The following is a 115,343-nucleotide window of genomic DNA, read 5'->3' on the forward strand; positions in this document are numbered from 1 at the left end:
ACCTGAGATCGATATAACTGATTCTCTGTGTGTCACTGCCAAGCTTGTTATAGAGCGAGAAAAAACGCTCTATACGTTCAAGAAGAGACTCTTTACCGAGCTCTAATCGAATACCATTATCAAGGATTATTTGCCAAGCTCGTCGCTCGTTTAATACCAGAGACGATATCGCTAAACCCAACTGTTGAAACTTAGGACTCAAATCACGATAAGTCTGCAAGACTTCCGGTCCACTGTCTTTGGGTCCATACAGTTTTACTTTTTCTTCCTTGAGCAAAGCAACGTCCCCATCAAACACGTATCCATTTTTATCCAACAGTACATTGCCATTCCAGATTGCTTCAGGTTGATGCTCTGTTAAAAAAACTTTTACTGTATCTGGCCACTGCTTTCGAATGGCGGCATGCGCCACCCAAGGCAATGCTTCAACGCTTCGCTGTAATACATCAATATCCTGAGACATAAATGTACCGATGTGATCAAGTTTACTAAATGCCGCCTGAGCATCGCCAGCAGTGACATATTCCAGTTTCCCTTGAAGCACTATTTTGGAGAGAGGTAACCTTTGGTCATCCCACATCCAACTGATCGCCGAGTACAAAACAGAACTAATCAAGGTCACAACTACAAAGAAAAATAGCGCACCCAAGAGTCTCTCTTGGCGACCACGGTTATTGTCCGCGTTTAGTCGCTCGTCATTCAGTGCAATATTCAACAACGTCTTCGTTTCCTGACTTTTTGTCGTGTATTTTTACCCACATAATTACGCAGAGGCAAAAGTATTGACTTTAACCTTGGGATTATACTGAGCTCTTGTAAACTATCAAACACTGATAGCAATAAATCACAACGTTATTGGTGCAAAATCGAGATCTGAGTCTTTACTTCAACAATCTGTGTTACCCAAGCATCTTGTTTATATTTAATTCAAGACCTGCAAGCTGTTTGGCCACTTTACCAACATCTCCCGCACCTTGCGTTAAGATCAGGTCGCCATCTTGCATAACGTTAGCCAAAACTGACGGTAATTGTTCGATTTCAGGCACAAAAATGGGATCGACTTTGCCTCGGCTGCGAATTGTACGACATAAAGCTCGTCCGTCCGCGCCTGCAATTGGCTTTTCACCTGCGGCATAAACATCCAACATGATTAATACATCAACTTGCTCTAGCACATTCGCAAAGTCATCGTATAGATCACGCGTACGGCTATAACGGTGTGGCTGAAAAATCATCACAAGACGTTTATCTTGCCAACCGCTGCGCGCAGCATTAATGGTCACGTCCACTTCTGTAGGGTGGTGTCCGTAATCATCCACCAGCATGGCATGACCATTACCTGTATCAAACTCACCAAGATGATCAAAACGTCGTCCCGTGCCTTGCGTACCGGCCATCGCTTTTAGAATTGCATCGTCTTCAATGTCATCTTCGGTTGCAACCGCAATCGCAGCCGACGCATTAAGTGCATTGTGGCGACCTGGAATATTCAGAGTGATATCTAAGTTAACGCCCCCTTTACGCACCACCGTAAATTTGCCTTGCTGACCTTCTTGACGATAGTTTTGAATACGTACGTCGGCATCTTCGGAGAAGCCGTAAGTAATGACTTGACGACTAATACGTGGAATTAACTCTCGAACAACAGGGTCATCAATACAAACGATCGCTTGGCCGTAAAACGGCAGGTTATGCAAGAAATCAATGAAGGTTTGTTTCAAGGTTTCAAAGTCACCACCATAGGTTTCCATATGGTCGGCTTCGATATTAGTCACGATGCTCACCATTGGTTGAAGGTGTAAAAATGACGCATCACTTTCGTCCGCTTCCGCGATAAGAATACGACTGGAGCCTAAACGGGCATTAGTACCAGCGCTTTTTACTAAACCACCATTGACGAACGTAGGATCAAGGCCTGCTTCTGAATAGATTTGAGTGACTAATGCTGTGGTCGTGGTTTTACCGTGGGTACCCGCAACGGCAATACCGTGACGAAAACGCATCAGTTCCGCCAGCATTTCCGCTCGACGAACAATGGGAATACGCAACTCACGAGCCGCCATTACTTCAGGGTTTTCTTCGTTTATCGCTGTAGAAACAACGACCACACTTGCTTTTTCAACATTACTTGCCAAATGACCGATATAGACGGTTGCACCTTTCGATACCAAACGCTCTGTCACTGGGTTTTCTGATAAATCAGAGCCGGTAATCTTATACCCTTCGTTCAAAAGAACTTCTGCAATGCCACTCATTCCCGCCCCACCAATGCCGATGAAATGGATGGATTTCACCCGGCGCATCTCTGGCACCATTGCGCGAATCTGAGCTAAGTCTTGTGTATGTTGGATAGTCATGAATGTTAATTCTCAATAATTCGTTAACGCTTTTCAGTCAAAGCGACAATGGCTTGCGCGACAATTTTGTCAGCGTCTAACTTTGCAGCTGCACGTGCTTTTTGAGCCATCGACAGTAAAGCAGGACGATCCAACTGTTGGATCTGCTGCGTCAAAGATTCAACGGTTAAATCTGGTTGTTCTATCATTTTCGCTGCGCCGCATTCTACTAAATGATCGGCGTTCAGCGCTTGTTGACGGTCTTTATGCATAAACGGAATGAAAATAGCACCCACGCCTGCCGCTGATACTTCAGAAACGGTTAATGCTCCTGAACGACAAACCAAAAGGTCAGCCCACGTATAGGCTTCGGCAACATCGTCAATAAACTCAGTAACTTCTGCGTTTACCACATTAAGAGCTTGGTACGAATTATTCACTTCATCTGCGGAACCTTTACCCGCTTGATGACGAATACAGTAGTCGCCGCCCAGTTTTGCCATCACTTCTGGCAGAGTTTGATTAAGAATACGAGCGCCTTGGCTACCGCCCATCACCAGAATACGAATCGGACCTTGACGATCTTGCATTCGCTCTGCTGGCGCTTCTAATCTTGTTAGATCTTCACGCACTGGGTTGCCGACTACCTCAGCTGCAGGGAACGCGCCAGGAAACGCCTGAAAGACTTTCTTGGCAATTTTTGATAGCCATTGGTTTGTCAAACCCGCAACCGCATTTTGTTCGTGCAGAACAACAGGAATACCACTCAGCCAAGCCGCAATGCCACCAGGACCACTCACATAACCGCCCATACCTAACACGGCATCAGGTTTCCAACGTTTCATGTGCGCGCGCGCTTGCATGATGGCATTGATGATTTGAAATGGCGCCGCAAGAAGACGTTTAACGCCTTGACCTCGTAAGCCTTTGACTTGAATAAAGTCGATTTCAATACCATGTTTTGGCACCAAATCTGCTTCCATTCGATCCGCAGTCCCTAACCAACGGATCTCCCAGCCTTGCTCTTGCAGTTGCTTAGCGACGGCTAATCCTGGAAACACGTGACCGCCAGTACCACCAGCCATCACCATCAAACGTTTATTTTGTTTCATTAGTTTGTCGTTCTGATTGTTGTTGCTCGCATTTCAAGCGGCGTTCATGATCGATTCGTAGCAATATGGATACTGCAACGGACATAATTATCAGACTGGAACCACCATAACTGATTAGTGGGAGTGTCAGACCTTTGGTTGGAACAATACCGGCTGCAGCGCCGACGTTGACCAAAGTTTGGAACGCAAACCAAATACCGATACCAAAAGCTAAGTAACCACCGAATATTTCACCTTCTTCAAACGCACGCTTGCCGATGTAAACCGCTTTGAGGACCAAGCTAAATATCAACATCAATACAAGCACGACGCCAACAAAACCCAGCTCTTCCGCCAGTACAGCAAAGACAAAGTCGGTATGCGCTTCTGGTAGGTATTCGAGTTTTTGAATTGAGTTTCCTAAGCCTTGCCCAAACCACTCTCCGCGACCAAACGCCATCAAAGATTGCGTAAGCTGATAACCACTACCAAATGGGTCCTCCCAAGGATCGAGGAAAGACGTAACCCGCCGCATCCGATAAGGCTCAATTAAAATCAATCCCACGACTGCGCTTATACCTGCAATCATCAACGCAAGAAATTGAGTGAGCTTCGCACCTGCGATAAACAGCATGCCAAATAGTGTCACCAACATCACGACGACCGTACCTAAGTCTGGTTGTCCAAGTAACAATACCGCAAAGAACGCAAACATCATGATTGGCTTCATAAAACCACCGAAGAAGGTTTGTCGTACTTCGTCTTGTTTTCGTACTAAATAACCAGACATAAAGATAAACAGCGATAGCTTCGCCACCTCCGCTGGCTGAAGGTTAAACAACCCCAACGATATCCAGCGGGACGCTCCATTGACTGACTTACCAGCCACAAGCACAATAATAAGCAATGCAAAGGAAAGCCAAAGTAAATAGTGACTTTTCTTAAACCATTCTTGTAATGGCACTTGCAAAATAACCGCCGCTGTACACAATGCCAACACAAGAAAAGTGGCATGACGGAACATGAAGTGAAACGGCTGATCCGTTAATCGTGAGCTAATAGGAAATGATGCCGAGGTGACCATAACCAAACCAGTCAACATCAAACCCAGCGTAATCCACACTAACTGACGATCAAACATCGCTTCTGGAGCAGGATGTTTGAGCCAATTGCCAATACTGCGTTTAACGTTACCTAAACCCACAAAGTCTGTAACCTTTAATTATGCATATTTCTGAGCAAGAGCAGCGAAAGCATCGCCTCTTGCCATAAAGTTGTCGAATTGATCAAAGCTAGCACATGCTGGAGATAGCATCACCATATCGCCAGATTTTAACTGTGAAGTTACATGCAGAATCACATCTTCCATGGTGTTGAACCGCATTGCTGATTCATGCAATGGCATAAAATCATCGCCATCGACACCAAAACAGCATAACTGTAAATTGAGCGCTGCGAAGATCGGTTTTAATGGGGTGAAGTCAGCACCTTTAGCGACACCGCCCACCAATAAATACAACTTCCCCGTCAACTCCAATCCTGATAACGCTGCCATCGTGCTCGCAATGTTAGTGGCTTTAGAATCATTCACCCATTTGACACCTTGATTATCCGCAACCAGCTGGCATCGGTGTGTCAGTCCCGTGTAATTTTTTAGTGCATTCAATGCGTTGTGATAATCGATACCTACCGCTTTTAATAAAGCGAGGGCCACCAAGGAATTTGCTAAGTTGTGTTTTCCGACAAACTTAAGCTCATTACTTGCAACCACACGTTGGCCATGGTCGAGCAACCAAGTGCAATGGTCCTCCTCTTCTAAACCAAAATCCTGATTATCACTGCCAAATGCCACTATTGGCATCTCTGCATCAGGAAAAGTTTCTGGATCATCACGATTAACGATGGCGAGCTCCGCATTATCAAAAATACGCAATTTCGCTTGTCGATAATCTGCCATGCCTTGATAGCGATCCATATGATCTTCAGAGAGATTAAGGAATGCGGCTGCTTTTAGTTTCAAGCTTGACGTTGTTTCCAACTGGAAACTTGAGAGCTCAAGCACATACAAATCCGCGTCTTGTTCTAGTAAATCCAGAGCCGGAACACCGAGGTTGCCACCCACACCGACATCCAAACCAGAAGCTTTTGCCATCACGCCCGTGAGATCGGTTACCGTACTCTTACCGTTGGAGCCAGTAATCGCCACAACGGGTTTATTAACCGCCCAAGCAAACAACTCGATATCACCAACCACTGGTGTGTCTTGTGCTAACACGGCTTGGATTTGTGGTGTCGCTAGAGCAACTCCAGGATTAGTCACGACGAGATCGGCTTCAGTAAGCCACTCCGTATTCCAACCGCCACTATGCAGTTGAACATTGTCAGGAAGATGTTCAACTCCCGGAGGGTTTGCTCGCGTATCAATCACTTTAACCACTAGCTGTGGCTGATTTGTTCTGAGGTGTTTAACGACAGAGAGCCCGGTAATACCGAGCCCTACGACGACGACACTATGTATGTTTTGCCAACGTTCCATATTTGATCACACTGTTGTATAACTTATTCTTGGAAAATGCGATTAACGCACTTTCAGTGTTGCAAGGCCAATCAGAACAAGAACAATAGAAATAATCCAGAAGCGCACGATTACGCGAGGTTCTGGCCAACCTTTCAGTTCATAGTGGTGGTGAATTGGTGCCATGCGAAAAATACGCTGACCACGCAGTTTGTAAGAACCGACTTGAAGAATAACCGACAGCGTTTCCATCACAAACACACCGCCCATGATCACCAATACCAATTCTTGACGAACCAATACGGCGATAGTGCCAAGTGCACCACCGAGCGCTAGTGAGCCAACATCACCCATAAATACTTGTGCTGGATATGTGTTGAACCACAAGAAGCCAAGACCTGCCCCCACTATCGCCGTACAGGCAACAACCAGCTCAGACGCGTGAGGTAAGTATGGAATATGTAGGTATTCAGAGAAGTTAACGTTACCTGTTGCCCATGCAATCACAGCAAAGCCTGCCGCAACCAACACGGTTGGCATGATAGCTAAACCATCGAGACCATCGGTTAGGTTTACCGCGTTACTCGTCCCCACAATCACGAAGTAAGTCAGAATGATGTACATCAGCCCGAGTTGAGGCATCACATCTTTGAAAAAGGGCACCACTAATTGAGTCGCTGCCGTATCTTTGCCATACACATAAAGTGCAAACGCCACCACAAAAGCAATCAACGACTGCCAAAAGTATTTCCAGCGCGCAACCAGACCATCGGTATTTTTGCGGACCACTTTGCGATAATCATCGACAAACCCGACCGCACCGTAGCCGAGCAATACGGTCAACACAGCCCACACGTACGGATTGGATAAGTCGGTCCATAATAAAATCGTGACCGAAATTGCTGCTAAGATCATGATACCGCCCATTGTTGGAGTACCACGCTTACTAAAGTGGGATTCTGGACCTTCGTTACGTACAACCTGACCAATTTGCAGCATTTGCAAACGCTTAATCATAATTGGCCCCATCCATAGTGACAGACCTAATGCTGTTAATACGCTTAAAATTGCTCGAAAAGACAGGTATTCAAATAACCGGAAAAAAGACAGATATGGCTGTAGCAGTTCGGCAAGCCAAATAATCATTAATAATACTCCTTCAAAGCAGCAGCGACTTCAAACATACGAGCACCGTTCGCTCCCTTAACCAAAATAGTATGGTGTTCAGGAACGGCTTGGTCTAGATGCTGCTTGATGTATTCAATCAACTCTTGATGCGTCTCAAAGTGAATGCCTTGGCAAAGCTCGCTAATAACCTTGGCGTGTGCACCATATGTGAGGACATGTTCAAATTTTTGTGGGGCAGCATATTCCCCGACTTGACAATGAAGTGCAAGACTTTCCTCGCCCAATTCCGCCATATTACCTAAAATTAGCCAACGTTGACCTTGGAAACACGCCAATAGATCGACAGCGGCTTTCATTGCCGGCACGCTCGCATTGTAGCTATCATCAATCAATTTGATCTTTTCACTCAATTGTTCCACTTCCACCCGGCCTTTCACCTTATTCAAATGCTTAAGCCCAATGCGAACTTCTTCCCACGTTGCGCCCATTTGTAGTGCGATGATAACTGCCGCAATGGCGTTTGCGACGTTGTGTTGACCAATAATACCCAGAGAGAGTTCAATTTCTTGTGAGCCTGTTGCGATATGCAGCTTAAAGCTCGCCTCACCTGCGGCATTCATCACAATATTTGAAGCATAAAAATCGGCACTTGAATTCGTTTGTGAGAACGTGATGACTTGCTTACCCGCCAGTACGCTTTCCCACTTTGTTTCGCCATTGCTGTCTAAATTGACAATCGCAACACCACCTGCAGAAAGACCTTGGTAGATTTCACCTTTGGCTTGTTTCACACCCTCGATAGAACCAAAACCTTCAAGATGCGCGGCGGCTACATTATTCACTAACGCGATATCTGGTTTTACTAACTGCGTCGTGTAAGCAATTTCACCGATATGGTTAGCACCAAGCTCAATCACGGCATAATCGTCATCCTGCTGAGAGCGCAATAACGTCAACGGAACACCAATATCATTATTGAAGTTACCTGCAGTAAACAGCACTTTACCTTTCAATTGCAGAATGCTCGCGACCATTTCTTTGACGGTTGTTTTACCGCAACTGCCTGTGATGGCAATGGTAGGTGTTTGGCAAGTTTGATGCACCCAAGAGGCTAACTCACCCAGAGCCATTTTGGTGTCCGACACCACGACTTGTGGCACATTCACATCTAGACGTTTTTGTACGAGTAAAGCACCAGCGCCTGCATCCACCGCTTGTTGGCAAAAGTTGTGCGCGTCAAAGCGCTCACCCACCAACGCAAAAAATAAAGCACCGTTGTCAATCGCTCGTGTATCAGTAGAAACCGCGTCGATAACCAGATCGTTACCGAATAGCTCACCGCGAGTGATGTTGGCAATTTGAGATAACGTTACTTTGATCATGAGGACAATCCTAAAAGCTGCATAGCGGACTCGCGGTCGGAGTAATGAATCGTTTCACCATTACGAATTTGATAGTCTTCGTGGCCCTTACCCGCTAACAAGATGATGTCTTTTGGCGAGGCATTTTCAACGGCATAAGACAGCGCTTTGAAACGGTCATGCTGAATGATCGCTTCGGCAGGTTTTAACAGCCCAGCCAGCATGTCTTTTACAATCTGAGCCGGATCTTCGCTGCGTGGGTTATCATCCGTCAAAACGACTTTATCACCAAGACGCTCTGCAATTTCCGCCATCATTGGGCGTTTTCCTGCATCACGGTCACCACCGCAACCAAAAATAGCCCAGAGCTGCCCCTCACAGTGGACTCGTAAAGCTTGCAGTGCTTTTTCTAGTGCGTCAGGCGTGTGGGCATAATCGACCACGACCTTGGCACGACGCTCAGCTTGGAATAACTCCATTCGGCCTAGCACGGGTTGCAGTTGACCTACGGTAGCGAGTAACGCTTGCTTATCCATACCCAAACTTAACAAGGTCGCAAAAGCGAGCATTAAATTGGTTGCGTTAAACTCACCTATCAGTGGCGCGTGCAATTGACCTGAGCCAAATTTACCATCGAATTGGATAGTAATCCCCGACTCCGCGTAACTGACATCCGTCGCCCATATCGCACTCTCAAATTCAGTGTTCGGCTTGAGCGAAACCGCAATCGCATTGCTTAACTGCATCGCCCATGCATGACCGACTTTGTCATCGATATTGATAATGGCATGTTCACATTGATGTTGCGTAAACAACCCCAACTTTGCATTGGCGTACTCTTCCATCGTGCCATGGTAATCTAGGTGGTCACGACTTAGGTTAGTAAACACACCCGCCGCAAATGACAACGCCTTGACACGACCTTGCGTTAAGCCATGAGAAGAGACTTCTAGCGCTGTGTATGTGGCTTGTTGATTGGCGAGAGAGGAGAGCGTTTTCTGAATTTCAACGGCATTCCCCGTTGTATTCGCGACTTGCTGTAAATTGTCGAGAAAACCATTTCCCGTCGTGCCCATCACTGCCGCTTTGTGGCCAAGTCGCTCTAACCATTGCGCAATCAGCTGAGTAATGGTGGTTTTACCATTCGTTCCGGTTACGCCAATGAGTTCCATCTCAGGGTAAGCGTAAAGCTGCCCAGCTATGTTAGATAAACATTTATCTAAAGCATCGAGGTAAATAACTGGGATATTATCGACAATCTCAATTGTACCATGCGTTTTTGCATCACACGCTTGAGCAAGAACCGCATTCGCCCCCTGCTTAATCGCCGGTGCAATAAACTTACGCCCATCCACAACGTGGCCAATAACCGCAACAAACGTGGTTCCAGACTCAACTCTTCGACTGTCGAGTTCCAATTGAGAAACAAGAACGGACGATAATTTAGGGCAGTCGACCCAAGGGGAAAGCAGTACGTCCATACTGATGGCTTTAGTCATATTTGTTCTCCGAGCTTGAGCTCAGGTTTTCTTCATTTTGTTTGCTCAGTAAGCCACTCGGCTTACTGCTGGAATTTGTTTTCGTCAGGTGCAACATTGAGTATTTGCAGCGCACCTTTCATGATTTCAGAAAAGACGGGGGAGGCTACCGAGCCGCCATAATAGTCATCACCCTGAGGTTCATTAACGATCACAACCAGTGCAATTCTTGGCTCACTGACAGGCGCGAGCCCTGCCGTGTACGTGATGTACTCATCACTGTATCCACCTGCTGAGGCTTTGCGCGACGTACCAGTTTTGGCTCCTACTCGATAGCCGGGAACCGCGGCACGACGGGCAGAGCCCCCTTTTTGAGTTACGGTTTCCAACATATCCAGCACCTGCTGCGCAGACTCTACACTGACGACTTGGCGGGACATGTCATGGTCGTTGCTTTCAATAATATGCACGGGTTCATACTGACCTAGGTTACCAAGCGTCGCATAAGCGTGCGCTAATTGGATCGGTGTGACCGAGAGTCCGTAGCCAAAAGCAATCGTTGCGCGTTCAATGGGCGACCAACGTGTTCGCGAAGGAAAAATGCCCGTTACTTCACCCACTAAGTTCAAACCAGAAAGCCCGCCAAAACCCACTGAGCTGTATAATCCAAGCAGCGCTTCTACTGGCATTTTCATCGCCAGTTTTGTCACACCAATGTTACTGGATTTTTTGAGGATCTTGGTCAAACTGGCTTTACCAACGCGAGAGACATCTCTCACTCGGCTGCCACCAAAGCGCAGCACACCATTACCGGTATCCACAATGGTATCTTTATCCGCCACTCCATTTTCTAAGGCGGCTAAAATAACAAAAGGTTTAATTGTCGAGCCGGGTTCCATCGAGTCGGTGATGACTCGGTTACGCATCTTATAACTTTGCCAGTCACTGCGATTGTTGGGGTTATAGGAAGGGGCATTAACCATCGCAAGTACGGCGCTGGTCTTGACATCGAGCATCACGACTGAGCCCGATGTTGCTCGGTGATCGGCCACAGCCTGTTTGATCGCGCGATAGGCAATCGCCTGTAGGCGCTGGTCGATGGTCAACTGAAGTGACTTACCTTCTTGTTTGTCTTGCCAAGCGATATTCTCTACGACTCGGCCATAACGGTCTTTACGAATGGTCTTTCGACCCTCTTCCCCTGTTAGCCACTCATCATAACTGCTCTCGACGCCTTCGAGGCCATGCCCATCAATCCCAGTAACACCGACTAAATGAGCACTCACTTCACCTGCTGGGTAGTAACGACGAGATTCCGATTTAAGACCGACGCCGGGTAGCTTTAGCTCACGGATATAGTTTGCCATTGCTGGGCTAACTTGGCGCTGCAAATAAATAAAGCGGCGCTTTTCATTGCGCTTAATCTTATCAATCAAACCTTGTCGATCCACGCCCAGAACGTCAGCTAACGCATACCAGCTTTTACTCTGGCTTAAGGCGTTTTCTTTAAAGATGGTCGCAGGATCTGCCCAAACGGCTTCAACAGGAACACTTACCGCAAGTGGTTCACCATTTCGGTCAGAAATAATCCCTCGAGCAGAAGGAATGGATTTCACTCGAACCGAGCGAAGGTCACCTTGTTTAATCAGGTTGTCGGGTTCGATGATTTGAATGTACGCAACGCGTGCGACTAAAAGTGCAAATGCACAAAAGACAAAAAACAACAACAGGTGGAAGCGCCAACGGATCAGGAATGATTCGTCCATCTCCACTTTTCGCGGAGTTTTCGCATCACTCGTGACGACTTTTTCCTGCCCTGCAGATTCGCGCTTATTGGTTTGTTTCGCGTTGGTTTTCTTTCTAATCATTTGAGTGTGATTACCACTTCTTTATCGCCATCAGGGCGTATCATTTCAAGTTCTTTTTTCGCAAGCTCTTGAACACGACTGTGTTCCGCAAGGGCGGTTTCTTCCAGCATTAGGTTACGCCATTCGCTATCCAATCGCTCTCGCTCCACCAAGGTGTGATCTTTTTCTGTAATCGCTTGACGTGCATGATGGGTAGCGAATACCACTCCCATTGCCGATGCCACGATCAATAGCAACAACAGTAAAGGCCAGCGACCAACGGTAATGAAATCCGTTGCAACCAATTTAGCAAGATTAGGAGTGGGTTTCGTCATAAGAATTAAAGCTTTTCGGCAATTCTTAGTACAGAACTGCGCGAGCGAGGGTTCATTTCAATTTCTTGTTTACTCGGTTTAATCGCCTTACTCAGAGCTTTCATGTTGGCACTACCGAGCTCTTTAATTTGCGCTTCAGTCAATGGAATACCGTGTGGCACGTCTGGCCCTTTACTCTCTTTACGAATGAAACGTTTTACCATGCGATCTTCCAAAGAGTGAAAACTGATCACAGATAAACGCCCTTCCGGAGCAAGAACACTTGCCGCACCTTTTAAGGCTGTATCAATTTCTTCTAGTTCACTATTGATGTAAATGCGAAATGCTTGGAATGATCGAGTCGCTGGGTGCTTTTTCTCTTTAAAACTCTTTGGCGCAGCGTCTGAAATCAGTTTAGCGAGTTGTCCGGTACGGACCAATGGCTCGTTTTCTTCATTGTCACGGTATTCGACGATGGCGCGAGCAATGCGGCGCGCGTGTTTGTCTTCACCAAACTCTCGAATGACCCATGTAATGTCATCTAGGTCAGCTTTCATTAACCACTGAGATACCGGAATACCAGAGGTGGGATCCATACGCATATCTAACGGGCCATCTTTCATAAAGCTAAAGCCACGCTCAGCGTCATCTAATTGCGGAGAAGACACGCCTAGATCCAGCAGTACGCCATCAACCTTACCCACTAATCCATACTCTTCAGCGTATTCTGCAATACCAGAAAATGGGCCATGGATAATAGTGAAACGTGGATCATTGATTTTTCCTGCTTCGGCGATGGCTTGAGGATCACGGTCGATACTATAAAGTCGCCCATTTTCGCCCAGCTTGGATAGTATAGTCCGGCTGTGACCGCCACGGCCAAATGTTCCATCGATGTAGATGCCATCTGGCTTGATAGCTAAGCCATCAATGGATTCATTTAATAACACGGAAATATGTTGGAAGGTTTCGGTCATAGCTTTCTCGTTGAATAATCTTGAAGCGATTTTAAGATATGTTGCTCTCTCAGGCTGATTTTTTGTAGCAGAAAATCAACCTATTATAGTGTACTGATTTCCCACATCATCGCCACCTCAAGTCTAAAATCAGACGTGATTTAGCGCCAAGTTTATTGGTAATGACATAGTTTGCGTCAATAAAATGCAAAAAACCCATCACTACTATAAAAGTAATGATGGGTTTCGAATAGGTGGAGTTGACACATACGCCGGGTTCTGTCTCCGCTTTCGCGGCGGTAACCATTCGTCTAGGCCTGCAATCACTCACAGGCTCGAGCAACCTACCCGCTTCCTTACGCGAGCAACGCAATGTGGAAGCCTATTTGGTCTTGCTCCGGGTGGAGTTTACCTTGCTACGCACTGTTACCAGACGCACGGTGCGCTCTTACCGCACCCTTTCACCCTTACCTGATCCCTTACGGGCCATCGGCGGTTTTCTCTCTGTTGCACTTGTCGTGGGCTCGCGCCCCCCAGGCGTTACCTGGCACCCTGCTCTATGGAGCCCGGACGTTCCTCCCCTCTGTCAGTCTCCCGAAGGACATCAACAGAGCAGCGATCACCCAGTCAACTCCGAGGCGGATTGTATATAGTTATCAACTCAGAGTCTAGTGAGATCACAGATATGATGAAATGAGCGAGTTAAGTGATGTTTTTCTGCACAAAATGGTTTTAAAGAAAAATGATTGCTACTACCTATGCAACTATGTAAAAAAGAACTGATGGATACCTAAATGACATCAGCTCTTCTTCACACGTATTAGTGGGCGTTAATCTAGGTTTTCTAAACCCCATTTATAAAGCGCATTCTTTTTGAGGCTATGGATTTCCGCCACTAGTGCCGCGGCTTTTTTCAAAGGCAGCTCTTTCACTAAAATTCCCAGCGTCCGCAAAGCATCATCAGGTAAAGCGTTATCTGTTGTTTCACGGTATCCATGTATCAGCAACACTATTTCGCCACGTTGTTGGTTACTATCACTTTTTACCCACTCAACCAGCTCGCCTAATGGTAACCCTTGAATGGTTTCAAACGTTTTAGTTAGCTCTCGCGCTAACACCACTTCTCTATCTGGACCAAGAACGTCTAACATATCTTGTAGAGAGTCTAAAATACGGTGCGGTGACTCGTAAAAAATACAGGTGCGCTCTACCGAAGCAATCTCAAGAAACTTATCCTTACGACCTTTGCTTTTCGGTGGTAAAAAGCCTTCAAAACTAAAACGATCAGACGGTAAGCCAGCAGCACTTAACGCGGTAATCACAGCGCACGCACCAGGAAGAGGCACAACTCTTACGCCCGCTTGACGACATTTTGTCACCAAATGGTATCCTGGATCGCTGATTAGTGGTGTGCCAGCGTCAGACACTAATGCGATGGACTGACCTGAAAGCAGCTTTTCTACCAATACTTGTGCTTTTTGCTGCTCATTGTGATCATGCAAAGCAAAAGTTTTGGTTTGAATATTGAAGTGAGACAGCAATTTGCCCGTATGTCGAGTATCCTCAGCAGCAATAATGTCCACAGTCGACAGAGTTTCGATAGCACGTTGGGTGATATCCGCTAAATTTCCGATTGGAGTCGGTACGATATAGAGAGTTGGCCCCTCATTCGGCAAATTATTTTTATCTGTCATTTGTTTACCATCACTTCAACGATTATTATAGAGAAAATTTTGTACAAAATTATAGAGAACTCACGGCAATGATTAACCATAAGAGACTCAGTGTACCACGCATACTTACTCCTGTTGCACTAGCAATTACGCTCGCAGCCTGCTCTTCAGGCCCGAGACAACCAGATGGCGTAGACGTAACACTTGAGCCGACTCAGCCTGTGCAGAGCTACATGATCCAAGCTGATAGCACAGAAGGCAGTTTACAAAACGACTGGTTGATCATGGCAACTAAAGCCGCGATTGAAGCAAACCAATTTGACCAAGCCGAGCTTTTAATCAAACGTCTTTCTCGCCAACAATTGACTGAAGTTCAACAGGCAGAGTGGCAATTGTCGCGTGCGACCATACTGCAAAAACAAGGCAATTACTCGCGGTTGCTGCAGTTATTGAACTTTAAGCCTTGGTGGAATTTGCCCAACGAGCAATGGAAAGATTACTATTCAATGCGTGCCGATGCTTATCAAAGCCTTAATCAAGCATTCGAAGCAAACCGTCAGCTTGTTGCTTTGGGCCAGTACGCCTCTTCTGCAGAACAGCGTGAGAGCTCTAGCCGTATTTGGATGAACTTTGGTCGTTATACTGAATACGAACTAACATCACTAGACATAGAGCCTAATGAAGATGTGCTTGATGGATGGTTGCAATTAGCGGTTTACGCGAAAACACTTTCAGGTAACCTGTCCCAGCTTAAAAATACGCTAGAGCGCTGGCTAAGCGAGAACCCATCACACCCTGCAGCTATCTACACGCCAGACGAGATTCAAAACATCCTATCTCTCGAGATTGTTAAGCCAAACAATACTGCGCTGCTACTCCCACTTACGGGTAAGTTCTCGCCGCAAGCACAGTTGATTCGTGATGGTTTCGTTTTTGCGATGATGAACGACCGAAATCGCGATCAAAGTGCAACACTAACGGTTATCGATACCAATGCGTACAGTTCTGAGCAAATTAAACAGCGCTTAACGAATGAAAACATTGATTTTGTCGTGGGCCCTCTGCAAAAAGAAAATGTTGAGCTGCTGCATACAAACATGAATGGTTCAGTAAGCAACCCTGTCATTCCTGCTCTCGCATTAAATATTCCAGAAAAAGTGCAATCTGACAGCAATATATGCTATTTAGCATTATCACCTGAACAAGAATCCGCGCAAGCTGCAAAACACTTATTCAGCGAAGGCTATAATTTCCCACTTATTCTGGCTCCAAAAGGCAGCTACGGTGAGCGTGTTACCGAGGCCTTTAAACAAGAATGGAGAAAATACAGCTCAAACAAGGTCGCTACTAGCTATTTTGGTGATAAGCGACAGCTTCAGAAAGACATCAATGACGTGTTTGGTTTACAAGAAAGCAAGCAGCGCATTGCGCAGATGCAATCGTTGTTGCGTATTAAACTTGAAACTCAGCCACGAAGCCGCCGTGATGTGGATGCCGTTTATATTGTTGCTACAAGCTCAGAGCTCACGTTGATCAAACCGTTCATTGAAGTGGCGATAAACCCTGATGCGAAACCACCACAATTATTTTCTAGCTCTCGTAGTAATAGCGGTGGTACTACCTACGAAGACCTAACAGGTATTATCTACAGTGACATTCCATTACTGATCAATCCAGACCCTACCGTTACGGCGGCAATGAATGAGTTATGGTCAGATCAATCCAACATGGAAAAACGTCTAAAAGCGTTAGGTATGGATGCTTATAAATTGATTGGTGAACTGCCTCAGATGAAAGCCATTCCCGGCTACTCTATCGGTGGCCAAACCGGCACTTTAAGTATTGACAATAACTGTGTCGTACAACGCGAGTTGAGTTGGGCTGAGCGTGGGACTCTTTAGTCCGCGTCAGATCGGCAACCAATATGAAGCCTTGGCGAAGCAATACCTGCAACGTCAGGGTTTACATTTTGTTGAACAAAACTTTCTGACAAAAGTCGGCGAAATTGATTTAATCTTCCAACAAGGTGACACTATTGTCTTTGTGGAAGTAAAATATCGTAAGAACGAACGTTTTGGCTCTGCAGCAAAAATGGTCACTCATGCTAAAATGCGTAAGCTGGTCAAAACCGCACAATTGTGGCTTAGCCGACAAAAGCGCTCAAAACACAATATCGATTACCGGTTCGATGTCATCGCCATTCATGACAATGGTCGAGATATTAACTGGATACAAAATGCAATATCTGAAGGATAAGCGATGCTAGACAGCATTAAAGATTGCTTTAAAGAAAGCATTCAAATTCAAATCGCAGCTGCAGAAGCACTACCTGATGCCATTACCCATGCAGCTCAAGCTATGGTCTCGAGCTTACTTAATGGCAACAAAGTTCTGTGTTGTGGTAACGGTGGTAGCGCTTCAAACGCGCAACAGTTTGTGTCTTGTTTTTTAAACCGTTTTGAAACGGAGCGTCCCAGCCTGCCAGCCATGGCTTTGACCGCCGATAACACTACTCTCACCGCCGTCGCTAATGACTACCATTATCAAGAGATTTTCTCAAAACAGGTGCGTGCGTTTGGCCAGCCTGGTGATATTCTTCTCGCGATTTCGACCAGCGGTAACAGCAAAAATATTATCAAAGCGATGGAAGCGGCGGTAACTAGAGACATGACTATTATTGCACTGACTGGTAAAGACGGTGGTGAAATGGCAGGATTGCTTGGTGAGCATGATGTCGAAATTCGTATTCCATCACATCGCACTGCTCGCATTCACGAAGTGCATATGGTCACACTCCATTGCCTTTGTGATCTCATTGATCAGGTGCTTTTCCCTGCCCATGAAGAGTAACGAATAAATATTGAGAGCCAGAATAATGATCCGTAACCTTATCATCTTACTGACAGTACTTAACATGAGTGGTTGCGCCGGTCTGTTTATCGCGGGTGCCGCAACGACAGCCAACATTGTCACAGACACACGTACGACGAAACAGATTTGGCAAGACAACAACATCGAATTCGAAGTCGCTGCAATCGGCAATAAAGCGCCTTTTAAAAGTGAGGTTCGCGTGGTTGCTAGCTCTTACAACGGTACTGTGGTTCTTATGGGACAAGCACCCACACAAGGTTTAATCAACGACCTTGAACAAAGAGCAAGAGAAGTAGACGGCGTCAAAGTTATACATAACCAAATTAAGCAAAAAAAACCATTATCGGTTACTCAAATCAGCAACGATAGCTGGATCACCACTAAAGTGAAGTCATCATTGCTCACCGACTCAGAACTCAATGGAGTTAAAGTGAAAGTGATCACCGAAGACGGCGATGTTTTTCTGTTTGGCTATGTCACACCAGCACAAGGAATGCGGGCAACAGAAATCGCGCGTAATATTTCTGGGGTAAAACAAGTGATTAAAGGCTTCCAATATGGTGAAGCCAAACCTATTGAAGTGGATCTTCCCAATGAGTCACATACAACCAATAACGAAACGAAGTGAAGCTTGCTTCTGTCCGCAAAGCAAATCGATTAAATAAAAAAAAGCAGCTTAAAAAGCTGCTTTTTTTATTTAATCACTCTCAGGCTCGGTTTACCTTTCGGGCGAGGAACTTCCCTTTCATCTGTATCAGAGTCCGACTCTGTCTCTTCAGAAGGCCCATCACTTACCGTTGTGAGCAAAGATGCTGATGACTCTTCTTCAATCATCGTCTCTTCTTCAATATTCGTATACGCTTCTTCTGGTTCAAACATGGTTCCCGCGCCATTTTCACGCGCATAAACAGCTTGAACAGCATACACAGGCACAATAACCGAGTGCGGACGACCACTAAAGCGAGCATGAAAAGTAACCGCATCATTCCCCAACTCGAGGTTACCCACAGCACGAGGAGCAATATTCAAAATAATCTGACCATCCTGAATAAACTCTACCGGTACACGTACACCTGGCATGGTGGCGTCAACCACCAAGTGAGGAGTTAAATCATTGTCTACTAACCAATCATAAAATGCGCGAAGCATGTAAGGACGGCGAGCAGTCATTTTTGCAATATCCATAATGTGCTCTAAATCGCTTAGCGAACTAGACGCATTTCACGCTCAGCTTCAGTCAAAGAAGCAAGGAATGAATCACGTTCAAATACGCGGTTCATGTATATCTTAATTTCTTTTGAGCCAGGGCCAACAAGCTCAATACCAAGTTGAGGAAGACGCCACAAGAGTGGGGCTAAGTAACAATCGATCAGGCTGAATTCTTCACTCATGAAGTACTCGTACTCTGCAAAGATTGGCGCTAATGTCAAAAGATCATTACGTAGTTTAGTGCGCGCTTTCTCTGACTCTTCAGCGTTACCTTTCATTACTTTTTCTGCGAGTGAATACCAGTTGCGTTCGATACGGTACATCATTAAGCGGCTGTTGCCGCGAGCAACAGGGTAAACCGGCATTAGAGGCGGATGAGGAAAACGCTCGTCCAAGTACTCCATGATAATTTTTGAATCGTAAAGAGCTAGCTCACGGTCAACAAGAGTTGGCACTGATTTATATGGGTTTAGCTCAACAAGCTCAGCAGGAAGGTTGGCTTCATCAACAAGCTCAACTTCAACACTTACGCCTTTTTCAGCTAGTACAATGCGAACCTGATGGCTATACAAATCTGATGCACTCGAAAAAAGAGTCATCACAGAACGTTTATTGGCAGCTACAGCCATGGAGCCCTCCAGCACACTTACAAATAAAAACAAACAATGGAGGCTAAGCCTCCATTGTACATCAATTAAAATTGGGAATTAGCACAGTATTTTAGCACAATTAATGCACATCACGCCAATACTCTTTCTTAAGCATCACAACAATGATGGTTAGAATCACTAAGAAGCCCATAACCCACCAGCCTAATGCATGGCGTTCAAGTTGAACTGGGTCACCAGAGTAAACCAAAAAGTTGACCAGATCGCCTACCGCTTTATCGTATTCACCGTCACTAAACTCGCCAGTTCCGTCAGTTTTGGTGTCAACAACCACTTGCACTTCTTCACCGTCAACTATTTTTGTGTCGTAAATTGGGGTAGGAATACCTTGTAGCTCTTCTAGTACATGTGGCATACCGACACTCGGAAATACAATGTTGTTCACACCGAATGGACGAGATGGATCAACATAAAACGAACGTAAGTATGTATACAACCAATCCGCACCACGAACTCGGGCAACCAAAGTTAGATCTGGTGGCGGAGCACCAAACCAGTTTTCAGCTTGCTTTGATGGCATCGAGTTGACCATTAGATCACCGATTTTCGCCTCAGGATTGAAAATCAGGTTTTCCTTCATTAGGTCAGCTGGAATATCTAAGTCTGTTGCTACACGCCCATAACGCTGATATTGCGTTGAATGACAAGCAAAACAGTAGTTCATGAATAGCTTCGCACCATTTTGCAGCGAAGCTTTATCCGTCAGGTCAACAGGCGCTTTATCAAGCGACACATTGGCTCCAGCAGCCATCGCTAGAGATGGCAACATAGCAAATAGAATTACAATCCACTTCTTCATTTGAATGTCACCCTCTCTGGTAATGGTTTGGTTGCTTCATTTTTGCTGTAGAAGAAAAGCAGTACGAAGAACATGAAGTAACCCAAACTAAAGATCTGTGCTAGTAATGTGTATGTTGGAGTGGCAGGTAACGCACCCAAAATCCCCAGCGCAATGAAGCTAATAGTGAATTGGATAATATTCAATAGATGAAGTTTGCTACGGTAACGATACGAACGAACCTTACAACGATCCAACCACGGTAGAACAAACAGCACTGCAATCGAGGCCCCCATAAGGATCACGCCCAGCAGCTTATCTGGCACCGCACGTAAAATGGCATAAAACGGTGTGAAGTACCATACTGGAGCAATGTGCTCGGGGGTCTTCAATGGGTTTGCAGCTTCAAAGTTAGGCGGTTCAAGAAAGTAGCCCCCCATTTCTGGGTTGAAGAACAACACATAACAGAAGAAGAACAAGAAACCAGCGACACCAACTAAGTCCTTAACCGTGCCATACGGATGGAAAGGAATAGCATCGATGATATCGTACTTCTTAGTATAATCATCATGGAACTTAAACTGCGTTTTGTAATCGTCACCCATCGAACCTTTAGGCAGTTTAGTTTCTATACCGTCAGGGTTGTTTGAGCCGACTTCGTGTAGTGCCAATACGTGTAGTACAACCAGAAGTAATAGAACGATAGGCAGCGCAATAACGTGTAGTGCGAAGAAACGATTCAGCGTTGCACCAGAGATGATGTAGTCACCACGGATCCAAAGCGTTAAGTCGTCGCCGATAACAGGAATCGCACCAAACAGAGAAATGATTACCTGTGCCCCCCAGTATGACATTTGGCCCCATGGTAATAGATACCCCATGAAAGCTTCTGCCATCAGAACCAAGAAGATCAACATTCCGAAGATCCAAAGCAGCTCTCGAGGCTTTTGGTAAGAACCGTAGATCAAACCACGGAACATATGCAGATACACTACAACGAAGAATGCCGACGCGCCAGTTGAGTGCATGTAACGCAACAACCAACCATACTCTACGTCACGCATGATATATTCGATAGAAGCGAACGCTCCGTCACCGGAAGGAACATAGTTCATCGTCAACCAAATACCCGTTAATATTTGGTTAACAAGAACCAGCATTGCCAGAGAACCAAAAAGGTACCAAAAGTTGAAGTTCTTCGGCATAGGGTACTCAGATAAATGCTTTTTATAAGCATTCATTGCTGGAATACGCTTTTCTACCCAGTCTAACATTGCTTGCATTATGCATCCCCCTCATCAACACCCACAATGAGCTTGGTGTCGCTCAAATACATATGCTTAGGAACGACAAGGTTCAATGGAGCAGGTACCCCTTGAAACACTCGACCGGCCATATCGAACTTAGAGCCATGACAAGGGCAGAAGAAACCAGACCTAACGCCCTGAACCTGCTCAGAGAAAGAGTCCGCTAGATAGGTTGGTGAACAACCTAGATGAGTACAGAAACCAACTGCGACGAAAAACTCAGGATTAATTGAGCGAAACTCATTCTGAGCGTATTCGGGTTGCTGTTCCATTTCAGATTGTGGATCGCGAAGCTGATCGCTGATCGTTTTTAAGTTATCCAGAACGTTTTGAGTGCGGCGAACAATCCATACTGGTTTCCCCTGCCACTCAACACGAACCAGCTGACCTGGTTCAATTTTACTTATATCCACTTCCACCGGTGCGCCTGCCGCTTTGGCTTTAGCACTTGGGTTCCATGATTTTATAAAAGGCACGGCGACGGCAGCTGCCCCTAACCCACCAACAACTGCCGTTGTAGCGGTTAGAAAACGCCTGCGACCGTTATTTAAAGGCGCGTTGCTCATCCAAACATTCTCCCATTTGCTCCTTTTGGATCGTTATTATTCCACTTTATAAGAGCATGGCTAACAAATAATGAATTTAGTTCTAATAATTGGAGGGAAATGATAAAGAAAACCCTACTTTTTGACAAGATAAAGCTACCTTTTTGTAACATTTGTGAGGTAAATCGCTCACGTCGTCACAAAAGCGGCACTATTATAAAAAATTGAGGTGATTTGTAACAAGAAAGCACAACCTAGAAGCGCTATAAAAAGTTGCACATACCTTTTATATTGGTTGTTTCCAGCAGATTACGCAGTAAAAAAATTTCGATGTACTCATGACAAAGGGTATCTTTATATTATTATTTTAATTGCACGAGTAGCTAGGAAAGTAGGCCAGAAGTCACGCTGAAAAGTGTTGTGAGGATATTAAGAAAGAAAGATCGTCGCAATATGTGAATAAAGGATTTATTTTTCCATTAATGGAAAAACAAAAAGCTCGGCATGAGCCGAGCTTTTGATGCACAGTATCCAGAATAACTCTGGAAAAGCATAATTCCCAATAAAAGGAAATTAACGCTTAGAGAACTGTGGACGACGACGTGCTTTACGTAGACCGACTTTCTTACGTTCAACGCAACGTGCGTCACGAGTAACGTAGCCAGCTGCGCGTAGAGCAGGACGTAGAGACTCATCGTATTCCATAAGCGCGCGAGTGATACCGTGACGGATAGCACCAGCTTGACCAGAAATACCGCCGCCTTTAACTGTTACGTAAAGGTCTAGCTTTTCAGTTAGTTCAACTAGCTCTAGAGGTTGTTGTACAACCATACAAGCTGTTGGACGACCGAAGTATTCGTCAAGATTACGTTTATTTACTACAATGTTGCCGCTGCCTGGTTTAATGAAAACACGTGCAGCTGAGCTTTTGCGACGGCCAGTGCCGTAGTATTGATTCTCTGCCATTTTCGAAATCCCCAATTAGATGTCTAGTACTTGTGGTTGTTGAGCAACATGGTTGTGCTCAGCGCCCGCGTAAACTTTCAGCTTACGGTACATAGCACGGCCTAGAGGACCACGTGGAAGCATACCTTTGACTGCAAGCTCAAGAGCCATCTCAGGTTTACGATCGATCAACTTTTCAAAAGTGATAGATTTAAGACCACCTGGGAATTCAGAGTGACGGTAGTACACTTTGTTCTTAGCTTTGTTACCAGTTACAGCAACTTTCTCAGCATTGATAATGATGATGTAATCACCAGTGTCAACGTGAGGAGTGTATTCAGCTTTATGTTTGCCACGTAGGCGAGATGCAATTTCACTTGCTAGACGGCCAAGAGTTTTACCTTCAGCGTCTACAACGTACCAGTCGCGTTTTACCGTTTCTGGTTTAGCAACGAAAGTTTTCATGCTAACAATAACCCGTTAATTAAATTTAAACTTTAAAGGAACACCCAAATAGTGCTCCCACACTGTCTAAGAGCCCAGTCATCACCCCTTCGAGTCGTTGGTGCTCTCGACCTTCTATTTCGAAATAACTTCGATAGTCAGGTCTGCAGTAACGGTGGGTCGACAGATTATAGGGAAGAGCGAAGAAAAAATCACCTTTTTTTGCGCCAAATCACTAATTTTTTCTTCACTTTTTTTGAGAAACTGACAGATTTAAGCCAAATGCTCTCTTGCGAGATACTCATGGCTTTGCATCTCAGTCAGTCGAGACAAACAACGCTTAAACTCAAATTCTAACTGACCATCGGTGTATAAGTCCTCCATCGGAACTTCAGCGGAAATAATCAGCTTCACATTGCGCTCGTAAAACTCATCAACCAACGCAATAAAACGCCTAGCGGCATCGTCTAATTTTCGGTTCATCTGTTTAACATCAGCCAATAAAACCGTGTGATAAATACGAGATATTTCGATATAGTCATTTTGGCTTCGTGCAGTTTGGCATAACTGAGCGAAAGACGCATGCAAGACACCATCACTCGCCTCTATTACGACTAGCTGGCGATGATTAATCTCTATCTGGTGAACCGCCAGTTGCCGCTCCCCCGTCAGTTGATGATAATACATATTCAAGTTAAGGACAGCCTGTTCATCGAGCGGATAATGATATATCTCCGCTTGTTCAAGCGTTCTTAAACGATAGTCAACCCCACTATCAACATTGAGCACATCACAACGCGCTACAATCATATCAATAGCAGGGAGGAAACGTGCCCTCTGTAAACCATTGCGATATAAGTATTGAGGCTCTATGTTTGATGTCGCGACTAAAATCATCTGCCGCTGGAACATCTGCTGTAGCAAAGTGGCAAGGATCATGGCGTCGGTGATATCAGAAACAAAAAACTCGTCAAAACAGACCACGTCCGCTTCGCTTTTAAACGTATCTGCGACCTTAGACAACGGGTTTTCAACCTCACCCAGCTGCTTTAATTCATCATGAACTCGATACATAAAACGGTGGAAATGCACTCGCATCTTTCTCTTAGTAGGCAGAGAGTCATAAAACACATCCATCAGGTAAGTTTTGCCGCGACCTACCCCTCCCCAAAAGTACAGACCTTTTGGTGGCTCAGGTATTTCGACCTTTTTACCCATAAGTTTTTGCCATCTGGAAAGCTGAGGCACGGGGGTTGATTGAAACTCAGCCAGAGCATGGTAAAGCTTGTCCAAAGCAACGACCGCTTGTTGTTGGGCTTCATCACGTTGAAATCCACACTCTGCTATGTCTTTTTGATATTGTTCTAGTGGTGTCATCGTATTAAATCGTGTAGAGGTGCAAGGAAAAGTGCTACCTCGGGGGCCAACTTTGATAAATAGAGAAGTAGCTATCAGTCCCCCCGAAGACATACTGCTATTTTGCTTTATCGGCTGTTCAAGCCATAGTAACATGGACGAGCATCGTGTGTAACTAAGCAGTAAAAAACTTGTTAAAACAACTATAAGGAGCAGTTATGCCTTGGATCTATGCCATTGTGGGTTTGCTGGTCGGTACAATCGTAGGCGTAGTCATTAGTCGACTAACCACGCCTGAATATAAGAAACAAAAGTCTGTGCAGAAAGAGCTTGAAGCGGCCAAGTTTGCACTAGAGCAACAACGTCAAGAGCTCGTGGATCATTTTGCACAAACCGCCGAGATGTTAGATACCTTAGGCAAAGATTACACAAAACTATACCAACATATGGCAAAAACCGCTTCTGGACTTCTGCCAAACCTTCCTGAGCAAGACAACCCGTTTGATAAGACAACAGCGATGTCTTCAGAGCAAGCCGAAGAAGACCAGCCAGCGTTTGATGAACAACCAAAAGACTATGCCAATGGCGCAACCGGTCTTTTAAAGGATCGACAAAAAGAAGTTATTAATACGCCTGAAGCGGCCACCGCAAAAGCATCATAGCCCTCTATCCTTCCCATAAAGGTCGATGCATAGGTCAATTTGCATCGACCCTTTTTGAACTTTCCCCAACAACCTTGCTCTAACTTGGATGTGAACTGCCTCCCCCTTTTGATTATCCGAACTAGGCCCTATATTACTAATAGCGAGGATATTTCTTTTTGGCAGACATGTTTCAAGAGGAGTTATTGGATGAAAAAAACACTGCTTGCGTTAACCGTTCTATCTTTAAGTTTGAGTTCTATTCTTACGCCAATACAGGCAACAGCAGCATTGCCATTAAGTGTAGATGGCCAGCAGTTACCTAGCCTAGCACCGATGCTAGAGAAGGTAACCCCTGCGGTTGTAAGTATTGCAGTAGAAGGCAAACAAGTGCAAACCAGCCGTATTCCTGAGCAATTTCATTTTTTCTTCGGCCCTGATTTTCCGATGGAACAACGACGAGAGCGACCGTTCCGGGGGTTAGGGTCTGGTGTCATAATTGACGCCCCAAAAGGCCATATCGTAACTAACTATCACGTCATAAAAGGAGCAGACGAGATCCGAGTACGCCTCTATGATGGTCGCGAATATGACGCCGAGCTGGTTGGTGGTGACGAGATGGCCGACGTTGCTCTACTCAAGTTAGAGAAAGCGAAGAATCTAACGCAAATTAAAGTGGCAGATTCCGACAAACTGCGCGTCGGTGATTTTACCGTGGCGATTGGTAACCCATTCGGATTAGGGCAAACCGTGACCTCTGGGATTGTCTCTGCGCTTGGTCGTAGTGGCTTAAATGTTGAGAATTTTGAGAACTTCATCCAAACCGATGCCGCTATTAATAGCGGTAACTCAGGAGGCGCACTGGTTAATCTCAACGGCGAACTGATTGGTATTAACACAGCCATTTTAGGGCCTAACGGCGGTAACGTCGGCATCGGCTTTGCAATTCCATCTAATATGATGAAAAACCTCACCGACCAAATTTTAGAATTCGGTGAAGTCAAACGCGGCATGCTTGGCGTTCAAGGCGGTGAAGTTACGTCCGAATTGGCAGAGGCGCTCGGTTACGAGTCAAGCAAGGGGGCATTCATCGGCCAAGTCGTTCCAAATAGCGCGGCAGACAAAGCCGGTTTAAAAGCGGGTGACGTAATTGTGTCGGTCAATGGCAAAGCCATTAATACCTTCTCAGAACTTCGTGCGAAAGTCGCAACGCTTGGGGCAGGCAAAAAAATCACCTTAGGCGTCGTTCGTGACGGCAAGAATAAGAACTTTGATGTCACGCTTGGCGAGTCAAAAAATATGAAAGCCAAAGCGGAAACATTGCACGAAGGACTCAAGGGCGCTGAGTTAAGCAACACGACACCAAGTGATGCAATTCAAGGCGTTAAAGTATCGAGCGTTGCAGATAACTCTCCGGCTTCTCAATATCAATTACAACAAGGTGACATCATTATCGGTGTGAACCGTCAGCGCGTGAAAAACCTTGCTGAGCTCCGTGCAATCGTGGATAAACACAAAGGAGTATTGGCTCTGAATATTCAACGTGGCGAACGTACTATTTATCTAGTCATTCGTTAGTCACTTGCAAAGTAATAGGAAATAAGGTTTTCGATGCATACCAGCAAGTAATAAGCCTCGAATACTTTTCCTTATCGCTCAATAGCTAATGAAAAGGGCAGCACGATTCCGTGCTGCCCTTTTGTTATTTTTCAATGTAATGCTATTCTTCACCTTCTATGCCATTTTGGCGATCATGCATGGAGAGGATATGCTCAGCTTTTTATTACGCTCTGTCTTTTTAGGCTTAGCAACTGCTGCCGTTGTGTTACTGGCCGTTCCATCTTTGCGTAATAACGTAATACCTGCCGCACTGGATCCACAACCAGCCAAAATTGCCTCGCTTGAATTATCGTTCAATCAAGCGGTAAGAAAGGCCGCGCCGGCGGTGGTGAATATCTACAGCCGTAAATATGTTGAAAACGATCGTACTAAACTCTCCACCCAAGGCCTTGGTTCTGGGGTGATTGTGAGCGAAAAAGGCTACATCATTACCAATTACCATGTTGTTGCCCAAGCCGACCAAATCGTCGTGGCATTGCAAGATGGCAGAGCCGCTGCCGCTCAATTGGTCGGTACTGATAAACGCACCGATATTGCGGTTTTACGCGTTGAAGGTTCCAACCTACCAGTCATCCCATTAAACTCTGAATATAAACCGCAAGTCGGCGATGTTGTCCTCGCGATTGGTAATCCATACAACCTTGGACAAACGACCACATTCGGTATTATTTCAGCGACTGGACGCTCATCGATCAGTGATGGTCGCCAAGCCTTCATTCAAACCGACGCAGCGATTAATGAAGGTAACTCTGGTGGTGCATTAGTGAATACACAAGGGGAACTGGTCGGCATCAACACCGCTTCTTTCCAGCAAGCAACAGATTTAGAAACTTACGGGATTTCTTTTGCTATCCCTGCACCTCTGGCTAGCAAAATTATGCAAAAAATCATTGCAGATGGCCGCGTGATCCGCGGCTATATCGGGATTGATGGGCAAGATATTAACGCAGTAACCGCCCGGTTACTGGGCAACGAACATATTGGTGGTATTGTCGTGCTTGGTATTGACCCCAAAGGCCCGGCCAATGCTGCTGGCTTCCAGAAACAAGACATCATCATTAGTATTGATGGTAACAAAGTTCAAGGTCGACAAAGCGTCATGGATATCGTGACAGACTTACGTCCAGGGACAACGGTCGATGTAGGCATTATTCGCAAAGGAGAAGAGATGTCCTTGAAGGTGACCATCGCCGAAGACAAGCAAGCAGCATAAAAAATCCCAGCCATTGGCTGGGATTTTCGATTTATTCACTTTCGTTCGATTCTTCAGTTCTGGCAGATTTTTCCAGCTCAACTTCAATACGAGTCACTCGCTGCAAACCTCTTGGAAGCAAACTGCCTCGGCGACCACGTTCACCACGGAAGTTATCTAGGTCGGCTGATTTGAGACCCAACTTACGTTTTCCAGCATACAGTGTCAGTGAAGCCCCTTTCGGCAGTGACATCAAGTGAGATAAGACTTCTTCACGCTCTTTCGCTTTCGCTGCAGGAATGTTGATGATTTTGTTCCCCTTCCCTTTCGCCAATTGTGGCAGGTCTTTAATCGGGAATAACAACATACGTCCTTGATTAGTGATCGCTAAAATCTCATCTGAGTCTAGATTATCAACACCTTTGGGCGTCATAACCTCAGAGTTAGCAGGTAAGGTCACCAATGCTTTACCACTGCGGTTTTTAGACAGTAAATCTGCACCTTTACATACAAAACCATAACCCGCATCGGAACCCACCAGCCATAACTGATCTTCTTCACTCATGATCACTTGGCGAATACTGCTGCCTGCCGTGATGTTTAAGCGCCCCGTGATCGGCTCACCTTGGCTACGAGCCGATGGTAATGAATGCGACTCAAGTGAGTAACTTCTGCCGTCACTACCGAGGAAGACCGCAGGCTGATTACTCTTACCTCGAGCATGTGCGAGATACTTATCACCTGACTTGTAGTTCAACCCTTCAGCGTCGACCTCATGTCCTTTCGCGTGACGAATCCAACCTTTCTCTGATAGCACGACGGTGATTGGCTCACTTGGAACTAGATCACGTTCGGTCAATGCTTTCGCTTCTTCACGCTCAACAAGCGGAGAACGACGGTCATCGCCGTATTTCTCAGCATCCGCTTTGATCTCTTTTTTCAGTAGCGTGTTCAAGCGACGCTCAGAACCGAGTAGCTGCTCTAGCTTCTCACGCTCTTTTTCAAGTTCTTCTTGTTCGCCACGGATTTTCATCTCTTCTAGCTTCGCTAGATGGCGCAGCTTGGTATCTAAGATCGCATCAGCTTGGATATCCGTGACACCAAAACGCGTCATTAGAACCGCTTTAGGGTCGTCTTCCGTACGGATGATCTCAATCACTTCATCGAGGTTTAGGTATGCGACCAACAAACCTTCTAAGATGTGTAAACGAGCCATGACCTTATCTAGTCGGTACTGCAAGCGACGACGAACGGTCACACGACGGAACTCAATCCACTCAGATAAAATTTGAACCAAACCTTTCACTTGCGGCCGGTTATCCAAACCAATCATATTGAGGTTTACGCGGTAACTACGCTCCAGATCGGTTGAAGCGAACAAATGATTCATCAACTGATCGCAATCAACACGGTTTGAGCGAGGCACGATCACGATGCGAGTTGGGTTCTCATGATCCGATTCATCCCGAAGATCCTCGACCATCGGCAGTTTCTTCGCTCGCATCTGATTAGCAATCTGCTCAAGCAGTTTCGAGCCCGAAACCTGATGTGGAATCGCAGTGATCACCACTTCCGAGCCTTCTTTGTGCCACAATGCACGCATTTTAATGCTGCCACGACCACTGCGGTAAATCTTCTCTATATCCGCTTGAGGAGAAATGATCTCCGCTTCTGTCGGGTAATCCGGACCTTGTACATGCTGCATTACGTCAGGCAAATCTGCCTTTGGGTTGTCGATCAGATGGATGGTTGCATCAGCAATTTCACGGACATTGTGCGGTGGAATGTCGGTTGCCATACCAACCGCAATACCTGTTACACCATTAAGCAGAATGTGAGGTAAACGCGCTGGCAACATTTGCGGCTCTTTCATCGTGCCGTCAAAGTTTGGTTGCCATTCCACCGTGCCCTGACCAAGTTCACCCAGCAGTACTTCGGCAAACTTAGACAATTTCGCTTCAGTATAACGCATCGCTGCGAATGACTTCGGATCATCCGGCGCTCCCCAGTTACCTTGACCGTCAACTAACGGGTAGCGGTAAGAGAAAGGCTGAGCCATGAGTACCATTGCTTCGTAACAGGCCGAGTCACCATGCGGATGGTATTTACCCAGTACGTCACCAACAGTACGCGCTGATTTTTTGTATTTTGCTGATGCCGAAAGACCAAGCTCTGACATCGCGTAGATAATACGTCGTTGAACTGGTTTTAAACCATCGCCGATGTATGGCAATGCACGGTCCATAATGACGTACATTGAGTAGTTTAGATAAGCGTCTTCTGTGAACTTGCGCATTGGCAACTGTTCGACGCCATCGTAGGTAATTTCTGTAGACATCCGTTAAACCTCTGCCAAGTCACCGTTATTTTGTAGCCAAGAACGACGATCGTCTGCACGCTTTTTACCCAGCAGCATGTCCATCATTTCCATGGTTGCCGCAGAATCGTCGATGGTTAATTGCACCAAACGGCGCGTATTCGGATCCATGGTCGTCTCACGTAATTGAAGCGGGTTCATCTCACCCAGACCTTTGAATCGCTGTACGTTGATTTTGGCTTTTTTCTTCGATAGACGTTCTAAAATGCCATCTTTTTCATCATCGTCGAGCGCGTAGAACACTTCTTTCCCGCAATCGATCCGGTAAAGAGGCGGCATCGCCACGTAAATATGCCCCGCGTCGACTAAAGAGCCGAAGTGGCGAGTGAACAGAGCACACAGTAATGTCGCGATATGAAGACCATCAGAATCCGCATCGGCAAGGATACATATTTTACCGTAACGAAGACTCTCTAGGTTGTCGCTGTCAGGATCGATTCCTAAAGCCACCGAGATATCGTGCACTTCTTGGGAAGCCAAAACTTGGTCTGCTGACACTTCCCACGTATTCAAGATTTTACCACGCAGCGGCATCACCGCCTGGAACTCACGATCACGAGCTTGTTTTGCAGAGCCACCCGCCGAGTCCCCCTCCACGAAAAAGATTTCTGTGCGGTTTAAATCTTGGGCAGAACAATCTGTCAATTTACCGGGCAGCGCGGGTCCAGATGCGACTTTTTTACGCACAACTTTTTTTGCCGCTCGCATGCGACGATGCGCATTCGCAATGCAAACCTCTGCTAATTGTTCTGCTAGCTGAGGCTTTTCGTTCAACCAAAGACTAAACGCATCTTTTACTACACCAGAGACAAATGCCGCTGTTTGACGAGAAGACAGACGTTCTTTGGTTTGCCCTGCAAACTGCGGATCTTGGATTTTGACGGATAAGACGTAAGAGCAGCGATCAAATACATCATCACCGGTTAACTTCACACCACGAGGAAGTAAATTACGGAACTCACAGAACTCTCGCATTGCCTCAAGTAAACCTTGGCGTAAACCATTGACGTGTGTACCACCTTGAGGCGTAGGAATCAGGTTGACGTAGCTCTCGGTGATCATTTCACCGCCTTCAGGCTGCCAGATGACCGCCCAGTTTGCCGCTTCTGTCTCTGCGAGAAACTCACCAGTAAATGGCTGTTCAGGAATAACGGGGTAACCTTTTACACCTTCGACTAGATAATCTTTTAGACCATCTTCGTAGTACCACTTGTAGTCATTACCATTAACTTTATCGGTTAAGGTGATTTCAAGACCTGGGCACAATAAGGCTTTGGCACGTAAATTGTTTACCAAACGCGTAACAGAGAAATTAGCCGAGTCAAAGTATTTCGCTTCTGGCCAGAAGTGCACACTCGTACCACGGTTACGACGACCACATGTACCTGTTACGGTGAGATCTGATACTTTTTCACCGTGTTCAAAAGCAATTTCATACACTTGACCATCACGACGAACCGTGACCTCAACGCGTTTTGACAGCGCGTTTACCACCGAGATTCCTACCCCGTGGAGACCACCAGAAAATTGGTAATTTTTGTTGGAGAATTTACCACCTGCGTGCAGCTTACATAAGATCAGCTCCACACCTGATACTTTCTCTTCTGGATGGATATCAACAGGCATGCCTCGGCCATCATCGCTCACTTCCAATGATTGGTCAGCATGTAAGATGACTTGTACTTTTGAGGCATGTCCGGCTAGCGCTTCATCGACACTGTTATCGATAATTTCTTGGCCCAAATGGTTTGGCCGCGCTGTATCCGTATACATCCCTGGTCGGCGACGTACTGGCTCTAAGCCATTCAGTACTTCAATGGCACCTGCATTATATTGTTCAGTCATAATACGGAATTGTTCTCAAAGTTTATTTGTTGCCTTAGCATCACCAGTGGGTGAACCCATACTCAGGAAACGAAAAAGCCACCCTGTTTGTATCACTAAGTGTTTGTAAACATGATACGTAACAAAGTAGCCAGGGTCATCGACCCTTAAGATCTTTTGGCAAAACATAGTCGGAAAGCATACCGCTTATGTCAAGAAACGCTTGGATATATCAATAAAAACTATGAGCCTTTTCCAATCGTACGTTCGAATTACAGTTCTAGGAATGCAATAATCTCTGCAGGATAACGCTCAAAACCTACAAAACTGTGATCACCGCCTTGCTCTACTGTTTGCTTAGCGCCTGAAAACTTATCTACCGCTTGGCGATAATCTAAAACCTCATCTCCGGTTTGCTGCAAAAGCCAAAAAGAATGCGGCGATGCGATGCTTTGTACATCAAGAGCTTTTAACTCGTCAATATGACAAGCTTCAAGTGTATAGGTTTCATGCGTGTAAGGGTTAGTTTGTTCCCCCAAATAGTCTATTAAAAGCTCATAAGGTGCTACCGCTGGATTCACTACAACCGCTTTAAAACCAAACTTGGTATTCAACCACGTAGACATAAAGCCGCCTAATGAACTCCCTACTAAACCTATTTTGTAATCTGATTTATATTGCTCGACAATATCCAATAACCGTTGAGCGGCTTGCCCTGGAAAACACGGAATTTGTGGCGCAATCAATTTGATATCAGTACGTTGCTTTGCACAGTACTCTCTCATTAGATTTGCTTTCATAGAGCGCGGTGAACTGTTAAAACCGTGGATATACAGCAGTAGTGAAGGTTTACTCATAAAAAGTCTCACATACAAAGTAAGCACAGGGCTCGGGCAGGATTAATATCCGTTAGAAGAGAAATCTGGCTGGAACTGACCTTTAGGGAGGCGGTTCACTTGGGTCGTAATATCACCATTATCATGTAACTGTAACTCACGCCAGCCAGGCGACGTCGTATCGAGCGCAAAATCATCCGAATTAGGTTTAAATTGCACACACGTAGAAGGTGTCGCCATGACTCGTATGCCATTATGAAGAACGTTCATGTCTTGATGAACATGACCACAGAGAATGCCTTTTACGTTATCAAAACGGTTAACAACCTGCCAAAAAGCGTCTGCGTCTTTTAACGTATGCTGATCAAGCCATGCGCTTCCCACCAATAAGGGATGGTGATGCAGTAAAACAAGAGCATGCCGTTCTGGATACTCGACGAGCTTTTCTTCAAGCAGGACTAACTGTTGATCACTTAAGCGGCCGTGCGGTACGCCAACCACTTGAGAATCTAAAAGGATCAACTGCCAGTGCTTGCCAAGCAATGCGTGCTCTACCGCTTGAATTTGTGGTGAAGGTAGTACGCTGCCCATATTCGGCTTGTAGTCATGATTTCCCGGTAGCCAAAAACAGTCTTTTTCAAGCGGTTCAATGCCTTCGGCAAATCGCTGGTAAGATTCTGAGCTATGGTCTTGGGAAATGTCGCCTGTCGCCAAGATGTAATCAAACGCTACGTTGCGACGTAAAACCTCACCGACGACCGCCTTAAAACTATCGACTGTTTTTACGCTCAACAAACTTCCCTCATCGGCAGCGAAAAGATGCGTATCCGTGATTTGTAAAAGTTTGATGCTGTCACTAAATGCTTGCAAAATGAAAACCTGATTCGTCCACTATATATCGTTGTTTGTTATTTTCCTTTGTGACATGACGTGACGATCAATTGAAGGCAAGCGGTGTTCTACTGATACCACTTCGTAAACAAAACGTCAGCCATTCACCAAGGAATGTGTTTAATTGATGCTTTTCATCTTTCTGCATCAATTGGTCGTTGGGATAATCATATTTAGCTTTTATGCGAGAGAACTCTCCGCTTGAGCATACTTCAGCGACTCTCGCATCATGATAAAGCCTGACAGACATCGTCGGTAAAGGAAACACTGGCGTTTCATCACTCTGACATATCTCAACAACTGTGGTGTATTTTGTGATTTCATTAACGGTCAGTTGATAAACCATGCTCGCCGCTTGATAGCAACGTACATCCCCAACCTCGGCGGATATTGGCAACAGAGCATTTAACTTAGCGTAATTGGTCTCATAGGTTCTCATCAGACCAGCCAAATCAACATGATATTTTTTATTGTCAACTGCTTGAGCCATTATTTGCTCTCCACCGTTTGGGCCTGCCCCCATTGTGACTTCAACTTTTGATGGTGTAATTGCAACCATTGCAATGCAATGATCGATGCACCATTTTCAAATTTTCCGTCCCTCACCCATTGATACGCTTGCTCACGACTTAGCACATGAACTCGAATGTCTTCATGTTCATAGTCTAAACCATGAATACCATGCGCTTTAGATGCGTCCACTTCGCCAACAAATACATCTAGCTTTTCAGAACATCCTCCCGAAGACGGATAGTATGACGTTACCGTGGCAACACGCCCGATTTGGATTCCAGCTTCTTCTTCAGCTTCTCGACGAACCACTTCTTCAGCAGACTCATCACGATCGATCATGCCTGCCACGATCTCTAATTGCCATGGGTGTTGATGCTCTAATGCGCCAACTCGAATCTGCTCAATGATAACAACTTGATCTGTCTCTGGATCATAAGGAAGCATTGCAGCGGCGTGACCACGTTCGAACATTTCACGCTCGACAATCTCACTCCAACCGCCAGCGAATAACCTATGCTTAAAACGGTATTTCACCATTTTAAAGAAGCCTTCAAATAACGTTTCTTTCGAGATGACTTTTATATCTCGAGAAGTAAAATCCTTTTGTTGCTTGTCACACTGTTGCATTCAATACCTCTCTGAGTGAATCTTGTAGTTTACTCATTGTTATTCACTTGCTCAAAGGACTTGGCTCAACTTTTTGTACAATAGTTATAAATTATTTTAAGCCTTTACCCAAAACTTATTGCACAACCGGACAGTTAAATGTAAAAAAGTGCAAACTTTAGAGTAAATATCGTGCAAACTGAGTTAAACTACTGACAATTAACCACTCTATTGACCGCGGGAATAGAAAATGAAAAAATTGCTTCCACTATTTATCAGTGCAACGCTAGGTAGCATGAGCACATCTGCTTTCGCAGACTCTCTAGCTGAAATCTACGACTTAGCAAAACAAAATGATCCACAATTGCTCAGTGTAGCAGCACAGCGTGACCAAGCTTTCGAAGCAATCACCTCAAGCCGTAGCGCTCTATTGCCACAAATAAACCTAACAGCAGGTTACAATCTCACTCGTGGCGATACTGAATACGACTCAAGCCAACCTGACATGTCAAACGATGCCAACGCTCTAACCGCTGGTGTTAGCTTTTCACAAGCACTGTACAACCGCACCTCTTGGATCTCGTTGGATACTGCAGAGAAGAGCGCTCGCCAAGCTGATGCGACTTACGCCGCCATTCAACAAGGTTTGATCCTGCGTGTTTCACAAGCTTATTTTGAAGTTCTACGAGCTAAAGACAACTTGGTGTTTGTTCGCGCAGAAAAAGCAGCCGTTGGCCGACAACTCGAACAAACGAAGCAGCGTTTTGAAGTCGGTCTCTCTGCAATCACCGATGTACATGACGCACAAGCACAGTACGACCAAGTATTGGCCGATGAAGTCTTAGCAGAAAATGATTTAACCAACAGCTACGAGTCACTACGCGAGATTACGGGCCAAGCACACAAAAACCTTAATATCTTGGATACGGCACGTTTTACAGCGAGTCCATCGACAACGCCTGCTGAGTCTTTGGTTGAAGAGGCCAAAACCAAGAACTTAACCTTACTCTCTTCACGCATTCTTCAAGATATTGCGCGTGACAACATCTCACTAGCCAGCTCTGGTCACCTACCAACGCTCTCTCTAGATGGTGGTTACAATTACGGTGATACTTCTAACAGCGATCGTGATAACACAATGGATAACTTCAATATTGGTGTTAACCTTGCAGTACCACTTTACACGGGTGGTAACGTAACATCGCAAACCAAACAGGCTGAATACGCATACGTTGCAGCAAGTGAAGATCTTGAAGCACAATACCGTAGCGTAGTGAAAGAAGTTCGCGCACAAAACAACAACATCAATGCTTCTATCGGTGCGCTACGCGCTTACGAGCAGTCGGTCGTATCAGCTCGCTCTGCACTCGAAGCAACTGAAGCGGGTTTTGATGTCGGTACCCGTACGATTGTTGATGTACTGGATGCGACACGCCGCTTGTATGATGCAAATAAAAATCTATCGAACGCCCGTTACGACTATATTTTAAGTGTCCTTCAATTACGCCAAGCGGTTGGTACGCTTAGCGAACAAGATATCTTGGATGTGGATGCAGGCTTGAAAGCAGCAAAATAAGCGACTTCTGATTTACTCACAGACATATAAACTAAAACGCCAGTTGATCACTCAACTGGCGTTTTTTATTCAAGAGATATGCCATCAAAGGGTTGGCTGAGCTTACCCCTTACCGCCTTTAATCGCGTTGATGATTTCGCTGGTTGAACAACCATCTTCAAAGTTTAAGACACGAACCTCACCACCAGCAGCGATGACTTCTTTCCCACCCGCGATCTCTTCTGGTTTGTAATCACCACCTTTAACCAGCAAGCTTGGCAGAACTTCAGAAATCAGACGCTGAGGCGTATCTTCACTGAATGGGACGACCCAATCCACTGCGCCAAGACCCGCTAATACCGCCATACGACGATCCGTAGGGTTGACAGGCCGACCTGGCCCTTTCAAACGCTTTACTGATTCATCCGTATTGACCGCGACGATCAAACGGTCACCTAATTCCGCAGCATGGTTAAGGTAAGAAACATGGCCCGCGTGAAGAATATCAAAACAACCGTTAGTCATTACGACCTTCTCACCTTTCGCACGGGCTTTCTTCACCGCGTCAATCAGTGCCTTCTCCGAAATCACACCATAATCCGTATCTTGGCTTCCGTGAACGGCTTCTGCCAATTCGATTTCAGATAATGTTGATGTGCCTAACTTACCCACAACCACGCCAGCCGCCGCGTTCGCCAAGGCACACGCTTCTTCGAATGATTTACCCGCTGCCACAGAGGCCGCTAACACGGAGATAACGGTATCGCCAGCGCCGGTGACGTCATACACTTCTTTTGCTTGAGTCGGCAGGTGAAAGGGTTCTTGGCCGCGGCGGATCAGCGTCATACCATTTTCACTACGCGTCACCAACAATGCTTCAAAATCGAACGCTTCTACAAGCTCGAGAGCTTTTTCCGCCAGCTCTTGATCAGATTTCACTTTCCCGACAACATCTTCAAACTCTTTCATGTTTGGCGTTAATAACGTTGCACCGCGGTAGCGTTCGAAGTCGGCACCTTTAGGATCGATAAACACCGGAATATTCGCCGCTCGGGCTTTCTGAATATAAGCTTGAACGTGCTCTAGTGAACCTTTCGCGTAATCCGACATGATCACCGCTTTTACGTTGGGCAATGCCACATCCATACGAGATAAAACAGGAGCGGAATTGGTATTTTCGAATTTGTCTTCGAAATCCAAACGAATCAATTGCTGACCACGGCTCATCACACGTAACTTTGTGATGGTTGGATAGTCTGGAAGCGCGACAAAATCACACTTCACATTCAGAGAGCTAAGTGTATCCGTCAGCACTTTAGCTGGTTCATCTTCACCCGTCAGACCAACAATGTGAGCATGACCACCCAGTGACGCGATGTTCATCGCAACGTTGGCAGCACCACCCGGACGCTCTTCATTATTTTCTACTTTTACAACAGGAACCGGCGCTTCAGGAGAAATACGTCCGGTTGGGCCATACCAGTAACGATCTAGCATGACATCGCCGATGATGAGCACACCTGCGCTGCTGTAATCAGGTAGAATCGGTTTCATTATTGCTCTCCAAAAATTAAATCGAAGTGAGTTTATCACAGCCCTTATCTGGGCTAAATATATCGTCTTAATTGAACCACTGACCCCAAGCGTGTTTAACCCACTCTCTTTCCGCCACAAATTTATCTTCTACAACATCCGCATCTAAATTAAGGAGATTTCTTCGATGTATTTCATTGCGCATCGAAGTATACGCTCGTATCAGTTGCATCGCTTGCTCTTCATCCATGACGTTTTGTGCAATGAGGGTTTCAAAAATTCTCACGTTATCACACCAACGGGTCAGTTTCGGTTTATCGTGACTATAATTGAGCACTAAGTACTGAGCGAGAAACTCGATGTCGGTAATGCCACCAATATCTTGTTTAAGCATAAAACGGCCTGGCTTTTTACCACCTAAATGACCACGCATTTTTTCCCGCATTTTAACGACATTGTTTTTTAACCTGACTTGGTCTCGCTGCTTGCACAACACATCGTGACGAGTATTGTGGAAGGCGATTGCAAGTGGCTCATCCCCATAAATCATTCGGGCACGTACAAGCGCTTGATGTTCCCATGTCCAGGCTTCTTGGTGCTGGTAATCCTCAAATGCATCGGTTGGACTGACCAATAAACCTGATATACCTGATGGGCGTAAACGGGTATCCACTTCATATAAGATGCCCGATGCAGTGCGGGTTGAGAAAATATGAATAATGCGCTGCGCCAACCGAAGGTAAAACTGACGGCCATCAATTTCTTTCTTGCCATCAGTACACACATTGACTGGACAGTCATGCAGAAAAACGATATCGAGATCAGAGTTATAGCCAAGCTCCCAGCCCCCAACTTTGCCATACCCCACCACGGCAAAGCCTTTTCCTTCACGCTCTTGCACGTGAGTTGGCTCACCATATTTCTCCGAGACTTGTAACCAAGCTTGGCCGACAACCGCATCAACGATAGCTTCTGCTAAATAGGTTAAGTGATCACTCACTTTCATGACTGACAGCACTCCCGCAATATCTGCGGCGGCAATACGCAGAATACAGATTTGCTTAAACTGGCGTAAAGCCTCCATCTGCTGTTCCATATCATCTTCAGGAATACGGGCAAGATAGTCGCGTAACTCCGTTCGGTAGCTATCTAAAGGAATCGGATTATACAGCTGCGCCGGGTCGATCAACTCATCGAGCAGAATAGGGTAGCGAGATAACTGCTCAGAAATCATTGGACTTGAGGTACACAAGCGCACCAGCTGCACCAAGGCGGCTGGATGTTCATCCAATAACTCTAAGTAAGTGGTTCGTGTGCAAATATTGTGCAGTAAATGCAGCACTCGCGGTAAGCCAAATTGAGCATCGGAATGAGCAAACACCGCATCAAACACTTTGGGCATCAAACGATTCAACACTTCACGTCCGCGAGGCCCGAGGGTTTTCTTGGCTAAATCCGCTTTAAAGTGAATGATGGTTTTGGCGCACAAGACAAAATCGTCGACTTGGATATCATGCTGTAAAATATGCTCAAGTACATCCTGCTTTTTGGCCATATCCCATAATTCATGGAAGTGACGGGCAACAGTGGTACTTTCATCTTCTTCGTCATCACCAATAAGCGACTCAAACACTTGATGCACATTTTCCATGTGCTGTTGTGTTTGCTCAATCAATTGTTCCCAAGATTCCAATCGCATCGCAGTGGCCAGTTTTAAGCGTTCCGTTTCGCCGTCAGGCAGCGTCTGCGTTTGCTTGTCCGCCATGGCCTGCAGCAAATTCTCTAATTGCCGCAGGTATTTGTAGGCGGCTTCCAAGTCACTCACGTCTTGAGGGGGCAGTAACGCCAGCTCTTCAATCCCCTGCAGCGTCTCCAGTAAACCTCGATTGCGCAGACACGGTTCCCGCCCCCCTCGGATCAATTGGAAAACTTGCGCGATAAACTCAATCTCTCGAATCCCACCCGCGCCTAATTTGATGTTGTTACTTAATCCTCGACGACGCACTTCACTGCGGATCATCAATTTCATCCGGCGTAAAGATTGAATCGCGCTGAAATCGATATAACGACGAAAGACAAAAGGACGCAGCATTTGACGAAGCTCTTGGTACTGCGAATACATTTCACATCCCATCACTCGTGCTTTGATCATCGCATAGCGCTCCCAATCGCGTCCTTGCTCTTGGTAGTAATCTTCCAATGCGGCATAACTCATGACCAAAGGACCACTTTCACCAAAGGGGCGTAACCGCATATCAACACGATAACAAAACCCATCAAAGGTTTGTTGATCAAGCGCTTTGATAATGCGTTGACCCAGACGAGTAAAGAACTGTGCATTGGCAATGCTGCGGCGAGCACCTTGAGTTTCACCGTTTTCAGGGTAAGTAAAAATCAGGTCAATATCGGAAGAGAAGTTTAACTCGCCTCCCCCCAATTTTCCCATCCCAATCACCAACATTGGTTGCGCCTCACCTTCAGCATTGGTGGGCGTCCCCCACTCTTTACAACACGCCTGATATTGCCACTGGTAAGTTTCAAAGATCATCGCTTCGGCCAATTGAGATAAATGACTTAAGGATTCTTCAAGTGTCCAAGTGTGCATGAAATCTTTCCACGCGATGTAAACCATTTCTCGGTTACGAAACTGTCGCAATACTCGATGGCCGGCCACCTCATCCTGGCAATCGCTCAATCGAGCTGCGAGTCGCGATCGATAAGATTCTTGACGACTCGACTCGGCCAACATGGCTGGTAACTCACGCGCTAATACCTCATCTCGATGAATCGCTTCGGTAATGAACTGACTCAAACCAGACACATAGCGATACTGCTTTGCGATCTCAGTTGGCCAAAGAGCGAAGTAACCCGCTTCTTGGGCATTTTGTATGGCAAGTTCAGCGACAGAAATCAGTGGCGAAGGCAGCTGCATTTTTCTTCCTTGTTTGAAAAGCACGGTAATACACTCTTTTATACCAGAATCAGTACCAATAAAAACGCCCACAAAAAGGTTGTGGGCGTTTTATCAAAAGTTCACGACTGGATAAAAGTTAGACTTGGAAAGATTTTATCTTCTTATCTAACTCACCAGCATTGTTTTGCATCATTTCAGACGTTTCAAGTAGTTCGGTCACCACAACGACGGAAGCTTCCACCAGTTCGCGTACATTAGTGAGGTTCTGGCTCATCTCTTCTGCCACGCTACTTTGCTGGCCAGAAGCTGTCGCAATTTGGAAGTTCATGTCGTTGATCTGCGTCACTTGCCCAACAATACCATCGAGCTCAGATCCAGCATTAGAAACCAACTCGTTTCCATCAGCCGCTTCCACAACGCTTTTCTCCATCAACTCTACTGCAGACTCCGCACTAGTTTGTAATTGTGTGATCATCTCTTGAATTTCAACCGTCGCTTGTTGAGTTCGCTGTGCAAGATTGCGGACTTCATCCGCGACCACGGCAAAGCCTCGACCGGCTTCTCCTGCTCGAGCGGCTTCTATCGCCGCGTTCAGTGCAAGCAAGTTAGTTTGTTCAGAAATACCTTGGATGGTACCAACTACGCTGCCGATGGCCTCCACGCGTTCTTCAACTTGATTTACTGCGTGAGCGGAAGAAGCAATATCGGTAGAAAGCTCCCTCATTTTCGCCATCGTACTTTGTAAGAACTGTTGACCAGAGATCGCTTGCGTTGACGCGTGCTCAGTAAGAGAGGAGGCTGTCTGAGCATGCTCTGCAACCGTTTGAACGGTCGAAGACATTTCGCTCATCGCGGTAGCAAGTTGATCAATCTCATTAAACTCTTCTTGTGCCGACTCTTTGGTTTCCGACATGCTCAGGGTCATGACTTCCGTCAATGTCGATAATTCGTCCGAAGCGTTGATCTGCATTCCGATCACGTCGTGCAGTTGGCGACGCGTCTTTTCAAGTTCACGTGCCACATCTCCGTATTCATCTTTACAATCCATGCCAAAGGGAACAGAGAGGTTCTTGTTGGCCATTAATTTAATCGCGTCATTCAGATATTGCGTTTGACGTAGCATCACTCGCGCGGCCGCTAGGAGCAATACAACAAAAACAATAATAAGTAGCCCGGTTTGCCAGGCGATTTGCGTTAAATACGCTTCATAGTGTTGCTGAGCAACCTGCGCGTTTTGTGTCGCGGCTAAAAGTGAATCGTGAAAGGTGTTTGCGTCCCACAGTTGTTTCGCCACTATTAGGACGGTGCTGAAGACCATCAACATGACCATTTTAGGGATCAGTCGTATGTCGGATATGACCCTTTCCCATGGCTTAAATGCCAGCTTTTCCATTGTCAGTTCTCCATCGAGTCTTATATAGTCTTTTTATTGCTTACCGTGATGGTCGCGCTAGGATGCCATTACACGATTTATTTCGAGCTTCGTATGAAAAATAATGATATCAAAGACAGCACACGACCGATGGGCCTGTTGTCACTTATTTTGTCTTTTATGGCACTATTTGTGATCTCTGGCTTGTTGTTTTTCTCTATTGATCACGAAACCCGTCAAGTACTTATCGGTCTGGATTTCATAATCTGTAGTATTTTTCTATTACAGCTCACCATTGATTTGATCCGGTCCACAGATCGGTGGTTATTTCTTAAACGTCATTGGATAGATTTTGTGGCGAGCATCCCAATGATCGAGCCACTGCGCTTTGCTCGTATCTTTCATATTCTGCGAGTGGTATTAGTTCTGCGCTCTTCAAAGTTCATTCTGCATCAGCTCAAAGAAAACCGCCGCGAAACCACAATCGCCTCAATATTGTTGTTGATGGTGATCCTCATTACGATCGGTTCTAACGCAATGCTGTTTATCGAAGCGAAAAATCCAGAAGCGAATATTCGCACCGGAGCCGACGCCTTGTGGTGGGTCTTTGTTACGATCTCGACCGTTGGTTACGGCGATCATTATCCGGTGACCTCAGGAGGAAAGTTTTTAGCCGTCATCATCATCGTTTGTGGTGTGGGGATCTTTGGTATGATTTCAGGTCTTATCACCTCCATTCTAACGGCACCCACCAAACAACAGACGCACAGTTCAATCAATAAAGAACGTATGCTTGAGCAACTCCTGAGCCAACAAGCCCAAATACTAGAGCGACTCGACGTTATGGAAAAAGAGCAGCAACAAAGCAAAATCAAGACAAAAAAATAGGACCGTGCGGTCCTATTTTTGTACTTATGCTCAGAGTGATCATTGACGCCAATAAGGCTGCACTTCCACACTGATCGCTCGGGTTTGATCCATAGCATGCAAAATTGAACGCTCTTGACGGTGCAGCCAACGTTCTAGTTGCTCTTTCTCACCATCTTCCAGCATATCAACCAGCGGCAGTAAGTGATTCAACATCAGTAGGTCATCAATTCCGTGTACTAAATCAGCCCAAGGAAGGCGGAAGCTGTTGCGCTCATCACAGTTGTATAAGCTCGCAAAGCCAATGCCCGTATATAGATTACGTAGCAAGCGGTAACGCTGGTCAACGTACTCTTGTGCCGAGAGATCACGCTCTGCCGGGAACGCTTCTACCAATTCAGCCCACGTACGATCCAGCTGCGTGACTGAAAACGGCATGATGTTGCTGGCCATTTTTTCACGCGCTTTTTCATCAAGAAACGGCTGCCAGCCACGCGCTAAAATCCAGCGGCTAAGATCCAGCAGTAACCCGGTGTAACGCGCGGAATTGAGCAGCCCTAGCACTGCTTCACGGCTTGGCAGCTCTTGTAACTGCTGAGTTAACTCAGACACTAAGAACTTACGCGCATCCAGCTTACGAAGTACATTACCTTTATCATCTAAGAGTTCTTTAAGGTGCGCATGCTCATCTAACCAACCCAACTCTTCTTCTAACCATTTTAACTCTTGACGCAGAATCGCACTGGCACGGCGAGGGACAACGCCGCCAAAGATGGTCAACGTTTGACGAATAAAACGAATCGCATTACTGATTTCACGCAGCGCTTCTACATTGTCACGCTCTGCGTAAATTTGCTCATGATAATGCCAATGTGACAGCGCATGCTCCAGCGAGTTAATCAAGCAATACTCAATTGTATCAGTCGGGCTACTATCCACCAACGCCAGCGACTTCACTTCGTCTCCAGTGTACCCAGCCGCCAGGCGATAGCCTTTTGCCGCTTTGCTTAAGTTACCCAAGCGCATGCCGCCATCTTCACAGAAGCAGCGAGCAAGCGAGAATAGCGCATCTGTTTGACCCGATTTTAGTTCAAGTTCAACTTCACAAATCGGTTCTTGCTTCTCTTCCCCATCTTCGCCTTTGGCAACGACCATACCTTGATCAAACGCGACCTCAACTTGGCTACCATCAGGCATGCCAATCAGCCACTGTTCACGTGTGAAGTTAGTCGAAAAAAGCGGCGCAAGTTCAGACTGAAGCGTTTCTGCATCTTTACCTGACGGCCAAATATCTGAGGGGTGTAGTGAAAGGTCCGGTTCATCACTGGTGTGCTCAGCATTGTATTCTGGCCTTTGATGCAAGCCTGCGACAACGCGCCCTGCAGTCTTTACGGTTTGGACAAAAACATCATCAAAACGGCGAATTCTTAAACCAATGTCGTGCTTTCTAAGCCATTTATCGGCGGTGTCAAAATAGGTGTTACCTAAGTCACGACAACTATGCTGAAGTACTTTTGTCTCAGCAATTTTTTCTCGTAAAGTTTCTGAAAATTCTGGAGAAACAAAAAACTTCAGTTCTATTTCGGTTTCCATAGCGATACCTTTTAAAGCAGATAGAAACAGGATATGGCGATATTTCTCGCACGGCAAGCGAGAAATATCGCCGGAATGATGATCTAAAACAGTTTTAATGAGCGATTTAATGCGTTAACATGCGCGCCTTTATAGCCATCGTTCAACATTTCGCCAAGCACTGAAAAATGGTGTATGTTTTTTTAAGGTTATAGTTATTAGGTTGAATGACCATGCCAGTAAATACAATTATGGGGTTATTTGCAAAGTCCCCAATTAAGCCTTTGCAACGCCACGTGGTGTGTGTCAACGAATGTTGTTCACACTTGGTGAAATTCTTTGAAGTATCTTCAAAGGGTGACTGGGAAAAAGCAGCAGAAATTCGCGCACAAATTTCTCATCTCGAGAAAGAAGCGGATGTGCTGAAACGTGAAATCCGTCTAAAACTGCCTCGCGGTTTGTTTATGCCTGTCGATCGTACTGACATGCTTGAGCTCCTGACTCAACAAGACAAACTTGCAAACCTGGCAAAAGACATTTCTGGCCGTGTATATGGTCGTCAACTTGTCATTCCAGAGGCTCTCCAATCAAACTTCCTCGCTTACGTTCAACGTTGTCTTGATGCGGCTAATCAGGCGCAAAAGGTAATCAATGAACTTGATGAATTACTCGAAACTGGCTTTAAAGGTCGAGAAGTGACGCTCGTTGCTGAAATGATTCATCAATTAGATGCCATCGAAGATGATACCGATGCTATGCAGATTGAACTTCGCCAACAATTGATGGCGATTGAATATGGCATGAACCCTATCGATGTCATGTTCTTATACAAGATTCTTGAATGGGTAGGTGGTATTGCCGACCAAGCGCAGCGCGTAGGTGCTCGTTTGGAAGTGATGCTATCTCGCTCTTAAAACATAAGTTAACCACATAACGAAGAGCATAATGAACTCGTGTTACAAGGACGATGACTATTTTCATCGTCTTACGATTTGGCACGTGTAAAATTTTGTTCCGCTTGTTATAAAACAACTAGGTATTACGATGGATATCCTTGCGAACTACGGCACTGTCCTGATTATTGTTGCAGCGCTTTTTGGTTTCATGATGGCGATTGGTATTGGCGCGAATGACGTGGCTAATGCGATGGGGACATCAGTAGGTTCAAAAGCGCTAACGGTGAAACAAGCTATCATCATTGCGATGATCTTCGAATTTGCAGGTGCTTACCTTGCTGGCGGTGAAGTAACAGACACTATCCGTAAAGGTGTAATCGAAACTTCTTTATTTGCTAGTCAACCTGACGTTCTTGTCTACGGTATGATGTCAGCGCTGCTTGCGGCTGGTACTTGGCTGCTTCTTGCTTCTTACATGGGCTGGCCTGTATCCACGACTCACTCAATTATCGGTGCTATCATCGGTTTTGCGTGTGTGTCAGTCGGTACTGAGGCAGTTGACTGGGGCAGTGTTCAAGGCATTGTGGGTAGCTGGATCATTACACCGATCATCTCTGGCTTCTTTGCATACTTGATTTTTGTTAGCGCACAACGTCTGATTTTTGATACAGAAAGCCCGCTAATCAACGCGAAGCGTTTTGTACCCGTTTACATGTTCATCACGACGATGGTGATCGCGCTAGTTACCATCAAAAAAGGCCTTAAACACGTTGGTCTTCATTTGACAAACGGTGAGGCTTGGGCTTGGGCTGCAGTTGTATCTGCCTTGGTGATGGTCGGTGGTTACCTATATATCCAGAAGAAATTCGCTAACCGCGAAGAAGACCATGGTTTTTCTGGCGTAGAAGGTATCTTCAGCGTGCTAATGGTTATCACTGCTTGTGCAATGGCATTTGCACACGGTTCAAATGACGTAGCAAACGCAATTGGTCCACTTTCTGCGGTCGTATCGACCGTTGAGCACATGGGTCAAATCACCGCGAAAAGCAGTATCGCATGGTGGATTCTTCCACTTGGTGGCGTTGGTATTGTGGTCGGTCTAGCAACGCTTGGTCATAAAGTAATGGCGACCGTTGGTACTGGTATCACTGAACTAACACCGAGTCGTGGTTTTGCTGCTCAGCTTGCAACCGCATGTACTGTCGTGCTTGCGTCTGGTACTGGCTTACCTATTTCAACGACTCAAACTCTCGTGGGTGCAGTTCTGGGGGTTGGCTTTGCTCGCGGTATCGCTGCACTTAACCTCGGCGTGGTACGCAACATCGTTGCATCATGGATTGTCACGCTACCAGCTGGTGCGCTACTGGCCGTGGTATTCTTCTATGGCATTCAAGCAACGTTCGCTTAAGCACTCCGTCAACAGAGTGTAAGCACTTTGTCATTATTGACTCAAACGCACAGAAAGGGAGGCTTTGCCTCCCTTCTTTGTTGCACCGACGTTTGAAACTACATACTATTCGTCTATTTCTGGCTCCAATAATTCGGTGCCAATGCTGTATCCAAAAAAAATCGTTAAGGGATTTACTGTGAAAAAACTAATCATCACGGTTTTGTTTACTTTGCTAGCAGCGCCAGCGGCCCTAGCAGCAGACCGTTATATTTCTGATGACCTATTCACTTTTATGCACTCAGGTCCAAACAACACTTACCGTATTATTGGGAGTGTTAACGCCGGCTCTAAAGTACAACTAATAAAAGCAAACAAAGACACTGACTACACGCAAATTCGTGACTCTCGTGGCCGCACTGGTTGGGTACAAAGCAAATTTGTGACAAGCCAAGAAAGCATGGCTATCCGTCTTCCTCGTATTGAGCAAGAACTGGAGAAAGTGAAAGAACAACTCGCAAATGCTCGTCAAACGTCAGATGCAGAAAAAGCCGGTTTAGTCACCTCACTAAAAACACGCAACCAACAGATTGCTGATCTTGAGAATAAGTACTCTGAGATCAGTGTTCAGCTGACGTCTGTTGAAACAGAAAACCGTGAGCTCAGTGCAAAACTTGACACCCAAAAAGATGACATGTTGCTGAAGTACTTCACTTACGGCGGCGGAGTCGCAGGTTTAGGTCTGTTATTTGGTTTGATTCTTCCTCATATTATTCCTCGCAGAAAGCGTTCTCCTTCAGGTTGGGCATAAGCCTTCTCTATCTCGTCCTCAATGTGTAACCATATTTCAGGGCGAGGTACTAAAACGAAAAAAAGCCAGCGTTTTTCAACGCTGGCTTTTTAATCGCTAAACCAATCATGAATGAGTCAACGTTTACCCTTTCCATTCATACAAAGCCGGTATACGGATCTGCTCGCCTTGAAACTCAACAATCACCGCTTGTGGTTGTATTTCCTTTAACGTGACTTGGCCATCGACGATATCACCTTGGTGGTACTCAATATTGTTAATTTTAACCCAGCGTCGATTGACATCACTGGCGTACATATGTGTTTGTAAGTTAAGCGCAGGCAAACGCCCCTGCCATCGCCGAGCATTACGCTCTAACTCATTGACCCGTTCTGCTTGTGGTGACAGAGAGTCATCTCGCGACAATGCATTTTCGACCTTTCTTGCCAAATTGGGCGATAACGAGGATAAATCGAGATCATCCAAAGATAAGCTTAACTTCTCTCCCCCACGGGAGGAAGGTTGATTATCGCTTCGCGTAGGCGATGACTCATTGGCCTGCGTATTATTCGCGTATTCTTCTTCTGCCGTAAAGGTGCCAATATCATGAGAGAGTTCTGCTCTTGGCCATTCTCTTGGTAATTGAGCAAGCTGACTGGTTTGTGGGTAATCTAACGTTGCGAATGGCTGTGCGACTTCAATTGTAGTGATTGGTGTTGCCGCCCCAACTGGCAGCGTAAGCAGGTCCAAATACCAAGCGCCCCCGATTGCTGATACGGTGATCGGCAACAGAAAGAAGCCTACATGTTTAATGAGTGACATTAGGCGTCCTCCTTTTCAATACGTTCCAGTGTAGGAGCGCCTGGTTGTACGGCTTGTTGCAAACGCTCTAGAGTTCGTTTACCAGCAATGCCATCAACACCAATTCCTTGCCAGCGCTGAAATAACTCGACTCGCTCTTTTATCGCCCCATCAAAAACTTCCGTATCAAACGGTGGTTCGTTGACGGCTTCAGCCAGCAATCTATCTAAGACTTCGATTGCGGGTCCTTCCATATCTAAACGCAACGTCTCTTTCAGTGGGGCCTGCCATAACTCAATAATGTTGCCGTGCCACATCGGTTTTAGCCATGAAACGGGCAAACGTAAGCGTTGTTTGTCATTGAGGACTTCCACTTTGTCATTACCTACCGCATATAAAATGACGTACCCCACTTCTCCCTGATGGTTCAGCTCTAAAATCACCGGGCGATTTTGCTGTATTAACAACGGCCATGTGGCCATTTTTCTCTCACAACGCATGGTCGATTGCGGTTCTGACAAACAAAGGTTATCTCGAACCGAGGCTTGATATCCCCATAAACGATATAAATCGTTGATTGCTAAGTTTGATTGTTTTTGTTCTAGTAGCAAGCGGCGTTGTTCATCCGTTAACTGCTTGCTGATAGTCACGGGGACAGGTTCATCACTCGGCTTGGTGATTTCAGCTAAAAGTGACACCTGCTTGATGGGCATATGATTCATCACCCCCCAACCAACCCCCAATGCTGCGACAACCCCAACCGCAGAAGAGCCCCAAGTAGGCCAACGGAATGAGTGGCGTACTTTGCTATCTTGTTGGTAAATATCGGCCTGAAACTGCATGACTTCTTCACAGGCTTGCAAGACGATTGGTTTATCAACCACAACGCTGCCTAAGTGGTAGCTCATATTTAGGGCTTTATCACAAATGAGATTGATCAATCTTGGGATGCCATGACTGTATTTCGAAATCAGCTTGCAGGAGGCGCGATTGAACAATTGCTGATTGCCACCCGCCGTATGCAGCCGGAATGCGATGTAATCTTCCGTCTCTTTTTCATCCAATGGCAATAAGTGGTAGCGCCCTGTAATGCGCTGTGCGAGCTGACGCAATTGCGTTGTTTGCAAAAGTCTCTGTAGTTCTGGTTGCCCAACCAATAAGACTTTGAGTAGTTTTCTGGTGTCAGTCTCGAGATTAGTCAATAACCGCAACTGCTCCAGCACGTCAGCGGCTAGGTGCTGCGCTTCATCAATAACAAGCAGCGTTTGCCATCCCGCACGGTAATTACCCAGAAGATAATCGTTGATTACTTGGCTTAGCTGTTTGAGGTTCGCATCAGGTGGGTAAGTGACTTTAAACTCATCACAGATAGCCTCCAGCAAATCTCGGCTCGAAAACGTCGGGTTGAGGATCAGCCCTGCTTTGGTATCATCACCTAAGTTTGCCAGCATGGCTTTTGCCACAGTGGTTTTGCCTGTGCCAACCTCGCCTGTCAGCATGGCAAACCCGCCTCCATCGCCCAATCCAGCTTGGAGATGCGTAATTGCTTCTTTATGACGTTGGCTCAAATACAAATAACGTGAGTTCGGAACAATTGAAAATGGTTGTTCTACAAACCCAAAAAAGTCCTTATACATTAGGCTCTCCAGCTAAAAAACCACCCTGTTAGATACATCTAGATGTAAACATAGATGCATCTGCTCTCGGGAGTAAAGAAAAGTACCATTGCTTGCTACAATGTCCAACGGCACATCAATAAATTAAGAGGTAATTCGTGCAAGTTTATTTAGTAGGTGGCGCAGTTCGAGATAAATTGCTCGGCATTGATAGTTATGACAACGACTGGGTTGTGGTAGGAGCCACGCCACAGATGATGTTGTCTCAAGGGTATACTGCCGTTGGAAAAGACTTCCCTGTGTTTCTTCATCCAAAAAGTAAAGAAGAACATGCCCTCGCACGAACAGAAAGGAAATCTGGCTCAGGTTACACTGGTTTTGAGTGCTTCTTTGATCAAAACGTTACACTAGAAGAAGATTTAATTCGTCGTGATTTAACCATCAATGCCATGGCGATGAATCACGAAGGCAAACTTTATGACCCTTACGGCGGCCAACAAGATCTCCAAGACAAACTGTTACGTCACGTTTCCGAGGCATTTACCGAAGACCCTTTACGTGTTCTGCGCGTTGCCCGCTTTGCTGCTAAACTCGCCCCTCTAGGTTTTAGCGTTGCAGACGACACCATGCAACTGATGCGTGACATGTCGACATCCGGTGAACTGAATACGTTAACCCCAGAGCGAGTTTGGCAAGAGTGGCATAAGTCCCTCTCAACGCCTCGTCCTGATGTTTTCCTATCGGTATTACGTGATTGCAGCGCATTAGAGGCTGTACTACCCGAAATAGATGCGCTATTTGGGGTTCCTCAACCAGAAAACTGGCATCCTGAAATCGATACGGGCGTTCATACATTAATGGTGGCTGAGCAAGCAGCAAAACTGAGCAACTCACTTCCCGTCAGATTTGCCGCGCAAGTGCACGATCTAGGCAAAGGTGTGACACCAGAAAACGAATGGCCGAGCCACAAAATGCACTGTCATACCGGATTAAAGCTGATAAAAAAATTGTGCGAACGCGTGCGTGTGCCCAATGAATTTCGTGATTTAGCCTTAATGGTCTGTGAGCAACATTCTAATATCCATCGTGCTGCCGAACTTAAACCACAAACCATAGTGAAGATCCTCAACAAATTTGATGTATGGCGTAAAGCCGAACGTCTACATGATATCTTGATTTGCTGCCAAGCTGACCACGCAGGTCGCAAAGGATTAGAAGATCAACCTTACCCACAAGCCGAATTATTTATGCGCGCCTATCAAGCCGCGGTCTCTGTGGATGTACAAGCGATCATTCAAGACGGCTTCAAAGGGCCTGCAATTCGAGATGAACAAGAGAAACGCCGCATTGAGGTAATCAAAGTAGCGCTAAATAAGTAGCAAAGTAGATTCATAACAAACAAAAACGTCCGCTTGATTAGCGGACGTTTTTTATTCTGGCTAGATTTATGTCATGAGCAAGAAAGCAAACAAACCAAAACCTAGAATCAGACGATAAATCACAAATGGCGTCATGCCCATGCGTGAAATCATCTTCAAGAAGAAGTGGATACAGATATAAGCACTAATGAATGAGGTCACGATACCGGTTAACAGGAAACCGACATGAACGGGCTCGCCACTGGTGATGAGCTTCATACCTAAGTAACTCCCCGCAAGCGTGATGATGGGGATAGACATAAGGAATGAAAAACGTGCGGCGGCTTCTCGAGTAAAACCGAGATAAAGCGCGGCAGTGATCGTTGCCCCTGAGCGAGATGTACCAGGGATCATCGCTAATGCTTGAGCAATACCGATGAATACCGCTTTCTTCCAATCCGTTTGGTATTCCTCTGCTACCAGTTCTGCGTTTTTATCCACCCACCAAAGTAATAAACCAAACACAATAGTGGTAGTAGCGATAACGTATGCACTGCGTAAATAAAGCTCGATAACGTCTTTCATGAGCAAACCGAACACACAGGCTGGGATCGTGGCGATCACGATCATCCAAGCAAGTTTCGCTTCTTTGCTACGGTTCCCTGTAAAAATCGATGCCAATAGCGCCTGAAGCAAAGTGATAACTTCATGACGAAAATAGAGCACCACTGCCAATAATGTTCCCACGTGCACTGCAACATCAAACGATAACCCTTGGTCTTCCCAACCCAAAATCGCGGAGGGCAAGATCAAGTGAGCAGAGCTGGAAATAGGTAAAAACTCGGTCAGCCCCTGAACCAGAGCCAAAATAAAGGCTTCAAAATAACTCATGTAAATAACTCAAATAAAAAATGAAAAAGAAACCGGTTTGAGTGAATCGACTGGCTGCATAGTATGCCAAATATCTGCGACTGTGCGTCCATCTCCGGGGATGACTAAGTGAGGTTTAAGATCATACAGAGGCTTTGTAACAAAAGGATATTTGTAGATGTCATGGCGAGGTAGCTCAGGCTTTTTCTTGGAGATATGCTCACCAAACAACACGATATCGAGATCCAAGGTTCGATCCTGATACTTTTGTGCATTTTTTTCACGCCCCCACTTAAATTCAATCTCGCGCAGCTGATGACTTAACTCTTCTAATGACAACGTCGTGTGCATGGCGATCACAAAGTTGTAAAAATTCTGACTACTAAAGCCAATTGGTTGGCACTCGTATATCGGCGATACGAGAAGGTTTTCTCCTAGCTGTTGTAGCTCTTGATACGCAGCGAGAGCGTGCAGCTCTCTTTCTACGTTCGTACCAACTCCGATATAGGTGGTGATCATGCTTGTCCTCGCTCAATCACCACGCCAACAGAACGCGCTTGAGGCACCGCGCCTGGTTTCGCCAACCGGATCTTGACCCAAGGAACTGAAAATCTATGCATAATAATCTCAGCAACTTCCTCTGCTACGCGCTCGACCAATAGAAAACGGCCATTTTCAATATGGCTCAGTACCGCCTCACTCACTAACGAATAATCCAGCGCATCTTGCACATCATCACTTTTACCTGCTGGTTTGTTGTCGTGTGCCATCTCGATATTCAGAACTAACTTTTGTTTGATTTGCTGTTCCCAATCGTACACACCAATGGTGGTGATTACTTCTAACTGTTCAATAAAAACTTTATCCAGAGCCATCTTATGTCCTTCTATTACAGAGGTCGGATACCCGTGAGGGGTATTTGATCGTAGTATTCTATACCTAAGTCACATTGACTTAGGTCATCACAATGTGACTTAGGTATAAACTGCGAAAGCATCTTAATATACAAGAAATCACACAATGCAAGCTCCGTCACAGAGAGGATTTCTGCATTATGTGAATTCGAGGTATGATAGCAACTACGCGGGAACTGAGCATTAAATTCCAATCCATCAAGGACTTCTATGGACGCACTGGCACTGATAATGACAATGGCCGCCTATTTACTAGGGTCGGTTTCTAGTGCGGTTTTGATCTGTCGACTGTTAAAACTGCCAGATCCACGCAGTGTTGGATCAAATAACCCTGGGGCGACGAACGTATTGCGCATTGGTGGTCGAGGGGCCGCAGTTTCTGTCTTATTATGCGATATGCTAAAGGGAACCATCCCTGTTTGGGGTGGTTACTTTCTTGGCATCGACCCTATCATTCTTGGCATTATTGCCATTGCCGCCTGTCTTGGCCATATGTACCCCATTTTCTTCCACTTTAAAGGTGGGAAGGGCGTAGCAACGGCATTAGGAGCCATTGCACCTATCGGGCTGGATCTTACCGGACTGGTGATGCTCACTTGGTTATCGGTTGCTGCCTTGTTTCGCTATTCTTCGCTTGCCGCTCTCGTCACCGTATTGGTCACGCCTTTTTATACCTGGATGTTTAAACCACAATACACGTTACCTGTGGCGATGCTGTGTTGCTTAATTGTATTTAAGCATCACCAAAACATTCGTCGGTTGCTAACTGGTGAAGAACCGAGGATCGGCGAGAAAAAATTGGCAGAAAAAAACTCGGTCTAATGCCGAGTCTTTGTATTGAAGTAAGGCGTGCCAGGTCAATCGTGGACTCTATTGAGGAAGCTCAACAACATCTGGTTGACAAATTCAGGCTGCTCTAGCGAACTGATGTGACCTGCTTGTGGAATTTCCACCAACTCACTGCCCGTAATGCAATCTTTCATTAAGTAAGACTCGAATACCGGACGTGGTTTATCTTCACAGCCAACCGCAATTAATGTCGGTAGAGCGAATTTTTCCGAATCCTCAATCACATCACGGCGATCAAACACCATGCGCCCAATGCGAGCCACTTCCACCGCCCGCTCACCGCTAAGGCTTTCTAAACTTCGTGTGAATGAAGTAACCAGCTCTGGGTTCACCTGTCCTACATTGTCAGCAAAGAACAGCGGCACGATGACTTCAATAATTGGAGCTTGAACAGCTTGAACTTGACTGATGTTATCGAGCATCGCAAAGTACTTTTTATACGTGACTTCGGGCTCCCAACCAATGAACGTATCCATCAACACCAGTGACTTAACACGCTGTGGCGCTTGAGCCGTCAGCTCGGCTCCCCACATTCCGCCGACAGATAACCCCACGATAGAGAACGTTTCTACTTCAAGATGATCCATTAATGCCAGCATATGCTGTGCGTAATCGATTAAAGATTGCGTTGAGGCTGGCGCCACGTCTGACTCACCATGCGCCCACAAGTCCGGCACAATACAACGATAAGACTGGCTCAATACTTCAATTTGCGGCGCCCACATTTGGCTATCCCACAAGTAGCTGTGGCCAAACAGCAATACAGGTCCTTCGCCTCTATCTAGGTAAGCAAGTTGCTGACCTTCAATTTCAAACTTCTTCATTGATATATCCATTTATTCTTCTTCTGCCTACCACTGAAACAAATAGAACTGATCACCTCAGTCAAGCAACCTGACTCTTTTCGCTATAAAAGCAAAAACCTCTATCAATAGAGGTCAAAGGGGAAATGCAACATTATGCGATTGGCGTAAGCTGATCAATTGGCCAACGTGGGCGCGCTTCAACTGCCATGTCCGAGACTTCACCATTTTTCAAACGCTGCATGCCTGCGTAAGCGATCATTGCACCATTATCAGTACAAAACTCAGTGCGAGGATAATACACTTCACCACCGACTTTCTTCGCTAACTTCTCTAGCTCAGCACGAAGACGACGGTTAGCACTTACACCGCCAGCAATAACAATGCGCTTCATACCCGTTTGGTCCAGAGCTCGTTTACATTTTATCGTGAGCGTGGCACATACCGCTTCTTCAAATGCAAGTGCAATATCAGCCCGAGTTTGCTCATCATCACTATTGGCTACAATCGTATTAGCAGTGAACGTCTTTAAACCAGAAAAGCTCATATCCAACCCTGGGCGATCGGTCATTGGCCGTGGGAACTTAAAACGACCTGGCGTGCCTTTCTCTGCTAATTTAGACAACAGTGGCCCACCTGGGTAATCTAAGCCCATTAACTTCGCCGTTTTATCAAAAGCCTCACCCGCCGCATCATCAATCGACTCACCGAGAATGTTGTACTCTCCGATGCCTTTTACTTCAACCATCATTGAGTGACCACCTGATACTAATACAGCAACGAATGGAAACGGAGGGGGATTATCTTCTAGCATAGGTGCGAGCAAGTGGCCTTCCATATGATGAACAGGGACAGCTGGTACTCCCCATGCATATGCGATACTGCGACCAATCGTCGCCCCCACCAGTAGCGCTCCGACCAGACCTGGACCAGCCGTATACGCGACACCATCAATATCTTTTGACGTAAGGTTGGCTTCTTTTAATGCTTCTTTAATAAGAGGGATGGTTTTTTTAACATGATCCCGCGAAGCCAGTTCAGGTACGACACCGCCGTAATCCGCGTGAAGTTTTACTTGGCTGTATAACTTGTGTGACAACAGACCTTTTTCATCGTCATAAATCGCGATGCCCGTCTCGTCACAAGAGGTTTCAATACCGATAATGCGCATGGTTTTCTCAGTATGCTTTATGTAAAGAGGAAATTTGGGCGTCATATTACCTCGCCTTGGTGCTGCAAACAAATTTTGTACAGACAATAATCGACAAAAGACTTTACAAAGCAGGCGTGATCGGATTAAAATTCCGCACCATTTTTGATCAAGCTGGTAAGAGACCAAATAATTGTGATTTTGGTCTACTGAATGCCAGCGTTAACGAATAACCCCTGAGGTGAAAGGCATATGCCAGTAGTTAAAGTACGTGAAAACGAACCGTTCGACGTTGCTCTACGTCGTTTCAAGCGCTCTTGCGAAAAAGCAGGTATCCTTTCTGAAGTGCGTCGTCGTGAGCACTACGAAAAACCAACTACAGTTCGCAAACGCGCTAAAGCAGCAGCTCAAAAGCGTCACGCTAAGAAGCTAGCTCGCGAAAATGCTCGTCGCGTTCGCCTGTACTAATAACTGAGCTCCAGTAGGAATTTAGTTATGGCTCTCATTGATCGACTCAAAGAAGAGCAAAAATTAGCGATGAAAGCCAAGGACAAATTGCGCCTTGGTACTATTCGTTTAGCCCTATCAGCAATTAAGCAACGTGAAGTTGACGAGCAGATCACTCTGAACGATGACGACATTCTTGCCATATTGACCAAAATGGTTAAACAACGTCGCGACTCTGTAGCGCAATATGAAGCAGCAGGTCGTCAAGATCTTGCTGATGCGGAACAAGCAGAAATTACAGTTCTTGAGGATTTCATGCCTCAACCACTGACAGACGAAGAAGTTGTGGCTCTTATTAAGAGCGCGATTACTGAATCTGGTGCAGCTGGCATGCAAGACATGGGCAAAGTAATGGCCGTTTTGAAGCCGCAAGTTCAAGGGCGCGCAGATATGGGTAAAATCAGCGGTTTGGTTCGTACCAAACTGACTTAAAAATACCCCACCCTATTGCAGCAAGCCGTGCTATTCTTTGGAACGCACGGCTTGTTTGTATCTGAATGAATGGAACAAAATAAGCAGTCAACACGCTCATTCCCGTACCACTCATCTTCTTTTTTTGTTAGGTTTTATGGCTGGACACATCCCTCGCAGTTTTATCGATGACCTCCTAGCTCGACTTGATATTGTCGATATCATCGACGCACGTGTAAAACTTAAGAAAAAAGGCAAGAACTACGGCGCCTGTTGCCCGTTCCACAACGAAAAAACACCGTCATTTAGCGTGAGCCAAGAAAAACAGTTCTATCACTGTTTTGGTTGTGGCGCTCATGGTAATGCCATCGACTTTTTGATGGAGTTCGATCGACTAGAATTCGTCGAAGCCATTGAAGAGCTCGCCTCTTACTTAGGGTTAGATGTTCCTCGTGAACAACGTAGTGGTGATAGTGGTGCCTTCCAATCAGGTCCACAAGCAAGCAGCAGCGAGAAACGTAACCTATACGACTTAATGGCCAGCATTGCTCAATTTTATCGTAACCAGCTAAAACAACCGTCGAGCAAAGTCGCGATTGAGTATCTAAAAGATCGCGGCCTGTCTGGTGAAATCGTCCAGAAGTTTGGTATCGGCTATGTAGCTGATGAATGGGATTTAGTTCGTAAGAACTTTGGCCAGAATAAAGAAAACCAAGACATGCTCGTCACAGGCGGCATGTTGATCGAAAACGATAAAGGCAACCGCTACGATCGATTCCGTGGTCGAGTGATGTTTCCTATTCGAGACAGACGCGGCCGAGTGATTGGTTTTGGTGGTCGCGTTTTAGGTGATGGGACACCAAAATATCTTAACTCACCGGAAACGCCTATTTTTCACAAAGGCAAAGAGCTGTACGGCCTCTATGAAGTACTGCAAGCGTATCGTGAGCCACCACAAATTTTAGTGGTTGAAGGCTATATGGATGTTGTCGCGCTTGCTCAATATGGCGTCGATTACTCTGTTGCCTCATTGGGTACCTCTACAACGGGTGATCACCTGCAAGTATTATTCAGGCAAACAAGCACTGTCGTATGTTGTTACGATGGTGACCGTGCAGGCCGTGAAGCCGCGTGGCGCGCCATGGAAAATGCATTGCCCTACCTTACTGATGGTCGCCAGCTTAAATTTATGTTTTTACCCGATGGAGAAGATCCCGACTCCTATATTCGACAAAACGGAAAGCAAGCATTTGAACAACAAGTGTCTAATGCGACCTCACTGTCTGAATTTATGTTCAGTTCATTGACTCAACAAGTCGATATGAGCACGAAAGAAAGCATGGCAAAGCTAAGTACTCTCGCAGTACCTCTCATTGATAAAGTGCCGGGCGGTACTTTAAGGCTATACTTGAGAGAATTGCTTGGCCGGCGTCTGGGTTTAGTGGATGAACGCCAACTACAGCAATTAATTTCAAAACAAGGCAAAGAGAATAAAAGACCTCAACCGCACAGAGAGATTAAACGAACTCCGATGCGAGAGGTAATCGCTCTACTTATTCAAAATCCGAGCTATGCTCAAATGGTACCTGATCTGTCTTCGGTAAGAGACTTATCAATACCAGGCCTAAGTTTATTTGTTGATGTACTTGATAAATGCCAAGCACACCCCCATATCAATACAGGCCAATTATTAGAGCATTGGCGAAACAGCCAAAATGAGACCCTTCTGTCTCGTCTCGCGAGTTGGGACATTCCACTCGATGAGGATAACTTAGAAGAAATATTTTTAGACTCACTGGATAAAATTATTGCCCAGTGCGTAGAAAAACAAATTGAAAACCTGCAGGCCAAAGCAAGAAGTGTCGGTTTATCAGCCGAAGAGAAAAGGGAGCTGCTAGCACTTATGCTAGATTTAAAAGCGTAACCCTGTTTAATTAGTCAGCAACGATTAAATTTGTTATAGTAAGTGGTTTGCATTTCGCATACTGATTCCTTCACCAGATTACGAAGTTGGATACCGTCTATGGATCACAATCCGCAGTCACAGCTAAAGTCACTTGTTATTAAAGGCAAGGAACAAGGCTATCTGACCTACGCCGAAGTAAATGACCACCTACCTGCTGAAATCGTAGATTCAGAACAGGTAGAAGACATTATTCAGATGATTAATGATATGGGCATTAAGGTAGTAGAAACTGCTCCTGATGCTGATGATTTAGCACTGAACGATGACACAAATATTACCGATGAAGATGCAGCCGAAGCTGCAGCCGCTGCACTGTCTAGCGTAGAGAGTGAGATTGGTCGTACAACAGACCCAGTTCGCATGTACATGCGTGAAATGGGCACTGTCGAACTTCTAACTCGCGAAGGCGAAATCGACATCGCAAAACGTATTGAAGAAGGTATTAACCAAGTTCAATCGTCTGTTGCTGAATACCCTGGTACGATTCCGTACATTCTTGAGCAATTTGACAAGGTTCAAGCAGAAGAGCTTCGTCTTACTGACCTAATTTCTGGATTTGTTGACCCGGATGCTGACGATACGACAGCGCCAACAGCAACACACATCGGCTCTGAATTAACTGAGACTCAGTTGAAAGAAGAAGACGATGAAGAGGATGAAGACAAAGAGAGCGACGACGATTCAGATGATTCTGAAGACGATGTCGGTATTGATCCAGAATTAGCGCTTGAGAAATTCAACCAACTACGCAGCACATATCAAAACCTGCAGCTAGCAATCAACGAGTACGGTTACAACAGCCCGAAAGCAACGGTTGCTAACGAGATGATGCTAGACGTATTTAGAGAGTTTCGTCTAACGCCAAAACAGTTTGATCACCTTGTGAATGAACTGCGTAAAGCGATGGACCGTGTTCGTACTCAAGAACGTTTGATCATGAAGTCAGTGGTTGAATACGGCAAAATGCCAAAGAAATCATTCATTGCGCTTTTCACTGGTAATGAATCAAGTGAAGCTTGGTTGGACGAAGTTCTAGCTTCTGACAAGCCATATGCTGAAAAAATCAAACGTAACGAAGAAGACATCCGTCGTTCAATCGCTAAGCTAAAAATGATTGAAGAAGAGACTTCTCTTAACGTACAAAACATTAAAGACATCAGCCGTCGTATGTCCATCGGTGAAGCAAAAGCTCGCCGAGCGAAGAAAGAGATGGTTGAAGCAAACTTACGTCTGGTCATTTCTATCGCGAAGAAATACACCAACCGTGGTCTACAATTCTTGGATCTGATTCAAGAGGGTAACATCGGTTTGATGAAAGCAGTCGATAAGTTTGAATATCGTCGTGGTTACAAGTTCTCGACTTACGCTACATGGTGGATCCGTCAGGCAATCACTCGTTCCATTGCGGACCAAGCTCGAACGATTCGTATTCCGGTCCACATGATCGAAACGATCAACAAGCTGAACCGTATTTCTCGTCAAATGCTACAAGAGATGGGTCGTGAACCACTACCGGAAGAACTAGCTGAACGCATGCAAATGCCAGAAGACAAGATTCGTAAAGTACTGAAAATCGCTAAAGAGCCAATCTCAATGGAAACACCTATCGGTGACGATGAAGATTCGCATCTAGGTGATTTCATAGAAGATACGACACTAGAACTGCCGTTAGACTCTGCCACATCAACAAGCCTAAGAGGGGCGACGAAAGACGTGCTTGCAGGCCTAACGCCACGTGAAGCAAAAGTACTTCGTATGCGTTTTGGTATTGACATGAACACGGACCACACTCTAGAAGAAGTAGGTAAACAGTTCGACGTTACTCGTGAACGTATTCGTCAGATCGAAGCAAAAGCACTGCGTAAACTTCGTCATCCAAGCCGCTCAGAAACTCTGCGCAGCTTCCTAGACGAATAAGCGCAACACTGACAAGCTTTTAAAAATCAAAAAAGGTGACTTTCGGTCACCTTTTTTATTATCTAACGTGCTAAGTGAGCAAAAACTAAGCGGAATTGGTCCTATTGCTATCTAGACACCTTATAACACTTCCCCTATAATCGTTGTCCTATTAAGGCCCCTTAGCTCAGTGGTTAGAGCAGTCGACTCATAATCGATTGGTCCGCAGTTCAAGTCTGCGAGGGGCCACCATATTGCAGAAGGTTAGTAAGCATAGTGTTTACTAACCTTTTTTGTACCTGACGATTTTGGGTCAGGTAAGCCCCGATCACGCACTCTTCTCTGCCTTCTTCCAATACTAATCCGAATACTACGCTGTTGCCAAATATGTCGTTCTGGCTGATAAAACTCTCTCATAGAGAACAAAGAGAGGTATTAAACTCGCAAACCAACAATAAGTAACTTAAATTGCACTTATAGATAATTTCTTATACAGCCACTACAAAAGTGAGTTATAGTGAACTTATATATTAAGACGAACCCAATAATGACAAAAGTACATTAAAAGGCACTTATGAGAAAAGGTAAGATGGTAAAGGCACAACCTATGCCTGATTTGAATACCGAGTTCAGTATGGAAACGCTAGGGAGCGCCATTCGCTCAAAGCGCACCGATAGAGGCTGGCGTATTGATGATCTCGCTTCAAAAGCCAACTTATCTCGTAGAACCGTCATAAAAGTAGAAAAAGGCGATACCAGTGTCACCTTTGCCAATGTACTCATCCTCATGGACATCTTAGGGCTATCGTTACGCCTTATCGATTTAAACCTATTTGTTCGTCCACATAGCCAAATAACCTCCCAAGCTGAAAACAGCGTGAGAAGCAATGAGGACGGTTGGTATGAGTAAGTTACAACAGTTAGACGTGTTTATCGGTACGAATACCAAAATTGGTCGTTTGATTCTTCCTGTCGGAACAGAAACAGAGTTTTCATTCATCTATGAAGATGAATGGAAACACACTGGTTTCCCAATTTCGCCACACATCCCTTTCGATGATAAGGCTTCGCCACGTAGTATTGAGAACTACCTCAGAAATCTTCTTCCTGAAGGAGAAGCCTTTGAAGAGATGATACAAAACACTACTATCTCCAAAAGCAACACGTTCGGGCTGATTCGTAAGCTTGGTGCGGAAACATCTGGCGCATTATCTTTTCGAGTTCCAGAATCAGAACCTCAAGAAACTAGTTTTAGACCTGTACCTGATGATGAACTAATAGAACGACTAGAGAGAAATCTAGCGCCATTAGTATATTGGGACGGTAAGGTTCGCCTTTCGGTTGCTGGTGTGCAAAACAAATTAAACTTACTTAAGCGCGGTGATGAATGGGGGTTTGGTGAAGGCAAATTAAGTTCGAACTACATTCTGAAGTTTGAAAGCGGTAGAGCACCGTGTATTGCTGTTAATGAGTTCTTTTGCATGACATTAGCCAAGCTAGCAGGTTTGGACGTCGCTAATGTTGAGTTAACTCGCATTGGGAAGACTAGGACACTGCTCATAGAGCGGTTCGATCGTGCCTATATCGAGGCTCGTGATGTCGTTCAACGAAGACATGTGATTGATGGCTGTCAGGCAACTGACTTACCTCCAGGTTACAAATACGAGCGTCAGAATGGGGATGAAGGCGATGGCGTATATATGCGTGATGGCGTTTCTTTCCCACGCCTACTGAGCGTCAAAACTATAGACACGGTAATCACCAACCTAAAGCTCACCCAATGGATGCTCTTTAATCTAGCAACGCTAAACTACGATGCCCATGGTAAAAATATTAGCTTCTTCGTCACCCCTAAAGGGCTGGAACTAACCCCTTTTTATGATTTAGTAAACATAGAAGCCATCGCTCAAGAGGGAACAAAACGCAACTCACGAAGCGGTAAGTTGTCTGCTGATGAGGGTCGTGCCGCCAGTATCCCTCAATATTTTGCAATGTCGATTGGAGATTGGGAAAGTGAAGACTTTCAAAATCCGCCGAAAGGTAACTTCAAACGCCCTATCACCAGCTATGATTTAGCTGAATTCGGCGCTCTGCTCGGCTATTCAGGCACCAAAATGGCTTCCATAATGGTAGAAACCGTTGGTGCTATAAAAAATGCTCTGAAGGAAGCGATTGACCTTACCGAAGCTCAAGGAATCGATGATGGAGAGCGTGAACACATAGAACTATGTGTCTCACTCATCCAAACAGAGTGTGAATACTTGCTAGAGCAAGCCGACAGTGTGCCAGAAATGAGTGAACTTCTTTAAAAGAGAAAGTTTTTTATTAGCAATGAGTTAATCTGCACCTAAACTAAAAGAGACTAGTTAACTATCCACTGCGGGGACTGTCGCCACTGTCGCCCCCACAAAAAGTCTCGGCCCAAGAAGCCTTCACTTTTTGCATACGAATAAGGGGATACCAGTAGTGGCATCCCAATTTTCATGTATCAGGCAGCTTCTCGAACTAGCAAGCTTTCCATCTTTTATATTCGATCAGGTCCTCAGAGGCTAAGTCGAGAGCTAACTTGATAACAAGCGCATCATCCAGATACCCAACTACAGGAATAAAATCGGGGATAACATCTATTGGCGATGCGAAATATACAATCGCACCTGTAATGGCGGCGATTACTCGCCACGGCACTTCCGTATAATCACCTTTCACATAGTCGGTGATTAGATTCACCATTAACTTGATGTCATTCCAAAGCTTAGACAGTGCGCCAGGGGGATTACTATCAAGCTGATCTAACTTCTTATTCCCTTTTTTAGATGCGTATTCAACATCAGCATCATCCACATCTTTTATATCTTCGTAGAACTGCTTGCGAGCCTTTTCTTCTTGCTCTTTACTAATTCCCATATCTAGCCTCTATTTATTGATACTTTTAATACACCCACTAGATACTACTTGACCGGTAACGCGAAAAACTTGATGCTTATCATTGTGTTGTACATGGACTGTACATACTCATCTGATTGCTCAAAAATACTACTACCAACAGCCTAGCGCTGGAAACTACTTCGCTAGAGCTAATAGCTCGGCTTTTACTCCCTCGTAATCTTTTGATTTAGTGTGCATGTAAATAGAGGACTCTGCTTTCGCTGCTAAATTAAGACCACGAGCAATTGCCGCGCAGAAACCTTGGTTGTTGGCTAAGCCGGAAGAATAAAGATATTTATACACCTGACTTTTCCATGGTTTGTCCCCCTACGACTCAATAAGGTCTAGCAGACTACTGAGAAGAATCCACTGTTTTGAATGCAATCCTGCCCCACCACTTTGTTCGGAAGTTCGAAAATATAGTTGTTTATTCTAACTATTCTGGGCAACTTCGTAGAGAGCTTTGCCACTCGACGTTGCGCCTAGCTTGTCTGCTTGATCTGATTTGAGGACACGGGAGAATGGATTGGCTTCTGGCATGGTTTTAGATGTGTCAACCTCTTTATTCTTCCTGCTTTTTTTGAACTGACCCCCAATAGTTGGACACCAATTATTGGGGGTCTTTTTATGTCCAAATATAGCCGCGAGCTAAAATGTATCATTGCTAAACAATGCTTAGATGGTGCGTCATCTCGCTATTTAGCAAAACAATATTCAATGTCTTCAAGACAGATACGGTATTGGGTTCAAGTCTTTGTCATCCATGGTGCTGATTCATTTTTACCAACTAAGCATGCTACTGCTCAGGAAAAACGAAAAGCATTGAATTTAATGTGGACGAATGATTGGTCTCTCACGCACACTAGCGCAGTATTAAACCTCTCATCCCCGGGGATACTCTCTGTCTGGCTCAAAAGATTTAATGAGCTCGGTATCAAAGGGCTCAAAATGCGCCAGAAAGGAAGACCCTCAATGAAACAGCAACCTCAACGTACCACTAAACCTGATAATGAAATGACACTTGAGGAGCTAAAAGAGGAGTTGGTCTACTTACGAACTGAGAATGCCGTTCTAAAAAAGTTGGAAGAGTTGGAGCAGGAAAAAAACCGTCGAACAAAGAAAAAGCGGTCATAGCTCTAACTCTTAAAGGCAAGTACCCGTTGAAGCACTTACTGCACACTCTACAGTTGGCAAAAAGTGTCTTCTATTATCAGGCTCAAACGAGTAAGCGCCCAAATAGCTACGAACGTGAGCTGCGTTTGATAAAGTCAATTTATCATGAACATAAGGGTCGATACGGCTACCGCCGTATTCACTTGGAACTAAAAAATCAGGGGGTTATGCTTAATCACAAAACGGTTCAAAGACTTATGGCTCAGCTCAACCTTAAATCGACGGTCAGGGTTAAAAAGTATCGTTCATACCGAGGAGAATCTGGAACAGCAGCTCCTAACGTGCTTGAAAGAGATTTTAGTGCGACTCAACCCGATGAAAAATGGGTAACAGATGTCACGGAGTTCAAAATCAAAGAGCAGAAAGTATACTTGTCTCCCGTTGTCGACTTGTTTACTCAGGAAGTGGTTGCTTATAGAGTGGCCAAAAATGCCTGCTTGCCGCTTGTCACGGATATGCTGACGGAAGCTATATCAACGCTTAAACCCAACTCAAAACCAATTATACATAGCGATCAAGGTTGGCAATATCGCCATCGACAGTATCAGAAAAAGGTAGCGGAGAATGGGTTAACGCAAAGCATGTCGAGAAAAGGTAACTGCTTGGATAATGCTGTTGCTGAAAACTTTTTTGCTTTACTCAAAACAGAGATGTATCACAACCAAAGTTTTGAAGATGCAGATGCTCTGATAGAACAAATTAAAGAATACATCGAGTACTACAATACCAAGCGTATAAAAGTGAAACTAAAAGGCCTGACTCCGATAGAATATCGAACTCAGGCCTTGAAAGCCGCTTAACAGAAATGTCCAACTTTACGGGGTCACTTCAACCGGACGAATCCAGTAAGGGCTCTTACAATTCAATAATATAAATTCGTTTTGCTGCTTGTTACGCTTAGGGAGTTTTTCCTGTCTTTTCCGGTACTGTTCCTGTCTTTCCAACACAGTTTTCTATATTTCTCGACGGTGGCGGCGGTGATATAGGTTCGGCGGATTTCCCGGCGTAGACGTCAGTAAAATCATGCGGGTAATCGGGTGATGTGATTTTGCTGGTGGATTTAGGCGTGATTCGGGGTAGGGTTTCTATGTTGATTGCGCGGTGAGATTGCGTCAGACCTTCGCTCATAAGCGATTGGTCCGCAGTTCAAGTCTGCGAGGGCCACCAAATTGCAGAAGGATCGTCGAGCACTCTACGCGCCTTTGTCTTTTCTAGCTCGGTCGATTCGATACTCGGTCTGCGATCACTTCTTCAATCGAAATCTTCCACGCTAACGCAACAACACCGCATTTCCAACCCAGAAAATATATCTACCAACCGCAACTCGCCAGTCTGCAATAATGCGAATTAGCGCAGATTCATGTCATTTAAATTCTATCCCAAACTATTCATAACTTGCCTGAAAAATATATTCACCTTTGCTCATAACTAACGCCTTATTCATGTTAGAAAATAATTAAAGATGTTATGTAACGTGATCCAACTCCTAGACTCCGCCAAATGTTACCAGTAACATCCCGAAGTGTTCCCGGTAACAATTCGGGTTATGACATATTAGAGATCCATTAAAAACAAACAAAGGACGAATGAATGAACATCCTACAAAAATCCCTCGCCTCAGCTGTCTCACTGGCTTTGCTATCAACATCGGCGTTAGCTGCTGACTTTAATTTCAAATTTCAATCTAGTGACCCTTCTGGAGACAAAAACTTTCAAGTTCAGAAGGAATGGACTGAACGCGTAGAGCAAATGTCTGGTGGTCGTATTGAAATTGATTTATTACCTGTGGGATCAGTGGTGAAACATACGGAAACCTTAGGTGCAATAAAAATGGGCATCATCGACGGTCACATCACAGCAACGGGTTACTTTACGGGCCAAGATCCGGCATTTGGCTTAATTGGTAACATGGTTGGTGCATGGTCCGACACTCGTCAGCTACTCCAATACATCAACTATGGTGGTGGATACGAGTTAATGACTGAGCTCTATGCTCCATACGGCGTGAAATATATCGGCGGTTCAACCACAGGTGTGGAATCATTTGTATCTAAAGTACCACTCAACGGTGTGGATGATCTGAAAGGCCTGAAATTACGTGCACCTGAAGGTCTGGTTCAGCAAGTATTTTCTGCAGCCGGCGCAACGCCCGTTAACCTGCCAGGCTCGGAAGTTTTTACCGGTTTGAGTAAAGGCGTTATTGATGCTGCTGACTACACCGTTTTCTCGACTAACCATAAAGCAGGTATGAACGATATCGCAACCCACCCTGTTCAACCGGGTTTCCACTCACTACCGACCATTGATATCTCAATGAGCCAAAAAAAGTGGGATAAACTACCAGCCGATCTACAAAAAATTATGACAGTGTCAGTACGTGACTTCGCCGAAGATATGACCACACAGCTTCGCATTGCAGACCAGAAAGCGGTTAAGGAAGCGGAAGCAAACCCAAACATCACGCTCCATGACTGGTCTGAAGAAGAGCGTAGGAAATTCCGCCAAATCGCGATGGGTGAATGGAAGAAGTACGCTGAGCTCTCTCCAAATGCTAAAAAAGTTTACGATTCTATAACTACTTACTTGAAAGACTCAGGCCTTCTATAAGTCGTTATGTGGGGAGGTTTACTCCTCCCTACTTTTATTTGGAATTAGATATATGAAAGAATCAGACGCCAATATTGTGGCTGAAATGCCCCAAAATATTCTTGATAAAGCAGTAACAAAAGTTAGTGAGCTACTTAGTTTATTGTTTGTTATCACCGTTATTATTTCTTTTTATGAAGTAGCAAGCCGCTATTTATTTAACTCACCGACAATCTGGGTGCATGAAACCGCATCTTTTATTGGTGGTTCACTGTTTGTCATCGGCGGTGCTTACGCGCTGGCAACGGACAAACATGTGCGCGTTGTTCTCATTTACGATTCAGTTTCCCAGAAAACGAGGCATTACCTGAATGTCTTTCACCACTTAGCGGGGCTGCTACTTAGCGGGCTGTTAATGTACGCCGCATGGCAAACCGTTGCTAACTCATGGTTTGCACCTTGGGGTGGGTTACGATTAGAGACCTCTGGTTCCGCTTGGAACCCACCATTCCCTGCCCTTCTTAAAGGGATCATTCTATTTACCGTTTGCTTAATGTTCATTCAATTTATTCTGCATTTGGTTAGAGAAATTCAACTACTAAGGGAAGATGACAATGACTAATTTATCTTCTACAAAACCAATTGTAGGAAACTGGAAACCTGTGTTTCTTGTAATAGCATTTGTGGCTTTAGCCTCCGCTTTAGGTTGGGTTGGTGTTCAAACCTTCACATCCAACTTATCATCGATCGGCATCGAATATGGTAGCTTGTTGATGCTTGTTCTAATGATTGGACTGTTGTTAACTGGTATGCAATTAGCGTTCGTCACCGCTCTGGTTGCGCTTATTTTCACCTTAGGTTGGTTTGGTGTTGATGCTTTACCGCTAATAACAAGTCGCATCTTTAGTTTTGTCAGTGGTTATGTCTTCCTTGCTGTTCCCATGTTTGTACTCATGGCAGCTTTACTAGATCGCTCTGGTATTGCGAGAGATTTGTTCGATGCAATGAAAAGCGTTGCCCGAAAAGTTCGTGGCGGCGTGGCTGTTCAAACGCTGCTTGTTGCGGTAATTCTGGCATCGATGTCGGGCGTCATTGGTGGTGAAACCGTACTGCTTGGCATTCTTGCTCTGCCACAAATGCTCAGACTCGGTTATGACCGTAAGCTGGCAATAGGTACCACTTGTGCAGGTGGTGCGCTAGGAACGATGCTACCACCCAGTATTGTGCTGATTATTTATGGTTTATCAGCCTCAGTATCTATTGGTGAGCTGTTCAAAGCGGCATTCTTGCCTGCCTTTATTCTGGCGATGTTTTATATGGCTTACGTCCTGATTCGCTGTAAGCTCAATCCTGAACTTGCACCATTGCCGTCAGAAGAAGATCTTGCTAAAGATGCAGAAGCTCACCCAAGTTATTTTAAGGCCCTATTCTTCCCTCTACTATCGGTTGCTACGGTTTTAGGTAGTATTTACACCGGTTTAGCGTCAATAACCGAAGCTTCTGCACTGGGTGTTGTCGGCATTGCTATCAGTGCGGCAATCCGTAAAGAACTTAATTGGAAAATGGTGAAAGAGTCTTCTATCGCCACCATGCGCACATGTGGAATGATCATGTGGATCGGTATCGGTGCTTCAGCACTGGTGGGCGTATACAATCTGATGGGTGGTATCGACTTCGTCGAGGAAACGATCTTGGCTCTAAGTGGTGGTGACGCGATGTCGACCCTGCTTATTATGATGGTAATCCTATTTGTTCTAGGCATGTTCCTAGATTGGGTAGGCGTTGCGTTGCTTACTATGCCAATTTTCGTCCCAATTATTACCGGTCTCGGCATGGATCCTATCTGGTTTGGTGTTGTGTTCTGTCTGAATATGCAGGTTGCGTTTTTGTCACCGCCATTTGGCCCAGCAGCATTCTATCTCAAATCTGTCGCGCCTAAAGACATTACTCTGGGCGAAATATTCTCAGCTCTACTTCCGTTTATTGCGCTACAAGTTTGTGTTCTTGCACTGGTTATTATATTCCCAGAGCTGGCGTTGTGGTGGCAATAGCGATACCCGTTGATATTAATTATGAGTTGTTGAAATTATGAATAAAAAATATGTCATTATGGGCGTTTCTGGTTGCGGTAAGTCCTCGATCGGCGACTCACTGGCAAAGGCTCTTAACATTCCTTTTTTCGATGGTGATGATTACCATCCAGACGAAAACGTTGAAAAAATGAGGAATGGGATCCCCCTGACAGACGAAGACAGAAAAGAATGGTTGTTAACCTTAAATAGACTGATTCAAGACCAAGATAGCTTAGTATTAGCCTGTTCTGCCCTAAAACCAGAATATAGAGACACACTAAGAAATGGTTGCCACGAGTTGATATTTTGCTATCTAAAGGGCGACTTCGACACCATTTGGTCACGCCTTCAGGCGCGAGAGGGGCATTACTTCCAAGGCTCTTCAATGTTAGAAAGTCAGTTTAGTACCCTTGTAGAACCAACCGAAAAAGAGGCCATATCCATCGATATTAATCAACCTCCTCAAAATGTCGTCCAAGACATTCTCTCGCACGTCTAACCACGTCTCACTAAAAGGGCTGGTCTTTTTCAGCCCTTTTATCAGCGGCACAACCGTACTAACCATCGGAATAACTTAAATTGACTAGGTAAATAAAACAGATATTCAGGGTGCCATTGAACACCGAAGATCGGCTTACTTTGTGTGCTTTCAATCGCTTGAATAAAACTATCAAGATCTCGTCCTGCAACACGCAAACCATCGCCAACATCTTTCACTGCTTGATGATGAAGGCTATTTACTCTTAACTTAGCTTTTCCGCATAAAGCAAACAAATCTGACTCTCTGTCGACAAACACTTGCTTGGTTGGTAGTACGCCTGGGCGGTTATAAGTGCGTTTACGTAAACTCGAAATATCTGAATGCAAATTTCCACCAAGCACAACATTAACCAATTGCGCGCCACGACAAATTCCTAAGACTGGGGTATTACTTTGTAACGCCCACTTTACCCAATGTATCTCTAGCTGATCGCGCTCTGGGTCGAACTCACCATGCTCTGTCGCTTCCGCCCCATAATGTTTAGGATCAATGTCATCTCCACCGCCCACAATTAATCCATCGAGCGCTTGTCCTGACCAGTGATGCTTTATACTGATTCTTTCAGGCTTTGCTCCGGCGAATATAAGCGCCAGTTTCGTACACCACCATGATGGCGACCAACTACGATGATTGCCGGTTACCCCAATTCTCGGCTTTTTATCCACTTACTGACTTCCTTAACCCAATCATTACGACTTACCCCTACCAGCGGTAACGACATTTCTCTAAACCGACTCGATAAAAATTCTAAAGCCTCTGCATCCGCAGCTAGAACCTCCACTAAATGCCATATATTCCAAGAAACGGTAAAACTCCAATGAGTATTTTCAATCAAACAATCAGGCAATCGGTAATGAAAGGTAGGCCTTGGATTAATTTTGCTGTCCTTAACCGCGTTATTGACTTTATTTTGATTAATAAAGGCAAATAGCGGTAGCATATCCAAGGCTCGGTTGCGGCTTCGATTATGAATAAGGTAATCATCGATCAAAGCATTGATGTCCTGATAAGTTCTGTCGAGAAGTAATTCGACATACTCCTCAGAGTATAATTGGATATATGGGCTGATTTTTCGAGTAAAGTTGACATTATGAATCTCACAAAGCCACCATTGTAATAACCCGAAAGCTTGCAAATAAGAATGGATAGTTTGAACATCAAGGGATGGCAGCTCAGGGTTAATATGAACACCAAAAGCAGCAACGGCAGAGTCATCTGTCCCTTTTGCTCCTGCGTTCCGTAGAGCGGGAATAATCTCATCTAACTTTTCAAGCTTACCCAACGGAAATGGAGGACAGACGATTTCCACTGGAACCACTGTTAACGCGATTTGATGTAAAAACTCTACCCATTCATGGCCATCATTGCTGAGCTTGGCATCCAAAGCTACGTTCTTGAGAAACTCCCAGTCTAATTCAACTTTGAATTTTCCATATTCTGGTGTCTCCAAAGCATACTCAACAGCAGATACTTTCTCTAGCTCGCCACCGAAAACACCATGCAGTATTTGCGTAACCTTTTCGATGGTTAAACCAGTAAACTCGATTTCAAATCCAACACAACGGACTTCGTTGGTTTCCGTTGTGACTAAAGGAGGAGTTTTAAAAGCCATCATTGCCTCTACTTTTTATAAGGTTACCTAAAAGTACTTATAAGGTATATTGCGAGTAATTACCCTAACATGTCTTGGGCACCGTAGAAACTGACCGTCAAATCCAGTATCGAGGCGAAAAAGAAGGGCTAGAACGATACCTTGGGCCGCTTTTCTTTCAATACGATTCTAAAACTAACCGCTCTGTTAACTATAGCTAGATGTGAACTTATCGACGCTCTGATTCTAGCTTCATTGCTACATAAGCTTGATCCGCTAAGACGAGCGTTGGATGATTGATGAGCTTCCAAAGACAGTATGCTGGAATGAAAAATACGATAAGATAGAACGACTCATTGAAGAATATGTCTGCTATCGACTCTTGATGTTCCCACAATGCCGTGAGTGCAAAGAGCTCTAACATCACGCCTAACACGCCAAAAACGACAGAAACAACGATCGTCAGACCCAACAGTTCCCTAATAAAGTGCTTAAATGCCATGGTTCTCATCCCTTCTATTAGCAAGTCATACCAACTTACGCTCATATCAGAGCGTCGAGCTTGATTATTATCAAACGAGATGCCTTTGCAGATAAGACTTTAGTTTTATAATAAAAGACTCGCATATAGCGCCATCGAAAATTGACCCCTTTATTACAGGTCATAACCCTTTGCTTACCATCTCAGGCGGTCTTTTATTGACGGGCTGTGGTCGCGACGACTCATCATCCGATACAGAAGCCGCCACTTTTTCTCTCAACGTTTCCGATGCCCCTGTCGATGAGGCCAATAAGGTCGTCTTAACCTTTAACAATGTTGTCCTTGTACCACTTGACCCAGAAACTGGCGAACATCAGTCAATCGCCAGACGAAGAAGGCAATACATCTACAATTACGAGTGCGGTTACATTGGTCTTGGTACTTACAGTATTGGGGATACCTGTACAGCGTAGGTTGATACACCAAATAACCATGAAACGTCCGAAGATGGCTTCCTGATCTATCAACATGACACACCTGTTGATGTGGTCAAAGGTGAACATATAGAGCAAGATATTCATCCTATTCTATAACGCTCACCTTACCAAAAAGCCGCTCACACAATGAGCGGCTTGTTGACTATTATTTTAATCAGACAAGTAATACTGAACGGTTGAGACCACTCGCACCTTCTTAATGTAAGGCGTATTACTATCTCGGTCATAAATAGAAAACTGCCCTTGCGTAGCACGTTTTATCTTACCCAGTGAACTCTGCGAGTCTTTCGCAAATTTTTCGGCCACTTCACGCGCGTTCTTCGTCGCTTCTTCAATCATATCTGGCTTCACGTCATTCAGCTTAGTAAAGCTGTATTCAACGCGGTTCGCGTAGGGATCTTGATTCAGCAGTACGCCTTGTTTTCCTAGCTCACCAATCTCATTAATTGCCGCTCGAACAACATCAACACTTTGGCTATAAACCGTGACCGTGCGTGATGCTAAATAACGAAACTCAATATCTTGCTCGCCACCGTATTGCTGCGCCTTTCTGTCAATGACAGCAGGAGAAGAAAGAGAAACGCTGGTTTCAGGGAGTCCTTTGACACTTAAAAAATCCAGAATCAAACGCGTTTGCTGGTCGATGTCATCAAACATGGTGCCCATATCATTACTCGCTAGGGTAAATTGAATAGGCCAAATTACCGTATCTGCAGGGTATTCGCGTTCCGACAATCCTTTTACTGTCACCACTCGTTCATAGGCTCGGTATTTCACCGCCGTTTGCTGGATAAAATAACCGAGGATACCAAGCCCAAGTATCAAACTTAATCCAATCCAAAGTGCTGCTTTATTGGAAACTCGTTCCATTATTTCCCCCTGATAAATGCCAACTTAGCTTATTCTTTACTTTAGATAAGATAGCCTATCTCTTGTTATAAGAGGGAGACATAACGCGAGTTTTGATTCATAGCACAGTTGCACGCTCTTCGGCTTTGATGACAAAGCTTCACCCGTTTGTCATCAAAGGCTCATGGATTTGCCTCTGGGTTGGATATTTTGAGTATCGACTATTGCATTGCCCATGGCTCGCTCGACATCGTCTACAAACGTAGACTGTATCGCGCTGCTCAACATCGCTCTAAACGACGAAACGCTAACAGCGTGAGACGTTATTTACCCGTAAAACATTAAAAACAAAGTGTTTAGTTAAACTCATCGCAAAAAGGCCAGTCATCTCAAGCTTTAATCCACAAAACGCCAACATCGCACAAACGTTCACGTTATAAACTTTCACAAAACTTCAAAACGGTCATAGATCACATTTCCAATCAAACCGAACGTTAAACAAAGTGTGATATTGATCGCCAAAGGCATTTAATTTGAATTAGAAAAGAAATCAAAGGTGATCTTAATCACAATGAATTTTGATTTTATATTTGTCAGAAGATCGAATTGATCACTAATATTTTTATTGACAGATTTGAAAATCATTTTTTGTTATTAAGTTACATATCAATTAATTGATAATCATCACTTAAAAAATGCTTTTCATCCGAAGAAATGCGGGGGTTGATCACGAAAAACCCGTCGTCAGTTCCAATTGGAAAATGTGTGGTAAATTGATTGGGTACTAAGCAATCAAACAAGCGGTTTTGGCGAACCGTTTACGACAACATATTCATCAGAACATCGAACGGGGAATTGTTATGATATCACCAGATGCCAAGATCAAGATACAAAATTTTGGTCGTTTTCTGTCAAACATGGTAATGCCTAACATCGGCGCGTTTATCGCGTGGGGCTTTATCACTGCTCTATTTATCCCAACCGGATGGCTGCCAAATGAGACGTTAGCTTCCATGGTTGGTCCTATGATCACTTACTTACTGCCACTACTGATCGGTTACACCGGTGGTAAATTAGTCGGCGGCGATCGCGGCGCGGTCGTTGGTGCAATCACAACCATGGGTGTGATTGTCGGTACTGATATCCCAATGTTTATGGGCGCAATGATGGTTGGCCCAATGGGCGGCTGGGCAATCAAAAAATTCGATAACTACATCGACGGTAAAGTAAAAAGCGGCTTTGAGATGTTGGTGAACAACTTCTCTGCGGGCATCATCGGTATGCTGTGCGCCATTTTGGCTTTCTTCCTTATCGGCCCATTTGTCAAAGTGCTTTCTGGCGCATTGGCAGCAGGCGTAAACTTCCTTGTTTCAGCGCACCTTCTGCCACTGACTTCTATTTTTGTTGAGCCAGCGAAGATCCTGTTCCTAAACAACGCGATCAACCACGGCATCTTCTCTCCACTGGGTATTCAGCAAGCATCTGAGACTGGTCAATCGATCTTCTTCTTGATCGAAGCGAACCCAGGCCCGGGCTTGGGTATCTTGCTGGCTTACATGGTGTTTGGGAAAGGTACAGCTCGCCAAACGGCTGGCGGTGCGTCCATCATCCATTTCTTCGGGGGCATTCACGAGATTTACTTCCCGTATATTCTCATGAACCCACGTCTGATCCTTGCGGCTATCGCTGGTGGGATGACTGGCGTGTTCGTTCTGACCATGTTTAACGCGGGCATCGTTTCTCCAGCGTCTCCAGGTTCTATTTTCGCCATCTTGTTGATGACTCAAAAAGGTTCAATCGTCGGTGTCCTTGCGTCTATCGTAGCAGCAACCGGTGTATCATTCGCAGTAGCCGCGCTACTGATGAAAACACAGACATCAACAGAAGAAGATGGCGATGAAGCGACACTAGAAAAAGCCACATCGCAAATGAAAGACATGAAATCTGCCTCGAAAAATGGCGCAGTGGTAAATAACCAAAGTAAAGGTGACGTAGACCTAGCGACAGTACAAAGCATCATTGTTGCTTGTGATGCGGGCATGGGTTCAAGCGCCATGGGTGCGAGTATGTTACGCAAAAAGGTTCAAGACGCCAGTCTGAACGTCCACGTAACCAACCTTGCTATTAACAGCTTACCAGAGAGTGCAGATATCGTGATTACACATAAAGACTTGACGGATCGTGCACGTAAGCATGCTCCGAACGCACACCACATTTCATTGACGAACTTCTTAGACAGCGAAATGTACAACCAGCTAGTCACCAAACTACTAGCGGCACAAAACCAATCCGCAGCGAATGACGACCAAATGGTCAAAGTGTCGGTACTTGCTGCCAACGACGACAGCTTTGAACCACAGCAACCATCGGTTTTCCAAATCCAGCGTAAAAACATTCACCTAGGTTTGAAAGCGGCCAACAAAGAAGAAGCGATTCGCTTTGCGGGCAACAAATTGGTTGAACTGGGCTACGCCGAACCAGAATACGTCGACGCGATGTTTGAGCGTGAAGCGTTGGTTCCAACTTACCTTGGCGAGTCTATCGCGGTACCTCATGGCACCGTAGAAGCGAAAGACCGCGTGAAAAAAACTGGCATTGTAATCTGCCAATACCCATCGGGTATTCAATTTACTGAAGATGACGACGATGTCGCGAAACTGGTTATCGGCATTGCCGCTAAGAACGATGAGCACATCCAAGTGATCACCACCATTACGAACGCGCTCGATGAGCCGGAAGCAATTGAGACGCTAACCAGCACCAATGATGTAGAAGAAATTCTTAACATCCTTGGCGGTCAATACGCAGCTTAATTACTCCTTTAATTTGCTCCTGAGGCAAAGAGGCCAGCTGTCACCCCCTATGCGGTTGGCCTCATCCTAGTTTCGTAAATCAACATTTTCAGATATTGGTAGGTAAGCATTATGAAAAACGCAGTTCATTTTGGCGCAGGTAACATCGGTCGTGGTTTCATCGGCAAACTCTTAGCTGACGCAGAAGTCGAAGTAACGTTTGCAGACGTGGACGCTCCGCTCGTCGATCAACTTAGCCACAAACAAGAATACAAAGTAAAAGTCGTGGGCACCGAGTGCCAAATCGACACCGTTACCCACGTCACAGCGGTAAACTCAGCCAGTGAAGATGTGATTGATCGCATCGTCAAAACCGATTTAGTCACCACTGCGGTCGGTCCTAACGTATTAGACATCATCGCGAAAACCATCGCGAAAGGCATCGCCAAACGCTTTGAAGCTGGTAATGACGCGCCACTTAACATCATCGCGTGTGAAAACATGGTGCGTGGTACCACACACCTAAAAGGCGAAGTGTACAAACATCTGGATAAATCACTGCACGCAAAAGCAGACGAGTTAGTTGGCTTTGTTGATTCCGCTGTCGATCGCATCGTGCCACCAGCAGAAGCCGCCAACGATGACCCACTAGAAGTGACGGTAGAGAGTTTTAGCGAATGGATTGTCGATGAGCAACAGTTCAAAGGCGACATCCCAAACATTGCTGGCATGGAAAAGACCAACAACCTCATGGCCTTTGTCGAACGCAAGCTGTTCACCCTAAATACAGGCCACTGCATTACTGCTTATTTAGGTTGTTTGAAAGGCCACCGCACCATTCGTGAAGCGATTGAAGACCCAAGCATTCACGCTGAAGTAAAGCAAGCGATGCAGGAAAGTGGCGAAGTGCTGATCAAACGTTACGGCTTCGACCGTGACATGCACAACGCCTACATCGAGAAGATTTTAGGACGCTTTGCCAACCCATATTTGGTCGATGAAGTGGATCGCGTTGGACGCCAGCCAATCCGTAAATTGGGTGCAAACGATAGATTAGTGAAGCCATTACTCGGTACAATCGAGTATGGCACTGAAAATCAAACACTTTTGAAAGGTATCGCGGCGGCGTTAAAGTACACTAATGACACCGATCCGCAAGCGGTGGAGCTGCAAAGCTCATTAAAAGCCGTGGGCGTGAAGAAAACGCTAGCAACGTACACTGGTCTGGCTGAAGACAGTACAGAAGTGGCTCAAATCGAAGTGATTTACCACCAGTTTTAATCGAATCAAGGGGAGCTTAGCTCCCCCATAAATATAAGTTTAAATAGTTACTCACTATATGGCAGATAACATTAACGAAACCGAGATCCTTGAACGATTAAACAGCGCGCCATCGGTACGAGGCTTTTTTATTGCAGCTGTCGATGTGTTCAACGATTCAATCGACGGGCTAATACAACGGATCTTTCGTAAAGATAACTTCGCCGTGCAATCGGTGGTTGGTCCCCTACTGCAAGACTCCGGACCGCTGGGCGATCTCTCCGTGCGTTTGAAGCTCCTATTTGGCTTAGGCGTACTCCCAGACGATATTTATCATGATATTGAAGACATCATTAAGCTTAAAAACCGACTCAATAGCGATGCATCAGACTACGAATTCACTGACCCGAATATTCTAGAGCCAATCAAAAAGCTGCATCTGGTAAAGAAAATGGGCATGGTGCAATTAGAAGTCAACGAACCTGATGACGATATCGATCTTGAGTTTTATCAACTCCAACTTCAACGCCAGCAACAAATAATAAAGTCCGGTCTCTCGCTCGCCATTGTCGAGATCTGTAACGAACTGGGCAAAGACAGTCCTTTTTAACCCAATCTCCGGCAAGGAATGTCTTCCCTACTAACCTCTTTTCTTTGCGTATCCTTTCTGTATAACGTGCGTGAAAGCCATCACAGTCCATCTTCGTATGTCTCTGTAATATCAGACCAATCTATCGCTGGTATTGAAACGGTATGACATGCTTTCAATCGAAAACACTAAAACCAAGTGGGAATTTTTCCAGAAACACCATTGGGTATCTCCAGAATTTTCCCGCACTCCCGTACTCGAGTCGTGGGAGCGTTGCATAAAGCAATGCAGCCCTTATACCTGGTCAAAACCACATATTGCCTCTGGCTTTACCTTCTCATCTCTGATGAAACGCAACGAACATCTCATCGAGTGCGCTACCACCGTACTTGAAGACACTTATGACATGCTAGGGGACGAAGACCTGCTATTGATGGTGACCGATGGCAACGGCTGCGTTCTCTCCGTTGTGGGCCACGACTCAATACAACAAGAGATGCAGGCGCTCGGCATTAAACAAGGCTGTTTTCTGTCTGAAGGGAAAATTGGCACGAATGCGGTCAATCTCTGTATCAGCACTCACATCCCGTGTGAAGTTTTTGCAGCAGAACATTTCAATCGCCACTTACACCCTTATGCCTCTGTAGCAGCACCTGTTTTCGACCAATTTGGCAAGTTACGCGGCACAACATGCCTTTTCAAAAAAGCCGAGCGCTATAAGAAAGAAAACTTAGTCATCATCGCGTCGAGTGCGAAAGAAGTCAGTTTGCAAATCCATATTCAGTCGGAACAAGAAAACATTAACCGCCTCACTTGTGCGCACAACGCAACGCTAGAATGCATGGATGACGGCCTTCTGGCCTGGGATGAAGAAAATCGTATCACCATGGTAAATCATCAATCAGAACGCTTGTTAAACATTGAAGCCAGTCAGGTCTTGGAGAAAGAAGTCTTTTCTGTTTTACGTTTCCCGCCGAATGTCCTCAATAGTATTGAGTCGGGGGCAAGCATCAACCGTAAGCTCACAACGGTAGAGGTTCGTGGCGAGTTTGTTGAAGCGATCATCACCTTGCGTCCTCTCAACGACGGTACACACTTATTATTTTTGCATCCCATCGATAAAATTCGCGAACTTGCTCAGCAGCAAATTGGTGGCAGTGCGCGCTATACGTTCAGTACCTTGCCCGTCATTTCACGAAAAATGAAACACGTCATTACCGTGGCAAAACGGGCCATAAAGTCCAAGTCACCGATTCTAATTACGGGTGAAGAAGGCGTAGGAAAAGCCACTCTCGCCATGGCGATTCATAATGAAAGCGCCTACAAAGAAGGGCCGTTCATTACGCTTAACTGCCGCTCCATCAATACAGAGCAACTGGTCAAAGAAACCCTGGGATACGACGAAGGACAAGGCATGCCTTCTAAGTTTGAACTCGCCCATGGCGGTACGCTCTTTTTAGAAAAGGTGGAATATCTGTCGCCCGATTTACAAGCCGTGTTACTTAAGTTGTTAAAAACTGGGCTCGTCAGCCGCAGTGACAGTTTGCGCTTGATCCCCGTAGACTTTCAACTTATTACCAGCACCGCTTCAGAAATCAGCGAGTATGTCACTCAGCGCTCATTTGGCCGGCAACTTTATTATGAAATCTCTTCGAACGAGCTGCATATTCCGCCACTGAGAAAGCGTAAAGAAGACATTGAATTTCTCGTCCAGCAGCTTATCAGCCATTATGAACGCCGCCACAATGTGACGATCTCGATAGAGCCAGTCGCACTGGAAGCGTTGATGAATTTTCGTTGGTCAGGCAATAACTCCGAATTAAGAAACCGAACTGAGCGAATTTTGCTTAACCGCAGTGCGAACTTAATCAAGCTGAACGATATTCCTGAAGACATTAAACTGAATTCCCGCCATACCGCAGAAAATACGCCGGTGATCACGCTAGAAGAAGCCGAGAGAAGAGCCATCGTCCAAGCTTGGAATCAGTGTGATGGCAAAATGCATGATATGGCGAAAGCATTGCAAATTGGCCGCACGACCCTATGGAGAAAAATTAATAAGTTTGGACTGCAGGAACAAATGAAGTTGTATTAAGCCAAAATGTGAGTATCCAACCAAACGCAAAACCGGCGCAAGCACGCCGGTATACATGTACTAACGGCAAAGGTATCGGTTAAACATCGACAGACAACTGACGAATCTGCGCTTTTAGTCCCGGTAGCAGACTCGCACTGGCGCTGAATTTTCGTAACCCCACACGAAGCAATGTTTCTGTGGCATTTGGATCGCCTGCCATCTCCCCACACATACTGACCGGAATGCCCGCGCGATCGCCTGCGGCACACGTGAGTTCAATGGCTTTTAGTACCGATGGTTCAAAGTAGTTCACCAATTCGGCAACGGCGGCGTTGCCTCGATCGGCGGCCATAACATATTGAGTCAAATCATTGGTGCCAATCGAGAAAAAATCGACTTCTTGCGCTAACGCATCAGCATTCAACACCGCGGCTGGTACCTCAATCATAATACCGACAGGCAAGTGAGCCACATCTAAGCCGAGTTGGTTTGCTTGATGCGCCAACAGCGCTTTTACTTTTCTCACTTCTTCAACCTGAGCCACCATCGGTATCATCAATTGAATATTCGGTTGCTCGTGAAAGGCTCTCAGAATGGCTCGAAGTTGGGCAGTAAACAATGCCTCATGTTGAAGGCACAATCGCACCCCCCTCAAACCTAAAAATGGGTTGTCTTCTGCAGGCATAGGATAAGCGGCTAAAGGCTTATCGCCGCCAACATCTAGACTACGAATCGTAAGTGGCTTGTCACCAAGTGCGGCGGCGATATCACGATACACTTGGTATTGTGCTTCCTCAGTCGGCAACTCATCACTGTTTTGAAATAGAAACTCAGTCCGAAATAGACCAACCCCCTCAGCTCCTGATGTTAGCGCATCATCAATATCCTTCGGTCCACCAATATTGGCGAACACTGGAATATGGACGCCATCACAGGTGACCGCGGCTTGCTGAGCACTCGCTAATGCACTTTGTCGGGTGCTTTGCCACTCAATTTGCTGCGCTTCCAATTCCTGCTGTACGGCATCTGAAGGTGAGAACCATAAATGCCCTCGGAAGCCATCAATAGTCACCACTTGACCCGTACGCACAGCATCCAGACAGCCCTGAGCTTTAACGATGGCAGGAATCCCCATCGCACGAGCAAGAATCGCACTGTGAGAGGTTTTCCCTCCTTCACTCAAACAGATACCAAGCACTTTCGATTTATCAAGCCCGGCCACATCAGAAGGCATCAGGTCACGGGCCAACAAAATACTCGGTTGCTGAATGTCGATGGCATGAGGCGTTACGCCAGTCATTTCGACCATAACTTGGCGTGCGATATCATGCACATCAGCTTCGCGCTCCCGCATGTACTGACTTTCTGCCTGGCGAAACTCTTCGGCCAACGCTTGCAGTGATTCTACCCAAGCTTGCTCGGCTATCATGCCCGTTTGAATTCGCGCCTCGACCGATGCCCATAATTCTGGGTCACTGAGCATCATGCTATGAGCGGAAAATATTTCCCCTTTTGGCTGCTTCGCTTGCTCCTGTAAATGTTGAACAACCACGCCTATCGCACGCTTAACCCGTTCAATTTCATCTTGTTCACTGTGGAAATCACGTTCAGGCACGGCTGGCATTTCATGAGTAAAAAGAACAGCTGGAGCAGTAGCGATACCGTCATTGACTCGAATACCAACAACAGCACCTTCAATCTGATTCGGGGTCATATCATCGAGCAAGGTATCCGCGCTCTCTTCAGGTTCGATAATGCCGTGCTCAATCGCCTCTTTTTCTCCGAAGTGCTCATGAGCTAAGGCTTCGAATGCCTTAATTGCCTCACTAGATTGAGGTCCAAGTGCGCACAGGGTGATCGTCTCTTGGCTACGAACGCCAAGTTTCGCAATGCTGTTTAAGCTTTTCGCGTTTACCCGGCGCTCGCCTTTTTTCAACCATAGTTGGCAGTCAAAAGGTGCGAGTGCACCAACAATGGCCGCAGCGGGACGAGCATGTAATCCATGCGGATTTTGCACGACCCAATCAAATGTCCGCTCGTGTTCAAAGTTCTCTGATACTGGCGCTATCTCAGCCGATGTTAGTAGCTGATCACCAAGGTGCTCTCGTTTTACGCTTAACGCATTCTGTGCCTCTTCGACTACCGTCGATAAAGGTAGTCCGGCGGCAACAGCCACCGACGCCGCCATGGTCCCTTCAACAATAGGGGCCGAGATAAGGGTGATATTTTCCCTCACGTGATCATCCATCAGATCCAGCGCCATCTCCGTACTCAGCAACGCGCTGCCAAGATCCATCAACACCACAACCCCTTGTTGATCATGGACCTGCTCAATCGCTTCCATCACGGCAATGGCATCGGTTCCGATCGGGTTATCTGGGTCATCAATCCCCGCCGCAATCGCGAGCTTGACTTTGCCTTGCGTCATTTGGGTGGCGAGTTCGGCCACCCCTTCGGCAAGACGACGACTATGAGATACAACTACAATTCCCACCATCTTAATTACCTGCTATTGCCTGCTGTAGTGCTTTAATCATTAACAAAGAAGAGGTTGCACCGGGATCTTGGTGACCGATACTGCGTTCGCCTAGATAGCTTGCTCGCCCTTTTTTCGCCAACATTTCAATCGTGGCAACCGCGTTCGTTTCTGCTAGCTCAACCATTTCATTCAATAAATGATCGGCGCTCATGCCATTTTCTAACGACGCCTTCACACTAACTAAAACGGGTAACCAAACATCACACATGGTTTTATCACCCAGTTCTGCTTTACCACGAGACACCACACCATCCACACCGCTTTTTAGTGCATCCACTAACTCTTCAAACATTAGTTGCTCTCGGGTTCCAACAGCGGCAGCGGTGCGAATAAATAACGTGCCATACAGCGGGCCACTTGCCCCACCGACACTAGAAAGCAAGGTCATGCCGGTATTCTTGAGAATACTGCCGATGTTTTGGTCCGCAACTTGAGGCAGTTTTTCCGCGACTTTTTTAAAGCCACGGTTCATATTGAGACCGTGGTCGGCGTCACCAATATCACGATCAAGGTCGGTCAGAAAATCTTGATTCTCTTGGTACGTTTTCGCACATAGCTCTAACCAGTGAACGATATGTTGTTTTTCAATTTGCATGTGTGCTCCCCCCTGTTACCACTTGATCGCGGCCGTATCGACAGGAGCATCAAACAGCTCCAACATCTCTTTATCTGCTTTCAGCAACGTAATTGAAACGCCTTCCATATCGAGTGACGTACAGAAGTTACCGACCCTATTACGCACGATACGGAACCCCGCTTGCTCGCAATTATGAGCAAGACGGCGGTACACGCCGTAAAGCTCTGAAGTTGGCGTACCGCCCATACCATTCACCATCACAATGTAGTCGTGTTCAGCGGCGAAAGGCTCAATGCGGGATTCCACTTCATCCCATTCACCTTCGTCACGATTCCAAATACGCAAAGTGCGCTGATAAGGCGTGTTTTCAGCAACTTCAGCAAACATCGCATCCACTAACGTATCGACGTCGGTGTATTTCACTCGCTTGATACCTGGTTCACCATGGATACCAACACCAAACTCCACTTCATCATCTTCCAGAACAAAAGATGGTTTACCCGCCGCAGGCACAACACAAGCATTAAGCGCCACGCCAAATGAACGACAGTGATTATTAACGCGACGAGCCAGCGCTTCACATTGCTCCAACGAATAACCTTTGCTGGCGGCAGCCCCAACTAACTTCTCGACCAATACCGTTCCAGCAACGCCACGGCGACCAGCAGTGTACAGGCTATCTTTTACCGCCACATCGTCATCCACCAACACCGACCCAACTTTGATGCCATCGGTATGAAGCAGCTCCACGGCCGTTTCAAAGTTCAACACATCACCGGTGTAGTTTTTAATGATAAACAGCACTCCCTCACCGGTATTCACTTGGTTACCACACTCGTACATTTGATCCGGCGTTGGTGAAGTAAACACCTCACCAGGACAAGCGCCCGTCAGCATGCCTTTACCAATAAAACCTGCGTGTAAAGGTTCATGACCACAGCCACCACCAGAAACCAGTGCCACTTGCCCCGGCGTTTCCTCATGCCACATGTAACGAGGTTCGTAGTTGGCTTTTAGCTCAGGGCGGGACAGCGCCAGACCTTCCATTTGCTGCAATACCACATCATCGACTTGGTTAATTAATTTTTTCATCGTTCTATCTCATTCCATTTATATTTTTATGTAGGGTATGAATTCATCTTAAACAGAGAAAATATGTGCTCAACAAAAATCAATCCGTTTCATATTGAAACGACTTTGCTGATATATTTGTTTCAATATGAAACAAAAAACGACAAATACGCCTGAATAGTGATCGGCGCCATAAAGCATGGTGATGCTTATTACTTCTGGCAGTCGGTTTGACACAGAGGTCATAAAAGCACGAAACAAACCAGAGATATCCTTCACCACTTCCCTCACCAAACCTAATATAAACCTTATCGCTACAATGGATTTTCATTGCAGTCCAAAACACACATAAAAGGTTAAAGGTTTGAATTATGGACAAAATTATTATCAGCCCAAGCAAATACGTCCAAGGTGAACAAGTACTTACATCTATCGCTCACTATGTGAAAGCATTGGGTGAACGTCCGTTAGTGATTGCCGATGAGTTCGTGACTAATCTGGTGGGTGATGACGTCAAACAAAGCTTTGCTGACCAAAAGCTTCCGCTCACCATGAACATTTTTCATGGCGAATGTTCGCGCGTTGAGATTGAACGCATCACGGACATTTGTGCGACACAAAAACACGATGTCATTGTCGGTATCGGTGGCGGTAAAACGTTAGACACTGCAAAGGCCGTTGCGTTTTACACCCAAATTCCTGTCGTGGTGGTTCCTACCATCGCCTCGACGGATGCGCCAACGTCAGCACTTGCGGTGATATACACACCAGAAGGTGAATTTGCGGAATACTTGATGATCCCTAAAAACCCAGACATGGTCATCATGGATACGTCTGTCATCGCTAAAGCCCCAGTTCGTCTACTGGTATCGGGGATGGGCGATGCGCTCTCCACCTACTTTGAAGCTCGTGCCAACATGACTTCTGGTAAGGCAACAATGGCCGGTGGTTTAGCGACACGTTCAGCGCAAGCGCTTGCGAAGCTCTGTTATGAAACCTTGCTTGAAGATGGTGTAAAAGCAAAAGCTGCGGTAGAAAATGGGGTGAGCACCAAAGCGGTAGAAAATATTATTGAAGCCAATACATACCTAAGCGGTATCGGTTTTGAAAGCAGTGGTCTGGCGGGGGCTCACGCTATTCATAACGGCTTAACCAAGCTCGAAGAGTGTCACCATCTCTATCATGGTGAGAAAGTCGCGTTCGGCACGCTGGTTCAATTGGTGCTAGAAAACGCAGCGATGGAAGAGATTAATACGGTTCTCGCCTTCTGCCGCTCTGTAGGCTTACCAACCAACCTCTTTGATATGGGCGTAAAAGAGCTTAACCACGCGAAGTTGCGCGAGGTCGCCGAAGCCTCAACGGCCGAGGGAGAAACCATCCACAACATGCCATTCCCAGTGACGGCAGAAAATGTCTACTCTGCGATTCTAACCGCTCACCAACTGGGTCAATGACCCACATAACTTCAAACGAGTTTGAGTCCCCAAAGGCAAGCCAAGGCTTGTCTTTTATCTTTCCGTTGATTCAAACCCGAGGCAAGAGCAGTTGTTATCACGTATCCTAAATATTCCCATCGCTTTCGTGGTTCCAAACAAAAAAAGCGGCACATACTCTCGCATGTGCCGCTTGTGATTTGAGATTTAAGTGTGATTACTCAACCGTTACCGCTTTGGCTAGGTTACGTGGTTGGTCTACGTCCGTACCTTTGATCAGCGCGACGTAGTAAGACAGCAACTGCATTGGGATGGTGTAGTAGATCGGCGCGGTGATTTCGCTAACGTGAGGCATGGTGATGATCTTCATCGTTTCATCGCCTTCAAAGCCAGCGTCTGCATCTGCAAATACGTACAGTAGGCCACCACGCGCGCGTACTTCTTCCACGTTTGATTTTAGTTTCTCAAGCAAATCGTTGCTTGGCGCAACCACAACCACAGGCATATCAGCATCAATCAGCGCAAGGGGACCATGTTTTAGTTCACCCGCCGCGTACGCTTCTGCATGGATGTAAGAGATCTCTTTCAGTTTTAGAGACGCTTCCATTGCGATTGGGTAGAACTCACCACGACCTAGGAACAGCGTATGATGCTTGTCCGCGAAATCTGTTGCTAGTGCTTCAATGTCTTTCTCGAAAGAAAGCGCCGCATTGATTTGCTTAGGAAGTGCATGCAGTGCTTCTACAATCTCTTTCTCTTTCTCTTTGCTGATACGACCTTGCTGCTTACCAAGCGCCGTTACCAGCATTAAGAGTGCAGAAAGCTGAGTCGTGAACGCTTTGGTTGAAGCCACACCAATTTCGACGCCCGCGCGAGTCATGAACGCAAAATCAGATTCACGAACCAAAGAAGAACCCGCTACGTTACAGATGGTCATTGCCGCCATGTAACCTTTTTCTTTCGCTAGGCGAAGTGCCGCTAGCGTATCTGCCGTTTCGCCAGACTGAGATAGCGTGATCAGAAGGCTATTTGGACGCGTCACAAACTTGCGGTAACGGAACTCAGAGGCGATTTCTACGTCGCAGCTCACCCTTGCGATGTCTTCAAACCAGTAACGCGCTGTCATACCCGCGTTGTAAGACGTACCACACGCGACGATTTGTACGTGCTCTACTTTGCTTAAAATGTCTGCCGCATGCACACCAATCGCGTCAGTCACAACAGAATCTGTTGTGATACGGCCTTCCATCGTGTTGATCAGCGCTTTAGGTTGCTCATAGATTTCTTTTTGCATGAAGTGACGGTATTGGCCTTTATCGCCCGCATCATGTTCTGCATTAGATTCTACGATTTCACGCTCAACCAGCTCGCCCGTTGCGTCAAAGACAGTAACTTCACGGCGAGTGATTTCTGCCACATCACCTTCTTCTAGGTACATGAAACGGCGTGTTACGTTCAGTAGCGCAAGTTGGTCAGAAGCCAGGAAGTTTTCACCGACACCAAAACCGATCACAATTGGGCTACCTGAACGTGCCACCACAATGCGAGATGGGTCTTTACGATCAAGTGCTACCGTACCGTAGGCACCTTCTAGTTGCTTAGCCGTCTTTTGTACCGCTTCTAATAATGTTCCAGAAGTACGCAACTCCCACTCAATCATATGTGCGATAACTTCTGTATCCGTTTGAGATTCAAACACGTAACCACGAGATTGAAGCAATTCACGAAGCTCTTCGTGGTTTTCGATAATGCCGTTATGTACCACAGCAATGTCGCCAGACATGTGTGGGTGTGCATTGACTTCAGATGGTTCACCGTGCGTCGCCCAACGAGTGTGCGCAATACCAGTACCGCCAAGCACTTTTGCTTTTTCTACTGCATCAGCCAGTTCTTGTACTTTACCCAAGCGACGAACGCGCGTTAGGTTTGACTCGCCATCAACAACCGCAACGCCAGCTGAGTCGTAACCGCGGTACTCTAAACGGCGTAGACCTTCAACCAAAATTTCTGCAACATCTCGCTGTGCGACTGCACCTACGATTCCACACATGTGTTTATCTCCGTTTGTAGTTTTGTTCTTCCCTAGCCATGATTTCTAATAGAGGCAGCAAGCAAAGGCCTGTATTTAGCGGGAAGTAAAATATGTAACTGTTATACCCAAGTACCTTAAGGCTACTTGGGTATACGTCATTAGATTAAGCGCAAATGACTTTCACGCCATGCTGTTCAATTTGTAACTTATGTTCAGATTGCACTTCAGCGTCTGTCACTAGGACATCGATTTGATTCCAAGCCAGCTCTAAGTTGGGGATCTTACGACCGACCTTTTCTGATTCAACCATCACGACGACTTCACGTGACACTTCTGCCATGACCTTGCTTAAGCCAATTAACTCGTTAAACGTGGTCGTCCCGCGCTCCAAATCAACACCATCGGCACCAATAAAAAGTTGGTCAAAATCATAAGCTCTTAATACAGACTCGGCGACTTTGCCTTGGAAGGACTCTGAGTGCATATCCCACGTACCACCTGTCATCAGTAGAGTCGGTTCGCTTTCTAATTCGTTGAGGGCATTGGCAACGTGCAGCGAGTTGGTCATCACCACTAAGCCACGTTTATCATTCAATTGCTGAATTAGTGCCGCCGTCGTACTGCCACTGTCGATCACGATGCGGTTATGGTCACGGATCAGTGAAGCAGCCGCTTTTGCTAAATTTAACTTTCGAGTCGAAACATTAGAGCTCAATTCTTCATGAATCACTTCCTTCGGGATCGCAATCGCACCGCCGTAACGACGTAAAAGTTGTCCATTTTTTTCTAAAGAAGCGAGATCCTTTCTAATCGTGACTTCTGAGGTTTCAAATTTCTGAGCCAATTCATCAACGCTGACTTCTCCCAGTTCAAAAACCAAGTTAGAAATGGCGTGTCTTCTTAATTGAGTATTTCGTTTCGACATTTATGTTTTGATTTTAAGTTTCGAAGTGAAACTTATTATAGTCAAAACGAAACTTTTAAGTCTATTTATTTCGATACAAAAAATTAATATTTCTCGATAAAACCTTGTCCTAAGACAATTCTTAAACAGTGATATTGGATTCATTCAGTGGTAGAATTCGCCACCGAAAAGAAAAAAAATTACAGAATTGACGGCTATTTAATTGCAACTTTCTGCATATAAAGTGGGATTGATCACAAAAAGATAGCCAAAATCGCCGATCTTTTAGTCATAAAATGACTAAACTTGGTGAAAGACTTTCAGAATCTGAAGTGCTAATAATGAGGCGGAAATCGGTGGGTGGCAGGCACTAAATGTCATCAAGAGCGCCCTAACTTCAGAATAAATAATCGACTTTAAAATTGTAACTATACTTACCGGAGAGTATCTTCCATGAAAAAGACCAAAATCGTATGTACGATTGGCCCTAAAACTGAATCTGTAGAGAAGCTAACTGAACTAGTAAACGCAGGCATGAATGTAATGCGTCTGAACTTCTCTCACGGTGACTTCGAAGAGCACGGCACTCGTATCGCGAACTTCCGCAAAGTAATGGAAGCGACAGGCAAACAACTAGCAATCCTTCTTGATACTAAAGGCCCAGAAATCCGCACTATCAAGCTAGAAGACGGCAACGATGTTGATCTAGTCGCTGGTCAAGAATTTACTTTCACAACTGACACTTCAGTTGTCGGTAACAAAGACAAAGTTGCAGTAACTTACGCTGGTTTCGCAGCAGACCTAAACGTGGGTAACACTATCCTAGTCGACGACGGTCTAATCGAGATGGAAGTGATCTCTAAGACTGAAACAGAAGTTAAATGTAAAGTTCTTAACAACGGCGCACTAGGTGAAAACAAAGGTGTTAACCTTCCTGGCGTTTCTGTAAACCTACCGGCTCTATCTGAAAAAGATAAAAACGACCTTAAATTCGGTTGTGAGCAAGGCGTTGACTTCGTTGCAGCTTCTTTCATCCGTAAAGCATCAGACGTTCAAGAAATCCGTGACGTTTTAGCAGCAAATGGCGGCGAGAGCATCCACATCATCTCTAAGATCGAAAACCAAGAAGGTGTTGATAACTTTGATGAGATCCTTGAGCTTTCTGACGGCATCATGGTTGCTCGTGGTGACCTAGGCGTTGAAATCCCAGCAGAAGAAGTCATCTTCGCTCAGAAAATGATGATCGAGAAGTGTAACCGTGCTCGTAAGATGGTTATCACGGCAACTCAAATGCTTGACTCTATGATCAACAACCCACGTCCTACTCGTGCAGAAGCAGGCGACGTTGCTAACGCTGTCATGGACGGGACTGACGCAGTGATGCTTTCTGGTGAAACGGCGAAAGGTAAGTACCCTGTTGAAGCTGTGAAAATCATGGCTCAAATCGCAACTCGTACAGATTCAGCCCTTAAAGCGGAACTAGGCTCTCGCCTAGACAGCCCACGTCTACGTATCACTGAAGCAGTATGTAAAAGCGCAGTAGACACCGCTGAGAAACTTGCGGCTCCGCTGATCGTTGTGGCCACTGAAGGTGGTAAGTCTGCTCGTTCAGTCCGTAAGTACTTCCCAACCGCAAACATCCTTGCACTTACAACCAATGAGAAGACAGCGGCTCAGCTAGTGCTAACTAAAGGTGTAACCCCTGTTGTTGTTGATTCAATCGCAAACACTGACGCGTTCTACGTTACAGGTAAAGAGCTAGCGCTAGAGTCGGGTCTAGGTAACAAAGGCGATATCGTCGTTATGGTTTCTGGTGCTCTAGTCGCTTCAGGTACGACGAACACGACTTCAGTACACGTGCTATAAGATTGTTAATTCTGTTATCAATCCAATAAAAAAGAGGGCTTACGCCCTCTTTTTTTACATCACTCTTTTACTTCGTATTGATCACTCAGTATGACTTCTTATCGCCTAACTGCTCAACCTAACCTGTAAAACCACTCGAACGACGTTGGCTTTTCGCTATAAAAAAGCTTGATTGTAGAGTCACTCTTTATCGAAAATGTCTCTTTTCCTCAACCATTTCCTACGCTATCTCGGATGTTTCTTGTCATATGAGGACCACAGTGGCAATCCTCACTACAGTGGTATTTTCTATCTACAATCAAGCGACTAAGGCTTGAGTGAACGTTCACCTCGGGCAATCCCTACTACACCACTTCGGGCCACCTCCACCACATCTGTTACTTCAGAGATCGCTTGAATAAACGCATCCAACTTCTCACTGGTTCCGGCTAATTGCACCGTATATTGAGATGCTGTGACATCAACAATCTGGCCACGAAAAATGTCGGCCGTTCGTTTTACTTCTGCTCTTGCAAAACCACTGGCTTTGACTTTTACCATCATCAGTTCACGCTCAATGTGCTCGAACTCCGTGACCTCTTGAACCTTCAGGATATCAATCAATTTGTGCAACTGTTTTTGGATTTGTTCTAACTGCATTTCGTTGGATGTCGTGGTGATATTCATACGAGAAAGTGTTTCGTCATCCGTAGGGGAAACCGTCAACGACTCAATGTTATAACCACGTTGAGAGAACAAGCCTACAACGCGAGACAAAGCACCAGGTTGGTTTTCCAATAACAATGAAATTATGTGTCTCATATTAAGTTCTCTCCGTTTTGCTCAGCCACATCTTGTCCATTCCCTCACCTTTAATTTGCATCGGGTATACGTGCTCGGTTTCGTCTACGTTGATGTCGACAAACACCAAGCGATCTTTCATATCTAACGCTTTTTTTAGCCCTTCTTCGAGCTGATCTGGCGTTTCGATACGAATACCGACGTGGCCATAAGCTTCTGCAATTGCCGCAAAGTCAGGAACAGAACTCATGTATGAGTTGGAGTGACGGCCTTGGTAAATAATATCTTGCCACTGTTTTACCATACCTAAGAAACGGTTGTTCAAGTTGATGATCTTAATAGGAATATCGTATTGCATCGCCGTCGAGAGTTCTTGGATATTCATTTGAATACTGCCATCGCCCGTCACAACCACGACTTCTTCTTGCGGCATTGCAAATTTAACGCCCATACCAGCAGGAAGGCCAAAGCCCATCGTGCCCAGACCGCCAGAGTTTATCCAACGGCGAGGCTTATTGAATGGATAATAAAGCGCTGCAAACATCTGGTGTTGACCAACATCCGACGCCACGTAAGCATCACCATTGGTCAATTTGTGCAATGTTTCAATTACTTGCTGAGGTTTAATTCGCTCTGATGACGTTTCATAAGCCAAACAGTTGCGTTCGCGCCATACTTGGATGTCATCCCACCACGTTGTAATAGCGTCCTGATCGTTACCACACTCTTGTTCAGCCAGCAGCCCAAGCATGGTGATCAGCACTTTTTCTGCAGAACCTACGATTGGCAGATCCACTTTTACATTTTTGGAAATCGATGATGGGTCGATATCTATATGCATCACTTTCGCGTTCGGGCAGTACTTCTCTAAATTGTTGGTCGTACGGTCATCAAAACGAACGCCGATACCAAAAATCAGATCCGCTTCGTGCATCGCCATATTGGCTTCATAGGTACCATGCATGCCCAACATACCAAGCGAATTTTGGTGGGTTCCAGGAAATGCACCTAAGCCCATCAAAGTGCTGACAACTGGTAAATTTAGCTTATTTGATAAATCAAATATATGTTCGTGCGCCCCAGAGATCACCGCGCCGCCACCAATATACAGTACGGGTTTTTTCGCTTCTAACAGGGATTTAAGGGCTTTTTTAATTTGGCCTTTATGACCCGACGTCGTCGGCTTATACGAACGCATCGATAGGCTTTCTGGATACTGGTAAGGCAGTTTGATTTGCGGGTTCATCACATCTTTAGGCAAATCAATCACAACAGGGCCTGGTCGGCCCGTTGTCGCAATATAGAAGGCTTTTTTAATGGTTTCAGGGATATCTTCCGCTTTTTTTACTAAAAAACTGTGTTTTACTACCGGTCGAGAAACACCGACAATGTCACATTCTTGGAAGGCATCATTACCAATTAAACTGTTTGGCACGTTACCCGAAATAACGATCATGGGGATCGAATCCATGTAAGCAGTCGCAATTCCGGTGATGGTATTGGTCGCACCAGGACCAGAACAAACGAGTACCACACCCGGCTTACCCGTCGCACGGGCATAGCCATCGGCCATATGCGTCGCCGCTTGCTCATGTCTGACTAGTACGTGTTTAATTTGTTCAGTTTTGGCGTGCAGTGCGTCGTAGATGTCTAAAACAGAACCACCAGGGTAGCCAAATATCTGCTCTACGTTTTCTTCTATCAGAGATTGCACAACCATCTCTGCGCCTGACAACATTGCTGTCATAATTGCTCTCCTTAGCCAGTACCCTCACCGTAAGGTCAACGGATTGGTCTGATTTTACATAGTCTAGGGCTTATTCGTAGCCTAATCGAAATACTTCCACGCTTTCGGCTATGTCTTGCGTTCGTCATAACATCCCGCAAGGTTACCCAACAAATGTAACGTTTTATTATCAATGGGTCTAATGAGAGATACGTCTACTTTTCAATCAAGATGCTAGAGAATAGAACAACAGAAGGAATTGCAGCCACACATACACAATATCTCAGCACGATTAAAGAAAATAACGTTCAAAAAAAGAACATAATTCCAGAGCACTTCCTATAAAGGTTGCTAAATAGCGGTATTAGGCATGAAAAAGAGAGGGAACCGATACTCATAAAAATCCCCAGAAATACAAGAGGGTACCTCTGGGGATCTTTTCATCAATTTGAAATCTTACTCAGTCTAAATTACTTTTTCTCAGACTTTTCTTTGTACATTTCTTCGATTTCATCTTGGTATTTATCATTAATGACTTTGCGGCGCAGTTTTTGTGTTGGTGTTAACTCACCATCATCCATTGAGAACGATCTTGGCAGCAGTTTAAACTTCTTCACTTGCTCAAATTTAGCCAGCTCTTTCTGTAACTCATTCACACGCTTCTCAAGCATTTCGACCACTTGGTGATGTTTAACCAATTCGACTCGGTCATGGTACGCGATGTTCAACTCTTTCGCGTATTCTTCAAGAGAATCAAAACACGGCACGATTAGCGCAGACACAAACTTGCGCGTATCTGCGATAACGGCAATTTGCTCAATGAAATGATCTTTACCGATGGCGCCTTCGATCATTTGTGGTGCGATGTATTTACCACCCGAAGTCTTCATCAACTCTTTAATCCGATCCGTGATAAAGAGATTACCATTTTCATCGATATAACCCGCATCACCTGTTTTTAGAAAACCATGTTCGTCGAATGTCTTTTCGGTCTCTTCTGGCATTTTGTAATAACCACGCATCACCATCGGACCACGTACCAAAATTTCGTTATTGTGACCAATCTTGACTTGAGCGCCGGGCATCGACATCCCAATCGAATCTGGGTCAAAACATTGGTCATCCCAGCACGATACTGTTGCTGTGGTCTCTGTCATGCCATAGCCCAACTTCACGTTGATGCCTATCGCATGGAAGAAGCGCCCAATGGTTTCATCAAGCTTTGCGCCACCACAAGGCATAAAGTTGATGTTCCCCCCTAACAGGGCACGCAGTTTATTTAAGACCAGCTTGTCAGCCAGAGCATAAGCTTTACGCAACATGACCGATGGCTTGCGTTTCTCTTGATGGCACACCGCCATTTTTGCCCCCATATTCACCGCCCAAGTAAACATGATCTTGCGATGGATCGGCGCACGAGACACTTTTTCATGGATGGCAGAGAAGATTTTCTCATAGAAACGCGGTACTGCACTCATCACCGTTGGTCGTACTTGGCTAAGCGCGTCACGCACCTGCATCGTATCTTGCAGGTAACAGTTGGTAGCACCTTTATACAATACATAGAATGTCCAAGCGCGCTCAAACACGTGAGAGAGTGGTAGGAAACACAATGAAACATCGTCTTGAGACAAGCTCAAACGCTGATCATGCCCTTCTAATTGCGCCGCGATATTAGCGTAATCCAGCATCACCCCTTTTGGCTGCCCAGTGGTGCCCGAGGTGTAGATCAGCGTGAGTAGATCATCTTCCCTTGCTTGCTCTAAACGTGCGTCTAATTCAACTTGGTATGTGGCATCGCCTTTGGCGACAAATGCTTGCCAAGAGATAACGAAATCATATTCACCAAGCTCGATATCATCCGACATTGCCACAATCAGTTCTAACTGCTCACACTGTTCAAAGATACTCACCGCAGCATCAAACTGTGCCTGCTCACCCACAAACAGTACTTTCACGTCCGCATTATCAATGATGTAAGCAGACTGCGCCGCAGTATTGGTTGGGTAGATAGGAACCGTCACACTGCGCAATTGTAACGCAGCGATATCCGCGATTGTCCATTGCGGCATGTTGTTTGAGAAAATACCGATCTTATCTTGAACGCCCAATCCCTGAGCCAAAAGTGCGCGTGATAAAGTATCAACTTGCTGACCAAATTGCTCCCACGTAATACCTTGCCATTTGTCACCTACTTTATGTTTGAGTGCAACGCGAGTACCACCGTTCGCAATTTGTTCACGAATACGTTTAACGATATGAAAATCTAACTTGGCCATTCTTTTACTTACCTTTTGGCTTACAGGCGTAAGCTAATTGAGCGCACAAGTGTACTTATGGCTTGCTAAAACGCAACTGACCAGTATCAAACTTATCATTAATAAGAGACAACTATCACTTATGCGTATCGAATACACTTAAAAGTGCTGAACGTTTGCACTATTTAATTCACTGTTTTACTTATTGATTCCAGAAAATAAAAAGCCCCGAAAAATAAATATCTCTCGGGGACGAAGGAATTGTAAAAATTGATGATGACCAATTCGGTCTAATTAAACAGCTAGACTCAAAATTCTCTTATTTAACAGCGACCACTTCACCGCATGTGATCATAAGTTGATCACGTAACCAGATGTGTCCTTTGTCTTTTTCGCTTGATTCATGCCAGCTCAAGTAACCGCTAATTTCCTTATTAGCACATGGGAAGTCCAAGATTTGCAACTGGTCACTGTTTACTGCATTTTCTGCCATCCAACGCGGTGCAATCGTCACGAGTTCTGACTGGCCCACCACATAAAGCAAGTTGCTTAGGCTTGAACCTTCATACGCCGCTTGACAATCCAGTTCACGGTAAGCTTGTTCAGAGAAACTTCGTTGACCATGTACTTGAGATAATTTCGCGTGTTTTTCGTTCAGTAGTTGCTCAGTAGTGACACTACCTCGAATGCGCGAATGCGTTTTTGAAGCGATCACAACCAATTCATCTTTAAAGATCTCTGTACTTGAGAAACCTTGCTCATCAAAACGCGCATAGTCGATCACGAAATCGATCTCTTGATAGCGCATACGCTCAGATAGAAGGCGGTCAAACTCTGCATCTAAGTGAAGCTGAACGTTCGGCGCTTGTTGATTTACTTTTTCCATAATTTTCGGTGCAAAACGCATATCGCAAGGGCTGCAAATCGCCAGTTTGAACAAACGATTGGAAGATTCAGGCAGGAATACAGAACTAGGTAGTTCGTTGCGGATCAACTGCAGTGCCTGACGAATCGGGCCAAACAGTTGGCGAGCACGTTGGGTTGGCTGAATGCCACGGCCTTGACGCATAAACAGTTCGTCATTAAACATCACTTTAAGACGGGCAACAGCGTTGCTTACCGCCGGTTGAGACATACCTAAGTTATGTGCAGCACGAGTAATATTTTGCTCTTGCATCACAGCGTCAAATACCGTCAATAGGTTTAAATCTGCACCACGCAAAGTACTTTCCATACGGTAGCTAGCAATTGCGCTCATCGCGTCTTTCTTATCTAACATTAAGTGCGCCTCTTTTGTAATCGTCAACTTGGTTCATCGGGTTCATAACGAATAGAATCCTATGCACAAAAAGACGACGGCCGGATTCGAATCATTTACCACGAATAGATAACCTAAAATTATTATATTTTTCGTACGGATAATTCCATTCCTAACCCTACTATCCATTAATCAATTACGGTTTCGCAACTAAATTGATATTTAATCAGTAAATTTTAGCCAGATAGACATTTAGTTTATTTATAACAATGAGTTGATAAAAAAATAAAAAACTATAAAACAGATAAAAAGCCCCCCAGCAAGGAGACATTTGGCAAATTAATGAGACAGGTAATTATAATCAAGACGCATTTACATGACTTATTGATTGCGCCCGTACTAAAAAGTCTCGACTATAACTCTGATCAAAGCTCGCACGTCACAGTAAAATATTCAATCAATGTACACCGCAGGGAAATGACCACGATAGAATAAAAATGCAGCTCTCTAATTGAATAAAAAATCGACTTTAGGGTTGACGCGTTCCATAGAGTGCGGTACTAATTCGTTAACTTAATTTTGTGGAAAGCTTAACAACTATGTCAGCTCATTTTTCTATTCTGCTTAGCCTCCTCCTGATCGTGACCAGTTCGCGCGGGTAGGCTGTGGAAGAAAAATAACCACACCAATTTCTAAGAACCCGCATGAGAATGCGGGTTTTTTTATATCTAAATACTGGAAGTAAACGATTAACTTGCACGAAAGTGCAGAAATCAGGAAGGAAGCAAACATGAACGATCAGGTCATTATATTCGACACCACATTGCGTGATGGCGAGCAAGCGTTGTCAGCAAGTTTAACGGTGAAAGAAAAGCTGCAGATTGCCTATGCGCTGGAAAGACTCGGCGTTGATGTTATTGAGGCTGGCTTTCCTATCTCCTCTCCTGGCGATTTTGAGTCAGTACAAACTATTGCAAAAAATATCAAAAACAGCCGTATTTGTGCCCTTTCGCGTGCCGTTGCGAAAGATATCGATGCCGCCGCTGAAGCATTAAAAGTTGCCGACCAATTCCGTATCCACACTTTTTTAGCCACTTCCACCATCCATGTCGAAGACAAACTACGCCGCAGTTATGACGATGTGGTTGAAATGGCGGTCAACGCCGTTAAACATGCGCGTAACTACACCGATGACGTCGAATTTTCTTGTGAAGATGCTGGCCGCACGCCAATCGATAACCTATGTCGCATGGTAGAAGCCGCCATCAATGCAGGTGCGAGCACCATCAACATTCCAGATACAGTTGGTTATACCATCCCGGCTGAGTTCGGTGCCATCATTCAAACTCTTTTCAATCGCGTACCCAATATCGACAAAGCGACCATTTCTGTTCACTGTCACGACGACTTAGGCATGTCGGTGGCCAACTCCATCGCCGCCGTCCAAGCTGGTGCACGTCAGATAGAAGGCACCATCAATGGCATTGGTGAGAGAGCCGGTAACTGTTCTCTTGAAGAGATCGCAATGATCATCAAAACGCGTCAAGAGTTCTTGGGCGTTCACACTGGTCTCAAGCATGATGAAATCCACCGCACCAGTAAGTTGGTGAGTCAACTGTGCAATACGCCAATCCAAAGCAACAAAGCGATAGTGGGCGCCAATGCCTTTAGTCACTCTTCGGGGATTCACCAAGATGGCATGCTGAAAAACAAGAGCACCTACGAAATCATGACACCTGAGTCGATAGGTCTTAAGAATCAAGCCCTAAACTTAACCAGCCGCAGTGGTCGAGCTGCAGTGAAGAGCCACATGGACACTATGGGTTACAACGAAGACGAGTACAACTTAGACGCTCTATACGCTGACTTCTTGAAGCTTGCCGATCGCAAAGGTCAAGTATTTGATTACGATCTCGAAGCCCTAATGCACTTCTCTAATTTGCGGGAAGAGGATGACTTTTACAAACTGAACTACCTAAGCGTGCAATCGGGCAGCGTAATGGCCACCACCAGCATCAAGATGCAATGCGGCGATGAAGAAATGTGTGAAGCGGCCGTCGGTAATGGTCCGGTTGATGCGTTATACCAATGCATCTACCGTGTGACTGGTTACGAAATCGTGCTAGATAAATTCGATCTAACCGCGAAAGGTGAAGGCGAAGATGGTTTGGGTCAAGCTGACATCATTGCCAACTACAAAGGTCGTAAATACCACGGTACGGGCGTGTCTACCGACATCGTTGAAGCGTCTGGTCAAGCGTTGTTGCATGTCATCAACAGCATTCATCGTGCAGACAAGATTGAAGAAATGAAGAAAAAGAGAATCGCGACCGTATAGTAAAAGCTGAGCGTCATGGCTCAAGGGTGAATACGCTCGTTTAAAATAATTAAGCTCAAAAATTTGAACATTAAAGGACTAACATGACAGACCAATCATACAAAATTGCCATTTTACCTGGTGACGGTATTGGCCCGGAAGTAATGACACAAGCACACAAAGTGCTGAATGCCATCGAGAAAAAACACGGGATTTCGTTTGAGCGTGATGAGCACGATGTGGGTGGCATTGCTATCGACAATCACGGTAGCCCACTTCCTGAAAGTACCCTCAATGCATGTGAAGAGTCTGATGCGGTTCTATTTGGTTCAGTTGGTGGCCCGAAATGGGAACACTTACCACCAAACGATCAGCCAGAGCGAGGAGCCCTGCTTCCTCTGCGTAAACATTTCCAACTTTTCTGTAACTTACGTCCTGCGCAAATCCACGCAGGTCTAGAGGCATTCTCACCATTACGGGCTGACATCTCAGCTCAGGGGTTTGACATCGCCGTGGTACGCGAACTCACTGGCGGTATCTACTTCGGCCAACCAAAAGGTCGTGAAGGCGAGGGGGCAACAGAAAAAGCGTTTGATACTGAAGTGTACCACCGCTTTGAAATCGAGCGCATCGCGAAAATCGCCTTTGAATCCGCACGTCTGCGTCGTAAAAAAGTTTGCTCTATCGACAAAGCAAACGTTCTACAAAGCTCAATCCTATGGCGTGAAGTGGTCGAAGAGATCGCGAAAGATTACCCTGACGTTGAGCTATCACACATGTACATCGATAACGCAACCATGCAGCTTATCAAAGACCCAGCACAGTTTGACGTGATGCTGTGTTCAAACATCTTCGGCGACATCATTTCTGATGAGTGCGCAATGATCACAGGCTCTATGGGTATGCTGCCGTCAGCAAGCCTTAACGAAAGTAAGTTCGGTCTGTACGAGCCAGCAGGCGGCAGCGCGCCAGATATTGCAGGCAAGAACATCGCCAATCCTGTCGCGCAAATCCTATCAGCAGCACTGATGCTACGTTATAGCCTTGGCGAAGAAGCCGCAGCACAAGACATTGAAGCAGCGGTATCGAAAGCACTTTCAGCTGGGGAGCTAACAGGCGACCTTGCAGGCGACAATCCAGCACTGACCACTTCAGAAATGGGCGATAAGATTGCTGAGTACATTTTGAACTCATAAACAGACTGAATTTATAAATATAATGGTCGTTCACCATCCGCAACACCGTTGTGATAACAAGGACGACGAGGAAAGGAAGCAATGGGCAAAACACTTTATCAAAAAGTCTACGACGCACACGTTGCCGTCGCAGCAAAAGGGGAAACCCCCATCTTGTACATCGACCGTCACTTGGTACATGAAGTGACGTCTCCACAGGCATTTGATGGTTTGCGTGAAAAAGGACGTAAAGTGCGTCAGGTCAGCAAAACTTTTGCCACCATGGACCACAACGTTTCAACCACAACGAAAGACATCAACGCATCCGGTGAGATGGCGCGTATCCAGATGGAAACGCTCTCGAAAAACTGTGAAGAGTTTGGTGTCACGCTCTACGACATCAACCATAAATACCAAGGCATTGTGCACGTCATGGGGCCTGAGCTTGGTATTACCCTACCAGGCATGACCATTGTTTGTGGCGACTCACACACCGCCACGCATGGTGCGTTTGGTTCGCTAGCTTTCGGCATTGGTACGTCTGAAGTTGAGCACGTATTGGCGACTCAAACGTTAAAACAAGCGCGCGCGAAAACGATGAAGATCGAGGTAAAAGGCAAAGTCGCCCCAGGTATTACTGCAAAAGATATCGTGTTAGCGGTCATCGGCAAAACCACGGCGGCTGGCGGCACTGGCTATGTGGTTGAGTTCTGCGGTGAAGCGATTACAGATCTTTCGATGGAAGGCCGCATGACCGTATGTAACATGGCGATTGAACTGGGCGCTAAAGCCGGTTTGATTGCGCCAGATGACACGACCTTCGAATACATCAAAGGCCGTAAGTTCTCACCGCAAGGGACCGATTTTGATGCTGCAGTAGAATATTGGAAGACACTAAAAACTGATGATGATGCCCAGTTTGATGCGGTCGTAACCCTAAACGCAGCAGACATCAAACCGCAAGTGACTTGGGGCACTAATCCAGGTCAAGTCATCGCGGTTGATCAATCAATCCCAGCCCCAGAAAGCTTTGCCGACCCCGTTGAGAAAGCATCAGCGGTCAAAGCATTGGCTTACATGGGTTTAGAAGCCGGTAAGTCTTTAGCTGATTATCCCGTAGATAAAGTCTTCGTTGGTTCATGTACTAACTCACGTATTGAAGACATACGCGCTGCTGCAGAGGTAGCAAAAGGACGTAAAGTGGCCCCGAACGTTCAGGCGCTGATCGTTCCAGGTTCAGAGCAAGTGAAAGCACAAGCAGAAGCCGAAGGATTGGACGTTATCTTTAAAGAAGCGGGCTTCGAATGGCGTTTGCCGGGTTGTTCAATGTGCCTAGCGATGAACAACGACCGTTTGGGTCCTCATGAGCGCTGCGCGTCGACTTCAAACCGTAACTTTGAAGGCCGCCAAGGCCGTGATGGCAGGACCCACTTAGTAAGTCCTGCCATGGCAGCCGCAGCCGCGATCGCTGGTCACTTTGTTGATATCCGTGAATTGGACTAAGGAGAACAATCATGACAGGTTTTAAGCAACACACTGGTTTGGTTGTACCTTTAGATGCCGCCAACGTCGATACCGATGCCATCATTCCAAAGCAATTTCTACAAAAAGTTTCTCGCCTTGGTTTTGGTAAGCACCTGTTCCATGACTGGCGCTTCCTTGATGATGCTGGCAAACAACCAAACCCAGATTTTATAATGAACGCCCCCCGCTACCAAGGTGCTTCTATCTTGTTAGCGCGTGAAAACTTCGGCTGTGGCTCTTCTCGTGAGCACGCACCATGGGCGCTGGCAGATTATGGTATCAAGGCCATGATCGCACCAAGCTTTGCGGACATTTTCTATGGCAACTCAATCAACAACCAAATGGTACCCGTTCGTCTAACCGAGCAAGAAGTGGATGAGCTTTTCCAATACGTTCAGACGAATGAAGGCGCGGAAGTCGAAGTCGATTTAGAAGCGAATAAAGTACGTGCAAACGGCAAAGAGTACAGCTTTGAAATTGATGAATTCCGTCGTCACTGTTTGTTGAATGGTCTAGATAACATCGGCCTAACCCTGCAGTACGAAGACAAGATTGCAGAGTACGAAGCAAATATTCCAAGCTTTCTACGCTGATTCATACGCCAGTAGACACGCAGTAAAAGGTTGGCAAGCGCCAACCTTTTTTCTTGTATTTTCATTACCTCAGAAAAGCTGAAGTAAAACAGGTCTACACTATCAACACGGTTTAACCCAAAGGTATCTCTATGAAGCGTCTGTTATTGTTGCTGTGCGCCCTAGCCTCTTTCGCTACGTTTGCTGCACCTAAGTCTGATTTGTGGCCATATTGGAAACAATCGAATCAAGCCAATCCAACCCAGATTTCTCACCAAGAATGGCAACAGTTGCTTGATGACTATTTGATAGAGCAAGACGAAGACACTTTATTTCGCTACAGCAAAGTCACGGCTTCTGACAAAGCGAAGTTAAAGCAGTACATTCAACGACTAGCGAAACTCGATCCTTTGCAGTACAACCAAGCAGAGCAATACGCCTATTGGATCAACCTTTACAACGCCATCACGGTGGATCTTATTTTGGATAACTACCCAGTCGAATCAATCACCAAACTGGGCGGCTTATTTAGTTTTGGTCCTTGGGGAGATGATGTGGTTGTGGTAAACGGGAAGGAGCTGACTTTAAATGATATCGAGCATCGGATTTTGCGACCGATCTGGCAAGATCCTAGAACCCATTATGCCGTGAATTGTGCCAGCTTAGGCTGCCCAAACCTACTAAAACAGGCGTTCACCGCACAAAACACACAGGCCCTGCTAGATAACGCTGCGACTACCTTTATCAACAGTAATAAAGGTGTATCGATCCAAGGCAATACCGCACAACTCTCTTCAATTTACGATTGGTTTGCGGAAGATTTTGGTGGAGAGCAGCAAGTGTTTAACCACATAACTCAATATGCACCACAATATAAAGGCTTTTCAGGTCAAGTAAAATACGATTACGACTGGGACTTAAATCACGCCGACTAATCTCAAGATTGACAGTTCAAAGCGCTTTGGGTCACCCAAAGCCCAAAAGGGCATCAAGTGCCCTTTTCAATTTTGATAGAAATCGCGGGGTTACTTAAAGCCTTTGACCTTTTTAATCAGATCGTAAGCATTTTGAATTTCTTGTGATTTTTCCTTCGCCACGTTCATCATTTCTGGCGGTAGACCTTTCGCCATCAACTTATCTGGGTGATGTTCATTCATCAACTTACGGTAAGCACGCTTAACGGTTTTACTGTCGGCATCCGACGACACGTCCAAAATTTTGTACGCATCGGCCAATTGGTCCGCTTGTGACGCCTGTTGCCAACCAGCTCCAGAAGATTGGTACTGACCTTGAAAGCCGCCTTGATGCTGAAAGCGAAATGCCGCTTCTTGCATTTGTAAGCGACGTTCTAATTGTTCGGATGAAAAGCCCAAGCTACGTGCAATCTTGTGTAGTACGTTTCTCTCACTTGGGTGAATCGAGCCATCAGCAAAGGCAGCGGAGATTTGCAGCTCCAAGAAAAATTGCAGCAAATCAAAGCGGCCTGCTGTCGAGATTTTCACTCGAACAAGAATATCCTCCAGCGGGAAGTCACTGTCTTTACCTTCGCGAAAAGCATCTTGCGCCGCAAGCCGCTGCGCGCCATGCAATTTCATTCGGTCCATCATGGCCGAGGCAAGCTGGATTTCTTCCTTCGTCACTTGGCCTTTGGCTTTTGCCACATGTCCCATCACAGCAAATGCCGATTTAAAAAACTCTTCCTGACGCTGTCCTTGACTTGGCCCTTTGCCAAAGCCACCAGTAGAGAACCCTGCTTGGCTCAAGCGACGTGCTTTATCAAATTGATGACCGATAAATAAACCAAACAGCAAACCAAGCGGTCCACCAAGTAACAAGCCAAAAAAGGCACCCAGAATTTTGCCAAAAATATGCATTATGTGTTCTCTATCAATGAATTTTTATCGACGACGGCGGTCTTATAGTGCCGGATGCCACGATTTCCTTTATGATAATGGAATTAGTTTTATTTCGGCTAGGCCATTTCGCCTGCTTATCTTTGCAGCTATTTTATCGTCATTATGCCACAGTGAATCAATACGCTGGGATAAATGCGACTATAGTTGATTCATTTGGCTATTACGCTAGGGTACAACAATCCCTATAGCCATCAAGTAGTAGTGACACAGGAAAGCTCAATTCAATGCAACATTTCTCCCGCACATTCTTAGCGGCCTCTATCAGCACCGCCTTGTTTGTACCCATCACTCAGGCTGAAGCAAATATCCATGATAGTGTGCAGGAAATGCCCGCCACAGATCAATGTTTGGTCGACACAAGTGGCGAGGAGGATGCTCTTAATGCCCCAGTAGTGGTAGAAGCTGACACCCTGCAAGCCATCAATGGTGACAAAGCTCAGTACTCAGGTAACGTACAAGTCACCCAAGGCAAGAAAAAAATCACCGCAGATAGCGTAACGCTGCACCAGCAAGACAACGTCGTTGTGGCAGAAGGCAACGTGACCTTTAACGACGGCCAAGTCAACGCTCGCTCTGATCGTGTTACTAATGACATCAATCAAAACACGTTTTCACTTGAGAACACCAATTATCAATTCCTTTGCCAACAAGGCCGGGGAACAGCAGCTTATATTGCTCGCACAGGTCAATCTATTTACGAGCTCGAAGATGGGTCCATCACGTCTTGTCCTCAAGGCGATAATTCGTGGCGTTTAGTCGCTTCGAGTATCGACGTTGATCAAGACGAAGAAACGGCGACGCTTTACCACTCTCGATTTGAAGTGTTAGACGTGCCTATTTTCTACGTGCCTTACCTGACCATGCCCATTGGTGACACGCGTAAAACCGGCGTTCTCTTTCCATCTTTGTCTTACGGTTCAAGCGACGGTATGGAAATTGAGGTGCCATTTTATTGGAACATCGCGCCTCAATATGACATGACCTTGACCACGCTCTACATGCAGCAACGTGGAACAAAACTCGACTCTGATTTCCGCTATCTAACCGATGGCTGGGGTAACGGTGAAATCAAAGGCGAATACCTCAATAGCGATAGAAAATACCAAGACGAGTCTCGTTGGGGCTATCAAGTCAAACACAGCGGCATCATCAACAAGCACTGGATAGCCAAAGTTAATTACTCAAAAGTGAGTGATATAGACTATTTTCTCGATCTAGATTCTGACATTGGTAACCGTGAGGATGGTCAACTCGTTCAAGAAGGCCAAGTACAATACCGCTCTGATTTTTGGAACGCCTCTTTAACAGTACGTGACTTCCAAATCCTACTGAAAGAAGAAAACCGCCCTTATCGCCTGCTTCCGCAATTGGACTTAAACTACAACACGCCATTGTGGAGAGACTACCTTAACTTTGACGTGAGCAGCCAAGTCAGTCGCTTTAGTACCAGCGATGCAGCAAGACCCAATGCCACTCGGGTTCATATTGAACCGGGATTAACACTGCCACTTTCCAGCTCATGGGCAAACTGGACGACCGAAGCGCGTGTACTTTCCACATACTACTCTCAAGACTTGACAGGGCTAACGGATGTAAACTTACAAAGCCAATTGGATGACGAAGTTTCTCGTGTGATTCCTGAGTTCCGCACCCATGCGCAACTTTACTTAGAACGAGATACGAGTTGGGTCAAGGGCTACACCCAAACACTGGAGCCTCAACTGCAGTATTTGTATGTACCTGAAGAAGATCAAACCAACATCTATAACTACGATACTACCTTGCTACAAACCGACTACTACGGACTATTCCGCAGTCGTAAGTACAGTGGTATTGATAAAATAGCCTCTGCGAACCAGTTGAGTTACGGTGCGAGTACCCGCTTCTTTGATGATGACTATAAAGAGCGCCTTAATGTCTCATTTGGTCAGATTTACTACTTTGATAAAAAGACCAAACTGAGCAACAGCCCTAACCAACCGGATGAGACAACCAACTACTCTTCGTGGGCAGTTGAAGCAGACTTCAACTATAACGATTACCTGTTCTATCATGGTGGCATTCAATACGACATTGACTTGAGCTCGGTCCAGCTGGCAAACAGCACCTTAGAATATCAATTTAATGATGGCTTTATTCAAGGTAATTATCGTTACGTCACGCGTGAGTACATCGAAGATACGATCATTCTCGAAAACCTCGACACAATCACTCGTAAAGGTATTTCCCAAGCAGGTATTGTAGCCGCCTACGAATTCAATCCTACATGGTCAGCAAGCGGTCAATACTACTACGACCTAAATGAAAACACCGATTTGGAATGGCTCGCTAGCCTGCGTTACCAGTCCGACTGTTGGTACCTTGGTGTTACCTACGCTAACCAACTGTTAGGCTGGGAAAACCAAACCATCGGCAGTAATGGCGCATCACCTGAATACGAAAACAACTTCAGTGTTAACTTCGGTATTCAAGGCTTTGCCACGAATCAACGTGAAGGCACTGCAGTCAAAGAATTGGATGGCTCCGACAACGCGATTAAATATGGCCGCCCATTCTATCTGAACAATTAATCGAATTAAGCGTCTTAAGTTAATAGGATACTTCTTCAAAAATACAACGGAATTTTAAATGAAAATTTGGAAATCAATCTTATTCACGACCCTACTCTCTTGCGGAGCGGTTGCAGCACCTGTCGAGCTCGATAAGGTTGCGGTCATCGTTAATGACGGCGTGATTCTACAAAGCGACATCAACACGGCGATGAAAACACTGCAAGCCAACGCTCGCCAAAATGGTAACAGCCTCCCCTCCGCAAGTGTGTTGAAAGAGCAAGTGGTCGAGAAGCTGATCATTGACACACTACAAGGCCAAGAGGCCGATCGTATCGGTGTACGTATCGATGATAGCCGTTTAAACCAAGCGATTGCAGAAATCGCACGTAACAATAAACAATCGGTAGAACAGTTAGCGGCTTCCGTTAAAGCAGAAGGATTAAGTTACCCGGAATTTCGCGAACAAATTCGCAAGGAAATCGCTGCATCAGAAGCGCGTAATGCACTTGTGCGTCGACGCATTAATATTCTGCCGGCTGAAGTAGATAACCTTGCGGAACAACTGTCAAAAGAAACCAATGCAACGGTTCAATACAAAATAGCCCATATTCAGCTGCGCTTCTCTGACGACAAAGAAAAATCTGCTGTAGAAGCAGAAGCAAAAGAGCTCGCGAAAAAGCTCAATGAAGGTGCGGATTTTACTGAAATGGCGTATACCTACTCGAAAGGCCCAAAAGCACTGCAAGGTGGCGACTGGGGCTGGATGCGTAAGGAAGAGATGCCCACCATCTTTGCCGACCAAATCAACATGCAGAATAAAGGCAGCATCATCGGCCCATTCCGCAGCGGTGTCGGCTTCCATATCCTAAAAATTGACGATGTGAAAGGTTTGGAAACGGTAGCAGTCACCGAAGTCAACGCTCGCCACATTTTGATCAAGCCAACGGTCATTTTAAGTGATGAAGGGGCGAAGAAGCAGTTAAACGAATTTATACGTCGCCTCAACGCAGGTGAAGCAACCTTTGCTCAACTTGCCTCTCAGTACAGCCAAGATCCAGGTTCAGCAGCGCAAGATGGAGAGCTTGGTTACCAAACGCCTGATCTTTATGTGCCAGAATTTAAGCATCAAGTAGAAACGTTGTCGGAAGGCACAATCAGTGAACCGTTCAAAACCGTTCATGGTTGGCATATCGTAGAAGTGTTGGATCGCCGTCAAGTCGACCGAACCAACTCGGCGATGAAAAATAAGGCTTACCGTATGCTCTTTAACCGTAAATTTAATGAAGAAGCCGGAGCATGGGTACAGGAGTTACGCGCCAGTGCGTTTGTTGAAATCGTGGATGACAACAATGACAACTAATTCAATTCGAAGAATTGTCGTGACCGCAGGCGAACCTGCGGGAATCGGCCCCGACTTAGTGCTTGCCCTATCTAAGGAAGACTGGGCACACCAAATTGTCGTCTGTGCAGATAAAAGCATGCTCATGGAACGTGCCAAAATACTGGGTATTGATGTCCAACTCTCTGATTACAATGCAGAAGAAGAACCGAAAGCGCAAAAAGCGGGCACACTTATCGTTGATCATGTTCAGATAGCGGAAGATACAGTTGCGGGACAACTCAATGAAGCCAACGGCCACTATGTGCTAAAAACGCTAGAAAGAGCCGCTTTGGGCTGTATGAATGATGAATTTGATGCTATTGTCACCGGTCCTGTGCACAAGGGGGTGATTAATCGCGCCGGCGTTGCGTTCAGTGGTCATACTGAATTCTTTGCCGAAAAGTCTAAAACGCCGTTAGTTGTGATGATGCTAGCGACAGAAGGACTGCGTGTCGCGCTTGTTACTACGCATATCCCTTTGGCATATGTGTCAAAAGCCGTCACAGAACAGCGATTAGAAAAAATCATTGAGATTCTTCATAACGACCTCGTAGAAAAGTTTGCCATCGCGCAACCAAACATCTACGTTTGCGGGCTAAACCCCCATGCAGGCGAAGATGGCTGTTTAGGTCATGAAGAGATCACAACCATCACTCCGACACTGGTCAAAATTCGACAAGAAAAAGGGGTCAACCTGATCGGCCCGTTGCCGGCAGATACCATTTTCAATGAAAAGTATTTAAACGATGCTGATGCTGTATTAGGCATGTACCACGACCAAGTTTTGCCCGTATTAAAATACAAAGGCTTTGGTCGCTCCGTTAACATTACTCTTGGTCTACCTTTTATTAGAACATCGGTAGATCATGGTACTGCATTAGATCTTGCAGGGACAGGTCAAGCGGATACAGGAAGTTTCCGAACAGCGCTCACGCATGCGATAGAATTGGTAGAGAAGAAACAATGAGAAATGATGTCCATTTAGGACACAAAGCGCGTAAACGTTTTGGTCAAAACTTCCTGAGCGATCCATACATTATTGATGGTATCGTATCAGCAATTAACCCTAGACCAGGTCAGAACTTGGTTGAGATCGGCCCTGGGCTTGGTGCAATTACCGAACCAGTTGGTCGTGAAGTTGACAAGTTCACCGTTATTGAACTAGACCGCGATCTAGCAGAACGTCTACGCAATAACCCAGAACTGGCAGACAAGCTGACCATTCATGAAGGCGATGCTATGCATTTTGACTTCACTCAACTGGTAAAGCCAAATAATAAGCTACGTATTTTCGGTAACTTGCCATACAACATCTCCACGCCGTTGATGTTCCACTTATTTGAATTCCATAAAGACATTCAAGACATGCACTTTATGCTTCAAAAAGAAGTGGTTAACCGCTTAGCAGCAGGCCCTGGTAGCAAAACTTACGGTCGTCTAACGGTAATGGCTCAGTACTATTGTAAAGTCGTGCCCGTTCTGGAAGTGCCACCGACGGCATTCATACCGCCACCGAAAGTGGACTCAGCGGTTGTGCGCCTAGTCCCATACGAAGAACTGCCATACCCTGCAAAAGATCTACGCTTGTTAGATCGCGTTTGCCGAGAAGGCTTTAACCAACGTCGTAAGACGATTCGCAACTGCTATAAATCCCTATTAAGCACAGAAGTGTTAGAAGAACTGGGCATCAACCCAAGCATGCGTCCAGAGAACCTGACACTGCAACAATTCGTCGCTATGGCGAACTGGCTCGCGGACAACCCGCAACAAAAGTAACTCATAATAATAAGCCAACCCCCTCCGGCTTGGCTTATTGCTTAGTTTATCGAGGAGTGCACATGGACGTCATTCAGCCTTGTATCAAAATTCAAGTTCACACCAAATATATTAAAGAACAGTCCAACCCTGAGCTACAACGCTACGTTTTCGCTTACATCATCACCATCAAAAACCTCAGTCAGCAAACCGTACAACTGGTTAGTCGTCACTGGCTGATCTCAGACTCTAACGGTAAACAAATGACCGTAGAAGGCGAAGGTGTGGTGGGCCAGCAACCCTTTATTCCAGGCAATGATGAATACACTTACAGCAGCGGAACAGCGCTAGAAACCCCAGTCGGGGTGATGCAAGGACACTACAAAATGCTGGATGAGCAAGGGCAAGAGTTCATCACCGAAATTGAACCGTTTCGTATGGCTGTTCCAAACGTATTAAATTAATAAGATTGGAGAATCAGTGGCTACTTATATTGTTGGTGACATCCAAGGTTGCTTTGATGAACTGCAGCAACTGTTAAAACAAGTATCTTTCTCCGCGAAAAATGACCAGCTTTGGCTCGCTGGCGATCTGGTCGCTAGAGGCCCAAAGTCACTTGAAACTTTACGTTTCGTCAAAGCATTAGGCGACAGTGCTCAAGTCGTTCTCGGTAACCATGATCTGCACCTACTCTCCGTGGCTCATGGGTTTAAAAAACTCAAAGACAAAGACAAAACAGCGCCTATTTTCTCCGCACCGGACAAGGAAGAATTACTGGCTTGGTTAGCTCGGCAACCGCTTTTAGCTGAGCATGATGACTTTGTGATGTGTCACGCTGGCATTTCTCCTCAGTGGGACTTAATAACCGCTCGAGAATGTGCACGTGAAGTCGAAAAGATAATCCAAAGCAGTAACTTGCCTTGGCTACTTAAGAATATGTACAGCAACCAACCTAATTATTGGGATCATTCTCTGCAGGGGCTGGATAGATACCGCTACATCATCAATGCCTTTACACGGATGCGTTTCTGTTATCTAGACGGCCGTTTAGACATGGAATGCAAGTTACCACCGCAACAGGTTTCGGATAACGAGCTGATCCCATGGTTTGATGTTCCTCAGCGAATTCACTTAAATAAAGCGGTGCTATTTGGTCACTGGGCTGCGCTACAAGGTCATATAGATGATGAGTTCATAGGTTTAGATACAGGCTGTGTGTGGGGCGGAAACCTGACCATGATCCGTTGGGAAGATAAGAAAATCTTTACTCAAGAAGCACTAAATTAATAATGAGCGCTTTCGATAAACAAAAGCACCGTATTCGCGGTGCTTTTTTGTTATATCCGATGATTTTTCTGACTATTGCTTTTCTAACACAGTAAAACGCATGTTGTAGGCGTTCTTCTCATCCGCTTGATACGTTTCTGAGTAGGTTTCCTTAAACTTATCTCCCCAGTCAGGGAACTGAGTATCACCATCAATAGCTGCCTCAATGTGTGTTACATACAGTTTATTGGCCATCGACAAACAAGCTGCGTAAATCGCCCCACCACCAATGATCATCACTTCTTCCACGTCACCAGCCACTTCCAGAGCTTGCTCAATCGATGTTACGGTAGTGACGCCTTCGATCTTTAGTGTCTCATCACGGCTGATAACAATATTCAAGCGACCAGGTAAAGGGCGACCAATAGACTCATAGGTTTTGCGTCCCATCACAACCGGTTTTCCCATGGTACAACGCTTAAACCAAGCGAAATCGGCTGGAAGATGCCAAGGCATTTGATTGTCTTTGCCAATGATGCGATTGTCGGCCATCGCGGCAATCATACTAATGATCATGTTAGGTCCTTATACAATAGGTCTGCGGCGATAGAATAACAGTCCTGGAACAGCAAGACCAACGGCTAAACCTGCAATAATAAACATGGCTTTAAGAAAATTTTCCATGCAAGTCGCGACAAGCTCTGGAGAGTAACCTAGGTGGTTTATTTCAACCATCGCTATCATCGCTTTGTAAGCAAACACACCAGGCACCATTGGGATCAATGCTGCGACGGTAAAGACTTTTGGGTGTGCAAGGAAGCGATGAGACCAATACACGCCGATCATTCCAACTAACGTCGCGGCAAAAAAGGTCGCCCACTCAATAGGAATACCAAACTGCATCATCAAATAACGGCTGCCGTGCCCAATCGCGCCGCCAACAGCGCAATACACTAAAGCTCTTTGTGGCACGTTAAAAACCAGCGCAAATCCAACCGCGGGAATCGCAGCAAAAAGCATGTCATTCAACAGGCCAAGCATCAAATCAAACAAGCTCATTAGACTGCCCACCCCCAAATTCCAGTAACACTCATCGCAGCAACGATGCCCAAACACGTCGCCAACGTCAGTAAGCTGGCCATGACAAAACGTGCGATACCCATGTTAATATGTCCTTTGAGCATGTCCGCGACTGCGTTGATTAATGGAAAGCCAGGAACCAGCATCAAGACTGAAGATGCCATCGCCACTGTAGGTAAATTACCAATTTCATAAATCACCGCTTGTGCCGAAATTAAGGTGGTGACAAACGCGGTCGCTGCAAAGTTGAGCAAAGGATTGAAATGACGATGGCCGATCTCCTGACGAACAACCATTCCGCCAGCAGACGCGAAGAAAGTCATGATGAACACGCCCCAATCGCCACCAGCTAAATGACTGAATGCGGCACATGATAATCCAATCATGAATACGACCAACCAGCGGTTATAGCGCTCCGGACTGATAGTGTTGAGTTTTTTCTGCGCCATCGATGCGTCCAATAATCCACGCTCCATCATAATGCAAATACGCTGAATTTGAGTAATAACGCGCATATTTATGCCGCGGTCGGCACAACTTCGCGTGGTCGTAATACAGTGATCATCCATTACAGTCGTAACGACTAAAGCATTCGCTGACAAAGCGACAGCCACTTCATTAACGCCACAAGCCAAGCCAATACGACGCATAATATCGCTGACCAGTGTACTTTCGGCACCATGCGCCAAGAGCATTTGTCCGGCTTGTGCCACAAGGCGAGAAATGGATCGTTGATTTGACACCACCAACTCTTCTGCCTGTATTATTTCTAGTGTCATAGATACGTCTAATTCCTTTTAGGGTCTACATTACCCATAATTGTGCCGTAAATCACACCATCGAATTATGATTAGATACAAAAAAAGCCGCAATATCTATTGCGGCTTAATGAATTATATCCAAACAGGCATTATTTTATGGTAACGATTAGTCACGAACATAGACAACATGACCGTCATCTTCTTCATCATCCCAGTCATCATCATCGTCAACATCGTCAACATCGTCATCTTCGGTAATAACGTTTTTGCCTGCCATTGCATCTTTATGGTAGTCATCCCACATAAAGTTAACTTTGTCTTCTTCAGCAACTTCTTCTTCTTCACGAGGAAGGTTATCCATAAAGTCTGCCAATTTGTAGCAGAGCTCTTTAGTGCCCTTACGAGTGAGTGCCGAAATCTTAAAGTACTCGTCTTCCCAGCCTAGCGCGTCTAAGATCTCTTGGATCTGCTCATTCGCTTCTTCTTCAGGCATGAGATCAACTTTGTTGAATACTAACCAACGTGGTTTGCTTGCTAGTTTTTCGCTGTACTGCTCTAGCTCATCAATGATCGTGAGTGCATTCTTTACCGGATCTGACTGATCTATCGGCATGATATCAATCATATGCAGTAATACACGGCAACGTTCGAGGTGCTTCAAGAAACGAATACCTAGACCAGCGCCATCGGCAGCACCCTCTATTAAACCAGGGATATCAGCGACAACAAAGCTTTTCTCTGGAACAACACTAACCACACCTAAGCTTGGGATCAGCGTTGTAAATGGGTAATCAGCAACTTTTGGCTTTGCTGCAGAAACGGCACGAATAAACGTCGATTTGCCCGCATTCGGCAAGCCCAACATACCAACGTCAGCAAGTAGCAGCAACTCAAGACGAATTTCACGCACTTCACCTTTCGTCCCCAAAGTTCTCTGACGAGGCGCTCGGTTTACTGAAGACTTGAAACGTGTATTCCCAAGACCGTGCCAACCGCCTTTAGCGATCATCACTTTCTTGCCGTGTTCTGCTACTTCAGCAACAATTTCATTCGTGTGAATATCGACAGCACGAGTACCGACTGGAACGCGTAACACAATATCTTTACCACGTTTACCAGTACAGTTTCCGCCACGACCGTTTTCCCCACGCTCCGCTTCATAGAAGCGCTGAAAACGGTAATCAATCAAAGTATTTAGGTTTTCATCAGCTTGGATGTAAACATCACCACCATCACCACCATCACCACCATCAGGACCACCTTTAGTGATGAATTTTTCACGCCAGAAACTTATAACGCCACTACCGCCGTCACCAGCCTGAACTTTTACTACCGCTTCATCTACGAACTTCATCTTTTACTCCGACTACTTCGTGCGTGGATTAAATCTACCTTGTCATCCGACAATCTTAGCAGATGACAGATCTAAGCTACCTACTCGAACACTTAATTCCGTGAAAGGCGAGAAACTTCGATATGTCGACTGCCATAAATAAAAAACCCCGCCAATTCGGCAGGGCTTTTGAATTCAGCTTAAAGCTATTAAGTAACTTAGTTAAATACTAATTACTCAGCTTCGATACTAACAAACTTACGGTTCTTAGGACCTTTCACTTCGAACTTCACTTTGCCTTCAGCAAGAGCGAATAGAGTGTGGTCTTTACCGATACCTACATTGTTACCAGCGTGGAATTTAGTACCACGTTGACGCACGATGATGTTACCTGCTAGTACAGATTCACCACCGAAACGCTTAACACCAAGGCGTTTGCTTTCTGAATCGCGGCCGTTACGAGTAGAACCACCAGCTTTTTTGTG

The 115,343-nt window shown here is 45.5% G+C and carries 101 protein-coding genes, 1 tRNA gene, 1 other RNA gene and 1 pseudogene (2 of these 104 cut by a window edge); 45 read left to right on the forward strand and 59 right to left on the reverse strand.

The features are described from left to right. The 13 genes from ATG66_RS17605 to rsmI all read right to left on the reverse strand — a co-directional run. Window positions 1-718 carry the 5' portion of a cell division protein FtsQ/DivIB gene (locus ATG66_RS17605; protein WP_098416528.1) on the reverse strand. Its footprint begins 65 nt before the window's first position, so 718 of the gene's 783 nt are visible here — the first part of the coding sequence; it begins with the start codon at window positions 716-718; its stop codon lies beyond the left edge, outside the window. Between the two features lie 181 nt (window positions 719-899). After that, a complete protein-coding gene (gene murC / locus ATG66_RS17610; RefSeq protein WP_098416529.1) occupies window positions 900-2,357 on the reverse strand; it encodes a UDP-N-acetylmuramate--L-alanine ligase in 1,458 nt (485 codons plus the stop codon). A 23-nt stretch (window positions 2,358-2,380) separates the two neighbouring features. After that, complete coding sequence (gene murG / locus ATG66_RS17615) at window positions 2,381-3,448, reverse strand: undecaprenyldiphospho-muramoylpentapeptide beta-N-acetylglucosaminyltransferase (RefSeq protein WP_098416530.1); 1,068 nt, start codon at window positions 3,446-3,448, stop codon at window positions 2,381-2,383. Then, window positions 3,435-4,631, reverse strand: coding sequence for a cell division protein FtsW (gene ftsW / locus ATG66_RS17620; RefSeq protein WP_098416531.1), 1,197 nt, complete (start codon window positions 4,629-4,631; stop codon window positions 3,435-3,437). The genes murG and ftsW overlap by 14 nt, the downstream gene beginning before the upstream one ends. 18 nt (window positions 4,632-4,649) lie before the next feature. Continuing rightward, on the reverse strand, window positions 4,650-5,963 hold the full coding sequence (gene murD, locus ATG66_RS17625; RefSeq protein ID WP_098416532.1) for a UDP-N-acetylmuramoyl-L-alanine--D-glutamate ligase: 1,314 nt from the start codon (window positions 5,961-5,963) through the stop codon (window positions 4,650-4,652). A gap of 42 nt (window positions 5,964-6,005) precedes the next feature. After that, entirely contained in the window at window positions 6,006-7,088 is a 1,083-nt protein-coding gene (mraY, locus tag ATG66_RS17630) for a phospho-N-acetylmuramoyl-pentapeptide-transferase (RefSeq protein WP_098416533.1), read from the reverse strand. Continuing rightward, window positions 7,088-8,452 (reverse strand): UDP-N-acetylmuramoyl-tripeptide--D-alanyl-D-alanine ligase, encoded by a 1,365-nt coding sequence (locus tag ATG66_RS17635; protein ID WP_098416534.1) that lies wholly within the window; start codon window positions 8,450-8,452, stop codon window positions 7,088-7,090. The genes mraY and ATG66_RS17635 overlap by 1 nt, the downstream gene beginning before the upstream one ends. Then, a complete protein-coding gene (gene murE / locus ATG66_RS17640) occupies window positions 8,449-9,930 on the reverse strand; it encodes a UDP-N-acetylmuramoyl-L-alanyl-D-glutamate--2,6-diaminopimelate ligase (RefSeq protein WP_098416535.1) in 1,482 nt (493 codons plus the stop codon). Before murE ends, ATG66_RS17635 begins: the two co-directional genes overlap by 4 nt. Before the next feature lie 62 nt (window positions 9,931-9,992). Next, entirely contained in the window at window positions 9,993-11,675 is a 1,683-nt protein-coding gene (locus tag ATG66_RS17645) for a penicillin-binding transpeptidase domain-containing protein (protein WP_257145779.1), read from the reverse strand. Window positions 11,676-11,773: 98 nt separating this feature from the next. Continuing rightward, the gene (gene ftsL / locus ATG66_RS17650; RefSeq protein ID WP_098416537.1) at window positions 11,774-12,091 is read right to left on the reverse strand and encodes a cell division protein FtsL; all 318 of its coding nucleotides are present in this window, start codon (window positions 12,089-12,091) and stop codon (window positions 11,774-11,776) included. A gap of 5 nt (window positions 12,092-12,096) precedes the next feature. Next, the gene (gene rsmH / locus ATG66_RS17655) at window positions 12,097-13,047 is read right to left on the reverse strand and encodes a 16S rRNA (cytosine(1402)-N(4))-methyltransferase RsmH (protein ID WP_098416538.1); all 951 of its coding nucleotides are present in this window, start codon (window positions 13,045-13,047) and stop codon (window positions 12,097-12,099) included. 231 nt (window positions 13,048-13,278) lie between these two features. Next, an RNA gene (gene rnpB / locus ATG66_RS17660) (RNase P RNA component class A) lies at window positions 13,279-13,661 on the reverse strand. Between the two features lie 195 nt (window positions 13,662-13,856). Beyond that, the gene (rsmI, locus tag ATG66_RS17665) at window positions 13,857-14,720 is read right to left on the reverse strand and encodes a 16S rRNA (cytidine(1402)-2'-O)-methyltransferase (RefSeq protein ID WP_098416539.1); all 864 of its coding nucleotides are present in this window, start codon (window positions 14,718-14,720) and stop codon (window positions 13,857-13,859) included. Window positions 14,721-14,788: 68 nt separating this feature from the next. Between rsmI and ATG66_RS17670 the strand changes: the two genes are divergently transcribed. Genes ATG66_RS17670 through ATG66_RS17685 form a run of 4 tightly spaced genes read left to right on the forward strand, consistent with a single transcriptional unit; the run spans window position 14,789 to window position 18,198 of the window. Beyond that, window positions 14,789-16,600 (forward strand): penicillin-binding protein activator, encoded by a 1,812-nt coding sequence (locus ATG66_RS17670; protein ID WP_098416540.1) that lies wholly within the window; start codon window positions 14,789-14,791, stop codon window positions 16,598-16,600. After that, window positions 16,587-16,955, forward strand: a complete 369-nt coding sequence (locus ATG66_RS17675) for a YraN family protein (RefSeq protein WP_098416541.1) — start codon at window positions 16,587-16,589, stop codon at window positions 16,953-16,955. Before ATG66_RS17670 ends, ATG66_RS17675 begins: the two co-directional genes overlap by 14 nt. A 3-nt stretch (window positions 16,956-16,958) precedes the next feature. Then, window positions 16,959-17,549 carry a phosphoheptose isomerase gene (locus ATG66_RS17680; protein ID WP_098416542.1) on the forward strand — a complete coding sequence of 197 codons (591 nt, stop codon included), beginning with the start codon at window positions 16,959-16,961 and terminating at the stop codon, window positions 17,547-17,549. Window positions 17,550-17,574: 25 nt separating this feature from the next. After that, window positions 17,575-18,198: a BON domain-containing protein gene (locus ATG66_RS17685; protein ID WP_098416543.1), complete on the forward strand. Its 624-nt coding sequence runs from the start codon at window positions 17,575-17,577 to the stop codon at window positions 18,196-18,198. A gap of 65 nt (window positions 18,199-18,263) precedes the next feature. Here ATG66_RS17685 and sspB read toward each other — a convergent pair whose 3' ends face one another. The 8 genes from sspB to zapE all read right to left on the reverse strand — a co-directional run bounded on the left by sspB (window position 18,264) and on the right by zapE (window position 24,843). After that, a complete protein-coding gene (gene sspB / locus ATG66_RS17690; protein WP_098416544.1) occupies window positions 18,264-18,755 on the reverse strand; it encodes a ClpXP protease specificity-enhancing factor in 492 nt (163 codons plus the stop codon). 17 nt (window positions 18,756-18,772) lie between these two features. Further along, window positions 18,773-19,408, reverse strand: coding sequence for a stringent starvation protein SspA (gene sspA, locus ATG66_RS17695; protein ID WP_098416545.1), 636 nt, complete (start codon window positions 19,406-19,408; stop codon window positions 18,773-18,775). Window positions 19,409-19,508: 100 nt separating this feature from the next. Beyond that, window positions 19,509-20,246, reverse strand: coding sequence for a cytochrome c1 (locus ATG66_RS17700; RefSeq protein WP_098416546.1), 738 nt, complete (start codon window positions 20,244-20,246; stop codon window positions 19,509-19,511). Next, window positions 20,243-21,508 carry a cytochrome b gene (locus tag ATG66_RS17705; RefSeq protein ID WP_098416547.1) on the reverse strand — a complete coding sequence of 422 codons (1,266 nt, stop codon included), beginning with the start codon at window positions 21,506-21,508 and terminating at the stop codon, window positions 20,243-20,245. The genes ATG66_RS17700 and ATG66_RS17705 overlap by 4 nt, the downstream gene beginning before the upstream one ends. Further along, on the reverse strand, window positions 21,508-22,098 hold the full coding sequence (gene petA / locus ATG66_RS17710; RefSeq protein ID WP_098416548.1) for a ubiquinol-cytochrome c reductase iron-sulfur subunit: 591 nt from the start codon (window positions 22,096-22,098) through the stop codon (window positions 21,508-21,510). The genes ATG66_RS17705 and petA overlap by 1 nt, the downstream gene beginning before the upstream one ends. 552 nt (window positions 22,099-22,650) lie before the next feature. Then, window positions 22,651-23,043 carry a 30S ribosomal protein S9 gene (gene rpsI / locus ATG66_RS17715; protein ID WP_053396673.1) on the reverse strand — a complete coding sequence of 131 codons (393 nt, stop codon included), beginning with the start codon at window positions 23,041-23,043 and terminating at the stop codon, window positions 22,651-22,653. Window positions 23,044-23,058: 15 nt separating this feature from the next. Further along, window positions 23,059-23,487 carry a 50S ribosomal protein L13 gene (rplM, locus tag ATG66_RS17720; protein WP_098416549.1) on the reverse strand — a complete coding sequence of 143 codons (429 nt, stop codon included), beginning with the start codon at window positions 23,485-23,487 and terminating at the stop codon, window positions 23,059-23,061. A gap of 252 nt (window positions 23,488-23,739) precedes the next feature. Next, entirely contained in the window at window positions 23,740-24,843 is a 1,104-nt protein-coding gene (zapE, locus tag ATG66_RS17730) for a cell division protein ZapE (RefSeq protein ID WP_098416550.1), read from the reverse strand. A gap of 197 nt (window positions 24,844-25,040) precedes the next feature. On the opposite strand from zapE, the gene zapG reads away from it, so the two are divergent. The 3 genes from zapG (at window position 25,041) to degS (ending at window position 28,296) form a co-directional block, all read left to right on the forward strand. Beyond that, the gene (gene zapG, locus ATG66_RS17735) at window positions 25,041-25,484 is read left to right on the forward strand and encodes a Z-ring associated protein ZapG (RefSeq protein ID WP_098416551.1); all 444 of its coding nucleotides are present in this window, start codon (window positions 25,041-25,043) and stop codon (window positions 25,482-25,484) included. 189 nt (window positions 25,485-25,673) lie between these two features. Beyond that, window positions 25,674-27,041, forward strand: coding sequence for a Do family serine endopeptidase (locus tag ATG66_RS17740; RefSeq protein ID WP_098416552.1), 1,368 nt, complete (start codon window positions 25,674-25,676; stop codon window positions 27,039-27,041). A gap of 190 nt (window positions 27,042-27,231) precedes the next feature. Continuing rightward, window positions 27,232-28,296, forward strand: coding sequence for an outer membrane-stress sensor serine endopeptidase DegS (gene degS / locus ATG66_RS17745; protein ID WP_098416553.1), 1,065 nt, complete (start codon window positions 27,232-27,234; stop codon window positions 28,294-28,296). Window positions 28,297-28,327: 31 nt separating this feature from the next. Here the strand turns inward: degS and parC are convergent, their stop codons facing one another. From parC to nudF, 6 genes are all read right to left on the reverse strand, one after another. Next, window positions 28,328-30,613, reverse strand: a complete 2,286-nt coding sequence (parC, locus tag ATG66_RS17750; RefSeq protein ID WP_098416554.1) for a DNA topoisomerase IV subunit A — start codon at window positions 30,611-30,613, stop codon at window positions 28,328-28,330. Window positions 30,614-30,616: 3 nt separating this feature from the next. After that, complete coding sequence (parE, locus tag ATG66_RS17755) at window positions 30,617-32,497, reverse strand: DNA topoisomerase IV subunit B (protein WP_098416555.1); 1,881 nt, start codon at window positions 32,495-32,497, stop codon at window positions 30,617-30,619. A gap of 251 nt (window positions 32,498-32,748) precedes the next feature. Then, complete coding sequence (gene yqiA, locus ATG66_RS17760) at window positions 32,749-33,333, reverse strand: esterase YqiA (RefSeq protein ID WP_098416556.1); 585 nt, start codon at window positions 33,331-33,333, stop codon at window positions 32,749-32,751. Between the two features lie 42 nt (window positions 33,334-33,375). Beyond that, the gene (gene cpdA, locus ATG66_RS17765; protein ID WP_098416557.1) at window positions 33,376-34,182 is read right to left on the reverse strand and encodes a 3',5'-cyclic-AMP phosphodiesterase; all 807 of its coding nucleotides are present in this window, start codon (window positions 34,180-34,182) and stop codon (window positions 33,376-33,378) included. Window positions 34,183-34,249: 67 nt separating this feature from the next. Then, window positions 34,250-34,693 (reverse strand): DUF1249 family protein, encoded by a 444-nt coding sequence (locus tag ATG66_RS17770; protein ID WP_098416558.1) that lies wholly within the window; start codon window positions 34,691-34,693, stop codon window positions 34,250-34,252. After that, entirely contained in the window at window positions 34,693-35,343 is a 651-nt protein-coding gene (gene nudF, locus ATG66_RS17775) for an ADP-ribose diphosphatase (RefSeq protein ID WP_098416559.1), read from the reverse strand. Before nudF ends, ATG66_RS17770 begins: the two co-directional genes overlap by 1 nt. A 229-nt stretch (window positions 35,344-35,572) precedes the next feature. On the opposite strand from nudF, the gene tolC reads away from it, so the two are divergent. Then, window positions 35,573-36,898 (forward strand): outer membrane channel protein TolC, encoded by a 1,326-nt coding sequence (tolC, locus tag ATG66_RS17780; protein ID WP_098416560.1) that lies wholly within the window; start codon window positions 35,573-35,575, stop codon window positions 36,896-36,898. Between the two features lie 102 nt (window positions 36,899-37,000). Here tolC and hldE read toward each other — a convergent pair whose 3' ends face one another. The 3 genes from hldE to ATG66_RS17795 form a co-directional block, all read right to left on the reverse strand. Continuing rightward, on the reverse strand, window positions 37,001-38,431 hold the full coding sequence (gene hldE / locus ATG66_RS17785) for a bifunctional D-glycero-beta-D-manno-heptose-7-phosphate kinase/D-glycero-beta-D-manno-heptose 1-phosphate adenylyltransferase HldE (protein WP_098416561.1): 1,431 nt from the start codon (window positions 38,429-38,431) through the stop codon (window positions 37,001-37,003). A gap of 67 nt (window positions 38,432-38,498) precedes the next feature. Beyond that, a complete protein-coding gene (glnE, locus tag ATG66_RS17790) occupies window positions 38,499-41,342 on the reverse strand; it encodes a bifunctional [glutamate--ammonia ligase]-adenylyl-L-tyrosine phosphorylase/[glutamate--ammonia-ligase] adenylyltransferase (RefSeq protein ID WP_098416562.1) in 2,844 nt (947 codons plus the stop codon). Between the two features lie 118 nt (window positions 41,343-41,460). Continuing rightward, on the reverse strand, window positions 41,461-42,717 hold the full coding sequence (locus tag ATG66_RS17795; RefSeq protein ID WP_098416563.1) for a methyl-accepting chemotaxis protein: 1,257 nt from the start codon (window positions 42,715-42,717) through the stop codon (window positions 41,461-41,463). A 48-nt stretch (window positions 42,718-42,765) separates the two neighbouring features. On the opposite strand from ATG66_RS17795, the gene ATG66_RS17800 reads away from it, so the two are divergent. Then, window positions 42,766-43,584 carry a potassium channel family protein gene (locus ATG66_RS17800; RefSeq protein WP_098416564.1) on the forward strand — a complete coding sequence of 273 codons (819 nt, stop codon included), beginning with the start codon at window positions 42,766-42,768 and terminating at the stop codon, window positions 43,582-43,584. A 39-nt stretch (window positions 43,585-43,623) separates the two neighbouring features. Here the strand turns inward: ATG66_RS17800 and ATG66_RS17805 are convergent, their stop codons facing one another. Next, complete coding sequence (locus tag ATG66_RS17805) at window positions 43,624-45,156, reverse strand: CYTH and CHAD domain-containing protein (RefSeq protein ID WP_098416565.1); 1,533 nt, start codon at window positions 45,154-45,156, stop codon at window positions 43,624-43,626. Window positions 45,157-45,368: 212 nt separating this feature from the next. Here ATG66_RS17805 and ATG66_RS17810 point away from each other — a divergent pair, with 212 nt between their 5' ends. The 3 genes from ATG66_RS17810 to ATG66_RS17820 all read left to right on the forward strand — a co-directional run bounded on the left by ATG66_RS17810 (window position 45,369) and on the right by ATG66_RS17820 (window position 48,229). Next, window positions 45,369-46,049 (forward strand): TIGR00153 family protein, encoded by a 681-nt coding sequence (locus ATG66_RS17810; protein ID WP_179885721.1) that lies wholly within the window; start codon window positions 45,369-45,371, stop codon window positions 46,047-46,049. A gap of 130 nt (window positions 46,050-46,179) precedes the next feature. Further along, a complete protein-coding gene (locus ATG66_RS17815) occupies window positions 46,180-47,439 on the forward strand; it encodes an inorganic phosphate transporter (protein WP_098416567.1) in 1,260 nt (419 codons plus the stop codon). Window positions 47,440-47,617: 178 nt separating this feature from the next. Then, the gene (locus tag ATG66_RS17820; RefSeq protein ID WP_098416568.1) at window positions 47,618-48,229 is read left to right on the forward strand and encodes a TIGR04211 family SH3 domain-containing protein; all 612 of its coding nucleotides are present in this window, start codon (window positions 47,618-47,620) and stop codon (window positions 48,227-48,229) included. A 123-nt stretch (window positions 48,230-48,352) separates the two neighbouring features. Here the strand turns inward: ATG66_RS17820 and ATG66_RS17825 are convergent, their stop codons facing one another. Together ATG66_RS17825 and ATG66_RS17830 are read right to left on the reverse strand one after the other, a co-directional pair. Continuing rightward, on the reverse strand, window positions 48,353-49,030 hold the full coding sequence (locus ATG66_RS17825) for a general secretion pathway protein GspB (RefSeq protein WP_098416569.1): 678 nt from the start codon (window positions 49,028-49,030) through the stop codon (window positions 48,353-48,355). Then, window positions 49,030-50,646: an ExeA family protein gene (locus ATG66_RS17830; protein ID WP_098416570.1), complete on the reverse strand. Its 1,617-nt coding sequence runs from the start codon at window positions 50,644-50,646 to the stop codon at window positions 49,030-49,032. The genes ATG66_RS17825 and ATG66_RS17830 overlap by 1 nt, the downstream gene beginning before the upstream one ends. Before the next feature lie 137 nt (window positions 50,647-50,783). Between ATG66_RS17830 and ATG66_RS17835 the strand changes: the two genes are divergently transcribed. Then, window positions 50,784-52,004: a multifunctional CCA addition/repair protein gene (locus ATG66_RS17835; protein WP_098416571.1), complete on the forward strand. Its 1,221-nt coding sequence runs from the start codon at window positions 50,784-50,786 to the stop codon at window positions 52,002-52,004. Between the two features lie 66 nt (window positions 52,005-52,070). Here the strand turns inward: ATG66_RS17835 and ATG66_RS17840 are convergent, their stop codons facing one another. From ATG66_RS17840 to folB, 3 genes are read right to left on the reverse strand one after another with little or no spacing between them, the layout of a single operon-like run. Beyond that, window positions 52,071-52,874, reverse strand: a complete 804-nt coding sequence (locus tag ATG66_RS17840; RefSeq protein ID WP_098416572.1) for an undecaprenyl-diphosphate phosphatase — start codon at window positions 52,872-52,874, stop codon at window positions 52,071-52,073. A gap of 9 nt (window positions 52,875-52,883) precedes the next feature. Beyond that, window positions 52,884-53,372, reverse strand: a complete 489-nt coding sequence (gene folK / locus ATG66_RS17845; protein WP_098416573.1) for a 2-amino-4-hydroxy-6-hydroxymethyldihydropteridine diphosphokinase — start codon at window positions 53,370-53,372, stop codon at window positions 52,884-52,886. Then, window positions 53,369-53,728, reverse strand: coding sequence for a dihydroneopterin aldolase (gene folB, locus ATG66_RS17850; protein WP_098416574.1), 360 nt, complete (start codon window positions 53,726-53,728; stop codon window positions 53,369-53,371). The genes folK and folB overlap by 4 nt, the downstream gene beginning before the upstream one ends. Window positions 53,729-53,977: 249 nt before the next feature. On the opposite strand from folB, the gene plsY reads away from it, so the two are divergent. Beyond that, window positions 53,978-54,589: a glycerol-3-phosphate 1-O-acyltransferase PlsY gene (gene plsY, locus ATG66_RS17855; RefSeq protein ID WP_098416575.1), complete on the forward strand. Its 612-nt coding sequence runs from the start codon at window positions 53,978-53,980 to the stop codon at window positions 54,587-54,589. A 35-nt stretch (window positions 54,590-54,624) separates the two neighbouring features. Here plsY and ATG66_RS17860 read toward each other — a convergent pair whose 3' ends face one another. Next, the gene (locus tag ATG66_RS17860; RefSeq protein WP_098416576.1) at window positions 54,625-55,440 is read right to left on the reverse strand and encodes an alpha/beta fold hydrolase; all 816 of its coding nucleotides are present in this window, start codon (window positions 55,438-55,440) and stop codon (window positions 54,625-54,627) included. A 133-nt stretch (window positions 55,441-55,573) separates the two neighbouring features. After that, window positions 55,574-56,590: a tRNA (adenosine(37)-N6)-threonylcarbamoyltransferase complex transferase subunit TsaD gene (gene tsaD, locus ATG66_RS17865; RefSeq protein WP_098417103.1), complete on the reverse strand. Its 1,017-nt coding sequence runs from the start codon at window positions 56,588-56,590 to the stop codon at window positions 55,574-55,576. Between the two features lie 231 nt (window positions 56,591-56,821). On the opposite strand from tsaD, the gene rpsU reads away from it, so the two are divergent. From rpsU to ATG66_RS17905, 7 genes are all read left to right on the forward strand, one after another. After that, window positions 56,822-57,037, forward strand: coding sequence for a 30S ribosomal protein S21 (gene rpsU / locus ATG66_RS17875; RefSeq protein ID WP_001145625.1), 216 nt, complete (start codon window positions 56,822-56,824; stop codon window positions 57,035-57,037). Window positions 57,038-57,064: 27 nt separating this feature from the next. Further along, window positions 57,065-57,508, forward strand: a complete 444-nt coding sequence (locus ATG66_RS17880; protein WP_098416577.1) for a GatB/YqeY domain-containing protein — start codon at window positions 57,065-57,067, stop codon at window positions 57,506-57,508. Between the two features lie 136 nt (window positions 57,509-57,644). Beyond that, the gene (dnaG, locus tag ATG66_RS17885; protein ID WP_098416578.1) at window positions 57,645-59,411 is read left to right on the forward strand and encodes a DNA primase; all 1,767 of its coding nucleotides are present in this window, start codon (window positions 57,645-57,647) and stop codon (window positions 59,409-59,411) included. Between the two features lie 99 nt (window positions 59,412-59,510). Next, window positions 59,511-61,370, forward strand: a complete 1,860-nt coding sequence (rpoD, locus tag ATG66_RS17890) for an RNA polymerase sigma factor RpoD (RefSeq protein ID WP_098416579.1) — start codon at window positions 59,511-59,513, stop codon at window positions 61,368-61,370. Between the two features lie 155 nt (window positions 61,371-61,525). Then, window positions 61,526-61,601: transfer RNA gene (locus ATG66_RS17895), tRNA-Ile, on the forward strand. A 322-nt stretch (window positions 61,602-61,923) separates the two neighbouring features. Continuing rightward, a complete protein-coding gene (locus ATG66_RS17900; protein ID WP_098416580.1) occupies window positions 61,924-62,259 on the forward strand; it encodes a helix-turn-helix domain-containing protein in 336 nt (111 codons plus the stop codon). Next, complete coding sequence (locus ATG66_RS17905; RefSeq protein ID WP_179885722.1) at window positions 62,252-63,658, forward strand: HipA domain-containing protein; 1,407 nt, start codon at window positions 62,252-62,254, stop codon at window positions 63,656-63,658. The genes ATG66_RS17900 and ATG66_RS17905 overlap by 8 nt, the downstream gene beginning before the upstream one ends. A 196-nt stretch (window positions 63,659-63,854) precedes the next feature. Here the strand turns inward: ATG66_RS17905 and ATG66_RS17910 are convergent, their stop codons facing one another. Beyond that, window positions 63,855-64,253, reverse strand: coding sequence for a YkvA family protein (locus tag ATG66_RS17910; RefSeq protein ID WP_025789412.1), 399 nt, complete (start codon window positions 64,251-64,253; stop codon window positions 63,855-63,857). A gap of 156 nt (window positions 64,254-64,409) precedes the next feature. Then, window positions 64,410-64,814: pseudogene (locus ATG66_RS17915) on the reverse strand (hypothetical protein). 87 nt (window positions 64,815-64,901) lie between these two features. Between ATG66_RS17915 and ATG66_RS17920 the strand changes: the two are divergent. The 6 genes from ATG66_RS17920 to ATG66_RS17950 all read left to right on the forward strand — a co-directional run bounded on the left by ATG66_RS17920 (window position 64,902) and on the right by ATG66_RS17950 (window position 70,604). Continuing rightward, window positions 64,902-65,408 carry a helix-turn-helix domain-containing protein gene (locus ATG66_RS17920; protein ID WP_098414183.1) on the forward strand — a complete coding sequence of 169 codons (507 nt, stop codon included), beginning with the start codon at window positions 64,902-64,904 and terminating at the stop codon, window positions 65,406-65,408. Continuing rightward, complete coding sequence (locus ATG66_RS17925; protein WP_143699719.1) at window positions 65,405-66,247, forward strand: IS3 family transposase; 843 nt, start codon at window positions 65,405-65,407, stop codon at window positions 66,245-66,247. Before ATG66_RS17920 ends, ATG66_RS17925 begins: the two co-directional genes overlap by 4 nt. A 790-nt stretch (window positions 66,248-67,037) precedes the next feature. Beyond that, window positions 67,038-68,054 (forward strand): TRAP transporter substrate-binding protein, encoded by a 1,017-nt coding sequence (locus ATG66_RS17935; protein ID WP_098416584.1) that lies wholly within the window; start codon window positions 67,038-67,040, stop codon window positions 68,052-68,054. Window positions 68,055-68,106: 52 nt separating this feature from the next. Then, window positions 68,107-68,655, forward strand: a complete 549-nt coding sequence (locus ATG66_RS17940) for a TRAP transporter small permease subunit (RefSeq protein ID WP_098416585.1) — start codon at window positions 68,107-68,109, stop codon at window positions 68,653-68,655. A 151-nt stretch (window positions 68,656-68,806) separates the two neighbouring features. After that, on the forward strand, window positions 68,807-70,084 hold the full coding sequence (locus tag ATG66_RS17945) for a TRAP transporter large permease (protein WP_098417105.1): 1,278 nt from the start codon (window positions 68,807-68,809) through the stop codon (window positions 70,082-70,084). Window positions 70,085-70,118: 34 nt separating this feature from the next. Continuing rightward, window positions 70,119-70,604 carry a gluconokinase gene (locus tag ATG66_RS17950; RefSeq protein ID WP_098416586.1) on the forward strand — a complete coding sequence of 162 codons (486 nt, stop codon included), beginning with the start codon at window positions 70,119-70,121 and terminating at the stop codon, window positions 70,602-70,604. A gap of 41 nt (window positions 70,605-70,645) precedes the next feature. Here ATG66_RS17950 and ATG66_RS17955 read toward each other — a convergent pair whose 3' ends face one another. The 3 genes from ATG66_RS17955 to ATG66_RS17965 form a co-directional block, all read right to left on the reverse strand. Beyond that, window positions 70,646-71,311, reverse strand: coding sequence for a gamma-glutamyl-gamma-aminobutyrate hydrolase family protein (locus tag ATG66_RS17955; RefSeq protein ID WP_098416587.1), 666 nt, complete (start codon window positions 71,309-71,311; stop codon window positions 70,646-70,648). After that, entirely contained in the window at window positions 71,284-72,261 is a 978-nt protein-coding gene (locus ATG66_RS17960) for an amidoligase family protein (RefSeq protein WP_257145771.1), read from the reverse strand. The genes ATG66_RS17955 and ATG66_RS17960 overlap by 28 nt, the downstream gene beginning before the upstream one ends. 205 nt (window positions 72,262-72,466) lie before the next feature. After that, a complete protein-coding gene (locus ATG66_RS17965) occupies window positions 72,467-72,739 on the reverse strand; it encodes a D-fructose-6-phosphate amidotransferase (RefSeq protein WP_098416588.1) in 273 nt (90 codons plus the stop codon). Window positions 72,740-72,909: 170 nt separating this feature from the next. On the opposite strand from ATG66_RS17965, the gene ATG66_RS17970 reads away from it, so the two are divergent. Next, window positions 72,910-73,191 (forward strand): DUF4382 domain-containing protein, encoded by a 282-nt coding sequence (locus tag ATG66_RS17970; RefSeq protein WP_257145772.1) that lies wholly within the window; start codon window positions 72,910-72,912, stop codon window positions 73,189-73,191. Window positions 73,192-73,365: 174 nt separating this feature from the next. Here ATG66_RS17970 and ATG66_RS17975 read toward each other — a convergent pair whose 3' ends face one another. Next, complete coding sequence (locus ATG66_RS17975; RefSeq protein ID WP_098416589.1) at window positions 73,366-74,085, reverse strand: SIMPL domain-containing protein; 720 nt, start codon at window positions 74,083-74,085, stop codon at window positions 73,366-73,368. An 839-nt stretch (window positions 74,086-74,924) separates the two neighbouring features. On the opposite strand from ATG66_RS17975, the gene ATG66_RS17985 reads away from it, so the two are divergent. The 4 genes from ATG66_RS17985 (at window position 74,925) to dhaR (ending at window position 80,800) form a co-directional block, all read left to right on the forward strand. Beyond that, the gene (locus tag ATG66_RS17985) at window positions 74,925-76,877 is read left to right on the forward strand and encodes a PTS mannitol transporter subunit IICBA (RefSeq protein WP_098416591.1); all 1,953 of its coding nucleotides are present in this window, start codon (window positions 74,925-74,927) and stop codon (window positions 76,875-76,877) included. Between the two features lie 111 nt (window positions 76,878-76,988). Further along, entirely contained in the window at window positions 76,989-78,137 is a 1,149-nt protein-coding gene (locus tag ATG66_RS17990) for a mannitol-1-phosphate 5-dehydrogenase (RefSeq protein WP_098416592.1), read from the forward strand. A 58-nt stretch (window positions 78,138-78,195) separates the two neighbouring features. Next, entirely contained in the window at window positions 78,196-78,726 is a 531-nt protein-coding gene (locus ATG66_RS17995; RefSeq protein ID WP_098416593.1) for an MltR family transcriptional regulator, read from the forward strand. A 148-nt stretch (window positions 78,727-78,874) separates the two neighbouring features. Continuing rightward, window positions 78,875-80,800 carry a dihydroxyacetone kinase operon transcriptional regulator DhaR gene (dhaR, locus tag ATG66_RS18000; RefSeq protein WP_098416594.1) on the forward strand — a complete coding sequence of 642 codons (1,926 nt, stop codon included), beginning with the start codon at window positions 78,875-78,877 and terminating at the stop codon, window positions 80,798-80,800. 79 nt (window positions 80,801-80,879) lie between these two features. Here the strand turns inward: dhaR and ptsP are convergent, their stop codons facing one another. From ptsP to dhaK, 3 genes are read right to left on the reverse strand one after another with little or no spacing between them, the layout of a single operon-like run. Then, window positions 80,880-83,279: a phosphoenolpyruvate--protein phosphotransferase gene (gene ptsP / locus ATG66_RS18005; protein ID WP_098416595.1), complete on the reverse strand. Its 2,400-nt coding sequence runs from the start codon at window positions 83,277-83,279 to the stop codon at window positions 80,880-80,882. A gap of 1 nt (window position 83,280) precedes the next feature. Next, the gene (gene dhaL, locus ATG66_RS18010) at window positions 83,281-83,916 is read right to left on the reverse strand and encodes a dihydroxyacetone kinase subunit DhaL (RefSeq protein ID WP_098416596.1); all 636 of its coding nucleotides are present in this window, start codon (window positions 83,914-83,916) and stop codon (window positions 83,281-83,283) included. A gap of 15 nt (window positions 83,917-83,931) precedes the next feature. Further along, complete coding sequence (gene dhaK / locus ATG66_RS18015; protein ID WP_098416597.1) at window positions 83,932-84,990, reverse strand: dihydroxyacetone kinase subunit DhaK; 1,059 nt, start codon at window positions 84,988-84,990, stop codon at window positions 83,932-83,934. A 350-nt stretch (window positions 84,991-85,340) separates the two neighbouring features. On the opposite strand from dhaK, the gene ATG66_RS18020 reads away from it, so the two are divergent. Beyond that, window positions 85,341-86,423 carry a glycerol dehydrogenase gene (locus ATG66_RS18020; protein WP_098416598.1) on the forward strand — a complete coding sequence of 361 codons (1,083 nt, stop codon included), beginning with the start codon at window positions 85,341-85,343 and terminating at the stop codon, window positions 86,421-86,423. Between the two features lie 196 nt (window positions 86,424-86,619). Here ATG66_RS18020 and glmS read toward each other — a convergent pair whose 3' ends face one another. Together glmS and ATG66_RS18030 are read right to left on the reverse strand one after the other, a co-directional pair. After that, window positions 86,620-88,452 carry a glutamine--fructose-6-phosphate transaminase (isomerizing) gene (glmS, locus tag ATG66_RS18025; protein ID WP_098416599.1) on the reverse strand — a complete coding sequence of 611 codons (1,833 nt, stop codon included), beginning with the start codon at window positions 88,450-88,452 and terminating at the stop codon, window positions 86,620-86,622. Between the two features lie 145 nt (window positions 88,453-88,597). After that, window positions 88,598-89,359 (reverse strand): DeoR/GlpR family DNA-binding transcription regulator, encoded by a 762-nt coding sequence (locus ATG66_RS18030; RefSeq protein WP_098416600.1) that lies wholly within the window; start codon window positions 89,357-89,359, stop codon window positions 88,598-88,600. Between the two features lie 432 nt (window positions 89,360-89,791). Between ATG66_RS18030 and pykF the strand changes: the two genes are divergently transcribed. After that, a complete protein-coding gene (gene pykF / locus ATG66_RS18035; RefSeq protein ID WP_098416601.1) occupies window positions 89,792-91,204 on the forward strand; it encodes a pyruvate kinase PykF in 1,413 nt (470 codons plus the stop codon). 306 nt (window positions 91,205-91,510) lie between these two features. On the opposite strand, the gene ilvN is transcribed toward pykF, so the two are convergent. From ilvN to calR, 4 genes are all read right to left on the reverse strand, one after another. Then, entirely contained in the window at window positions 91,511-92,005 is a 495-nt protein-coding gene (gene ilvN, locus ATG66_RS18040) for an acetolactate synthase small subunit (RefSeq protein WP_098416602.1), read from the reverse strand. A gap of 1 nt (window position 92,006) precedes the next feature. Beyond that, entirely contained in the window at window positions 92,007-93,731 is a 1,725-nt protein-coding gene (locus ATG66_RS18045) for an acetolactate synthase 3 large subunit (protein WP_098416603.1), read from the reverse strand. 449 nt (window positions 93,732-94,180) lie between these two features. After that, window positions 94,181-95,989 carry an AMP-dependent synthetase/ligase gene (locus ATG66_RS18050; protein ID WP_098416604.1) on the reverse strand — a complete coding sequence of 603 codons (1,809 nt, stop codon included), beginning with the start codon at window positions 95,987-95,989 and terminating at the stop codon, window positions 94,181-94,183. 298 nt (window positions 95,990-96,287) lie between these two features. Continuing rightward, window positions 96,288-97,247, reverse strand: coding sequence for a LysR family transcriptional regulator CalR (gene calR, locus ATG66_RS18055; protein ID WP_098416605.1), 960 nt, complete (start codon window positions 97,245-97,247; stop codon window positions 96,288-96,290). 769 nt (window positions 97,248-98,016) lie between these two features. On the opposite strand from calR, the gene leuA reads away from it, so the two are divergent. The 5 genes from leuA to ATG66_RS18085 all read left to right on the forward strand — a co-directional run bounded on the left by leuA (window position 98,017) and on the right by ATG66_RS18085 (window position 103,749). After that, window positions 98,017-99,564 (forward strand): 2-isopropylmalate synthase, encoded by a 1,548-nt coding sequence (gene leuA / locus ATG66_RS18065; protein WP_098416606.1) that lies wholly within the window; start codon window positions 98,017-98,019, stop codon window positions 99,562-99,564. Between the two features lie 83 nt (window positions 99,565-99,647). Next, window positions 99,648-100,739: a 3-isopropylmalate dehydrogenase gene (gene leuB, locus ATG66_RS18070; RefSeq protein WP_098416607.1), complete on the forward strand. Its 1,092-nt coding sequence runs from the start codon at window positions 99,648-99,650 to the stop codon at window positions 100,737-100,739. Window positions 100,740-100,820: 81 nt separating this feature from the next. Next, window positions 100,821-102,221, forward strand: coding sequence for a 3-isopropylmalate dehydratase large subunit (gene leuC / locus ATG66_RS18075; RefSeq protein WP_098416608.1), 1,401 nt, complete (start codon window positions 100,821-100,823; stop codon window positions 102,219-102,221). Window positions 102,222-102,232: 11 nt separating this feature from the next. Next, the gene (gene leuD, locus ATG66_RS18080) at window positions 102,233-102,835 is read left to right on the forward strand and encodes a 3-isopropylmalate dehydratase small subunit (RefSeq protein WP_098416609.1); all 603 of its coding nucleotides are present in this window, start codon (window positions 102,233-102,235) and stop codon (window positions 102,833-102,835) included. Window positions 102,836-102,966: 131 nt separating this feature from the next. Further along, complete coding sequence (locus ATG66_RS18085; protein ID WP_098416610.1) at window positions 102,967-103,749, forward strand: DUF547 domain-containing protein; 783 nt, start codon at window positions 102,967-102,969, stop codon at window positions 103,747-103,749. Between the two features lie 90 nt (window positions 103,750-103,839). Here ATG66_RS18085 and djlA read toward each other — a convergent pair whose 3' ends face one another. Continuing rightward, entirely contained in the window at window positions 103,840-104,688 is an 849-nt protein-coding gene (gene djlA, locus ATG66_RS18090; RefSeq protein ID WP_098416611.1) for a co-chaperone DjlA, read from the reverse strand. Between the two features lie 266 nt (window positions 104,689-104,954). Between djlA and lptD the strand changes: the two genes are divergently transcribed. The 6 genes from lptD to apaH all read left to right on the forward strand — a co-directional run bounded on the left by lptD (window position 104,955) and on the right by apaH (window position 111,705). Then, window positions 104,955-107,300 (forward strand): LPS assembly protein LptD, encoded by a 2,346-nt coding sequence (lptD, locus tag ATG66_RS18095; protein WP_098416612.1) that lies wholly within the window; start codon window positions 104,955-104,957, stop codon window positions 107,298-107,300. Window positions 107,301-107,358: 58 nt separating this feature from the next. Further along, on the forward strand, window positions 107,359-108,642 hold the full coding sequence (gene surA, locus ATG66_RS18100; protein ID WP_098416613.1) for a peptidylprolyl isomerase SurA: 1,284 nt from the start codon (window positions 107,359-107,361) through the stop codon (window positions 108,640-108,642). Continuing rightward, entirely contained in the window at window positions 108,632-109,630 is a 999-nt protein-coding gene (pdxA, locus tag ATG66_RS18105; protein WP_098417109.1) for a 4-hydroxythreonine-4-phosphate dehydrogenase PdxA, read from the forward strand. The genes surA and pdxA overlap by 11 nt, the downstream gene beginning before the upstream one ends. Next, window positions 109,627-110,439 (forward strand): 16S rRNA (adenine(1518)-N(6)/adenine(1519)-N(6))-dimethyltransferase RsmA, encoded by an 813-nt coding sequence (rsmA, locus tag ATG66_RS18110; protein WP_098416614.1) that lies wholly within the window; start codon window positions 109,627-109,629, stop codon window positions 110,437-110,439. The genes pdxA and rsmA overlap by 4 nt, the downstream gene beginning before the upstream one ends. Window positions 110,440-110,501: 62 nt before the next feature. Continuing rightward, window positions 110,502-110,882, forward strand: coding sequence for a Co2+/Mg2+ efflux protein ApaG (gene apaG / locus ATG66_RS18115; RefSeq protein ID WP_098416615.1), 381 nt, complete (start codon window positions 110,502-110,504; stop codon window positions 110,880-110,882). Window positions 110,883-110,898: 16 nt separating this feature from the next. Next, window positions 110,899-111,705, forward strand: a complete 807-nt coding sequence (gene apaH / locus ATG66_RS18120; RefSeq protein WP_098416616.1) for a bis(5'-nucleosyl)-tetraphosphatase (symmetrical) ApaH — start codon at window positions 110,899-110,901, stop codon at window positions 111,703-111,705. Window positions 111,706-111,777: 72 nt separating this feature from the next. On the opposite strand, the gene folA is transcribed toward apaH, so the two are convergent. From folA to rpmA, 5 genes are all read right to left on the reverse strand, one after another. Continuing rightward, complete coding sequence (gene folA, locus ATG66_RS18125; RefSeq protein ID WP_098416617.1) at window positions 111,778-112,260, reverse strand: type 3 dihydrofolate reductase; 483 nt, start codon at window positions 112,258-112,260, stop codon at window positions 111,778-111,780. A 9-nt stretch (window positions 112,261-112,269) separates the two neighbouring features. Further along, window positions 112,270-112,743 (reverse strand): threonine/serine exporter family protein, encoded by a 474-nt coding sequence (locus ATG66_RS18130; RefSeq protein ID WP_179885723.1) that lies wholly within the window; start codon window positions 112,741-112,743, stop codon window positions 112,270-112,272. Beyond that, window positions 112,743-113,543, reverse strand: coding sequence for a threonine/serine exporter family protein (locus tag ATG66_RS18135; protein WP_098416619.1), 801 nt, complete (start codon window positions 113,541-113,543; stop codon window positions 112,743-112,745). Before ATG66_RS18135 ends, ATG66_RS18130 begins: the two co-directional genes overlap by 1 nt. A gap of 148 nt (window positions 113,544-113,691) precedes the next feature. Further along, on the reverse strand, window positions 113,692-114,879 hold the full coding sequence (gene cgtA, locus ATG66_RS18140) for an Obg family GTPase CgtA (RefSeq protein ID WP_098416620.1): 1,188 nt from the start codon (window positions 114,877-114,879) through the stop codon (window positions 113,692-113,694). A gap of 212 nt (window positions 114,880-115,091) precedes the next feature. After that, a protein-coding gene (gene rpmA, locus ATG66_RS18145) for a 50S ribosomal protein L27 (RefSeq protein WP_076586054.1) crosses the window boundary here: on the reverse strand, window positions 115,092-115,343 show its 3' portion. 6 nt of this gene lie beyond the right edge of the window; only the last 252 of its 258 coding nucleotides appear in the window; its start codon lies beyond the right edge, outside the window; its stop codon occupies window positions 115,092-115,094.

It is taken from the genome of Vibrio sp. ES.051, assembly GCF_002563795.1.
Classification (GTDB): Bacteria; Pseudomonadota; Gammaproteobacteria; order Enterobacterales; family Vibrionaceae; genus Vibrio.

What these genes read in the sequence shown, in the direction of transcription:
- sspB (WP_098416544.1), bottom strand. Translation starts at nt 18,755, where the DNA reads ATGGATATTGCAAAAATGACTGCTCGCCGTCCTTACATGCTTCGCGCA.
- ATG66_RS18085 (WP_098416610.1), top strand. Translation starts at nt 102,967, where the DNA reads ATGAAGCGTCTGTTATTGTTGCTGTGCGCCCTAGCCTCTTTCGCTACG.
- ftsL (WP_098416537.1), bottom strand. Translation starts at nt 12,091, where the DNA reads ATGACGAAACCCACTCCTAATCTTGCTAAATTGGTTGCAACGGATTTC.
- cgtA (WP_098416620.1), bottom strand. Translation starts at nt 114,879, where the DNA reads ATGAAGTTCGTAGATGAAGCGGTAGTAAAAGTTCAGGCTGGTGACGGC.
- murC (WP_098416529.1), bottom strand. Translation starts at nt 2,357, where the DNA reads ATGACTATCCAACATACACAAGACTTAGCTCAGATTCGCGCAATGGTG.
- ATG66_RS17940 (WP_098416585.1), top strand. Translation starts at nt 68,107, where the DNA reads ATGAAAGAATCAGACGCCAATATTGTGGCTGAAATGCCCCAAAATATT.
- pykF (WP_098416601.1), top strand. Translation starts at nt 89,792, where the DNA reads ATGAAAAAGACCAAAATCGTATGTACGATTGGCCCTAAAACTGAATCT.
- leuD (WP_098416609.1), top strand. Translation starts at nt 102,233, where the DNA reads ATGACAGGTTTTAAGCAACACACTGGTTTGGTTGTACCTTTAGATGCC.
- nudF (WP_098416559.1), bottom strand. Translation starts at nt 35,343, where the DNA reads ATGCAACAGTGTGACAAGCAACAAAAGGATTTTACTTCTCGAGATATA.
- ATG66_RS17670 (WP_098416540.1), top strand. Translation starts at nt 14,789, where the DNA reads ATGATTAACCATAAGAGACTCAGTGTACCACGCATACTTACTCCTGTT.
- zapE (WP_098416550.1), bottom strand. Translation starts at nt 24,843, where the DNA reads ATGACACCACTAGAACAATATCAAAAAGACATAGCAGAGTGTGGATTT.
- ATG66_RS17635 (WP_098416534.1), bottom strand. Translation starts at nt 8,452, where the DNA reads ATGATCAAAGTAACGTTATCTCAAATTGCCAACATCACTCGCGGTGAG.
- rpsU (WP_001145625.1), top strand. Translation starts at nt 56,822, where the DNA reads ATGCCAGTAGTTAAAGTACGTGAAAACGAACCGTTCGACGTTGCTCTA.
- ATG66_RS17800 (WP_098416564.1), top strand. Translation starts at nt 42,766, where the DNA reads ATGGTCGCGCTAGGATGCCATTACACGATTTATTTCGAGCTTCGTATG.
- parE (WP_098416555.1), bottom strand. Translation starts at nt 32,497, where the DNA reads ATGACTGAACAATATAATGCAGGTGCCATTGAAGTACTGAATGGCTTA.
- folK (WP_098416573.1), bottom strand. Translation starts at nt 53,372, where the DNA reads ATGATCACCACCTATATCGGAGTTGGTACGAACGTAGAAAGAGAGCTG.
- ATG66_RS17645 (WP_257145779.1), bottom strand. Translation starts at nt 11,675, where the DNA reads ATGGACGAATCATTCCTGATCCGTTGGCGCTTCCACCTGTTGTTGTTT.
- lptD (WP_098416612.1), top strand. Translation starts at nt 104,955, where the DNA reads ATGCAACATTTCTCCCGCACATTCTTAGCGGCCTCTATCAGCACCGCC.
- yqiA (WP_098416556.1), bottom strand. Translation starts at nt 33,333, where the DNA reads ATGAGTAAACCTTCACTACTGCTGTATATCCACGGTTTTAACAGTTCA.
- degS (WP_098416553.1), top strand. Translation starts at nt 27,232, where the DNA reads ATGCTCAGCTTTTTATTACGCTCTGTCTTTTTAGGCTTAGCAACTGCT.
- ATG66_RS17975 (WP_098416589.1), bottom strand. Translation starts at nt 74,085, where the DNA reads ATGGAACGAGTTTCCAATAAAGCAGCACTTTGGATTGGATTAAGTTTG.
- ATG66_RS17770 (WP_098416558.1), bottom strand. Translation starts at nt 34,693, where the DNA reads ATGGCTCAAGCAGTTGACAATAAAAAATATCATGTTGATTTGGCTGGT.
- ATG66_RS17795 (WP_098416563.1), bottom strand. Translation starts at nt 42,717, where the DNA reads ATGGAAAAGCTGGCATTTAAGCCATGGGAAAGGGTCATATCCGACATA.
- mraY (WP_098416533.1), bottom strand. Translation starts at nt 7,088, where the DNA reads ATGATTATTTGGCTTGCCGAACTGCTACAGCCATATCTGTCTTTTTTC.
- ATG66_RS17825 (WP_098416569.1), bottom strand. Translation starts at nt 49,030, where the DNA reads ATGTCACTCATTAAACATGTAGGCTTCTTTCTGTTGCCGATCACCGTA.
- ATG66_RS18020 (WP_098416598.1), top strand. Translation starts at nt 85,341, where the DNA reads ATGGACAAAATTATTATCAGCCCAAGCAAATACGTCCAAGGTGAACAA.
- sspA (WP_098416545.1), bottom strand. Translation starts at nt 19,408, where the DNA reads ATGGCTGTAGCTGCCAATAAACGTTCTGTGATGACTCTTTTTTCGAGT.
- folB (WP_098416574.1), bottom strand. Translation starts at nt 53,728, where the DNA reads ATGGCTCTGGATAAAGTTTTTATTGAACAGTTAGAAGTAATCACCACC.
- parC (WP_098416554.1), bottom strand. Translation starts at nt 30,613, where the DNA reads ATGTCTACAGAAATTACCTACGATGGCGTCGAACAGTTGCCAATGCGC.
- ATG66_RS17990 (WP_098416592.1), top strand. Translation starts at nt 76,989, where the DNA reads ATGAAAAACGCAGTTCATTTTGGCGCAGGTAACATCGGTCGTGGTTTC.
- tolC (WP_098416560.1), top strand. Translation starts at nt 35,573, where the DNA reads ATGAAAAAATTGCTTCCACTATTTATCAGTGCAACGCTAGGTAGCATG.
- ATG66_RS17945 (WP_098417105.1), top strand. Translation starts at nt 68,807, where the DNA reads ATGCTTGTTCTAATGATTGGACTGTTGTTAACTGGTATGCAATTAGCG.
- ATG66_RS17905 (WP_179885722.1), top strand. Translation starts at nt 62,252, where the DNA reads ATGAGTAAGTTACAACAGTTAGACGTGTTTATCGGTACGAATACCAAA.
- dhaR (WP_098416594.1), top strand. Translation starts at nt 78,875, where the DNA reads ATGCTTTCAATCGAAAACACTAAAACCAAGTGGGAATTTTTCCAGAAA.
- ATG66_RS17900 (WP_098416580.1), top strand. Translation starts at nt 61,924, where the DNA reads ATGAGAAAAGGTAAGATGGTAAAGGCACAACCTATGCCTGATTTGAAT.
- ATG66_RS17740 (WP_098416552.1), top strand. Translation starts at nt 25,674, where the DNA reads ATGAAAAAAACACTGCTTGCGTTAACCGTTCTATCTTTAAGTTTGAGT.
- petA (WP_098416548.1), bottom strand. Translation starts at nt 22,098, where the DNA reads ATGAGCAACGCGCCTTTAAATAACGGTCGCAGGCGTTTTCTAACCGCT.
- ATG66_RS17960 (WP_257145771.1), bottom strand. Translation starts at nt 72,261, where the DNA reads ATGATGGCTTTTAAAACTCCTCCTTTAGTCACAACGGAAACCAACGAA.
- rplM (WP_098416549.1), bottom strand. Translation starts at nt 23,487, where the DNA reads ATGAAAACTTTCGTTGCTAAACCAGAAACGGTAAAACGCGACTGGTAC.
- ATG66_RS17995 (WP_098416593.1), top strand. Translation starts at nt 78,196, where the DNA reads ATGGCAGATAACATTAACGAAACCGAGATCCTTGAACGATTAAACAGC.
- rsmA (WP_098416614.1), top strand. Translation starts at nt 109,627, where the DNA reads ATGAGAAATGATGTCCATTTAGGACACAAAGCGCGTAAACGTTTTGGT.
- ATG66_RS17685 (WP_098416543.1), top strand. Translation starts at nt 17,575, where the DNA reads ATGATCCGTAACCTTATCATCTTACTGACAGTACTTAACATGAGTGGT.
- glnE (WP_098416562.1), bottom strand. Translation starts at nt 41,342, where the DNA reads ATGCAGCTGCCTTCGCCACTGATTTCTGTCGCTGAACTTGCCATACAA.
- tsaD (WP_098417103.1), bottom strand. Translation starts at nt 56,590, where the DNA reads ATGCGCATTATCGGTATTGAAACCTCTTGTGACGAGACGGGCATCGCG.
- ATG66_RS17830 (WP_098416570.1), bottom strand. Translation starts at nt 50,646, where the DNA reads ATGTATAAGGACTTTTTTGGGTTTGTAGAACAACCATTTTCAATTGTT.
- ATG66_RS17880 (WP_098416577.1), top strand. Translation starts at nt 57,065, where the DNA reads ATGGCTCTCATTGATCGACTCAAAGAAGAGCAAAAATTAGCGATGAAA.
- leuB (WP_098416607.1), top strand. Translation starts at nt 99,648, where the DNA reads ATGACAGACCAATCATACAAAATTGCCATTTTACCTGGTGACGGTATT.
- murG (WP_098416530.1), bottom strand. Translation starts at nt 3,448, where the DNA reads ATGAAACAAAATAAACGTTTGATGGTGATGGCTGGTGGTACTGGCGGT.
- leuA (WP_098416606.1), top strand. Translation starts at nt 98,017, where the DNA reads ATGAACGATCAGGTCATTATATTCGACACCACATTGCGTGATGGCGAG.
- pdxA (WP_098417109.1), top strand. Translation starts at nt 108,632, where the DNA reads ATGACAACTAATTCAATTCGAAGAATTGTCGTGACCGCAGGCGAACCT.
- murE (WP_098416535.1), bottom strand. Translation starts at nt 9,930, where the DNA reads ATGACTAAAGCCATCAGTATGGACGTACTGCTTTCCCCTTGGGTCGAC.
- ATG66_RS18030 (WP_098416600.1), bottom strand. Translation starts at nt 89,359, where the DNA reads ATGTCGAAACGAAATACTCAATTAAGAAGACACGCCATTTCTAACTTG.
- ATG66_RS17700 (WP_098416546.1), bottom strand. Translation starts at nt 20,246, where the DNA reads ATGAAGAAGTGGATTGTAATTCTATTTGCTATGTTGCCATCTCTAGCG.
- ATG66_RS17920 (WP_098414183.1), top strand. Translation starts at nt 64,902, where the DNA reads ATGTCCAAATATAGCCGCGAGCTAAAATGTATCATTGCTAAACAATGC.
- ATG66_RS17910 (WP_025789412.1), bottom strand. Translation starts at nt 64,253, where the DNA reads ATGGGAATTAGTAAAGAGCAAGAAGAAAAGGCTCGCAAGCAGTTCTAC.
- plsY (WP_098416575.1), top strand. Translation starts at nt 53,978, where the DNA reads ATGGACGCACTGGCACTGATAATGACAATGGCCGCCTATTTACTAGGG.
- ATG66_RS17840 (WP_098416572.1), bottom strand. Translation starts at nt 52,874, where the DNA reads ATGAGTTATTTTGAAGCCTTTATTTTGGCTCTGGTTCAGGGGCTGACC.
- ATG66_RS17860 (WP_098416576.1), bottom strand. Translation starts at nt 55,440, where the DNA reads ATGAAGAAGTTTGAAATTGAAGGTCAGCAACTTGCTTACCTAGATAGA.
- murD (WP_098416532.1), bottom strand. Translation starts at nt 5,963, where the DNA reads ATGGAACGTTGGCAAAACATACATAGTGTCGTCGTCGTAGGGCTCGGT.
- djlA (WP_098416611.1), bottom strand. Translation starts at nt 104,688, where the DNA reads ATGCATATTTTTGGCAAAATTCTGGGTGCCTTTTTTGGCTTGTTACTT.
- apaG (WP_098416615.1), top strand. Translation starts at nt 110,502, where the DNA reads ATGGACGTCATTCAGCCTTGTATCAAAATTCAAGTTCACACCAAATAT.
- folA (WP_098416617.1), bottom strand. Translation starts at nt 112,260, where the DNA reads ATGATCATTAGTATGATTGCCGCGATGGCCGACAATCGCATCATTGGC.
- ATG66_RS17680 (WP_098416542.1), top strand. Translation starts at nt 16,959, where the DNA reads ATGCTAGACAGCATTAAAGATTGCTTTAAAGAAAGCATTCAAATTCAA.
- ATG66_RS18130 (WP_179885723.1), bottom strand. Translation starts at nt 112,743, where the DNA reads ATGAGCTTGTTTGATTTGATGCTTGGCCTGTTGAATGACATGCTTTTT.
- hldE (WP_098416561.1), bottom strand. Translation starts at nt 38,431, where the DNA reads ATGAAACCGATTCTACCTGATTACAGCAGCGCAGGTGTGCTCATCATC.
- surA (WP_098416613.1), top strand. Translation starts at nt 107,359, where the DNA reads ATGAAAATTTGGAAATCAATCTTATTCACGACCCTACTCTCTTGCGGA.
- rsmI (WP_098416539.1), bottom strand. Translation starts at nt 14,720, where the DNA reads ATGACAGATAAAAATAATTTGCCGAATGAGGGGCCAACTCTCTATATC.
- dnaG (WP_098416578.1), top strand. Translation starts at nt 57,645, where the DNA reads ATGGCTGGACACATCCCTCGCAGTTTTATCGATGACCTCCTAGCTCGA.
- ATG66_RS18050 (WP_098416604.1), bottom strand. Translation starts at nt 95,989, where the DNA reads ATGGCCAAGTTAGATTTTCATATCGTTAAACGTATTCGTGAACAAATT.
- ATG66_RS18045 (WP_098416603.1), bottom strand. Translation starts at nt 93,731, where the DNA reads ATGACAGCAATGTTGTCAGGCGCAGAGATGGTTGTGCAATCTCTGATA.
- ptsP (WP_098416595.1), bottom strand. Translation starts at nt 83,279, where the DNA reads ATGGTGGGAATTGTAGTTGTATCTCATAGTCGTCGTCTTGCCGAAGGG.
- dhaK (WP_098416597.1), bottom strand. Translation starts at nt 84,990, where the DNA reads ATGAAAAAATTAATTAACCAAGTCGATGATGTGGTATTGCAGCAAATG.
- ATG66_RS17810 (WP_179885721.1), top strand. Translation starts at nt 45,369, where the DNA reads ATGCCAGTAAATACAATTATGGGGTTATTTGCAAAGTCCCCAATTAAG.
- ATG66_RS17985 (WP_098416591.1), top strand. Translation starts at nt 74,925, where the DNA reads ATGATATCACCAGATGCCAAGATCAAGATACAAAATTTTGGTCGTTTT.
- glmS (WP_098416599.1), bottom strand. Translation starts at nt 88,452, where the DNA reads ATGTGTGGAATCGTAGGTGCAGTCGCACAGCGAGATGTTGCAGAAATT.
- dhaL (WP_098416596.1), bottom strand. Translation starts at nt 83,916, where the DNA reads ATGCAAATTGAAAAACAACATATCGTTCACTGGTTAGAGCTATGTGCG.
- ilvN (WP_098416602.1), bottom strand. Translation starts at nt 92,005, where the DNA reads ATGAGACACATAATTTCATTGTTATTGGAAAACCAACCTGGTGCTTTG.
- calR (WP_098416605.1), bottom strand. Translation starts at nt 97,247, where the DNA reads ATGTTAGATAAGAAAGACGCGATGAGCGCAATTGCTAGCTACCGTATG.
- rpsI (WP_053396673.1), bottom strand. Translation starts at nt 23,043, where the DNA reads ATGGCAGAGAATCAATACTACGGCACTGGCCGTCGCAAAAGCTCAGCT.
- leuC (WP_098416608.1), top strand. Translation starts at nt 100,821, where the DNA reads ATGGGCAAAACACTTTATCAAAAAGTCTACGACGCACACGTTGCCGTC.
- rpoD (WP_098416579.1), top strand. Translation starts at nt 59,511, where the DNA reads ATGGATCACAATCCGCAGTCACAGCTAAAGTCACTTGTTATTAAAGGC.
- ATG66_RS17805 (WP_098416565.1), bottom strand. Translation starts at nt 45,156, where the DNA reads ATGGAAACCGAAATAGAACTGAAGTTTTTTGTTTCTCCAGAATTTTCA.
- ATG66_RS17965 (WP_098416588.1), bottom strand. Translation starts at nt 72,739, where the DNA reads ATGGCATTTAAGCACTTTATTAGGGAACTGTTGGGTCTGACGATCGTT.
- ATG66_RS17935 (WP_098416584.1), top strand. Translation starts at nt 67,038, where the DNA reads ATGAACATCCTACAAAAATCCCTCGCCTCAGCTGTCTCACTGGCTTTG.
- ATG66_RS17705 (WP_098416547.1), bottom strand. Translation starts at nt 21,508, where the DNA reads ATGCAAGCAATGTTAGACTGGGTAGAAAAGCGTATTCCAGCAATGAAT.
- ATG66_RS18135 (WP_098416619.1), bottom strand. Translation starts at nt 113,543, where the DNA reads ATGACACTAGAAATAATACAGGCAGAAGAGTTGGTGGTGTCAAATCAA.
- zapG (WP_098416551.1), top strand. Translation starts at nt 25,041, where the DNA reads ATGCCTTGGATCTATGCCATTGTGGGTTTGCTGGTCGGTACAATCGTA.
- rsmH (WP_098416538.1), bottom strand. Translation starts at nt 13,047, where the DNA reads ATGACCGAAACCTTCCAACATATTTCCGTGTTATTAAATGAATCCATT.
- ATG66_RS17815 (WP_098416567.1), top strand. Translation starts at nt 46,180, where the DNA reads ATGGATATCCTTGCGAACTACGGCACTGTCCTGATTATTGTTGCAGCG.